Annotated in this window: 100 protein-coding genes and 1 pseudogene (1 of these 101 running past the window's edge); 42 read left to right on the top strand and 59 right to left on the bottom strand. The window is 66.0% G+C overall.

Annotated features, from left to right (window positions below):
- Positions 1-2: 2 nt before the first annotated feature.
- Positions 3-800, bottom strand: coding sequence for an aldo/keto reductase (locus tag NZL82_RS06190; protein WP_261268903.1), 798 nt, complete (start codon positions 798-800; stop codon positions 3-5).
- A gap of 75 nt (positions 801-875) precedes the next feature.
- Here NZL82_RS06190 and NZL82_RS06185 point away from each other — a divergent pair, with 75 nt between their 5' ends.
- Positions 876-1,511, top strand: coding sequence for a DedA family protein (locus tag NZL82_RS06185; protein WP_261268902.1), 636 nt, complete (start codon positions 876-878; stop codon positions 1,509-1,511).
- On the opposite strand, the gene NZL82_RS06180 is transcribed toward NZL82_RS06185, so the two are convergent.
- On the bottom strand, positions 1,466-2,881 hold the full coding sequence (locus tag NZL82_RS06180; RefSeq protein WP_261268901.1) for a glycosyltransferase family 39 protein: 1,416 nt from the start codon (positions 2,879-2,881) through the stop codon (positions 1,466-1,468). The two genes, NZL82_RS06185 and NZL82_RS06180, sit on opposite strands and share 46 nt — an antisense overlap.
- A gap of 83 nt (positions 2,882-2,964) precedes the next feature.
- Entirely contained in the window at positions 2,965-3,438 is a 474-nt protein-coding gene (locus NZL82_RS06175) for an Lrp/AsnC family transcriptional regulator (protein WP_261268900.1), read from the bottom strand.
- A gap of 130 nt (positions 3,439-3,568) precedes the next feature.
- Here NZL82_RS06175 and NZL82_RS06170 point away from each other — a divergent pair, with 130 nt between their 5' ends.
- On the top strand, positions 3,569-4,636 hold the full coding sequence (locus tag NZL82_RS06170) for a Glu/Leu/Phe/Val dehydrogenase (RefSeq protein ID WP_261268899.1): 1,068 nt from the start codon (positions 3,569-3,571) through the stop codon (positions 4,634-4,636).
- A 230-nt stretch (positions 4,637-4,866) separates the two neighbouring features.
- Here NZL82_RS06170 and NZL82_RS06165 read toward each other — a convergent pair whose 3' ends face one another.
- The 15 genes from NZL82_RS06165 to NZL82_RS06095 all read right to left on the bottom strand — a co-directional run bounded on the left by NZL82_RS06165 (position 4,867) and on the right by NZL82_RS06095 (position 17,656).
- Positions 4,867-5,340 (bottom strand): hypothetical protein, encoded by a 474-nt coding sequence (locus tag NZL82_RS06165; RefSeq protein ID WP_261268898.1) that lies wholly within the window; start codon positions 5,338-5,340, stop codon positions 4,867-4,869.
- Between the two features lie 24 nt (positions 5,341-5,364).
- A complete protein-coding gene (locus NZL82_RS06160) occupies positions 5,365-5,907 on the bottom strand; it encodes a demethoxyubiquinone hydroxylase family protein (RefSeq protein WP_261268897.1) in 543 nt (180 codons plus the stop codon).
- Complete coding sequence (locus NZL82_RS06155) at positions 5,904-6,398, bottom strand: disulfide bond formation protein B (protein ID WP_261268896.1); 495 nt, start codon at positions 6,396-6,398, stop codon at positions 5,904-5,906. The genes NZL82_RS06160 and NZL82_RS06155 overlap by 4 nt, the downstream gene beginning before the upstream one ends.
- Positions 6,399-6,400: 2 nt before the next feature.
- Complete coding sequence (locus NZL82_RS06150) at positions 6,401-7,750, bottom strand: S41 family peptidase (protein WP_261268895.1); 1,350 nt, start codon at positions 7,748-7,750, stop codon at positions 6,401-6,403.
- 171 nt (positions 7,751-7,921) lie between these two features.
- Positions 7,922-9,085, bottom strand: coding sequence for a murein hydrolase activator EnvC (locus NZL82_RS06145; protein ID WP_261268894.1), 1,164 nt, complete (start codon positions 9,083-9,085; stop codon positions 7,922-7,924).
- Between the two features lie 2 nt (positions 9,086-9,087).
- Entirely contained in the window at positions 9,088-9,510 is a 423-nt protein-coding gene (locus NZL82_RS06140) for a 23S rRNA (pseudouridine(1915)-N(3))-methyltransferase RlmH (protein ID WP_261268893.1), read from the bottom strand.
- Between the two features lie 17 nt (positions 9,511-9,527).
- Complete coding sequence (gene rsfS / locus NZL82_RS06135) at positions 9,528-9,956, bottom strand: ribosome silencing factor (protein WP_261268892.1); 429 nt, start codon at positions 9,954-9,956, stop codon at positions 9,528-9,530.
- Positions 9,957-9,968: 12 nt separating this feature from the next.
- Entirely contained in the window at positions 9,969-10,568 is a 600-nt protein-coding gene (locus tag NZL82_RS06130) for a nicotinate-nucleotide adenylyltransferase (protein ID WP_261268891.1), read from the bottom strand.
- Complete coding sequence (locus NZL82_RS06125) at positions 10,565-11,827, bottom strand: glutamate-5-semialdehyde dehydrogenase (RefSeq protein ID WP_261268890.1); 1,263 nt, start codon at positions 11,825-11,827, stop codon at positions 10,565-10,567. Before NZL82_RS06125 ends, NZL82_RS06130 begins: the two co-directional genes overlap by 4 nt.
- Positions 11,828-12,029: 202 nt before the next feature.
- Positions 12,030-12,563, bottom strand: a complete 534-nt coding sequence (infC, locus tag NZL82_RS06120; RefSeq protein WP_037569087.1) for a translation initiation factor IF-3 — start codon at positions 12,561-12,563, stop codon at positions 12,030-12,032.
- Between the two features lie 114 nt (positions 12,564-12,677).
- The gene (gene thrS, locus NZL82_RS06115) at positions 12,678-14,681 is read right to left on the bottom strand and encodes a threonine--tRNA ligase (RefSeq protein ID WP_261268889.1); all 2,004 of its coding nucleotides are present in this window, start codon (positions 14,679-14,681) and stop codon (positions 12,678-12,680) included.
- A 102-nt stretch (positions 14,682-14,783) separates the two neighbouring features.
- Entirely contained in the window at positions 14,784-15,530 is a 747-nt protein-coding gene (locus NZL82_RS06110; RefSeq protein ID WP_261268888.1) for an EAL domain-containing protein, read from the bottom strand.
- A gap of 96 nt (positions 15,531-15,626) precedes the next feature.
- A complete protein-coding gene (locus tag NZL82_RS06105; RefSeq protein WP_261268887.1) occupies positions 15,627-15,815 on the bottom strand; it encodes a general stress protein in 189 nt (62 codons plus the stop codon).
- A gap of 238 nt (positions 15,816-16,053) precedes the next feature.
- The gene (locus tag NZL82_RS06100) at positions 16,054-16,830 is read right to left on the bottom strand and encodes an SIMPL domain-containing protein (RefSeq protein ID WP_261268886.1); all 777 of its coding nucleotides are present in this window, start codon (positions 16,828-16,830) and stop codon (positions 16,054-16,056) included.
- A 10-nt stretch (positions 16,831-16,840) separates the two neighbouring features.
- Positions 16,841-17,656, bottom strand: a complete 816-nt coding sequence (locus NZL82_RS06095; RefSeq protein WP_261268885.1) for an LD-carboxypeptidase — start codon at positions 17,654-17,656, stop codon at positions 16,841-16,843.
- A 74-nt stretch (positions 17,657-17,730) separates the two neighbouring features.
- On the opposite strand from NZL82_RS06095, the gene murC reads away from it, so the two are divergent.
- The gene (gene murC, locus NZL82_RS06090) at positions 17,731-19,122 is read left to right on the top strand and encodes a UDP-N-acetylmuramate--L-alanine ligase (protein WP_261268884.1); all 1,392 of its coding nucleotides are present in this window, start codon (positions 17,731-17,733) and stop codon (positions 19,120-19,122) included.
- A gap of 198 nt (positions 19,123-19,320) precedes the next feature.
- A pseudogene (locus tag NZL82_RS06085) lies at positions 19,321-19,522 on the top strand (helix-turn-helix transcriptional regulator).
- A 7-nt stretch (positions 19,523-19,529) separates the two neighbouring features.
- On the opposite strand, the gene NZL82_RS06080 reads toward NZL82_RS06085, so the two are convergent.
- The gene (locus NZL82_RS06080) at positions 19,530-20,039 is read right to left on the bottom strand and encodes a hypothetical protein (RefSeq protein ID WP_261268883.1); all 510 of its coding nucleotides are present in this window, start codon (positions 20,037-20,039) and stop codon (positions 19,530-19,532) included.
- Positions 20,040-20,183: 144 nt separating this feature from the next.
- Between NZL82_RS06080 and NZL82_RS06075 the strand changes: the two genes are divergently transcribed.
- The 7 genes from NZL82_RS06075 to NZL82_RS06045 all read left to right on the top strand — a co-directional run bounded on the left by NZL82_RS06075 (position 20,184) and on the right by NZL82_RS06045 (position 24,202).
- The gene (locus NZL82_RS06075) at positions 20,184-20,438 is read left to right on the top strand and encodes a DUF6356 family protein (protein ID WP_261268882.1); all 255 of its coding nucleotides are present in this window, start codon (positions 20,184-20,186) and stop codon (positions 20,436-20,438) included.
- 141 nt (positions 20,439-20,579) lie between these two features.
- A complete protein-coding gene (locus NZL82_RS06070; protein WP_261268881.1) occupies positions 20,580-21,308 on the top strand; it encodes a S9 family peptidase in 729 nt (242 codons plus the stop codon).
- Positions 21,305-22,102: a tetratricopeptide repeat protein gene (locus tag NZL82_RS06065; protein WP_261268880.1), complete on the top strand. Its 798-nt coding sequence runs from the start codon at positions 21,305-21,307 to the stop codon at positions 22,100-22,102. The genes NZL82_RS06070 and NZL82_RS06065 overlap by 4 nt, the downstream gene beginning before the upstream one ends.
- 117 nt (positions 22,103-22,219) lie before the next feature.
- Positions 22,220-22,636, top strand: coding sequence for a VOC family protein (locus NZL82_RS06060; RefSeq protein ID WP_261268879.1), 417 nt, complete (start codon positions 22,220-22,222; stop codon positions 22,634-22,636).
- Positions 22,637-22,645: 9 nt separating this feature from the next.
- Entirely contained in the window at positions 22,646-23,362 is a 717-nt protein-coding gene (gene gloB, locus NZL82_RS06055) for a hydroxyacylglutathione hydrolase (protein WP_261268878.1), read from the top strand.
- Between the two features lie 40 nt (positions 23,363-23,402).
- A complete protein-coding gene (locus NZL82_RS06050) occupies positions 23,403-23,831 on the top strand; it encodes a hypothetical protein (protein ID WP_261268877.1) in 429 nt (142 codons plus the stop codon).
- Positions 23,831-24,202, top strand: coding sequence for a DUF6491 family protein (locus NZL82_RS06045; RefSeq protein ID WP_261268876.1), 372 nt, complete (start codon positions 23,831-23,833; stop codon positions 24,200-24,202). Before NZL82_RS06050 ends, NZL82_RS06045 begins: the two co-directional genes overlap by 1 nt.
- 45 nt (positions 24,203-24,247) lie before the next feature.
- On the opposite strand, the gene hslU is transcribed toward NZL82_RS06045, so the two are convergent.
- The 3 genes from hslU to phaR all read right to left on the bottom strand — a co-directional run bounded on the left by hslU (position 24,248) and on the right by phaR (position 27,097).
- The gene (gene hslU, locus NZL82_RS06040; RefSeq protein WP_261268875.1) at positions 24,248-25,546 is read right to left on the bottom strand and encodes an ATP-dependent protease ATPase subunit HslU; all 1,299 of its coding nucleotides are present in this window, start codon (positions 25,544-25,546) and stop codon (positions 24,248-24,250) included.
- Between the two features lie 12 nt (positions 25,547-25,558).
- Positions 25,559-26,101, bottom strand: coding sequence for an ATP-dependent protease subunit HslV (hslV, locus tag NZL82_RS06035; RefSeq protein ID WP_261268874.1), 543 nt, complete (start codon positions 26,099-26,101; stop codon positions 25,559-25,561).
- A gap of 435 nt (positions 26,102-26,536) precedes the next feature.
- Positions 26,537-27,097, bottom strand: coding sequence for a polyhydroxyalkanoate synthesis repressor PhaR (gene phaR / locus NZL82_RS06030; protein WP_261268873.1), 561 nt, complete (start codon positions 27,095-27,097; stop codon positions 26,537-26,539).
- A 39-nt stretch (positions 27,098-27,136) separates the two neighbouring features.
- On the opposite strand from phaR, the gene NZL82_RS06025 reads away from it, so the two are divergent.
- From NZL82_RS06025 to NZL82_RS06015, 3 genes are all read left to right on the top strand, one after another.
- Positions 27,137-28,183 (top strand): alpha/beta fold hydrolase, encoded by a 1,047-nt coding sequence (locus tag NZL82_RS06025; protein ID WP_261268872.1) that lies wholly within the window; start codon positions 27,137-27,139, stop codon positions 28,181-28,183.
- A gap of 23 nt (positions 28,184-28,206) precedes the next feature.
- Complete coding sequence (locus NZL82_RS06020; RefSeq protein ID WP_261268871.1) at positions 28,207-29,379, top strand: acetyl-CoA C-acetyltransferase; 1,173 nt, start codon at positions 28,207-28,209, stop codon at positions 29,377-29,379.
- A 403-nt stretch (positions 29,380-29,782) separates the two neighbouring features.
- Complete coding sequence (locus tag NZL82_RS06015; protein WP_261268870.1) at positions 29,783-33,055, top strand: TonB-dependent receptor domain-containing protein; 3,273 nt, start codon at positions 29,783-29,785, stop codon at positions 33,053-33,055.
- 55 nt (positions 33,056-33,110) lie between these two features.
- Here NZL82_RS06015 and alr read toward each other — a convergent pair whose 3' ends face one another.
- From alr to NZL82_RS05975, 8 genes are all read right to left on the bottom strand, one after another.
- The gene (gene alr, locus NZL82_RS06010) at positions 33,111-34,163 is read right to left on the bottom strand and encodes an alanine racemase (protein WP_261268869.1); all 1,053 of its coding nucleotides are present in this window, start codon (positions 34,161-34,163) and stop codon (positions 33,111-33,113) included.
- 164 nt (positions 34,164-34,327) lie between these two features.
- A complete protein-coding gene (gene mmsB / locus NZL82_RS06005; RefSeq protein ID WP_261268868.1) occupies positions 34,328-35,203 on the bottom strand; it encodes a 3-hydroxyisobutyrate dehydrogenase in 876 nt (291 codons plus the stop codon).
- A 36-nt stretch (positions 35,204-35,239) separates the two neighbouring features.
- On the bottom strand, positions 35,240-36,016 hold the full coding sequence (locus tag NZL82_RS06000) for an enoyl-CoA hydratase (protein ID WP_261268867.1): 777 nt from the start codon (positions 36,014-36,016) through the stop codon (positions 35,240-35,242).
- Between the two features lie 11 nt (positions 36,017-36,027).
- Positions 36,028-37,077: an enoyl-CoA hydratase/isomerase family protein gene (locus NZL82_RS05995; protein WP_261268866.1), complete on the bottom strand. Its 1,050-nt coding sequence runs from the start codon at positions 37,075-37,077 to the stop codon at positions 36,028-36,030.
- Positions 37,078-37,207: 130 nt separating this feature from the next.
- On the bottom strand, positions 37,208-38,350 hold the full coding sequence (locus NZL82_RS05990) for an acyl-CoA dehydrogenase family protein (protein WP_261268865.1): 1,143 nt from the start codon (positions 38,348-38,350) through the stop codon (positions 37,208-37,210).
- A gap of 7 nt (positions 38,351-38,357) precedes the next feature.
- Positions 38,358-39,863: a CoA-acylating methylmalonate-semialdehyde dehydrogenase gene (locus tag NZL82_RS05985; protein WP_261268864.1), complete on the bottom strand. Its 1,506-nt coding sequence runs from the start codon at positions 39,861-39,863 to the stop codon at positions 38,358-38,360.
- A 115-nt stretch (positions 39,864-39,978) separates the two neighbouring features.
- A complete protein-coding gene (locus NZL82_RS05980) occupies positions 39,979-40,614 on the bottom strand; it encodes a YoaK family protein (protein ID WP_261268863.1) in 636 nt (211 codons plus the stop codon).
- Between the two features lie 340 nt (positions 40,615-40,954).
- On the bottom strand, positions 40,955-41,110 hold the full coding sequence (locus NZL82_RS05975; protein WP_261268862.1) for a hypothetical protein: 156 nt from the start codon (positions 41,108-41,110) through the stop codon (positions 40,955-40,957).
- Positions 41,111-41,366: 256 nt separating this feature from the next.
- Here NZL82_RS05975 and NZL82_RS05970 point away from each other — a divergent pair, with 256 nt between their 5' ends.
- Genes NZL82_RS05970 through NZL82_RS05960 form a run of 3 tightly spaced genes read left to right on the top strand, consistent with a single transcriptional unit; the run spans position 41,367 to position 47,241 of the window.
- Positions 41,367-42,629: an efflux RND transporter periplasmic adaptor subunit gene (locus NZL82_RS05970; RefSeq protein WP_261268861.1), complete on the top strand. Its 1,263-nt coding sequence runs from the start codon at positions 41,367-41,369 to the stop codon at positions 42,627-42,629.
- The gene (locus NZL82_RS05965) at positions 42,629-45,823 is read left to right on the top strand and encodes an efflux RND transporter permease subunit (protein WP_261268860.1); all 3,195 of its coding nucleotides are present in this window, start codon (positions 42,629-42,631) and stop codon (positions 45,821-45,823) included. The genes NZL82_RS05970 and NZL82_RS05965 overlap by 1 nt, the downstream gene beginning before the upstream one ends.
- Positions 45,820-47,241, top strand: a complete 1,422-nt coding sequence (locus tag NZL82_RS05960; protein ID WP_261268859.1) for an efflux transporter outer membrane subunit — start codon at positions 45,820-45,822, stop codon at positions 47,239-47,241. The genes NZL82_RS05965 and NZL82_RS05960 overlap by 4 nt, the downstream gene beginning before the upstream one ends.
- 397 nt (positions 47,242-47,638) lie before the next feature.
- Here NZL82_RS05960 and NZL82_RS05955 read toward each other — a convergent pair whose 3' ends face one another.
- The 3 genes from NZL82_RS05955 to NZL82_RS05945 all read right to left on the bottom strand — a co-directional run bounded on the left by NZL82_RS05955 (position 47,639) and on the right by NZL82_RS05945 (position 50,904).
- Positions 47,639-48,652 (bottom strand): inorganic phosphate transporter, encoded by a 1,014-nt coding sequence (locus NZL82_RS05955; RefSeq protein ID WP_261268858.1) that lies wholly within the window; start codon positions 48,650-48,652, stop codon positions 47,639-47,641.
- A 10-nt stretch (positions 48,653-48,662) separates the two neighbouring features.
- Positions 48,663-49,307 carry a DUF47 domain-containing protein gene (locus NZL82_RS05950; protein WP_261268857.1) on the bottom strand — a complete coding sequence of 215 codons (645 nt, stop codon included), beginning with the start codon at positions 49,305-49,307 and terminating at the stop codon, positions 48,663-48,665.
- 184 nt (positions 49,308-49,491) lie between these two features.
- The gene (locus tag NZL82_RS05945) at positions 49,492-50,904 is read right to left on the bottom strand and encodes a short-chain fatty acid transporter (RefSeq protein ID WP_261268856.1); all 1,413 of its coding nucleotides are present in this window, start codon (positions 50,902-50,904) and stop codon (positions 49,492-49,494) included.
- 247 nt (positions 50,905-51,151) lie between these two features.
- Between NZL82_RS05945 and NZL82_RS05940 the strand changes: the two genes are divergently transcribed.
- Positions 51,152-53,479 carry a TonB-dependent receptor gene (locus NZL82_RS05940; RefSeq protein ID WP_261268855.1) on the top strand — a complete coding sequence of 776 codons (2,328 nt, stop codon included), beginning with the start codon at positions 51,152-51,154 and terminating at the stop codon, positions 53,477-53,479.
- 113 nt (positions 53,480-53,592) lie between these two features.
- On the opposite strand, the gene NZL82_RS05935 is transcribed toward NZL82_RS05940, so the two are convergent.
- The 3 genes from NZL82_RS05935 to NZL82_RS05925 all read right to left on the bottom strand — a co-directional run bounded on the left by NZL82_RS05935 (position 53,593) and on the right by NZL82_RS05925 (position 58,014).
- A complete protein-coding gene (locus NZL82_RS05935; RefSeq protein ID WP_261268854.1) occupies positions 53,593-54,261 on the bottom strand; it encodes an HPP family protein in 669 nt (222 codons plus the stop codon).
- Positions 54,262-54,336: 75 nt separating this feature from the next.
- A complete protein-coding gene (locus tag NZL82_RS05930) occupies positions 54,337-55,425 on the bottom strand; it encodes a lactonase family protein (RefSeq protein WP_261268853.1) in 1,089 nt (362 codons plus the stop codon).
- A gap of 108 nt (positions 55,426-55,533) precedes the next feature.
- Positions 55,534-58,014, bottom strand: coding sequence for a PhoX family phosphatase (locus NZL82_RS05925; RefSeq protein ID WP_261268852.1), 2,481 nt, complete (start codon positions 58,012-58,014; stop codon positions 55,534-55,536).
- A 446-nt stretch (positions 58,015-58,460) separates the two neighbouring features.
- On the opposite strand from NZL82_RS05925, the gene rplJ reads away from it, so the two are divergent.
- Together rplJ and rplL are read left to right on the top strand one after the other, a co-directional pair.
- Positions 58,461-58,982: a 50S ribosomal protein L10 gene (gene rplJ / locus NZL82_RS05920; RefSeq protein ID WP_261268851.1), complete on the top strand. Its 522-nt coding sequence runs from the start codon at positions 58,461-58,463 to the stop codon at positions 58,980-58,982.
- Positions 58,983-59,055: 73 nt separating this feature from the next.
- On the top strand, positions 59,056-59,430 hold the full coding sequence (gene rplL / locus NZL82_RS05915) for a 50S ribosomal protein L7/L12 (protein WP_007403895.1): 375 nt from the start codon (positions 59,056-59,058) through the stop codon (positions 59,428-59,430).
- A 151-nt stretch (positions 59,431-59,581) separates the two neighbouring features.
- On the opposite strand, the gene NZL82_RS05910 is transcribed toward rplL, so the two are convergent.
- Positions 59,582-61,258, bottom strand: coding sequence for a hypothetical protein (locus NZL82_RS05910; RefSeq protein ID WP_261268850.1), 1,677 nt, complete (start codon positions 61,256-61,258; stop codon positions 59,582-59,584).
- A gap of 236 nt (positions 61,259-61,494) precedes the next feature.
- On the opposite strand from NZL82_RS05910, the gene NZL82_RS05905 reads away from it, so the two are divergent.
- Positions 61,495-62,550: a hypothetical protein gene (locus tag NZL82_RS05905; protein ID WP_261268849.1), complete on the top strand. Its 1,056-nt coding sequence runs from the start codon at positions 61,495-61,497 to the stop codon at positions 62,548-62,550.
- 310 nt (positions 62,551-62,860) lie between these two features.
- Here the strand turns inward: NZL82_RS05905 and NZL82_RS05900 are convergent, their stop codons facing one another.
- From NZL82_RS05900 to rpoB, 3 genes are all read right to left on the bottom strand, one after another.
- The gene (locus NZL82_RS05900) at positions 62,861-63,040 is read right to left on the bottom strand and encodes a hypothetical protein (protein ID WP_261268848.1); all 180 of its coding nucleotides are present in this window, start codon (positions 63,038-63,040) and stop codon (positions 62,861-62,863) included.
- A gap of 268 nt (positions 63,041-63,308) precedes the next feature.
- Complete coding sequence (gene rpoC / locus NZL82_RS05895) at positions 63,309-67,595, bottom strand: DNA-directed RNA polymerase subunit beta' (protein WP_261268847.1); 4,287 nt, start codon at positions 67,593-67,595, stop codon at positions 63,309-63,311.
- Positions 67,596-67,679: 84 nt separating this feature from the next.
- Positions 67,680-71,858: a DNA-directed RNA polymerase subunit beta gene (rpoB, locus tag NZL82_RS05890; RefSeq protein ID WP_261268846.1), complete on the bottom strand. Its 4,179-nt coding sequence runs from the start codon at positions 71,856-71,858 to the stop codon at positions 67,680-67,682.
- A gap of 407 nt (positions 71,859-72,265) precedes the next feature.
- Here rpoB and NZL82_RS05885 point away from each other — a divergent pair, with 407 nt between their 5' ends.
- Positions 72,266-73,492: a hypothetical protein gene (locus tag NZL82_RS05885; RefSeq protein WP_261268845.1), complete on the top strand. Its 1,227-nt coding sequence runs from the start codon at positions 72,266-72,268 to the stop codon at positions 73,490-73,492.
- A 45-nt stretch (positions 73,493-73,537) separates the two neighbouring features.
- Here NZL82_RS05885 and NZL82_RS05880 read toward each other — a convergent pair whose 3' ends face one another.
- Both NZL82_RS05880 and NZL82_RS05875 read right to left on the bottom strand, forming a co-directional pair.
- A complete protein-coding gene (locus NZL82_RS05880) occupies positions 73,538-74,311 on the bottom strand; it encodes a metallophosphoesterase (protein WP_261268844.1) in 774 nt (257 codons plus the stop codon).
- A gap of 28 nt (positions 74,312-74,339) precedes the next feature.
- Positions 74,340-75,428: a catalase family protein gene (locus tag NZL82_RS05875; protein WP_261268843.1), complete on the bottom strand. Its 1,089-nt coding sequence runs from the start codon at positions 75,426-75,428 to the stop codon at positions 74,340-74,342.
- Between the two features lie 147 nt (positions 75,429-75,575).
- Here NZL82_RS05875 and NZL82_RS05870 point away from each other — a divergent pair, with 147 nt between their 5' ends.
- From NZL82_RS05870 to NZL82_RS05860, 3 genes are all read left to right on the top strand, one after another.
- Entirely contained in the window at positions 75,576-76,604 is a 1,029-nt protein-coding gene (locus tag NZL82_RS05870; protein ID WP_261268842.1) for a quinone-dependent dihydroorotate dehydrogenase, read from the top strand.
- A 46-nt stretch (positions 76,605-76,650) separates the two neighbouring features.
- Positions 76,651-78,417, top strand: coding sequence for a gamma-glutamyltransferase (ggt, locus tag NZL82_RS05865; protein ID WP_261268841.1), 1,767 nt, complete (start codon positions 76,651-76,653; stop codon positions 78,415-78,417).
- 70 nt (positions 78,418-78,487) lie between these two features.
- The gene (locus NZL82_RS05860) at positions 78,488-80,275 is read left to right on the top strand and encodes a long-chain fatty acid--CoA ligase (RefSeq protein WP_261268840.1); all 1,788 of its coding nucleotides are present in this window, start codon (positions 78,488-78,490) and stop codon (positions 80,273-80,275) included.
- A 40-nt stretch (positions 80,276-80,315) separates the two neighbouring features.
- On the opposite strand, the gene NZL82_RS05855 is transcribed toward NZL82_RS05860, so the two are convergent.
- Complete coding sequence (locus NZL82_RS05855) at positions 80,316-81,839, bottom strand: fumarate hydratase (RefSeq protein WP_261268839.1); 1,524 nt, start codon at positions 81,837-81,839, stop codon at positions 80,316-80,318.
- Positions 81,840-81,971: 132 nt separating this feature from the next.
- On the opposite strand from NZL82_RS05855, the gene NZL82_RS05850 reads away from it, so the two are divergent.
- From NZL82_RS05850 to NZL82_RS05835, 4 genes are all read left to right on the top strand, one after another.
- A complete protein-coding gene (locus tag NZL82_RS05850; protein WP_261268838.1) occupies positions 81,972-84,623 on the top strand; it encodes a bifunctional diguanylate cyclase/phosphodiesterase in 2,652 nt (883 codons plus the stop codon).
- Between the two features lie 51 nt (positions 84,624-84,674).
- On the top strand, positions 84,675-85,133 hold the full coding sequence (locus NZL82_RS05845) for a DUF3429 domain-containing protein (protein ID WP_261268837.1): 459 nt from the start codon (positions 84,675-84,677) through the stop codon (positions 85,131-85,133).
- Positions 85,134-85,493: 360 nt separating this feature from the next.
- On the top strand, positions 85,494-87,413 hold the full coding sequence (locus tag NZL82_RS05840) for a ribonucleoside-diphosphate reductase subunit alpha (protein WP_261269049.1): 1,920 nt from the start codon (positions 85,494-85,496) through the stop codon (positions 87,411-87,413).
- A 118-nt stretch (positions 87,414-87,531) separates the two neighbouring features.
- Complete coding sequence (locus tag NZL82_RS05835; protein ID WP_261268836.1) at positions 87,532-87,924, top strand: endonuclease domain-containing protein; 393 nt, start codon at positions 87,532-87,534, stop codon at positions 87,922-87,924.
- 77 nt (positions 87,925-88,001) lie between these two features.
- Here NZL82_RS05835 and NZL82_RS05830 read toward each other — a convergent pair whose 3' ends face one another.
- The gene (locus tag NZL82_RS05830) at positions 88,002-88,253 is read right to left on the bottom strand and encodes a DUF2171 domain-containing protein (RefSeq protein ID WP_261268835.1); all 252 of its coding nucleotides are present in this window, start codon (positions 88,251-88,253) and stop codon (positions 88,002-88,004) included.
- 56 nt (positions 88,254-88,309) lie between these two features.
- On the opposite strand from NZL82_RS05830, the gene NZL82_RS05825 reads away from it, so the two are divergent.
- Genes NZL82_RS05825 through NZL82_RS05815 form a run of 3 tightly spaced genes read left to right on the top strand, consistent with a single transcriptional unit; the run spans position 88,310 to position 89,867 of the window.
- Complete coding sequence (locus tag NZL82_RS05825) at positions 88,310-88,507, top strand: hypothetical protein (protein WP_261268834.1); 198 nt, start codon at positions 88,310-88,312, stop codon at positions 88,505-88,507.
- Positions 88,504-88,806: a hypothetical protein gene (locus NZL82_RS05820; RefSeq protein WP_261268833.1), complete on the top strand. Its 303-nt coding sequence runs from the start codon at positions 88,504-88,506 to the stop codon at positions 88,804-88,806. Before NZL82_RS05825 ends, NZL82_RS05820 begins: the two co-directional genes overlap by 4 nt.
- A 5-nt stretch (positions 88,807-88,811) precedes the next feature.
- Entirely contained in the window at positions 88,812-89,867 is a 1,056-nt protein-coding gene (locus NZL82_RS05815) for a ribonucleotide-diphosphate reductase subunit beta (protein ID WP_261268832.1), read from the top strand.
- A 357-nt stretch (positions 89,868-90,224) separates the two neighbouring features.
- Here NZL82_RS05815 and NZL82_RS05810 read toward each other — a convergent pair whose 3' ends face one another.
- The 5 genes from NZL82_RS05810 to NZL82_RS05790 all read right to left on the bottom strand — a co-directional run bounded on the left by NZL82_RS05810 (position 90,225) and on the right by NZL82_RS05790 (position 93,504).
- Positions 90,225-90,524, bottom strand: a complete 300-nt coding sequence (locus tag NZL82_RS05810; RefSeq protein WP_261269048.1) for an HNH endonuclease — start codon at positions 90,522-90,524, stop codon at positions 90,225-90,227.
- A 127-nt stretch (positions 90,525-90,651) separates the two neighbouring features.
- Positions 90,652-91,278, bottom strand: a complete 627-nt coding sequence (locus NZL82_RS05805; RefSeq protein ID WP_261268831.1) for an opacity protein — start codon at positions 91,276-91,278, stop codon at positions 90,652-90,654.
- Between the two features lie 230 nt (positions 91,279-91,508).
- A complete protein-coding gene (locus NZL82_RS05800) occupies positions 91,509-91,835 on the bottom strand; it encodes an MliC family protein (protein ID WP_261268830.1) in 327 nt (108 codons plus the stop codon).
- Positions 91,832-92,173: a DNA polymerase V family protein gene (locus NZL82_RS05795; protein WP_261268829.1), complete on the bottom strand. Its 342-nt coding sequence runs from the start codon at positions 92,171-92,173 to the stop codon at positions 91,832-91,834. The genes NZL82_RS05800 and NZL82_RS05795 overlap by 4 nt, the downstream gene beginning before the upstream one ends.
- A 71-nt stretch (positions 92,174-92,244) precedes the next feature.
- Positions 92,245-93,504 carry a multidrug effflux MFS transporter gene (locus NZL82_RS05790; protein WP_405051346.1) on the bottom strand — a complete coding sequence of 420 codons (1,260 nt, stop codon included), beginning with the start codon at positions 93,502-93,504 and terminating at the stop codon, positions 92,245-92,247.
- A gap of 272 nt (positions 93,505-93,776) precedes the next feature.
- Here NZL82_RS05790 and NZL82_RS05785 point away from each other — a divergent pair, with 272 nt between their 5' ends.
- Positions 93,777-94,274 carry a hypothetical protein gene (locus NZL82_RS05785; protein ID WP_261268828.1) on the top strand — a complete coding sequence of 166 codons (498 nt, stop codon included), beginning with the start codon at positions 93,777-93,779 and terminating at the stop codon, positions 94,272-94,274.
- A gap of 70 nt (positions 94,275-94,344) precedes the next feature.
- The gene (locus NZL82_RS05780) at positions 94,345-95,301 is read left to right on the top strand and encodes an isopenicillin N synthase family oxygenase (RefSeq protein ID WP_261268827.1); all 957 of its coding nucleotides are present in this window, start codon (positions 94,345-94,347) and stop codon (positions 95,299-95,301) included.
- Between the two features lie 92 nt (positions 95,302-95,393).
- Here NZL82_RS05780 and NZL82_RS05775 read toward each other — a convergent pair whose 3' ends face one another.
- On the bottom strand, positions 95,394-96,683 hold the full coding sequence (locus NZL82_RS05775; protein WP_261268826.1) for a homoserine dehydrogenase: 1,290 nt from the start codon (positions 96,681-96,683) through the stop codon (positions 95,394-95,396).
- Between the two features lie 121 nt (positions 96,684-96,804).
- Between NZL82_RS05775 and NZL82_RS05770 the strand changes: the two genes are divergently transcribed.
- Entirely contained in the window at positions 96,805-97,374 is a 570-nt protein-coding gene (locus NZL82_RS05770; protein ID WP_261268825.1) for a 3'-5' exonuclease, read from the top strand.
- Between the two features lie 150 nt (positions 97,375-97,524).
- Here NZL82_RS05770 and NZL82_RS05765 read toward each other — a convergent pair whose 3' ends face one another.
- From NZL82_RS05765 to NZL82_RS05745, 5 genes are all read right to left on the bottom strand, one after another.
- Positions 97,525-97,959 carry a hypothetical protein gene (locus tag NZL82_RS05765; RefSeq protein ID WP_261268824.1) on the bottom strand — a complete coding sequence of 145 codons (435 nt, stop codon included), beginning with the start codon at positions 97,957-97,959 and terminating at the stop codon, positions 97,525-97,527.
- A gap of 19 nt (positions 97,960-97,978) precedes the next feature.
- A complete protein-coding gene (locus NZL82_RS05760; RefSeq protein WP_261268823.1) occupies positions 97,979-98,368 on the bottom strand; it encodes a hypothetical protein in 390 nt (129 codons plus the stop codon).
- 115 nt (positions 98,369-98,483) lie between these two features.
- Complete coding sequence (locus NZL82_RS05755) at positions 98,484-98,753, bottom strand: hypothetical protein (RefSeq protein ID WP_261268822.1); 270 nt, start codon at positions 98,751-98,753, stop codon at positions 98,484-98,486.
- 25 nt (positions 98,754-98,778) lie between these two features.
- Entirely contained in the window at positions 98,779-99,213 is a 435-nt protein-coding gene (locus NZL82_RS05750; RefSeq protein WP_261268821.1) for a CoA-binding protein, read from the bottom strand.
- 94 nt (positions 99,214-99,307) lie between these two features.
- A complete protein-coding gene (locus tag NZL82_RS05745) occupies positions 99,308-100,258 on the bottom strand; it encodes an Mrp/NBP35 family ATP-binding protein (protein WP_261268820.1) in 951 nt (316 codons plus the stop codon).
- Between the two features lie 71 nt (positions 100,259-100,329).
- Here NZL82_RS05745 and hflK point away from each other — a divergent pair, with 71 nt between their 5' ends.
- The 5 genes from hflK (at position 100,330) to NZL82_RS05720 (ending at position 108,060) form a co-directional block, all read left to right on the top strand.
- Positions 100,330-101,460, top strand: a complete 1,131-nt coding sequence (gene hflK, locus NZL82_RS05740; RefSeq protein ID WP_261268819.1) for a protease modulator HflK — start codon at positions 100,330-100,332, stop codon at positions 101,458-101,460.
- A complete protein-coding gene (gene hflC / locus NZL82_RS05735; RefSeq protein WP_261268818.1) occupies positions 101,457-102,323 on the top strand; it encodes a protease modulator HflC in 867 nt (288 codons plus the stop codon). The genes hflK and hflC overlap by 4 nt, the downstream gene beginning before the upstream one ends.
- 107 nt (positions 102,324-102,430) lie before the next feature.
- Positions 102,431-103,960: a Do family serine endopeptidase gene (locus tag NZL82_RS05730; RefSeq protein ID WP_261268817.1), complete on the top strand. Its 1,530-nt coding sequence runs from the start codon at positions 102,431-102,433 to the stop codon at positions 103,958-103,960.
- 140 nt (positions 103,961-104,100) lie between these two features.
- Positions 104,101-105,708: a DUF853 domain-containing protein gene (locus NZL82_RS05725; RefSeq protein WP_261268816.1), complete on the top strand. Its 1,608-nt coding sequence runs from the start codon at positions 104,101-104,103 to the stop codon at positions 105,706-105,708.
- 375 nt (positions 105,709-106,083) lie between these two features.
- Positions 106,084-108,060 carry an OPT family oligopeptide transporter gene (locus NZL82_RS05720; RefSeq protein WP_261268815.1) on the top strand — a complete coding sequence of 659 codons (1,977 nt, stop codon included), beginning with the start codon at positions 106,084-106,086 and terminating at the stop codon, positions 108,058-108,060.
- Positions 108,061-108,245: 185 nt separating this feature from the next.
- Here NZL82_RS05720 and NZL82_RS05715 read toward each other — a convergent pair whose 3' ends face one another.
- The 4 genes from NZL82_RS05715 to queF form a co-directional block, all read right to left on the bottom strand.
- On the bottom strand, positions 108,246-109,529 hold the full coding sequence (locus tag NZL82_RS05715; protein ID WP_261268814.1) for a glycoside hydrolase family 130 protein: 1,284 nt from the start codon (positions 109,527-109,529) through the stop codon (positions 108,246-108,248).
- A gap of 62 nt (positions 109,530-109,591) precedes the next feature.
- The gene (locus tag NZL82_RS05710) at positions 109,592-111,862 is read right to left on the bottom strand and encodes a glycosyltransferase family 4 protein (protein ID WP_261268813.1); all 2,271 of its coding nucleotides are present in this window, start codon (positions 111,860-111,862) and stop codon (positions 109,592-109,594) included.
- A gap of 203 nt (positions 111,863-112,065) precedes the next feature.
- Positions 112,066-112,323, bottom strand: a complete 258-nt coding sequence (locus NZL82_RS05705) for a DUF333 domain-containing protein (RefSeq protein ID WP_261268812.1) — start codon at positions 112,321-112,323, stop codon at positions 112,066-112,068.
- A gap of 77 nt (positions 112,324-112,400) precedes the next feature.
- Positions 112,401-112,841, bottom strand: coding sequence for a preQ(1) synthase (queF, locus tag NZL82_RS05700; protein WP_261268811.1), 441 nt, complete (start codon positions 112,839-112,841; stop codon positions 112,401-112,403).
- Between the two features lie 21 nt (positions 112,842-112,862).
- On the opposite strand from queF, the gene NZL82_RS05695 reads away from it, so the two are divergent.
- Both NZL82_RS05695 and NZL82_RS05690 read left to right on the top strand, forming a co-directional pair.
- Complete coding sequence (locus tag NZL82_RS05695) at positions 112,863-114,395, top strand: cryptochrome/photolyase family protein (RefSeq protein WP_261268810.1); 1,533 nt, start codon at positions 112,863-112,865, stop codon at positions 114,393-114,395.
- A gap of 183 nt (positions 114,396-114,578) precedes the next feature.
- A protein-coding gene (locus tag NZL82_RS05690; RefSeq protein ID WP_261268809.1) for a sulfurtransferase crosses the window boundary here: on the top strand, positions 114,579-114,667 show its 5' end (the start). It continues 757 nt past the right edge of the window; the window shows 89 of its 846 coding nt (coding positions 1-89); its start codon is at positions 114,579-114,581; the stop codon falls past the right edge of the window.

Below are 114,667 nucleotides of genomic sequence, written 5' to 3'. Positions count from 1 at the left end.
CGTCACATCGTCCTCGGGTCCGGCCCGATCCGGCCGTCCTCATCGTCCAGCGCATCGATCGCCGCCATATCCTCGGCGTCCAGCGTCAGTCCGATCGCGGCGAAATTGTCCGCCATATGCGCCGCATCCGCCGCCTTGGGGATGACCGACAGGCCATGCGCCAGATGCCAGGCCAGCACGACCTGCGCCGCCGAGCGACCATGCTTGTCCGCGATCGCAGCGATCGCAGGCGCCTTCAGCAGTTCGCCGCCCTGGCCCAGCGGGCTCCAGCTCTGGGTCACGATGCCCTTCGCCGCATGATATTCGCGCGCCTCGCGCTGCTGGAACCGGGGATGCAGCTCGATCTGATTGACGGCGGGCACCACACCCGTCGCCTCGATGATCCGGTCGAGATGTTCGGGCAGGAAGTTCGACACGCCGATCGACCTGGCCTTGCCCGCCTCACGCAATGCGATCAGGCTTTGCCAGGCCTCGACATAATCGTCCTCGGCCGGAACCGGCCAGTGGATGAGATACAGGTCGACCGCGTCGACTCCCAACAGCGCCAGGCTTTCGTCCAGCGCCGCCCCGGCGTCGCGGTGGCGGTCGTTCCACAGCTTTGTGGTCAGAAAGGCGTCGGTATCGCGCAACCCCTCACCTACGCCGCGCTCATTGCCATAAAGGGCGGCGGTATCGATCAGCCGATAGCCGGTATCCCATCCGCGCCGCACGACCAGCGCGACCTGCGAGTCCGGGATCTGATAGGTACCAAGGCCCAGTCGGGGCATGGCGCGGCCGTCATTCAGGGTCAGCATCGTCATGCCGTCCCAAACCGACCGGCTTGCGCCCCGGTTCCGATTGACCACTGCGGCCGGATCGCGCAAGTCGCTGGCCCCATGGTCGAACAAATTCTTTCCGCGCTGGCGGGCTTTGCCATCTGGGTGATTTCCACCGGCGGCTATCTGGGCATCATGCTGCTGATGGCGATCGAGAGCGCGTGCATCCCGCTGCCGTCCGAGATCATCATGCCCTTCGCGGGCTATCTGGTGTCGACCGGGCAGTTCAACCTCTACCTCGCCGCGACGGCGGGGGCGCTGGGTTGCAATCTGGGCTCGATCGTCGCCTATGAGATCGGCAAGCGCGGCGGGCGTCCGGTTGCGGAGCGCTGGGGCAAATATCTGTTGATCGGTCCGGGCGAGCTCGACGCCGCGGATCGCTTCTTCGCGCGATATGGCTCGATCGCGGTGCTGATCGGGCGGCTATTGCCGGTCATCCGCACCTTCATCGCCTTTCCGGCGGGCGTGGCGCGGATGAAGCTCGTGCCCTTCCACCTCTACACCTTTCTGGGCAGCTGGCCCTTTTGTCTGGTGCTGGCGATCGTCGGGCGCGAACTGGGCGAGAAATGGGATTCGGACCCGCGCGTAAAGGCGTTCTTCCACCGCGCCGACCTGGCCATCGGGATCGTGCTGGTGGTGCTGATCGGCCTCTACGTCTGGCACCGCGTGCGCGGGCTCAAGCGCGCGCAGGACTGAACCAGCCAAAGGGCCAGCGGGATGGCCACCACAGCCCACAGGGCCAGGCCGTCCCACGTTCTCCAGCCCCACCATTCGGACGCCACGGTGCGAAGGTCGCCATAGCGGAAATGCTGCTGGATCACCGCGTCCCACCAGACCCAGCGGAATGCCGATGGCGCGAAGATTTCCGCCGCCGCGATGGTCATGTTGATCCCGATCGACACCAGCAGGATCGCGGCGTTCAGCCCCCGCAACCCAACCGAGCGCGTCGCCGCCCAGAAGGGGGCTAGCCCGAGCGCCGCCACCCCGGCCAGCGGCATGGCATGACGCGGCCCGGTCGCGTTGCCGCCGTCCCAATAGACATAGGCCGCGTTGATCAGCAGCGCGACCACCGCCACCCCGCCCGCCGTCAGCGCGAGGCCACGCGTTTCCCGCTCCTCCGCCAGTCGCCACAAGCCCATGGGCGCCAGAAGCAAGATCGGCGCGACCCAGATCAGCCCGCGTGTCGGCCCGGCCAATATCGCCCATAGCACCCCCGGATCGGGCAGGGTCAGGCCGAACAGTCCCTGATTCATCCCCTCGAACCCCACCACACCCGAATAGCCGATGCGGAACGGCGTCCCGAAGGCGAAGATATTATAGCCCAGCAGCGGCAACAGTCCGATCACGCCACCGGCGATCATCGGCCACAGCGCGGCAGGCCGACGGCGATGCCGCCAGACCGCCCATAAGCCGATCAGCGACCCGGCAAGCACCGCCTGATACTCGACCACCACGGCCCAGCCCAGCGCGAGCCCCGCCACCGCCAGCCACCGGCCTCCCCCTCGTTCGACGGCGGCCAGCGCGATGACGAACAGCGCCGCGACGCCGGCATGGCCCATCAATGTGGTCGAATAGCCCCAGATCGGGGTTCCAAGCGCATAGCCCAGGGCGGCGAACAGCGCCGCGACGCTTTGCCCGGTCACGCGCCACGCCAGGTCGAACAACAGCACCGACGCGATCGCGGTCAGCAGCGCCGATCCCAGCGCGGCGGCGACACGCGTCCGCAACCGCAGATAGCGAACGAAACCCTCGTCCCCCGCCGTCATCGCATGATGATCGGCCCGGTCGCCGGTGATGCCATCGACCAGTGCGACGGCGGGCAGCGCCATCAGGGTCATGCCCGGCGCCTTGTCGAGATAGGCATGGTCGCCGAACTGCGCCTTGTCGATGGTCAGCGGTGCCATGGGGTCGATCGTCGCCGTGCCATTCTCGACCATGCGGATCGCGGCGAACAGGCGCGTGGCGTTGTTGGGGTTAAGCTCCCACGATCCGAACCAGCTGGCGGAGAACCAGATCAGCAGGAACAGGCCGATCCGAATGCCGCTCAAGCCCTGCCACCTGCTCATCGCCAACCCCCTCGCCTTGCCGCCGCGCGCTATCCGGCTGGCTGCCGCGATGCAAGGCAAGCCATGCCATCAATGGAGGGGCGTCAGGCTTGCGCGATGGGCAGCGCGCTGGTCGATTTGATCTCCGACAGCGCCACGGTCGAATTGATTTCCTGCACCCCCGGCAGGTTCGACAGGCGCTCGAAGAACAACCGTTCATAGGATTCGATGTCCGCCGCGACGATACGCAGCATGAAGTCGACCGAGCCCATCAGGACATGGCATTCCATCACCTCGGGGATCTCGCGGATCGCGGCGGCGAACTGGTCCAGATTCGCGCGGCCATGCGCATTCAGCTTCACCTGCGCGAAGATCTGCGCCTTCAGCCCGACCTTCGCCCGATCGACCAGCGCCACGCGCCGCTTGATGATGCCATCCCGCTCCAGCCGATCGATCCGCCGCCAGCATGGGGAGGCGGACAGGCCGACCGCCTCGGCGATGGCGGCGGTGGACAGGCTGGCATCCTCCTGAAGCAGGGCGAGGATTCGCCGTTCCCAAATATCGAGGTCGTGCGGCATGTTCTTTCCGATAAATGAAGAATCTGGGTCATTTCAACCGGATTTCCTACTTGCGACCATCAAATGCGGCCAGTTTCGCCCGGTGTCATGCGCTATTCACTCTATTGCCAGACCATTCAGGGATCACACCATGTCGCTCACCACCCATCACCGTCAGGATCTGCCACCCGAAGAAGTGGTGACTTTCTACGACCGGGAAAGTGGTGCGCGGGGGATCATCGCGCTGCACTCGACCGCCCTGGGGCCGGCGGCGGGCGGATGCCGGCTGTGGCGCTATGCCGATCATCAGGCGGCCACGCTGGACGCACTGCGACTGGCCGAGGGCATGGCACTGAAGAATGCGCTGGCCGAGCTTCCCTTTGGCGGCGGCAAGGCGGTGATCTGCCTGCCCGATGGCCCCTTCGACCGTGCGGCGCTGTTCCGCGCCTTCGGCCGGGAGGTCGCTTCGCTCAAGGGCCGCTATGTCACCGCCGAGGATGTCGGGACCAGCGTTGCGGACATGAGCGAGGTTGCGACCCAGACGCACCATGTCGCGGGTTTGCCACCCAAGGGGGCGCAGCCGGGCGGCGATCCGTCGCCCTGGACCGCGCTGGGTGTGTTGCAGGCGATGCGTGCCGCCGTTCGGCACCGTCTGGGCGCGGAGCTTTCGGACATGACGGTGGCGGTGCAGGGGCTCGGCCATGTCGGCTTTGCCCTGTGCGAATTGCTGCACGAAGCGGGTGCGACGCTGATCGTCGCCGAGCCGCGCAGTGAGGTCGCCGCGCGCGCCGCCGACCGGTTCGGCGCGATGGTGATGAGCAGCCGCGCCTTGCTGTCGGCCCGCGCCGATGTGTTCGCCCCTTGCGCACTGGGCGGCGTGCTGAACGCGCAGAGCGTCGCCGATCTGAAGGCCAGCGTCGTATGCGGCGCGGCCAATAACCAGCTGGCCGACGACGCCATGGCCGAACGGCTGGCCGAGCGGGACATACTCTACGCGCCCGATTTCCTCGTCAATGCGGGTGGCATCGTCAATGTCGCGGGCGAATATCTGGGCTGGCGCAAGGCCGAGGTTCGCCGACGTGTCCTGGCCATCGGCATGCGGATGGGTGATACGCTGGCCCATGCCGCCAGCGCCGGATTGACCCCGCATCACGCGGCCCGCGCCATCGCGCAGGATCGCATGGCGCGCGGCCCACGGGTGCAGGCGCAGGCGGCTTAAGCGGCCCTTTGGCTTTCGACGTCGCTCAGGCCGGACGGAGGGTAGGATAGACGCCTGACCTCCGTTCACCCCGAGCGACGTCGCAGCGCACGTTCCGCCCCATGAACGACACCCATTCCGCCCCTGCAAGGGGAGATAGTGCAGGGATGCCCTCCTATCGGAAGCGTCCCCCCTCTGTCAGACTTGTGGCCGACCACCTCTCCATATGGGGGGAGAGGGGGCTTCAACCATCACGGATTCCGCGGTTCTTCGTCCCGCTTGCGCTGGGCATTGATCGCGCGGTTCTCACGGGCGCGCTGGACGAAGCACCCCGTCGCGCCGCCCGCGCCCACCGCCGAGCAACTGCCAATGCTGTTGACGCCGGTTCCCTCGTTCAGTGTGCCCGTCGCGCGCGCCGCCCAGCTTTCATTCTCGGGCGTCACCTGAAGCTCGCGCAGCTCCTTGGGAACGCGGAACTGCTCCTCGGCGCTACGGCGAACGCAGACCACGATCTCATTGCCGTTATTGTCGGTCGGGCAACGTTCATTGCCGAACAGGGTCAGCACGCCGTTGACCGGTGCATTGCGCGACACTTCCCCCGGCCCCTCGATCGGCCGGGCCTTGATCGCACCGGGCGCGGCGACCTGTTGCGCCAAAGCGGGTTCGCCCGCCGCGATCATGCCGAAACCCGCCAGCGCCACGAGGCGCCATGAACGGTGGAACATCCTCTCTCTCCCGCTCGTCCGGTGTCAGATCCGCTTGGCCGCGGCGATCGCGACCTTGCAGCCTGCCCGGATCAAACCATACATCACCGGATAGGCTATCGCCTCTTCCGCACCCGCGCCCAGCGCGTGGTCGCGATGCTCCAGTTCTTCGGCCTGGAAATCGGCGATCGCGTTCGACAATTCGGGGTCGCTATCGCCCAGTTCGTCGAGCTGCGCCTGATAATGTTTGTCGATCTCGGTCTCGACCGCCGCGGTGCAGGCCATCGCCGCCTTGGGGCTGATCGCCGCCGTGATCGCGCCCAGCGCAAAGCCCGCCTTGTCCCAGAAGGGCTGGAACAGGGTCGGGCGGACCCGGCGTTCGGCGATCATCCGGTCGAAAAAGGCGCGGTGCCGCTCCTCCTGCTCGGCCATGTGATGGATGGCGCGCGCAAAGGGGTGGCGGTCGCCCAACACGGCCAATTGCCCGGCGTAGATGCGGGTCGCGCCATATTCCCCGGCCTGGTCCACCCGGACCATCGCCTTCATCGGTTCGCGCCGGTCGCCCGGCATCCAGCGCAGCTGGCTCATCGTGCCTTCCTCATCAACACCAGGATCGCCGCCGCCCCGCCCAGCGAGAAGATCGCATTGAACCCGGCCAGCGAAATCCCGCCCAGGGTCCATTGCGCCACGTCGCAACGGATGACCGGCGCCTTCAGAATCGCGTTCAGCCGGTCGGCCGCGGAGCCACCCGTGAAATCCACCGTCGAAGTGCAGGCGGTGAAACCCTGCCACCAGCCATATTCGACTCCGGCATGGGCGACACCGATCACTCCCGACACTGCGATCAACAACGCGGCGAGGATGACAAGCGATCCCCGGATGCTGCGCTGGCCGACGAAGAAGGCGGCGAAGGCGGGCAGCAGCGCGGCATAATGCGGCCAGCGCTGCCAATGGCACATCTCGCATGGATAGAGGCCGCCGAACAACTGGCTGCTCCAGGCGCCGGCCAGCAGCGCGAGCGGGAGGAAGAAGGCGATGAGGTTGGCTAGCCTCTCGGCGCGGGTACGGGGCACGGCCATGGTCACTTCACCGGCGGCTTGGTGGCGGCGGCGACCTGGGTGGGTCCGCCCAGCCGCGCGATGGTCTTGAGCGCATAGTAAAGCTGGAAGTCCTCGACACCCTGCTTCTTCAGCGCCTCGGGCGTCATCGCGAAACGCGGATCGTCCTTGGTATCCTCTTCCAGGATCGCGTTATCCGCCTTCACCTCGTTGATCAGGTGGCGGCGCAGATCGGCCTCGCGGAAGACGGGGCGCGTCTTGTAATCGGGGTCGGAAATCTGCGGCACCTTGATATCGGGCTCGATCCCGCCCTCCTGCACCGACCGGCCCGACGGGGTGTAATAGCGCGCGGTGGTCAGGCGCAGTGCCGTCTCCGGCCCCAGCGGTAGCAGCGTCTGCACCGATCCCTTGCCGAAGCTGCGCTCGCCCATCACCAGCGCGCGGTGATGATCCTGGAGCGCACCCGCGACGATCTCGGAGGCCGAGGCGGTGCCCGAGTTGGTCAGGACGATCACCGGCAGGCCATGCGCGTCGTCGCCGGGCTTGGCATAATAGCGTTCGATGTCCGACTTCTCGCGGCCCCGCTGCGACACGATCTCGCCATGATCGAGGAAGGCGTCGCTGACCGCGATCGCCTGGGTCAGCAGACCGCCGCCATTGTCGCGCAGATCGACGACATAGCCGAGCGGCCGATGGCCCAGCGCCTTGTCGATCGCCATGATCGCCGCGCGCGTGTCGGCGCCCGTGTTCTCGGAGAAGGTGTTGATGTTGATATAACCGACATCGCCCTTCACTTCCCACTTCACCGGGCGCTGGACGATGACTTCGCGCGTCAAGGTCAGCTCGATCGGCTTGTCGCGACCGGGGCGGACGATGGTCAGCTTGATCTTGGTGCCGGGCTTGCCCCGCATCTGGCCGATCGCCTCGTCCAGCGACTGGCCATAGATCAGCTTGCCGTCGATATGGGTGATATAGTCGCCCGACTTCACGCCCGCGCGACCCGCCGGGGTATCCTCCTGCGGCGCGATGACCTTGATCGCGCCGTCCTCCATCGACACGGTCAGGCCCAGCCCGCCATAATTGCCCTCGGTCTGGATCTTCAGATTGTCGAAATCGAGCGCATCGACATAGCTGCTATGCGGATCGAGCGCGGCCAGCATCCCCTGGATCGCGCCCTTGATCAGCGTGTCGTCATCGACCTTGTCGACATAATCGGCCTTGATCCGGTTGTAGACGTCGAGAAACCGGTCGAACTGGCGGACGGTAGAACTGTCGACCGCCGCCATCGCGGAGGTGGTGATCGGCACCATGGCAAGCGCGCCGACGATGGCAGTAGCAGTCAGAAGCGGACGTTTCGGAAGCGTACGGGGCATCGAGGGTCCTGGACCAGAAAAGCGGTCCGCCTGTGTAGCGGGAAGCCGACCGCAATCAAAGCGCAACCGTGCTGAACGGGGGCCGAACGGCGGACGGGAAAAGGCGGGCGGCACGGCCCGCCAGCCCAACAGCCGTCCACGCTGGGCCAAGTCGAGGCACACGCCCCGCCCTCACCCCAGAATGGCGGCAATATCCATCGGTCGCCCATCCCGCCGCAGTTCGACGGTCACACGCGGATCGACCCCGCCCCGTCCACGTCCGGCTCGGCCCAGCACCGCACCCGCCTCGACCCGCTGGCCTGCCCGGACCGCGATGCCGCCCAAGCCGGTGACCAGGCTTGTCCAGCCCGCACCGTGATTGAGGATGACGATTCCGCCATAGCCCCGGAACGGCGCGGCATAGCGGACCTCGCCAGCGGCCGGAGCGACCACGGATGCATGGGGAACGGTGGTCAGGGTGATGCCCCGCGCCCGCACACCCGAATCCGAAATCTCGCCAAAGCCGCCCGCAACCTGTCCTGCGACCGGCAGGCGATAGGTGCCTGCCGCGATCGCCGGGCCCGCGACACCGGGCGCGAGCGGCCGAGCCATCGGCCCCGCCAGGGCGCGCAATTCGCTTTCGGTCGCACGGGCTTCGCCGCGTTCGGCCATGCGGTCGACGATGTCGCGCGCCGCCTCGCCCAATGCCAGGGCGCGGTTCGACTCGTCCACCGCCACCTGCCCCAGCGCATCGGCGCGCCCGCGATGACCGGCCTCCAGCCGCGCCAATGCCTGACGTTCGCCCTCCAGCTTGGTCGTGGTCGCCGCCAGCGCGCGGGCGGCCAGTGCGGCCTGGGCCCGCACGCGCCGGGTCGCGGCCAGTTCGGCCCGCACTGCCGCCGACCGCGCAGCGATGACCGGAGAAATGGTTCCGAAGATCGCCCGGACATGGGCCAGATCGGCGATCGAACCGGGCTGCGCCACCGCCGCGACCGGAGGACGCGCCGCCATGCTCTGCATCGCCGCCAAGAGATGCGCGAGCGGGGCCTGCGCCTCCGCCAGTCGCGCCCGTTGCTGCGCCAGCAGTCCGGCGACGAGATCGACCCGCGCGCGCGCCGCCGTCACGTCCGCTTCCGCCGCCACGACTCGGGCGGCCATGGCGCGCTCCTTGGCCTGGGCGATTGCGGCAGCATCGCGCTCCGCGCCCGCCTGTCGCTCCAGCGCCTGCGCACGCGCGCGCGCCGCCGCCGCGCCGGTGCGGGCATCGGCCAGCCGTCGCTGATCGCCGGCAATATCGGTCGCGCCGAGCAGCAGCAGAGCCGCCAGCGCCATTCCGCTACGCCAGCCCCCCGCCATGCTCACCCCTCGCGGTGGTAGGGGTGGTTGGCCAGGATGCTGGTCGCGCGGAACAACTGCTCGGCGAGCATCGCGCGCGCCATCATGTGCGGCCAGGTCGCGCGACCATAGGAAATGAGCAGGTCGGCACGCGCCCGGTCGGCATCATCGAACCCGTCCGCCGCGCCGATCATGAAGCGGCATTCGCGTACGCCATCGTCACGCCAGCGCTCGAGTCGCTTGGCAAAATCCATCGAGGACAGATTCTCGCCCTTTTCGTCCATCAGGACGAGACGCACCTGCCCCTCCAGCGGTGGAACCTTGCCGCCGGTGTCGGGCAGTTCGGTGATCTTGGTCGGCCAGCCGATTCGCTTGAGATAGCGATCGACCAGCTCGGCCTCGGGCGAACGGCCGATCCGCCCACGCGCGACGATATGCAGCAGCACGGGCGGTCTCTAAAGCGTCAGAGCTGGCGGTCGGCGGGACTCGGCATCGGGTTGCCGGCTCCGCCGGTTGGCGGAGTCGGCGCGTCGCCGAACGCCCACATACGTTCCAGATTGTAGAAGGTGCGGACCTCGGGCCGGAACAGGTGGACGATCACGTCGTTCGCGTCGATCAGCACCCAGTCGGCGGTCGGCAGACCTTCGATCCGCACCGAACGGCCGAACTCCGCCTTGATCTTCTCGGCGAGCTTCATCGCCATCGAGGCGACCTGCCGGGTCGAACGACCGCTGGCGATCACCATAAAGTCTGCGATCGACGACTTGCCCGCGAGCGGGATCGAAATCGTCTCCACCGCCTGGTCGTCGTCGAGCGAGGCGAGAATGAGGCGGTGCAGCGCCTCCACCTCAGCAGGATCGGACGGACGCGGCGATTGCGGGGAAGTGGCCAAGTGAGCTCCTGTTCAGGGGACGTTTCGGCCCATATGCCGAAACCAGTCCGGATCGCGGGCCCGAAGGCCCGTGGCGGAAGTCGGGTCGGGGCGGAAGCGCAACAGCACGAAGGCCGGCAAACTCCACATCGTCCAGTTCTTCGCCTGGTCCGGACGCCTCTGGAAACGCCTGAACCAGCCCAGCGCGGGTGTCGCGTGAGCGGCGGCATTGTACCCCGGACGGCCGATAACCGCAATCGGGATCGCGCGCGCAATCGATCGCCATCCGAGCCAGCGGTGAAATTGTTCCAGATTATCCTCGCCCATCAACCAGATGAAGCGATGGCCGGGGTAGCGGCGGGTGATCGCGCGCACCGTGTCCAACGTATAGCGGGTGTGCAGTTCCTGCTCGATCGCGCTGGCCCGGATCGGCGCGCGCCGAGCCATCCGCCGGGCCGATGCCAGCCGCGCGGCAAAGGGCGCCATGTCCCCCGCCCCATCCTTCAACGGATTGCCGGGGGAGACCAGCCACCACACTTCGTCGAGGTCGAGCGCGCGCATCGCGTCCAGCGTGATGCGGCGATGGCCACCATGCGCGGGATTGAACGACCCGCCGAGCAGGCCGATTTTCATCCTCGGATCTGGCCCCGCCCTCGCCCGATCCATTTATAGGTCGTCAGCCCCTCAAGGGCGACCGGCCCACGCGCATGGAGCCGCCCGGTGGCGATGCCGATCTCCGCGCCCAGTCCGAATTCGCTCCCGTCCGCGAACTGGGTCGAGGCGTTCCACAGCACGATGGCGCTGTCGACCTCGGCCAGGAAGCGCTCGGCCAGGGCCTCGTCCTCCGCAACGATCGCGTCGGTGTGGTGCGATCCGTGCGCGGCAATATGCGCCATCGCACCGTCCAGCCCATCGACCAGCGCGACGCTGGCGATCGCGTCGAGATATTCGGTGTCCCAATCCTCGGGCGTGGCAGCCTCCAGACCCGGAACGATCTCGCGCACATCGTCGTCGGCGCGCACCGTGCAACCGGCATCGACCAGGGCCGCGACCAGTTCGGCGGGGTGGCAATAAGCGCGGTCGATCAGCAACGTCTCCATCGCCCCGCAAATGCCGGTACGGCGCATCTTGGCATCGCGCACGATACGCGTCGCCATCGCATGATCGGCGGATCCATCGACATAGACATGGTTGATCCCGTCGAGATGCGCGAGCACCGGCACCTTCGCCTCGGCCTGTACCCGCGCGACCAGGCTCTTGCCACCGCGCGGGATCAGCAGGTCGATCAGCCCATCCGCCGCCAGCATCGCGCCCACCGCCGCACGGTCGGTGGTCGGGACCAGTTGCACCGCATCTGCCGGACCGCCCGCCGCCGTCCAGCCCTCGACAAAGGCGGCATGAAGCGCCCGATTGCTATGCACCGCTTCCGAGCCGCCACGCAGGATCGCGGCATTGCCCGCCATCGCGCACAGCGCGGCGGCATCGATGGTGACATTGGGGCGGCTCTCATAGACGATACCGATCACCCCGACCGGCACGCGGACGCGGGACAGGTTGAGTCCGTTGGGCCGGGTCCGCTCATCGATCCGCTCGCCCACCGGATCGGGCAGCGCCGCGACAGCCTCGACACCGGACACCACGCCCGCAATCCGCGCCTCGTCCAGCTTCAGCCGATCTAGCATGGCGGGGGAGAGGCCGTTGGCCGCACCGGCCGCCATGTCGCGTGCATTCGCCTGAAGGATGGTCGCGGTCGCCGCCCGGATCGCCTCTGCCCCGCTGCGCAGCGCAGCGGCCTTGGCGGCGGTCGGCATCTGCGCCAGCGTTCCGGCGGCGGAACGTGCGCGGCGTCCCATATCGGCGATCAGGGCGGCTATGTCGTGATGGTCGGCCATGACGGGTTCGCTATCACGGTCGGGGCGGGCGCGCCAAAACAAGATTCTTGGCGGGCTGCAAGCACAGATGCCCGGCCCGCACGCACGCCCCCTCGCCGGGGTCAGCGCGCGCCACAAAGAAAAACCCCGGCGCGACCAAGGCACCGGGGTTTTCCATCACTATCATCACGCCCGGAGCATCGATGCCCCGAGTCGCATCCGATCACTTGGGCGCGAGCACCATCAGCATCTGGCGGCCTTCCATGCGCGGATAGGCTTCGACCTTGGCAACCTCGGCCACCTGCTCGGCGACGCGCTGGAGCACGTTCATGCCGAGCTGGCCATGGCTCAGCTCGCGGCCACGGAAGCGCATGGTGACCTTCACCTTGTCGCCCTCGCCGATGAATTCGACCACCTTCTTCATCTTGGTGTCGTAATCATGGTCGTCGATGTTCGGACGCATCTTGATCTCCTTGATCTCCTGCGTCTTCTGCGACTTGCGGGCGAGATTCGCCTTCTTCTGCGCCTCGTACTTATATTTGCCGACGTCGAGGAACTTGGCGACGGGCGGATCGGCGTTGGGCGACACTTCGACCAGGTCGAGGCCGAGCTCCTGGGCCTGCGCCATCGCCTCGCGCGTGTACATCACGCCAAGGTTCTCGCCCTCATGGTCGATCACGCGAACCTTGGGGCTTTGAATCCACTCGTTGAACCGAGGACCGTTCATCGGCGGCGCCTGCATCGGACGGCGCATCATGGGAGGACGTATGGGTATTTCTCCTGTGGCAATTACGATTTCAATATAAGCGATCGGGCACAAATTTGAAAGGGCGAGACAAACGTCCCGCCCTTTCCTTTAGCTTATGAGGATTCAGCCGCGCAGATCGGGCGGAGTCGCCTCGGCCCGCAGCATGGCGATGGCCTCGTCCAGCGTCATCACCTCCTGCGCCTGGCTGCCCAGACGGCGGACGGCGACCTTGCCCTCCTCGGCCTCGCGCTTGCCGACGACCAGCAGCACGGGGACCTTGGCGACCGAGTGTTCGCGCACCTTGTAGTTGATCTTCTCGTTGCGCAGATCGGTCTCGACACGGATGCCCGCCGCCGCCAGCTTGGCCGCCGCCTCTTCCGCGTATCCGTCGGCATCCGACACGATGGTCGCGACCACCGCCTGGACGGGCGCGAGCCAGACGGGGAAGCGGCCCGCATAATGCTCGATCAGGATGCCGATGAACCGCTCATAGGAGCCGAAGATCGCGCGGTGGAGCATGATCGGACGGTGCCGCTCGCCATCCTCGCCGATATAGGACGCGTCGAGTCGCTCAGGGAGAACCCGGTCCGACTGGATGGTGCCGACCTGCCAGGTCCGGCCGATCGCGTCGGTCAGATGCCATTCCAGCTTAGGCGCATAGAAGGCGCCCTCGCCCGGCAGTTCTTCCCAGCCATATTGCTCGGTCGCGAGCCCCGCCGCGACGACCGCATTGCGCAGTTCCTCTTCGGCCTGGTCCCACATCTCCTCGGTGCCGAAACGCTTTTCGGGGCGCAGCGCCAGCTTGATCGAATAGGTGAAGCCGAAATCCTTGTAGATCCGGTCCGCCAGTTCGCAAAAGGCGCGGACTTCCTCGACGATCTGGTCCTCGCGGCAGAAGATATGCGCGTCGTCCTGGGTGAACTGGCGCACGCGCATCAGGCCGTGCAGCGCGCCGTGCGGCTCGTTGCGGTGGCAGCAGCCATTCTCATAAAGGCGCAGCGGCAGGTCGCGATACGACTTGATCCCCTGGCGGAAGATCAGGACGTGCGCCGGGCAGTTCATCGGCTTCAGCGCCATCCACTGCGCATCGTCCGACACCAGCGGGCCCTCGTCCTCGGTGTTGGGCACTTCGTCGGGGATGACGAACATATTTTCGCGATACTTGCCCCAATGGCCCGACTGCTCCCACTGGCGCGCGTCCATCACCTGCGGCGTCTTGACCTCGCGGTAGCCGGTCGAGTCGATCGCGCGACGCATATAGGCCTCCAGCTCGCGCCAGATGCGATAGCCCTTGGGATGCCAGAAGACCGAGCCATGCGCCTCCTGCTGGAGGTGGAACAGGTCCATCTCGTTGCCCAGCTTGCGATGGTCACGCTTGGCGGCCTCTTCCAGACGCGTCAGATGCTCGGCCAGCTGCTTTTTGTTGAGCCAGCCGGTGCCGTAGATGCGGCTCAGCATCGCGTTCTTCTGGTCGCCGCGCCAATAGGCGCCCGACACGCGGGTCAGCTTGAAGGCGTTGGGATCGAGCTTGCCGGTCGAAGCCAGATGCGGCCCCCGGCACATGTCGAGCCAGGCATCCTCGCCCTTGCCGGCGCGATAGACGGTCAGTTCCTCGGTGTCGGGTAGTTCGGCGGCCCATTCGGCCTTGAAGCTCTCGCCCTGCGCGGTCCAGCGCTCGATCAGCTGCTCGCGGGTCCAGACCTCGCGGATCAGCGGCTCGTCCTTGGCGATAATCTTGCGCATCTCGGCTTCGATCGCGGGCAGGTCCTCCTCGGTGAAGGGGCGATCCTTGGGGGCGAAGTCGTAATAGAAGCCATCGTCGGTCGCCGGACCGAAGGTGATCTGCGTTCCGGGGAACAGCGCCTGCACCGCCTCGGCCAGCACATGCGCATAATCGTGGCGCGCGAGTTCGAGCGCGTCGGCTTCGTCCTTCGCAGTCACCAGCGCCAGCGCGGAGTCGCCCTCGAACGGGCGCATGATGTCGCGCAGCTCACCATCGACGCGCGCGGCGATCGCCGCCTTGGCCAGACCCGGTCCGATCGCGGCGGCAATGTCCGCGGGAGTAGTTCCGGGCGCGACCTCACGGACGGAACCGTCGGGCAGCGTGATACGGAACATCGCGGACATGGATACTCTCTTCGATAAGGATAGGTGACGCACCGGCGGAGCCCGGCGCGGGGGCGCTCTATAGGGGAGAATGGCCGCGAGGTATATGGGGTGGCTGAGCGCCTATTGCACGCGGACGGCGGGCAGCATTTCCAGCGCCGGCCGGGCATACCAAAAGCCCTGGTGATAGCGCACACCCAGTTCGACCAGCGCGGCGGCCTCGGCCTCGGTTTCGATCCCTTCGGCGATCAGCAACGTGTCGAGTTCGCGGCACATGCCGACGATCGACCGGACGATCGCGCGCCGCCGCGCGTCGCTGTCAATGTCGCGCACCAGGGCCATGTCCAGCTTCACCTCGTCCGGGGCGAAGCGGACGAACCGGTCGAGCCCCGAATGCCCCGACCCGAAATCGTCGATCGCGACCGAAAAGCCGATCTGCTTATAGGTGTCGATGATCGAGGCGACGTGATCGGGCGAGCCCATTTCCTCGTTTTCGGTGAATTCGAAGATCAGGCGATCGATCGGCAAACCTTCGGCCTGGGCAGTACGCAGCGTCAACTGGATACAGGCCATCGGCGAATAGACGGCATTGGGCAGGAAGTTGATCGACAGTTTCGCATCAGCCGCCATGATCCCCGCGGCCATCGCCGTTTCGATCGCCTTGACCCGGCATGCCTGGTCGAACGAGTAGCGATTGGCCTCGTTCACCTGCGACAAGATGCTATAGGCGCTTGCGCCATCGGTGCCCCGGATCAGCGCTTCATAGGCGAAGGGGCGGCCGGTCGTCGTATCGACGATCGGCTGGAACGCCATCGCGAACGGGATCTCGAAATCGACACCGTCGCGGCATCCGCTGCATATTTTGCGCATTTCCATTCGGTTATCATAGAACCCAATGGTTAACGCCATTCCCCCTGGCAAAAGAAAAGGGCGGCGCCGGCCCGTCACCGACGCCGCCCCAGCCGGTCAGCGCCCGCCGCTATGACTGGCCTGCCCGCCCTTGGAGCCGGCTTCCGCCGCGCGCTCGGGGTCGTTCTTGAAGTTGCCGCCGCTTTCCTGACCGCCCTTGCGCCCGGCTTCGGAGGCCTTTTCGCGATCATTGGCAAAATTGCCCGGATTATTCTCGCGGCCGCCGCCGCCATTGCTGTCTGCCACTTTATCTCTCCTACTGCGCCCCCGGGCGGAAAGACGAAGCGACAGGACCTCAAGTTTCTAAAATTGCGTCAATAATAATATTCTGCATAACCGATGGATCATAATCTGATTTATGGACCGAAGCGGCAGCATGGATGCACCGCTTTACCCATATCATTATCGTCCGAAGACAAGAACGCACCGCTACATCACAAATATGGGACGACCATTGGCCGACCTCATGCAAGCGAGGATGGGATCACTGATCGATTGCGTAAGCCGCCATCAACCGGACATTCGTCTCGATCGGTTGCGGCGCCAAGTCGACCCGGATCGGGGCAGGAGGCGCAGGTGGTGCCGGTGGTGCCGGTGGCGCCGAGGGATAACCCGTTACGGCTTCCGGTGGGAGCATCTCGATCATGACTTCACGGTACTCGCTATCCTGCACGCGGATCAGCGGCCCCAACTTGCTGCCCGACCCCTCGGCGATCAGCGTCGCCTGCGTCCTGGCATTGGCCAGCGCGGCACGCATCGCCTGTTGCCGTGCGGTGGCATCGTTGCCCAGCCAGAACCGCGCAATGCTCGCCTGCAATCCGCCCAGACGTCCGATGAGGCCAACCAGCGTGCCCGCATCGGCAACGCGCGGCGTGACGACCGACACCGGCATCGTCGCGACATAGCCCAGGATCGCACATGGCCCGGTCGAGAGCTGTGGCGGACCATAGGAACTGGCATTGCATTCCCGCGAGCGGACCGGCGCGATGTCGAATTGCGACGCCCGAAACTCGACCGCACCGCGCAGCAGGCCTTGAACCCCGGCACGAATGGCCTGTGCCTGATCCCGCAGTTTGGCGGTCGCCTCGTCGGAGGTCACCCCCTCGCCGCGCACCATATAGCCGACCGTCACCCGGTCGGGCGGCGTACGCGCCGTACCCAAGGCTGACACCAGAATCTGGCGCGGCGGAAGTGCTTGCGTCTGCGCCAGTGCGCTCGTCGCCGACAGGCCCAGCAATCCGGCGAACAACGACGTTCTCATGGCCTTCCCCTCACACGATCCCGAACGGGACCAGATGATTGTCCTGGATATGCCCGACCCGAGCCCGCCCCAGATAGGGCACGCCCATCTCGCCGCACCAGCGCTGGATCATGAACTCCAGAGTCTCGCCCCATTCCGGGTCGTTGTCCTGTACGTTGCTGACCGCGCCCAGACGCACGCCCGCGACGCCCTTCAACTGGGTGGCATTGGCCATGGTGAACAGCATCCGGTCCACCGCATACATATGCTCGGACACTTCCTCGATGATCAGGACATGGTCGGTCAGGTCGGGTAGCCAGGGCGTGCCGATCAGCGCATGGAGGATCGACAGGTTGAACGCCGCCGCCGGGCGTTCATCGAGGCCGGGCTCCAGCCCCTGCCGGTCGCCGCCGGTCAGCCAGCCGAGCGAGCGCGCCACCGTCACGTCGCCGCCTTTGCGCCTGATGTCGCTCGCCATCGGCCCGTGCACCGGCCGCCCGATCCGCCGCGCGTACAGCGCCGCCAGCACGAAGCCGAGATCCGAGTAGCCGATATAGGTCTTGTGCCCCGCCGCCGCGTTCAGGTTCGGCATGACCCGCGACAGGATGCGGTTCGATCCATAGCCGCCGCGCAGGAACCAGATCGCGTCGATCCCGGGATCATTGGCGAATTCCAGAAAGGCCGAGGCGCGGCGCTCGTCACTGCCGGCGAAATGCCCGTCCTGTTCATAGCATTGCGGGTGAAAGACCAGGTCGACGTCGGGATAGGCGATCGCGGCGAACGCGCTGACCGGCGCTTCGGCGGCGGGGTTGCCGATGCTGGCGGGCGCCAGGATTCCGATCTTCATGTGCGCGCATTCCTCCGATCGGTCACCCGGCCGGGCATTGCCCTGCACGGCATATTTCCCGATAGCGTGTGCCGATGGACAACGGCAATTCCTGTTTTCTGGTGGGCATCGGCGGATCGGGGATGATGCCGCTTGCCATGATCTTGCGCGCACGGGGCTGGACGGTCGCGGGCTCCGACCGTGGGCTGGACCAGGGGCGGGTCGCGGCCAAGTTCGATGCGCTGCGCGCCGCCGGGATCGCGCTCTACCCCCAGGACGGATCGGGCGTGACCTCCGCCGATCAACTCGTCATCGCCTCCGCCGCGGTCGAGGAGACGGTGCCCGACATCGTCGCCGCCAACCGGCTGGGCTGTCCGCGCGCCAGCCGCGCCCGGATGCTGGCGAGCCTGTTCAACGAAAGCCGCCTGCCCATCGGCGTGGCGGGGACCAGCGGCAAATCGACCGTCACCGGCATGATCGCCTTCATCCTGCACGAGACGGGCCGCGATCCGACCGCGATGAACGGCGCGGTGATGAAGGATTTCGTTTCGCCCGACAGCCCCTTTGCCAGCGCCCTGGTCGGCGGCGGCGAGGCGTTCGTCAGCGAGGTGGACGAAAGCGACGGCTCAATCGCACTCTACGACCCGGCGATCGCGGTGCTGAACAATGTCAGCCTCGACCATAAGTCGCTGGAGGAATTGCGGGCCCTGTTCGGCGGGTTCGCGTCGCGTGCGCGCCATGTCGTCGCCAATGCGGGGGATGCGGAGACGGCGGCGCTGCTGGCCGACCTGCCCAACCTCACGACCTTCGCGGTCGAGGGCGCGGCCGACCTGGTGGCAGAGGCACTGAAGCCCGAACCCTTCGCCATCGGCTTCGACCTGGTGACCGGCGGTGCGGGCTATCATGTGCGGCTGTCGGTGCCGGGCCGCCACAATGTCTCCAACGCGCTGGCCGCGATCGGGGCAAGCGTGGCGGCGGGCGTCCCCCTGATCGACGCGATCCGCACGGTCGAGCGCTTCACCGGGCTCAAACGCCGGTTCGAGAAGGTCGGCGAGGCGAAGGGCGTGACCGTGATCGACGATTTCGGCCACAACCCCGACAAGATCGCCGCGACGCTCGATACGCTCCACGCCTTTCCGGGCCGCTTGCTGATGCTGTTCCAGCCGCATGGCTATGGCCCGCTCAAGGTCATGCGGCATGAGCTGGTCGACAGCATCGCCACTCGGATGAGGCCCGGCGACGTGCTCGCAATGCCCGACCCCGCCTATTTCGGCGGCACCGTCGCGCGCGAGGTGACCAGCGCCCACATCGTCGCCGATCTGCGGGAGCGCGGGGCCGATGCGCGTCATATCGCCGACCGGACGGCGGCGGCGGATGCGCTGGTCGCGGAGGCGCGCTCCGGCGACCGCATCATCGTGATGGGTGCGCGGGACGATACGCTCAGCCTGCTGGCGCAGGAAATGGTCGAGACGCTGGCCGCCAGGTAAAGGACGCTTGACGTAAGGCCTCCTTCACACTCGAAGGGGGTTCGTCATGCCTCCACTCTCCGCCGGATGCCGTTATCAGCATTGGGTCATCATCCTCGCCATCTCCATGTCGCGCGGCTGTTTCCGGTAGTATATCTGCTGGTTCGGCGGGCTCGGCCTGGGGGCGTGCGTCAACCGGGTCTTCGAAGGTCGTGTGGAATGAACAATCATCTCCGCACGCTTCGGGCCGAGCGCGGCTGGAGCCCGCAGGAACCGGCGGAGCGGCTGGAGATCGGCGGTCAGAGCGTCAATGCGATCGAGACGGGGCGCCACGCCCCCTCGCTCCCCCCCGACCTTCAGGATCGCCCAACTGTTCGGACTGGCGATCGAGGAGATTTTCGTCGGCCCGTCCAAGGGTTGATCGCTTTTCAGTGGGCCTGTTCGGGCGGCGACAGGAGTTGGCGTAGTTCCCCCAGCATCTTCCCCCACTGCCCGACCCGATCATAGCCATGCCGGAACCCCCTGTCGTCGACCGTCACCTTCAGATATCCTCCGAGCATATGGGAGGAAGGCGACAGCCCATCGGGTTCCTGACCCCGGCGCAACCGGTCCAGGAGCGCATCGACCTGCCCACTTGCCTGCGACGACAGGGCATAGTCCCGGACGGGATGTTCGCCGCAGGCGGGCGACGGAGCGCAGGCATAGGAGACGCGCCAGCCCCCGCCGCTACGCCGCGCGACGATACTCAACATCGTGTCCATCGGATCATGCCCGACATCGAGAATCTCGATCTGTCCGCGAGCGCTTTCGGGCGGGAGGCCGAGTTGGCGACGAATGGCGAGGTCGGTCGGTTCATGCGCCTCATTCGCCGCCGCGGCCGCTCCCGCACCGAGCAAGATCAGCGCCAGCCCTAGGAAACCGACCGTTGTGCGCCGCATGGTTCAGCCCCTATCGGCAATCGTCATCTACCGGACCAAGCCTCGCACCGTCGAGCCGGTCGAGACAATTGACAAAGGCGTCATTTGGTCAATTCCGATCACCATGATAGGATCGCCCCGAACGGCCATAGGGAGTTCCGATCCATGTTCCGTCGCCTGTTTCTCGATCATCCCGACAGCGTGGGTGAAAGCTATGTCCAGCATTTCGGCGTCGCGGCGCGCTTTGGCGGGATCATGATGTTGGGCGGGCTGGGCGCGCTGGTCCATGCGGTGGTGCCGGGGCTGTGCACCACGACCGGCAGCGACACGATCGCCCGGCTATATGCCGAGATGGTCGCCAAGCGGCGCAAGGTCCAGGCTGCGCAGGCGCAGATGAAGACCATCGAATATGTGATCTGAGGGGGGATTTGCCCCTCCACCACCGGGCCGCGCCCGGCGGTACCCCCTCCCCAAGCGAGTCTGGGGAGGATTGCAGGCCGAACGGGGATAGGAATTGGGCCTCGGGTTCCCATCACCCTCGCCGATCCCTAAATCCCCGTGATGACCGACACCCCAGCGCCCCGCCCCAATCTCGCCTATCACTGGACCGAGGGCACCGGCCCCGCGATCGTCTTCCTGCCCGGCTATGCCTCCGACATGCAGGGATCGAAGGCACTGGCGCTGGAGGCTTGGGCGCGTGCCGAGGGCCGTGCGTTCCTGCGCTTCGACTATGGCGGCTGCGGCCAGTCGGAGGGGGCGTTCGAGGATCAGGCGCTGGCCGACTGGCGCGATGATGTGCTGGCGATGCTCGACGATGTGGTGAAGGGTCCGGCGGTACTGGTCGGATCGTCGATGGGCGGCTGGCTGATGCTGCTCGCCGCGCGTGCGCGGCCCGAACAGGTCAAGGCTCTGGTCGGCATCGCGCCCGCGCCCGATTTCACCGACTGGGGTTTTTCGACCGAGGAGAAGATGGCGATCCTCCAGGCCGGTTGGCTGGAGCGCCCCAATCCCTACGGCCCCGCTCCCACCGTCTATACCCGCCGCTTCTGGTCGTCGGGGGAGGCCAACCGCCTGACCTTCGGACCGATCGCGTTCGACGGGCCGGTCCGGCTGTTGCAGGGCATGCAGGACAGCGATGTGCCATGGCACCGCACCACCCATCTGGCGCAGCTTTTCCGTTCAGCCGATGTGCAGACTCTGTTGATCAAGGACGGCGATCACCGCCTGTCGCGTGATGGCGACATCGCGCTGTTGATCCGCGCCGTGGAGGAAGTGTCGAGCCGCCTATGATCCTGTTCCCCCTCGCGCTCGCCGCCGCCGTCCAGACGGCCCCCAAAGCCAGCACCAGACCGCTGCCCAAACCGACCGCCCCAGCCGCTTCATTGCCCGACGATCCGCGCGAGGCCCGCTATCAGCGCTGCGTCGCCATGGCCGAGCGCAGCCCCGCCGCCGCGCGGTTGGAGGCGGGAAGCTGGACGCTGGCCGGCGGCGGCTATTTCGCGCAGCAATGCCTGGGACTGGCCTATACCACCGAGCGGCAATGGCCGGCGGCGGCGAATGCGTTCGAACAGGCGGCCCGCGCCGCCGAAATCGCACATGACGTCCGCGCCGCCAATTACTGGGCGCAGGCGGGCAATGCCTTTCTGGCGGCGGGCGACGCGACCAAGGCGCGCGCGGCGCTGGATGCGGCCCTGGCCTCGGGCAACCTGACCGGCTTTGCGCGCGGCGAGGCGCAACTCGACCGCGCCCGTGCGCTGGTTGCGGCGGGCAATCCCGCGGCGGCGCGGGTCGATCTGGACGCCGCGCTGGTCAGCGCCCCGGCCGATCCGCTCGCCTGGCTGTTGTCGGCAACGCTGGCGCGGCGGATGAAGGATTTGCCCCGCGCGCAAAAGGACATCGTCCAGGCGCTGGCCCGCTCCGCCGACGACCCCAGCGTCCAGTTGGAGGCGGGCAATATCGCCGCCACCGCCGGGGACGAGGCAGGCGCGCGAAAGGCGTGGAGCGAAGCCGCCCGGCTCGCCCCGCCCGACAGTCCGATCCGCGCCGAAACCGCCAAGGCGCTGGCGCAATTCCCGTCGCGTTGACCTTATCGCAGGTCAAGGCCGCCCGGAGTCATGCGGGCTAGGATGACGATCAATCAGGGGCGATCATCGAGGTCCGTGCCCGCCGATCCGCCCCCCGCGCCACAGCCAGGAGCTTTCATGCGCTATCTTCACACCATGATCCGCGTCAGCGACCTCGATGCGAGCATCCGCTTCTTCGACCTTTTGGGACTGAAGGAGGTTCGCCGCATCGACAATGAGGCCGGACGCTTCTCGCTGATCTTCCTGGCCGCGCCCGGCGACGAAGGGCGCGCCGAGGTCGAGCTGACGCATAATTGGGATCCCGAAATCTATACCGGCGGACGCAATTTCGGCCATCTCGCCTATCGCGTCGACGACATCTACGAGACGTGCCAGCGTTTGATGGATGCCGGGGTGACGATCAACCGCCCGCCGCGCGACGGGCATATGGCCTTCGTCAAGACGCCCGACGGCATCTCGATCGAACTGCTACAGGACGGTGCGCTGCCTCCGGCCGAACCTTGGGTCTCGATGCCGAACGTCGGAAGCTGGTAAGAGGCGTCCATGGAAATCGTCCGAGTCCCCGTCCTCAGCGACAATTACGCCTGGCTGCTCCACCATGCGGGCCACACCGTCGCGCTTGATCCGGGCGAGGCCGCGCCGGTCGCCGCCGCTGCGACGGCGCGCGGCTGGACCATCGGGCAGATCTGGCTGACCCATTGGCACCCCGATCATGTCGGCGGCGCGGAGGCGTTGCGCGCCCATGGCGCCACGGTCGCAGGCCCGGCGGCGGAAGCGGACAAGATCGCGGGGCTCGACACGCGGCTGGCGGAGGGTGACCGGATCACCATCGGCGGCGCGAGCGCCACCATCTGGTCGGTCCCGGGACATACGGCGGGGCATATCGCCTTCCATTTCGAGGACCGCGCGGTGATCTTCACCGGCGACACCCTGTTCGCCATGGGATGTGGTCGGCTGTTCGAAGGAACGGCGGAGCAGATGCACGGCAATATGCGCCGCTTCGCCGCACTTCCCGGCGACACGCGCGTCTATTGCGGGCACGAATATACGCTGTCGAATGCCCGTTTCGCAGCGGTGGCAGAGCCCGACAATGCCGCCATCGCCGAACGGCTGGTCGAGGTGACCGCGATGCGAGAACAGGGCGAGCCGACCATTCCGACGACCATCGCGCTGGAGCGGGCGACCAACCCCTTCCTCCGGTCGGTCGATCCGGCCGAGCTGGCGGAGCGGCGTGCAGCCAAGGACGCGTTCAAGGGTTGAGGGTAATGCTACAGGGGAATTTCGTGATGGAGGCTGAAAAATGCGTATCCTGACTTTGCTTCCCCTGACGACCATCGCCGTGGCGATCGCCGGGTGCACCCCCACCCCCGCCGAACGCGCGCGGATTGCGCAGGTCGCCGCGACCAACCAGGCCGATCTCGCCACCACCTTGCGCGGCCTGACCCCGGGCAAGCCGACCCAGTGCATCGGCCAATATACGACGCGCCAAGTGAACGCCTATGGCCCGACCATCGTCTATACGATCAGCCCACGCCTGAAATTCGTCAGCCAGACGGCGGGCGGGTGCGAGGGGATCGGGCAGCGTTCGCGCGGCGACATACTGGTCACGCGGACGACCACAGGCCAGCTCTGCTCGGGCGACATCGCGCAGACGGTCGACCGTAGTTCGGGCTTCTTCACCGGCAGTTGCAGCTTCGGGGAGTTCGTCCCCTATCGAAAGGAACGGTGATGCGCCGCCATGTCGCGACCGTCACCGCTCTGACGCTGGTGCTTACCCTGACGGCGGCCAAATCCGATCCCCTGGTCGGGCGCGTCGCCGGACCGCCTGCGCGGTGCGTCGATAGCAGCGTGGCCATGTCGGGCCCGTCGATCTACGACGACAATGTGATCGTCATCAACGGCGGCGGAAAACGCATGTGGAAGGCCAAGGTGCGCGGTCAGTGTCCGGGGCTCCGGCCGTTCAATACGCTGATCGTCGAGCGCTGGGGCTCGCAGATTTGCCGCAACGACCGGTTCCGGGTGTTGCAGCAGGGCATGTCGATCCCGTCGCAATATTGCTTCTTCGACGGGTTCGTACCTTACGACAAGGCCACGAAATAAGGCGGCAAATGGGGGGGGGCGGCGCATGACCGCGCCCCCCGATGGTCACAGGACGAAGCGGCTAAGGTCGGTGTTCCGCGCCACCGCCGCCAGTTGCTTGTCGACATAGGCTGCGTCGACGGTCAGAACCGTGCCCTGCCGATCCTCCGCCTCGAAGCTTACCTCCTCCAGCAGCTTCTCCATCACCGTCTGCAACCGCCGCGCGCCGATATTCTCGACTTGGCCGTTCACCTCCGCCGCGATCCGCGCAATCGCCGCGATACCATCCTCGGTAAAGGAAATTTCCACCCCCTCGGTGCCGATCAGCGCCTTGTACTGGGCGGGCAACGACGCTTTGGTGTCCGACAGGATCGCGACGAAATCGCTCTCGGTCAGCGCCTTCAGCTCGACCCGGATCGGCAATCGGCCCTGAAGCTCGGGCAAGAGGTCGGACGGCTTGGCGACATGGAAGGCTCCGCTCGCGATGAACAGGATATGGTCCGTCTTCATCGGGCCATATTTGGTCGAGATGGTCGTGCCCTCGATCAGCGGCAGCAGGTCGCGCTGCACGCCCTCGCGGCTGACCGAGCCGCCGCGCACGTCGCTGACCGCGATCTTGTCGATCTCGTCCAGGAAGACGATCCCGTTCGCCTCGGCATCCGCGAGCGCGGCGCGGCTGACCTCATCTTGGTCGAGCCGCTTGTCCGCCTCTTCCTCGACCAGCTTGGTCCAGGCCGCGCCGACCGTCAGCTTGCGGCGCTTGAGCGGCTGGCCACCGCCGAACGCCTTGCCCATCATCTCCGACAGGTTGATCATCTGCGGCGCGGCGCCCGGAATCTCGAACGGCATGGCCGGGGCCTGTTCCAGTTCGATCTCGATCTCGGTCTGGTCGAGATGGCCGTCGCGGAAGCGCTGGCGGAACGCCTCGCGCGTTGCCTGGCTCGAATCCTTGCCAACCAAAGCGTCGAGCAGGCGGTTCATCGCCGCCTCTTCCGCCTTGTCCTTCACCGCGACCCGACGGCGTTCCTTTTCCAGCCGGATGGCTTCCTCGACCAGGTCGCGCGCGATCTGCTCGACGTCGCGGCCGACATAGCCGACCTCGGTGAACTTGGTCGCCTCGACCTTGACGAAGGGCGCATCGGCCAGCTTGGCCAGACGGCGGCTGATCTCGGTCTTGCCGCACCCGGTCGGGCCGATCATCAGGATGTTCTTGGGCGTCACCTCGTCGCGCAGGTCCGCGCCCAGCCGCTGGCGACGCCAGCGGTTGCGCATGGCGACGGCAACGGCGCGCTTGGCGTCGGCCTGGCCGATGATATGCGCGTCGAGCGCGGCGACGATCGCCTTGGGGGTCAACTGGTCGTTCATGGGAACCCTAAATTACTGCGCGCCGTCGATGGCTTCGAGCGTGACGCGGTCATTGGTGTAGACACAGACTTCGGCGGCGATCGCCATCGCCTTGCGCGCGATCGTCTCGGCATCCTGTTCGTAATCGACGAGCGCCCGCGCCGCGGCGAGCGCGTAATTGCCGCCCGAGCCGATCGCGCAAATGCCGTTCTCGGGCTCCAGCACGTCGCCATTGCCGGTCAGGATCAGCGTCACGTCCTTGTCGGCGACGATCATCATCGCCTCCAGGTTGCGCAGGAACTTGTCGGTCCGCCAGTCCTTAGCGAGCTCGACCGCCGCGCGCAGCAACTGGCCGTTATGACGCTCCAGCTTCGCCTCCAGCCGCTCGAACAGGGTAAAGGCATCCGCCGTCGCCCCCGCAAAGCCGCCGATGACCGAGCCGTCGCCCAGCCGCCGGACCTTGCGCGCGTTGGGCTTCATGACCGTCTGGCCCATCGAAACCTGACCGTCCCCGGCCACCACCACCCGGCCGCCACGGCGCACCGAGCAAATCGTCGTGCCATGCCAGGTGGGCATGGCGTGTTCATTCCCGCTCATGCGCGGCGATATGGATGCGAGCGGGCGCGGGTTCAATATTGCCCGGTATGGCGCACGCCGCTAATCCTTGATCCGCGTCGCGCGTGACACGGTGAATCTGCCAGCCGTAGGACGGGGAAACCCGGATCGCGTTGTGGGGGCCGGCAGTTCCCACCGCCCGACGTACTCACCCCCCTTTTTGCCTAGGCGAAGTTGAAGGCTATGCCCAACCGGCGAGGCTGGGCTCATTTTCCTCCCCTGCAAGGGGAGGTGGCAGGCCGAAGGCCTGACGGAGGGGTGTCGCCCATGGAGAGGTTGGACCGTCTCGCGACCAGCGACACCCCTCCACCAGCTTCGCTGGTCCCCCTCCCCTTGCAGGGAAGGAATGAGACTGCGCGGCTTTCGACTTCGCTCAGGCTGAATGGATGTCGGGAGCTACTCGCCCAGCTTCTCGATCTTGTCCTTCAGGGCGGCGAGTTCGGCCTTGAGCGCGGCCATCTCGTCATCCTTGCCGGCCGCCGGCGCGGGCGTCGGGGTCGGTGCGGGCGAGACCGCACCCGGCTTGAACCCCTGCGTGGCAGCCTCGAACATCGCCAGGTTGCGCTTGGCGAGGTCGGCGAAGGGCGTGTTGGCGAAGGCGCCCTCGACCGCCGACTTGAACTGTTCCTGGTTGCGGCGGAAGCTGTCCATCGACGCCTCCAGATAGCCGGGCACCATCGCCTGCATCGAGTCGCCGTACATGGAGATCAACTGGCGCAGGAAATTGACCGGCAGCATCGTCTCGCCCCGGCTTTCCTCTTCCATGATGATCTGGGTCAGGACATTATGGGTGATGTCCTCGTCGGTCTTGGCGTCGACGACCTTGAAGTCACGGCCCGCGCGGATCATCGCCGCCAGATGATCGAGCGTGATGTAGGAGGAGGTTTCGGTATTGTAGAGCCGCCGGTTCGCATATTTCTTGACGATCACGACGCCGTCCGCTGCCTGCTTCTTCATCGATCCCCGCCTTTCATGATTTTGGTGTAGCCTAACGCCATGGATTTCGCATCGCAACACGGTCCGCGCCCCTTGCCGCTGTTCCTGGCGATGTTGCGCAGCGAGGCCGCGGAAAATCCCGATCTGGTGCAGCGCGCCATGGATGGATTGCGGCGGTTCCAGGTGGCGAAACGCGAACGGCCGATGCGCGCGCTGCCCGTCCGGCGGCGGCGCGGACGGGTGCGGTTGCGCGATGCAGGAGGCGAAGGACGGCCGGTGCTGTTCATCCCCTCGCTTATCAACCCGCCATCGATCCTCGATCTGTCGCGTGACCGCTCGCTGATCCGCTGGTTGCGCGGGCAAGGCTTCCATCCCTGGCTGATCGACTGGGGGACGCCGGGCGCGAAGGATCGCGACGTGGATGTGGCGGGCCATGTCGAGCGATTCCTGCTTCCCCTGATCGCGACATTCCCCGAGCCGCCGGTGCTGGTCGGCTATTGCCTGGGGGGGACCCTCGCGATGGCGGCGGCGGCGCGGAGCAAGGTAGCCGGGCTCGCCGCCATCGCAGCACCCTGGCATTTCAGCGGCTATGGCGACGAGGCGCGGGCCGCCATGGCCGCGCAATGGGCCGTGATCAAGCCGATGTCCGAGACGCTGGGCCTGGTGCCGATGGAGGCGTTGCAGGCGGGGTTCTGGCGGCTCGATCCGGCACGCACCATCGCCAAATATGCCGCCTTCGCCGACCTCGATCCGCGTAGCGACGCCGCGCGCCGCTTCATCCGGCTGGAGGACTGGGCCAACCAAGGCGCCCCCCTGCCCCATGCCTTCGGCCTGGAGCTGTTCGAGCACCTGATCGCCGAAGATCGTCCCGGTCAGGGACAATGGCGTGTCGGCGGCGCGATCGTCACACCATCGCAATGCGACGCCCCTAGCGTCGAGTTCGTCGCCACCGCCGACCGGATCGTTCCCGCCGCCACAGCCATTGAACTGTCCGACCGGCGAGCGGGTGGCACGGGCCATGTCGGCATGGTCGTCGGCGGTCGTGCGGAACAACAGCTTTGGCAACCGCTGGCCGACTGGATCGCGGGCCTGCCTGCCCCCAGATAGAGTGTAAGTAGAGAGGAGCCTTCATGACCGAGATCGTCATTACCGCCGCCAAGCGTACCCCCGTGGGCAGCTTCCTGGGCGCCTTCGCCGCCACGCCCGCGCATGAACTGGGCCGGGTGGCGATCACCGCCGCGCTCGAACAGGCGGGCATCAAGGGCGAGGATGTGTCCGAGGTCATCCTGGGCCAGGTGCTGACCGCCGCGCAGGGCCAGAACCCCGCGCGCCAGGCGTCGATGGCGGCGGGCATTCCCAAGGAAGTGCCGGCTTATGGCGTGAACCAGGTCTGCGGCTCGGGCCTCCGCGCGGTCGCGCTGGGGCTTCAGGCGATCGCCAACGGCGATGCGACGATCGTCGTTGCGGGCGGCCAGGAATCCATGTCGCTCTCGCCCCACGCCCAGACGATGCGCGGCGGCACCAAGATGGGCCCGCTGACCATGGTCGACACCATGGTGCATGACGGCCTGACCGATGCCTTTGCCGGCTATCACATGGGCATCACCGCCGAAAATCTGGCCGAACAATATCAGGTGACGCGCGACGATCAGGACCAGTTCGCGGTCCGCTCTCAGAATCTGGCCGAAAAGGCGCGGGGCGAAGGCCGGTTCAAGGATGAGATCGCGCCCGTCACCATCAAGACCCGCAAGGGTGAGACGGTGGTGGCCGACGACGAATATATCCGCGCCGGCGCCACCATCGAGAGCGTCTCGGGCGTCCGCCCTGCCTTTAAGAAGGACGGCACCGTGACCGCCGCCAATGCCTCGGGCCTGAACGATGGAGCCGCCGCGCTCGTCCTGATGAGCCGCGAGGAGGCCGAGAAGCGCGGCACGCCGGTGCTGGCGACGATCAAGAGCTGGGCCTCGGCGGGCGTCGACCCGTCGGTGATGGGCATCGGCCCCGTCCCGGCCACCAAGCGCGCGCTGGAAAAGGCGGGCTGGAGCGTCGGCGACCTCGATCTGATCGAGGCCAACGAAGCCTTTGCCGCCCAGGCGCTCTCGGTCGGCAAGGAACTCGGCTTTGATCCCGACAAGGTCAACGTCAATGGCGGCGCGATCGCGCTGGGTCACCCGATCGGCGCCAGCGGCGCGCGCGTGCTCACGACGCTGATCTATGAAATGCAGAAGCGCGACGCGAAAAAGGGCTTGGCCACGCTGTGCATCGGCGGCGGCATGGGAATCGCGATGTGCGTTGAACGCTGAGGCTTTCGCCTCGACCCAATCCGATCGGACTTGCGGGGGTATGACGGGTGCGTCGTACCCCCGCATTATATTGGGCAGCAGGCTTTCGGAAGCCTTCGCGCCGGGTGTCGACGACAATCCGCAAATAGCCTCAAAGCGTATTGCTGTAATAATACAATAATATTGCGAATGTGAATCTGGGGCGTTTGCCGAATTCCGTGACGTTCTCGCGTCGCCAACAAAAGTTTCTTAAAATTGCGCAACTTAGCGCAAAGATGCAGTTTAGTGACAAACCTGTCACCAACCTGCCACATCTTCGTCACAAATTACGGCTTCCGTTCGGTATCACCTTGTTTTTGATCGAATAATTTCTTTCCCTTGGCGCAGCGGACGCAATGATCCGCGTACAAGGGGGTAAAATAGAATGAAGATGCGTACCCTGCTGGGAGCGTCGGCGCTCGCCAGCACTCTGACGCTTTTGCCGGTTGCCGCTTTTGCGCAAACCAGCACCACCTCGACCACCGCGCCGGAGGTCCAGGAAGAGGATGCGGACACGACGTCGGACGCGGCGACGCCCGGCAATCGCGCTGGCGGCGGCGATGTCATCGTCACCGGCTCGCGTATCCGCCTGACCAACAAGTTCGACGCGGCCATCCCGGTCGAGACGGTCAACGCCGCCGAACTGCTGGGCACGCGCGGCGACGTTTCGCTGGGCGACGCGATCAGCCAGTTGCCGCAGCTCCGCAGCACCTTCACCCAGGCGAACTCGACCGGCTCGATCGGCACGGCCGGTATCAACCTGCTCGATCTGCGCGGCCTGGGCACGGCGCGAACGCTGACGCTGGTCAATGGTCGCCGTGTCGTGACGGCGGTGCCGGGCGCCTACACGCCGGACGTGAACACCATTCCGTTCGACCTTCTCGACGGTGTCGACATCATCACCGGGGGCCAGTCGGCAGTCTATGGATCGGACGCGATCGCGGGTGTCGTCAACTTCCGTCTGAAGCGCGATTTCGAGGGCACGCGTTTGCGCGCCCAGAGCGGCGTGACCAGCTATGGCGATCGCGGCACCTATCTGGTCAGCGGGATCACCGGCGCGAACTTCGCCGAGGGTCGTTTCAACCTGACCGTCTCGGCCGAATATTCGAAGAGCAACCCGGTCTTCTACGACCAGCGTGACTATCTCGGTGCTTATGGCGGCACGCCGGGCTTCATCACGACGCAGATCACGAACGCACCGAACCGCAATTTCGACGGCATCCCCAATACCGGATACGTGCCGCGCGGCATCGTGTTCGGCAACCGCTCGATCGGCGGTACGGTCGTGACCGCCTGCCCGACGACGGCCACCGCCGCCAATGCGGCCCAGCGCGCGGCCATCTGCACCGGGCAAAACTCACCCACCGGCAGCCCGATCGCCTATAATTATCTGTTCCAGCCGGACGGCTCGCTGTTGCGCGATTCGCCGTCCACGACCGGCCTGGTCGACAACCGTGCAATTGGCGGCGGCGTCCTGGGCGGCGGCACCGCGACCGGCGTCGAAGGCGCGATGCTGATGCCGGGTCTCGACCGTTTCCTGGCGAACATCCTGCTCAACGGCGACATCTCGCCCGCGTTCAAGCCGTTCGTCGAGTTCAGCTTCGCCAACGTCAAGGCGACGCAGCAGTCGACCCAGCCCACCTTCACCGGCGGCACGCTGACCAGCACGTTCAGCGTCAACAATCCGTTCCTGACGCCAGCGGCGCGCGCGACGCTGGGAACGATCCTGGCACCGGGCGCCACCTCGTTCACGCTCAACCGCTTCAACAACGATCTGGGCACCCGCGCCGAGTTCCATACCCGTCGCACCTATCGCGGTGTCGTCGGCGTGCGCGGCGACCTGACCCCAACGGGCGATCTCTATTACGAGGTTGCGGGCAATTACGGCCGTACCGAGAATTTCTATCGCACCGGCGGCAACGTGCTGCTCGCCAATTATCGCAATGCGGTCAACGCGGTCGTGGCACCCGGCAACTATGCGGGCTCCAACTTCGTCCTGAACTCGCAAGGCCAGCGCGTGGTCTGCGCGGTCAATGCCAATGCCAGCACGGCGGACGACGCCCCCAACTGCGTGCCGTTGAACCTGTTCGGCCAGAATGCGGCCGATCCGCGCGCGGTCAACTACATCATGCATACCTCCACCCGTAACCAGTGGGCGGAGCAAATCGATGCGACCGCGTTCATCTCGGGCAATACGGGTTCGTTCTTCAACCTGCCCGGCGGTCCAGTCGGTTTCTCGTTCGGCGGGGAATATCGCCGGGAGGACGCCTTCTCCGGCCAGGATGCGATCACGGCGGCAGGCCTGACCTTCCTGAATCCGGCGGCGACGTTCGATCCGCCCGCGGTCAACATCAAGGAAGCGTATGGCGAACTTCGGCTGCCGCTGTTGGCCAATATCCCGTTCATTCAGGAACTGACGGTCGAAGGCGCGGGTCGCGTCTCCGACTATGGCGGCCAGACGGGATCGGTCTGGGCGTGGAATGCGGGCCTGATCTGGGCGCCGGTGCGCGACTTGCGCTTCCGTGGCACCTATTCGCGTTCGGTCCGTGCGCCGAACCTGAGCAACCTCTACGCCACGCAATCGACGACCTTCGTCTCGGTCGCCGATCCTTGCGACCAGCCCGGCGGCAACAACGCCAACAACAACATCACCTCGAATCCGAACCGCGTCCGCAACTGCGCGGCGGCGGGCATCCCGACGACGATCACCTTCACCGATCCGACGACCGGTGCACAGTTGGTGCGTCCTTGGACCAACCAGTCGCCATCGACCCTGCCGGGCGTCAACCAGGGCAATCTGAACCTGACCCCCGAGGTCGGGAACAGCTTTACCCTGGGTCTGCTGTATCAGCCGCAGCAGGTTCGCGGCTTGGTCTTCAAGGTGGATTATTATAACATCCGCGTGTCGAACGTGATCTCGGGCCTGACCGGCCAGCAGATCATCAACCGCTGCTATGACGACGCCAGCGGTATCGACAATCCCTTCTGCGCAGCGGTGTTCCGTCGTCAGTCGGCCGATCCCGTTCAGAACGGCACCTTCCTGGGCCAGACCGGGCGCACGATCGACCAGACGCAGTTCTCCTTCTCGCAGGCGGGCAACGGCATCAGCTTCATCAACCAGCCGTATAATTTTGCGGCGCTGAAGACCAAGGGCATCGACTTCGACGTCCAATATGCCAAGCGTTTCAGCGAGAACGCATCGCTGAACGCCAATCTGACGGTCAGCTATGTCATCAATCGCCTGAGCTATTCCTATATCGCGGAGCCGGATCGCTACGACCGGTTCGACAGCACGCTGGGCGATCCCAATTGGCAGGGCCGTTTCAACCTGAACGGCAAGGTCGGCTTGGTCGATTTCGGCTATACCGCCCGCTATATCGGTCGCCAGATCGTCTCGGGCCTGTCCTATGAGACGTTCTTCGCCTCGCAAGGGCGTCCGGCGCTCAATCCGGATGCGCGGCCGTTCGTCTATTACAGCCCAATCGTCTATCACGACGCCCGGATCGGGGTGAATGCGACCGACAAGTTCCGCCTCTATATGGGCGTGGACAACATCACCAACCAGCTGCCGCCCTATGACCTGACGGGCACGGGCAATGACGCGATCTATCCGAATATCGGTCGCTTCCTGTACGCTGGCGTGGAAGCGCGCTTCTAAGACTGACGGTTACCCACAGCCTTGGGGGGTCGCCTCGAAAGAGGCGGCCCTTTTTTTATGCCCGCGCGAAACGCTGGGCCAGGCCGGTCAGCAGCTCATATTGCGACACGCCGGACAGGGCCGAAGCGACGGCCAGGTCATAGTCCATGCGCAACCAGTCGCCCTCCGCCAGCTCGGGCCGCGCGGTGACGTCGATCGCGAGCAGGTCCATCGACACGCGGCCCAATAGGGGCAGGCTGACACCCTCGGCCAGCGCCATCCCCCGCCCCGACAGCGCACGCCGATACCCATCGGCATAGCCCAGATTCAGGATTGCGACCTCGGTATCGGCCGGGGCCGTCCAGGTCGCGTTATAGCCGACCGACTCCCCGGCGCGCACGGTGCGGCGTTGCAGGATCTGTGCCTCCGGACAGGCGACCTGCCGCAGATGTTCCGCCATTTCGGGGCGCGGCACGCCGCCATAGAGGGCGAGCCCGGGTCGGGTCAGATCGAAATGATAGTCGTCGCCCAGACCGATTCCCGCCGAATTGGCGAGGCTCATCCGCCGTGCGCCGGTCCGCCCTTTCAAGCCGGCAAAGGCTGCCCGCTGATCCGCGTTCATCGGCACATCCTCGTCGGCGCAGGCGAGGTGGCTGAGCAGCGTCTCGATCTCCAGCCCGTCGAGCAGGCCTTCGCCCACCGCCCGGACCGAGACGCCCAGCCGGTTGATGCCGGTATCGACCATCACGTCGCAACGCCCCCCGCCGCTCTCGCGCCAGCGGGCGATCTGTTCGGGGCTGTTGAGGACGGGGCGCGCGACACCGGCGCGTGCCGCCTCGACATCCTCGGCGCGCAGCCCGTGGAGCACCGACACGCTCAGCCCCAGCGGCGCCAGCGCCAGCGCCTCCGCCCAATTGGCGACGAAGAAGTCGCGGCACCCCGCCCCGGCCAGCGTCTTCGCGACCAGCGACGCGCCCAGGCCATAGCCATTGGCCTTCACCGCGGCGCCGCACGCCGCCGCACCGCTCAATCGGTCGAGCGCCTGCCAGTTGGACACAAGCGCATCGCGGTCGACATGCAGGCGGAGGGGAGCGGCTATATCCATCACCCACCGGGCTTTAGGCCGCATTGCCGGGTGGGAAAAGGCGGGTTCGGTTTTTCCAGGCCCATCCCATCATCCGTTCAGCCGGAGCGAAGTCGAAGGCCGCGCCAAGTCCTCGCCATAAGCCCGTGGCGGGGGATTCCCTTGGCCTTCGGCTTCGCCCAGGCTGAACTCGCGTAGGATCAGGGGCGTTATCGCAGAATGCGGATGATCCCGGAAAAATCTACCGGCGGCTGTTCCTCGCCGACGAATGCGGCGTAGAGTTCGGCCGCGCGCTCACCCATCGGCGTGGTCGCGCCCGCGTCGTGGGCGGCCGCCATCGCCAGCTTCAGATCCTTGAGCATCAACGCCGCTGCGAAGCCGCCCTGATAGTCATGATCGGCGGGTGTCTCCGGCCCGACGCCGGGCACCGGGCAATATTTGGTCATCGACCAGCTCTGCCCTGACGAAACCGAGGCGATATCATAGAAAGTCTGCGCGTCCAGCCCCAGCTTCTCGGCCAGCACGAACGCCTCGCATGTCGCGATCATCGTCGCGCCGAGCAGCATGTTGTTGCAGATCTTGGCCGCCTGCCCGGCACCGTTGCCGCCGGCATGGATCACCGCCTGTCCCATCGCCGACAGGAACGGTTCGGCCCGTTCAAAGGCTTTCTGCGCGCCACCGACCATGAAGGTCAGCGTCCCCGCCCTGGCCGCCGCGATCCCGCCCGATACGGGGGCATCGACCGCCATCATGCCCTTGGCCTGCGCGGCCTCGGCAACCCTCCGCGCGGTGGCGACGTCGATGGTGGAGCAGTCGATCAGGATGGCGGAGGGCGGTGCGGCGGCGAACACGGCGTCGGCATAGACGCGCTCGACATGGGTTCCGGCGGGCAGCATCGTCACCACCGCCTCGACGCCTTCCATGGCCGCGACCGCGCTGTCCACGGGCAGGCACCCAGCCGCCTTCGCCGCCGCCAGCGCATCCGCCGACAGGTCGAAGGCGCGGACGTCATGCCCCGCCTTCGCCAGATTGGCGGCCATCCCGCCGCCCATATTGCCAAGGCCGATAAAGGCGATCCGCGCCATAGATGCTCTCCTAATGTCGTCGACTGCGAGGCCGGGTTATTTCCCGGTCCAGTTGGGCGTGCGCTTTTCCACGAATGCCGCCATGCCTTCCTTCTGGTCGGCCGAGCCGAACAGGCCATGGAACAGCCGCCGCTCGAACTGCACGCCTTGCGCCAGCCCCATGTCGAAGGCGGCGTTGACCATCTCCTTGTTGGCGCGCACCGCGATCGGGGCCATTCCGGCGATCGTCGCGGCGGTCTTCATCGCATCCTCGACCAGATCGGCGGCGGGCACGATGCGCGCGACGAGTCCGGCACGCTCGGCTTCCTCGGCGTCCATCATCCGGCCGGTCAGGCACATCTCCATCGCCTTGGCCTTGCCGACCGCATGCGCCAGTCGCTGCGACCCGCCCATGCCGGGCGTCACGCCCAGCTTGATCTCGGGCTGACCGAACTTGGCGGTGTCGGCGGCCAGGATGAAGTCGCACATCATCGCCAACTCGCATCCGCCGCCCAGCGCGTAGCCCGCGACCGCCGCGATGATCGGCTTGCGGGTACGGGTGAAGTCGTCCCAGCCGGAGAAATGGTTGCCGCCATACATGGCGGCGAAGTCCATCTCCTGCATCTCCTTGATGTCCGCCCCCGCCGCGAACGCCTTGGGGCTGCCGGTGATGACGGCGCAGCGCTGATCGGGATCGGCGTCATAGGCGCGCATCACGTCCAGCAATTCGGTCAGCAATTCGGCATTGAGCGCGTTGAGCGCCTGCGGCCGGTTGAGCGTCACCAGGGTCACCGCTTCGCGGCGCTCGACGATCAGGGTGTTGTAATCGGTCATGCTCGTCCTCTTCAGCGATCGTCGGGGGTCCAGGCCTGCGCATCCGGCAGCGGTGCGAAGATATGGTCGATCATCGTATCGGTGACGCCTTCCGGGGTCGCCGGGTTCCAGCGCGGGGCATTGTCCTTGTCCACGATCAGCGCGCGGACGCCCTCGATGAAGTCGGGCCGCTGCACGACATGGGACGCGACGGCATATTCGCGGCGCATCTCGTCGGCGAACTCGGTGGTCAGTCCGCCCTCGTGGAGCAGACGCAGAGAGACCTTGCAGGCCTGCGGGGATTTGGTGCGGAGTATGGCCAATTGCTGCGCCGCCCATTCGCCGCCATCGGCTTCCAAGGCTGCGAGTATGTCCTCCAGCGTATCGGCGGCGAAAAGCCGATCAATGTCCCCCGCCCGCTCCATGATCTTCGCCTCGGGCGCGGGAGTGGACAGGCGGTCGAGCGTTGCGGCGATGTCCTGCGGCATGGCGACGATGGCGGCCTTGGCCTCCTCCACAGCCGATGAGGACAGATAATGGGTGGCAAGACCCAAGGCATGGGCCTCCGCTCCGTCCAGCCGATGCCCGGTCAGCGCCAGGAACACCCCCATCCGCCCGGGCAAGCGCGAGAGATACCAGCCGCCGCCGACATCGGGGAACAGGCCGATGCCCGTCTCCGGCATGGCGAACCGGGTATTTTCGGTCGCGACCCGAAAGCGCGCTGGCGCGGAAATGCCGACACCGCCACCCATGGTGATCCCGTCCATGACGGCGAAGATCGGCTTGGCATAGGCGAACAGCCGGTGGTTCATCCGATATTCGGCATGGAAGAAGCCACGCGCTGCCTCGCCATCGCCCGCCCCGCTTTCGGCGAGCAACCGGATGTCCCCGCCCGCGCAAAAGCCACGCCCTTCGGCATGGTCGATGATGATCGCCTCGACGCCTAAGTCACCGCGCCAGTCCTCCAGTGCGGCCAGCACGCCCTCGCACATCTCGCGGGTCAGTGCGTGGATCGCCCTCGGCCGGTTGAGCCGCAGCCGCCCGACCGGGCCTTCGCGGGTGACGATCAGATCCTGGGTCATACCCGTCCTTCTATCCTCTTCTTAGACCCCGGCGAAGGTCGGGGCCCAGATGCCGCGTATCACGTGGCGCGCCACCGGCCGGATGGCAACTGGACCCCGGCCTCTGCCGGGGTGGTGCCAGGCGGGCGGATCAGTCCTTCAACAAATCCCGCCCGACGATCATCCGCATCACCTGGTTGGTCCCTTCCAGGATCGAATGCACGCGCAGGTCGCGCCAGAAGCGTTCAATCGGGTAATCCATCAGATAGCCGTAACCGCCATGGAGTTGCAGCGCCCGGTCGACCACCGAGGATCCGGTATCGGTCGCCAGCCGCTTGGCCATGGCGGCGAAGCGCGTCTTGTCGGGCGCACCCGCCGTGACCTTGGCGGCGGCGAGATAGAGCAGCGCCCGCGCCGCTTCCAATTCGGTCGCCATGTCGGCCAGGGTGAACTGGGTATTCTGGAACTCGGCGATCGCTTTCCCGAACTGGCGGCGGTCCTTCACGTAAGACACCGACTCGTCCAGACAGCGCTGCGCGCCCCCCAGCGAGCAGGCGCCGATGTTCAGCCGCCCGCCGTCCAGCCCCATCATCGCGATGCGGAAGCCCTCACCCTCGGCGCCCAGGCGGTTGGCGACCGGCACGCGGACATGGTCGAACATCACCTGCCGCGTCGGCTGCGCATGCCAGCCCAGCTTGCGCTCGTTCGCACCGAACGAGACGCCGGGCATGTCCTTGTCGATCACCAGACAGGAAATGCCCTTGGGCCCCTCCTCCCCGGTGCGGACCATCGTGACATAGACCTCATTCTCGCCGCCGCCCGAAATGAACTGCTTGGAGCCCGAGACGACATAATGGTCGCCATCCCGCACCGCGCGGGTCTTGAGCGCCGCCGCGTCGGAGCCCGAACCCGGCTCGGTCAGGCAATAGCTGGCCATGCGTTCCATGGTGACGAGATCGGGCAGATAGCGCCCCTTCACATCCGCATCGCCGAAGCGGTCGATCATCCACGACGCCATGTTGTGGATCGAGATGAAGGCCGAGGTGGAGGGACAGCCATAGGCCATGGCCTCCATGATGAGCGCCGCCTCCAGCCGTCCGAGCGCGATGCCGCCCGATTCCTCGGACACGTAAATCGCGGCGAAACCGAGTTCGGCGGCTTCGCGGATCGTGTCGCGCGGGAAGATATGCTTCTCGTCCCATTCGGCGGCGAAGGGGGTGATGCGGTCGGCGGTGAAGCGACGCGCCAGTTCCTGGATCTCGCGCTGCTCGTCGGTCAGGTCGAATTGGGTCATATCGGCCTCAACCCATGGTCGGGATGACGAAGGCGTTGCCGCCATCGGGTGCGCCGTCCGGCCAGCGCTGCGTCACTGTCTTCACCTTCGTCCAGAAGCGGACGCCTTCCATGCCGTGCTGGTTCACGTCGCCAAAGGCCGAACGTTTCCATCCGCCGAAGCTGTGATAGGCCACGGGCACCGGGATCGGCACGTTGATGCCGACCATGCCGACCTCGACACGCGCGGCGAATTCGCGCGCGGCATGGCCGTTGCGGGTGAAAATGGCGACGCCGTTACCGTACTGGTGCTCGCTCGGCAGGCGCACCGCCGTCTCGAAATCGGGCGCGCGGACGATCTGGAGCACGGGGCCGAAGATTTCCTCGCGATAGCTCTGCATGGCGGGCGTCACCCGGTCGAACAGCGACGGGCCGATGAAGAAGCCCTCCTCATAGCCTTGCAACTTGAAGCCGCGCCCGTCGACCACCAGCTCCGCGCCCTCGTCGACGCCGGTCTGGATCCAGTCCTCGACGCGGCGTTTGTGCGCAGCATTGACGACCGGGCCGTAATGCGCCTGCGCATCGGTCGAGACGCCGACCCGCAACGCATCGATCGCGGGGATCAGCTTTTCTCGAAGCGCATCCGCGGTTTTCTCCCCCACCGGCACGACGACGGGCAGCGCCATGCACCGTTCGCCCGCCGAGCCGAAGGCCGCGCCCGAAAGGTCGGCGACCACCTGGTCCAGATCGGCGTCGGGCATGACGATGCCGTGGTTCTTGGCCCCGCCCATCGCCTGGACGCGCTTGCCCGCCGCGACCCCGCGGCCGTAGACATAATGCGCGATGTCGGACGAACCGACGAAGCTGACCGCCCCGATCGCCGGATGGTCCAGGATCGCATCGACCATCGCCTTGTCGCCGTGGACGACCTGCAGGATGCCCTCGGGCGCGCCCGCCTCGCGCATCAGTTCGGCCAGGCGGACGGGGACAGAGGGATCGCGTTCCGACGGCTTCAGGATGAAGGCGTTTCCGCAGGCGATGGCGACGCCGAACATCCACATCGGGATCATCGCGGGGAAGTTGAACGGCGTGATGCCCGCCCCGATGCCCAGCGGCATGCGCATCGAATAGACGTCGATGCCCGGCCCCGCGCCTTGGGTATATTCGCCCTTCAGCGCGTGGGGGATGCCGCAGGCGAACTCGATCACCTCCAGCCCGCGCTGGATGTCGCCTTTCGCGTCGGCGATCACCTTGCCATGTTCGGAGGAGAGCAGATGCGCGAGCGCGTCCATATTCTGCTCGACCAGTTCCTTGAAGCGGAACATCACGCGCGCCCGGCGTTGCGGATTGGTTGCGGCCCAGGCCGGTTGCGCGGCTTGCGCAGCGGCGACGGCATGGTCCAGCACGGCGGCATCGCCCAATGCCACACGAGCCTGGACCTGGCCGCTATTGGGGTCGAAGACATCGCCATGACGGGCGGTGGCACTATCGGTCGCGGCAAGTCCACCGGCGACCATATGGTCGATCACGCGCATAATCTCTCCAGTCGCGGGTCTGATGCCCGACTCCTTCACTTGTAATTATATTGCTCCGGCCTGAAATCCAAGTCGCGTCCGAACAAAAGCGGCAAAGCCCCCCGCGAACCGCGTCTCAGCATGACCTGTTGAGCCACCACGACGCCCCGGCGCCGATCGCCGCCGCAGCCGATGCCCCGACAAGGGCCACCACGCCCCATAGGGGAAACAGCCAGGCACCCAGAACTGCCCCCAGCAGGAACCCGGCCCATAGCGCCAGATAGGGCACCCATGCCCAACGGCCACGCCCCGCGATCATCCGCGCCAGATGCTGCCCGATCTTGACCAGCGTTCCGGTCATATAGGTGACGCCGATGCTGACCTCTCCGTCCCGCTCGAAGGTCGCGTTGAGCGCCCCCATGGCGACGACCATCGCCATTGCGGCCCTTCCGTCGGACCCGGCAGCGACGGCCAGAAGCATCGCGACCAGCAGCAGGACCGCGACCTGTCCATGGCGGGGCAGGGCCAGTCGGATCAGCGTGCCGACCATCACCCCGCCAACGAACAGGCCGATCAGCAAGGCAAGGATCGAGGCCGCAGCCGAAGGCCGCCCCGTCGGCACCACAAGATGCACCGCGAGCATCGTGCCATTGCCGCTCATGAAGGAGACGAAATAGCCGCCCAGATGCTGGAAGCCGATCGAGTCGACATATCCCGCCAACAGCGCCAGACCGGTTGCGAGGGGCCAGAAGCGTCGATCGGATCGGATCATGGCCACGCGTTATAGCAGCGGGAAACCGCGCCGGCACTCCCCGTCATCCGCGCGCGACATTCGGAGGATGCCGGATCGAATCCGCGACCTCCTGCGTTCGGGCGGCTCCAGCTTTGGGAGAGAGCACGGCCGGGGCGCTTGTGGAGATATGGTTGGCTGTATCGGCGCTGTCGTCGCTGGTCATCCTGTCGCTGGCCATCGGGCACAGCGATCTGCGCGTGGCGCGATGTCTACGCCCGAAAGCGGCAAGGCTCGGCAAGGTAACCGCTAGGCGGCGCCCCGCGCTTCGCTGAACGCTATGGTGCGAAACCGACGCCGCCAGCCATTCCCTTGGGCCAAATCAGATCAGGTGGAATAACCGGTGCAACAGGCTCGGGCGGCGCGACCGCATCGCCATATAGCGCGCGCGATCATCGGCAAAGCGACGATAAAGCGCATCCAAACGCTCCTCGCGCGGAAGGTCGGAAATGCGCGGTGGCGGCATATGACTGGCCATGATTACCCCCTCCTGTTGAGCCGTTCGATTTCAACGACGAATGGGGTCATTGGTTCCGTTTCGATGACAATGCGGTCACCGCCCAGGTAGACGTCCATGCCTGCTCCATCCTCCGCACATTCGATCGGCAGCATCAGGGGGGACGGGTTCCGTCGCCCGTTACATGAACGTCTCGTAAGATTTCCGTAAGGGGTGCGTCAGGGCATGGCCCCTATCGCCCGGTGCAATATCCAGTCCTTCGCGCCGAAAGAAGCCGATGCACGCCAACCCTGCCGACGAAACGCTACCCGAAACCCGTCGCCTCTCCTCCGCGCAGCAATGGCGCTGGGTCGGAATCGCCGCCGCCGTGCTGGTGGGTGCGCTGATCCTGATCACGGCCATCGGCAAGCTGACCCATAAGGAAGAGGTTCCCCCCGCCCCGCCGCCGGCCGGCACGCTGCGCCTGTCCAAGGAGCAATTGGCCGTGATGCCGATGATGCGCGTCGGGCTGGGTGCGTCGGGCGACCAGACGATGGCGACCGGCGCGATCACCGTCGATGCCACCCGCTCGACCCCGGTGCTGATGCCCTATGCCGGGCAGGTGGTGCGCGTGCTGGCCGATGCGGGCCAGGTGGTGCGCCAGGGTCAGCCGCTGCTGATGATCAAGACCAGCGATTTCGTCGATGCGCGCTCCGGCTTGTTCTCGGCCCAGGCCGCCTATCAGAACGCCCAGGCCCAGCTCGTCGCGGCGCAGCGCAATGCCGACCGCCAGCAGCAAATCTATGAAACCGCGGGCGGCGCGCTGAAGGATTATCAGCAGGCCAAGGTCGACCTCGCCGCTGCCCAGGCGACCGCGCGCACCGCCGCCGCCTCGCTGGGCGCCGCGCGCGACAAGCTGGCGATCCTCGGCAAGTCGCAGGGCGAGATCAACCGGCTGGAGAATACGGGCCAGGGTTCGGGCATCCACGACATCACCACGCTGGTCGCGCCGATCAGCGGTGTCGTCGCCTCGCGCGATGTCGCGCCCGGCCAATATGTCTCGCAGGGCGGCGACAAGCCGGTGATGACCATCACCGACCCCTCGCGCGTCTGGCTGGTCGCGCAGGTGGCCGAGAGCGATGCCGAAAATGTCCGCGTCGGCGATCCCGTCGAAGTGACCACGCCCGCCATCCCCGGCCGCGTCTTCCACGCCACCATCGACCTGGTCGGTGCCGCGCTCGATCCGGAAACCCATCGCCTGCCGGTTCGCGCCTCCATCCCCAACCCGGACAAGGCGCTCAAGCCGCAGATGTTCGCCAGCTTCGCGATCAAGCATCTGAACGCCGGCGAGGCGATCCGCGTCCCCGCCGCCGCCGTGATCCATGAGGGCGACAATGCCCGTGTCTGGGTGGTCCGGCCCGATGGCCTGCTCGTCGCGCGCGATGTGCAGACCGGTGATTCCGCAGGCGGCCTCGTCACCATCACGTCGGGCCTGAAGCCGGGCGAGAAGATTGTCACCTCGGGCGCGCTGTTCGTCAACGAAGCGGGGATCGGCGAGTAATGAACCGCATCGTCGACTTTGCGCTGCGTCAGCGACTGCTGATCGTCGGCCTGTTCTTCGCGATGATCGTCGCTGGCGTCATCGGCTTCATCAACCTCAACATCGAAGCCTATCCCGATCCGGTGCCCCCGATGGTCGAGGTCATCACCCAGACGCAAGGGTTGTCGGCCGAGGAGATGGAGCGCAACGTCACCATCCCGATCGAGGTCCAGATGGCGGGCATCCCGCATCTGACCGCGATCCGCGCGATCAGCCTGTTCGGCCTGTCGGACATCAAGATCCAGTTCACCTACGACTATACCAACGAACAGGCGCGGCAGCAGGTCATCAACCGCCTGTCGCAGCTGCCGCCGCTGGCCGGTGGGGCGCAGCCGACGCTGTCGCCGACCTCGCCAGTGGGCGAGATCTATCGCTACCGCATCGCGGCGCCCAAGGGCTATTCGGTGATGGACCTGAAGACGCTGCAGGACTGGGTGCTCCAGCGCCGGTTCAAGCGGATTCCGGGCGTGATCGACGTGACCGGCTGGGGCGGCAAGCTGCGCGCCTATGACGTGGTGATCGACCAGAACCGGCTGAACGCGCACGGCGTCACCGTCGCTCAGGTGCTGGCGGCGCTGTCCAAGAGCGATGGCAATGTCGGTGGCCAGACGATCAACTTCGGCGAACAGGCCGCGATCGTGCGCGGCATCGGCCTGATCCAGTCGCCCGATGCGATCCAGAACGTCCTGGTCGGCCAGGCGGGCGGCGCGCCCGTGCTCATCAAGGACGTGGCGACCGTCAAGGTCGGCAACGCGCCGCGCATGGGCATCGCCGGTTACAACAATGACGACGACATCGTGCAGGGCATCGTCCTGATGCAGCGCGGCGCCCAGTCGATGCCGACGATCAAGGCCGTGCAGGCCGAGGTCGCCAACATCAACGACAGCGGTGTGCTGCCCCCGGGCGTCCATCTGGAGCGGATCTATGACCGGTCCGACCTGATCAACCTGACCATCCATACCGTCATGGAAAACATGGTGGTGGGTATCATCCTGATCTTCGCGCTCCAGTGGCTGTTCCTCGGCAATCTGCGCTCGGCGATCATCGTGGCGGCCACCATCCCCTTCGCGCTGGCCTTCGCGATCCTGATCCTGGTGTTGCAGGGGGAAAGTGCGAACCTGCTGTCGGTCGGCGCGCTCGACTTCGGCCTGGTGGTCGATGCCTGCGTCATCATGGTGGAGAATATCTTCCGCCACATGGTCGAACGCTCCGCCGCCGTGGAGAGCGGCCAGGGCCGCTACACCATGGCCAGCCGCTTCGGCGCGGTGCTGGGCGCCTCGTCCGAGGTCAGCCGCGGCATCTTCTTCGCCGCCGCGATCATCATCGCCAGCTTCCTGCCGCTGTTCACCCTGACCGGTGTGGAAGGTCACATCTTCGGTCCGATGGCCAAGACCTACGCCTATGCGATCAGCGGCGGCCTGCTGGCGACCTTCACCGTCGCGCCGGTGCTCTCGACGCTGCTGCTGCCGGACAAGCTGGCCGAGACCGAGACCTTCATCGTCGGCCGCTTGCGCCGCGTCTATGAACCCGCCGCGTCCTTCGCGCTGCGCAACAAGATCGTGACGATCGGCGGCGCGGTGCTGATGCTGGGTCTCGCGGTGGTCGGCGTGCGGTCGCTAGGCATCGAGTTCCTGCCGCACCTCGAAGAAGGCAATATGTACATCCGCGCCACCCTCCCCTCCTCGATCAGCCTGGAAGCTGGCGAGAAGGTGACCAATGAGGTGCGCAAGATCATCGCCAGCTATCCGGAAACCACAGCGGTCCTGTCCGCCCATGGCCGCCCGGACGACGGTACCGACGCGACCGGCTTCTTCAACGTCGAGTTCTTCGTGCCGCTGAAGCCCTTCGATACGTGGCCGTCGGGCGTGACCAAGGAGAAGCTGATCGACGAACTGTCGGCCCGCCTCGCCAAGAAATATCCCGGCGTCGACTTCTCCTTCTCTCAGATCATCGAGGACAATGTCGAGGAAGCCGCCTCGGGTGTGAAGGGCGCCAATTCGATCAAGCTGTTCGGCCCCGATCTGGTGACCCTGGAAAAGCTGGCCAACCAGATCAAGGCGCAGATGGCCAAGGTGAAGGGCATCGAGGATCTCGGCGTGTTCGAAATCCTGGGCCAGCCGACCGTGCGGATCGATGTCGATCGCGCCAAGGCGGCCCGCTATGGCCTGACGCCCGACGACATCAACTCGACCGTTGCGGCGGCGATCGGTGGCCAGTCGCCCGCCGACCTCTATGAGCCCGGCACCGACCGCCACTTCCCGATCATCGTGCGGTTGCAACCGACCCAGCGCGACTCGCTGGAATCGGTGCGCAACATCACGATCGGCGCGCCTAGCCCCGACGGCAACGGGACCATCCAGGTGCCGCTGTCCGAGGTCGCGAATGTCAAGCTGACCAGCGGTGCCTCGTTCATCTATCGCGAGCATCAGGAGCGCTACGTCCCGATCAAATTCTCGGTGCGTGGTCGCGATCTGGGCGGCGCGGTCGAGGAGGCGCGCGCGCGGATCAACCAGAATGTCCATCTGCCGCCGGGCTATCATCTGGAATGGGCAGGCGAGCTGGATAACCTGAAGAACGCGATCGCTCGCCTCGAGATCGTGGTCCCGATCAGCCTCGTGCTCATCCTGCTGCTGCTCTATGCCAATTTCGGCTCGATGCGCGACAGCCTGCTCGCCTTCTCCGCGATCCCGATGGCGGTCGTGGGCGGCGTGCTGGCCCTGGCGCTGACCGGTACGGCGTTCAGCATCTCGGCGGCGATCGGCTTTGTGGCCTTGTTCGGCATCGCGGTGATGGACGGGATTCTGGTCGTCACCACCTTCAACAACGCGATCGACGAGGGCGCGCCGCGCGAGAATGCGCTGGCCACCACCGTCAAGAACAGCCTGCGTCCCGTCGTCATGACCTGTCTGGTCGCCGCGATCGGCCTGCTGCCCGCTGCGCTCTCGCACGGGATCGGCAGCCAGGTGCAAAAGCCCCTCGCGCTGGTCGTGGTGGGCGGCATGACGCTGGCCCCGGTGCTGATCCTGCTGGTCCTGCCGGTGCTCATCAGCCGCTATTCGACCCGCCTGCCGCTGTCGCAGCGCAAGAAGAAGCATGATCCGATGGTCGACGACCAGGACGATACCACCACTCCTGAATCCGGGGTTCCGGCATGAAGCGTTTCCTGACCCTGCCGCTGCTCGCCTGTGTCTCGGCGTGCGCCGTCGGCCCGCATGACCTGGATGCCCATGCCAGCCTGCCGCCAATGACGCCTGCGCCAGTGATCGCCCCGGCCAGCGGCCCGGCGCAGACGGTGTCCGCGCAAGTCGCACCCGAATGGTGGCATGCCTTCGGCAATGCGCAGCTCGATGCGCTGGTCGCCGAGGCGCTGGCGCACAATAACGATGTGGGCGTCGCAGGGGCCTCGCTGCGGCAAGCGCAGGAACAGGCGCGGGCGACGCGCGGATCGCTGCTCTTCCCGCAAGGGGGGCTGAGCTATCAGGCGCAGCGGACCCGCATATCCAACGCGCTGTCACCTGCGGTCGCGGATCCGAACCAGCAGCTTTACACGCTGCACACCGCGCAGGTCAGCGTATCCTATGACGTGGATGCGTTCGGCGGCAACCGGGCGCAGGTGCGCTCCGCCGTCGCTCGCGCCGAAGTCGAGCGGCATCAGCTCGACGCGGCGCGGATGACGGTGGCCGCCAACCTCGTCACCGCGCTGATCGAGCGGGCGAGTCTGGCCGAACAGATCGCCGCCGCGCAAACGGCTGTCCAGGTCAATCGCGACATCCTGTCGGCGCTGCAACAGCGCCAGCGGCTGGGTGCGGTGGGCGCGTCGGACGTGTCGACGCAACAGGCCGCGCTTGCCACCGCCGAAGGTGCCCTGCCCCCCTTGGTCCGCGCTGAGGCAGCCCAGCGGACCATCATCGCGACGCTGATCGGGCGTGCCCCGGGATCGGCCCTGCCGCCGCTGCCGGACCTGTCGCAGCTGACCCTGCCGACCGAACTGCCCGCGATCGTGCCATCCGATCTGGTCCATCGGCGTCCCGACATATTGGCCGCCGAAGCGCAGTTGCAGGGCGCCGGGGCCGATGTCGGCGCGGCCATCGCGGCGCGCCTTCCCAGCATTCAGCTTTCGGCCAATGCGGGTGGCTCGGCGCAGAATTTCGGCGACATGTTCAAGAGCGGCAATCCCTTCTGGGCGCTGCTCGGCGGAATCACCCAGCCGCTGTTCCATGCGAACGCGCTTCGCCACCAGCAAAAGGCAGCGGAAGCCGCGCTGGAGGGGGCCAAGGCGCAGTACCGCGCGGCGGTGCTCCAGGCGTTCGGCAATGTCGCGGACTCGCTGACCGGGCTCTCCACCGACGCCCAGGCACTCGACGCGGCGCAGCGGGCGAGCAACGCGGCGGGACAGGCGCTGACCTTCGCACGGCGGCAGCTCGCGCTGGGCGATGTGGGGACGTTGCAACTGCTCAACGCGACGGTGACCGATGCCCAGGCGCGGTCGCAGCTGATCCAGGCCAAGGCGGCGCGGATGACCGACACGGTCGCGCTGTTCCAGGCGGCCGGGGGGCCGGTTACGGGGTCGTGAGGTGAGGTGCGATGAGGTGATGGGGGTGGGCTGACGCCATTCATCCCCCACCTCCGTTCAGCCTGAGCGAAGTCGAAGGCCACGGGGTTAGTTCGCGCAGAGGCGCGGAGGACGCGGAGAACGCGCTCTCTGAATCAACGCCTTCCCTTGATATCTTTTTCCCTTCCCCGGCGAAGGCTGGGGCCCAGCTGCCATGCATTTGAAGGCGCGCTGCGTCGGTACGTGGGAGCCCTCACTGGCGCACCGCGACTGGACCCCGGCATACGCCGGGGTGGTGGCAGGGTTGACGATCGGACATGTTACCTCTGCGTCCTCCGCGCCTCTGCGCGAAACCAATCTGCTTCACTCAGGCTGAAGTGCAAAGAAAACGGGGAGGACCTTCGCCCTCCCCTTCCTATCAGAACAACCGGGTCAGCAGGTAGAAGCCCGCCCCCATCGCGGCGGAAGCGGGGATGGTGATGATCCAGGCGATCACCACATTGCCCGCCACACCCCAGCGCACTGCCGAGGCGCGCCGCGCCACGCCCGCGCCGATGATCGAGCCGGTGATGGTATGCGTGGTCGACACCGGAATACCCAGCGCCGAGGCCGCGAAGATCACGATCGATCCCGCGGTCGAGGCGCTGAAACCCTGATGCTGCGACAGCTTGGTGATCCGGGTGCCCATCGTCTCGATGATCCGCCAGCCGCCGGTCATCGTGCCCAGCGCGATCGCGAAGTAACAGGCGATGGCGACCCAGTGCGGCACTTCGAACGGGCCCGACAGGCGCCCGGTCGAATAGAGGAGGACGGTGATGATCCCCATCGTCTTCTGCGCGTCGTTCAGGCCGTGGCTGAGCGAATAGGCCGCCGACGAGACGAGGTGCATCGCGCGGAAGCTGCGCTCCGCCTGTCCCGCGCTCGACCGGCGCATCGCCCAGCTGCTCACCAGCATGACCAGCATCGCCAGGAACATGCCCAGCATCGGCGACAGCACGATGGCGAGCAGCGTCTTGTTCAGCCCCGCCCACTTCACCGCGTCCATGCCCGCATGGGCGACGCCCGCGCCGACCAGCCCGCCGACCAGCGCATGGCTGCTCGACGAGGGGATGCCGCGCAGCCAGGTGATGACGTTCCACGCCATCGCCCCGCCCAGTGCGCCGAAGATCACGGCAGGCGTCACGATGCTCTGGTCGATCAGCCCCTTGCCGATCGTCTCTGCCACCTTGTGAAGGCTGGGAAAGGCCACGGTCAGGAAATAGGCCGCGAAGTTGAAGAACGCCGCGAAGCCCACCGCCGCGACCGGCGACAGAAGGCGCGTCGCCACCACGGTCGCGATCGAATTGGCCGCGTCGTGCAGCCCGTTGAGATAATCGAACGCCAGCGCGACCAGGATCAGGCCGACCAGCAGCGGAAAGGCGAGTTCGTGCATGTCCCTCGCCTCAGGCGTGGTCGATGACGATGCCGTCGATCTCGTCGGCGACATCCTCGAACGCGTCGAGGATGCGCTCCAGATGCTTGTACACTTCCTTCTCGATCACGAAGCGCAGCGTGTCGCGCTCGCCGCATTCCTCCAGCGTGCGCTTCAGGCCCGCCGCGTGCATCTCGTCGGCACGGCCCTCCAGGCGGACCAGCTCCTCGGTCAGCGCGTGCAGGCGATCGCCGTTGCGCGCGACGTCGCGCATCAGCGGCATCGCCTCGACGGTCAGCTTGGCCGCCTCGACCGCGACCGCCGCCATCTCGCGCATCTCGGGCGCGAAGCTGGTCAGCCGGTACAGGCCGATCGCGGTGGCGGCGGCGTGCATCTCGTCGATCGTGTCGTCCATCGATCCGATCAGCGAGGTGATCGAGGCGCGGTCGAACGGCGTCAGGAAGGTCGAGCGGACCGAGGTCAGCACCTGACGCGTGATCTCGTCGGCGTCATGCTCACGCGCGGCGACGACGGCGATCTCGTCGGCGGTGCCGTTCTTCGCGTCGAAAATGCGGACGGTGGCTTCGGCCCCCGCCAGGATGGTGGCGGCTTGCGCCTCGAACAGCTCGAAGAAATTCCCCGTCTTCGGCAGGAGGCGTTGGAACCAGGCGAACATCAGTCGGTAAACCCCGATAGTGATCCGATATCGTGCGCATTCTCTGCGCATGGCCGATCGGGCCACGGCGACACGCCGGACCGAAAAAGGTCATGAACCCGAGACTGCACGAACGCCGCCCCCCTGACCAGCCACGACGTCCACGTCAAGCAAAACCCTGTTACAACAATGTGACACTGGGCGCTCATGGCATGACCGGCGGATGGTAGGTCAGGGTGAAAGACAGCGCCCAGAGCAACCCCAGAACGACCGGCAGATGGACGATCAGTTGCAGGAAACTGAACCCGACAATGTCGCGTGCCTTCAGACCCAATATGCCCAGAAGCGGCAGCATCCAGAACGGGTTGATCAGATTGGGCAGAGCCTCCGCCGCATTGTAGATCTGCACGGCCCAGCCGAGATGGACATGGAGTTCATTGGCCGCCTGCATCACATAGGGTGCCTCCAGAAGCCATTTGCCGCCGCCTGAGGGAATGAAGAATCCCAGGATCGCCGAATAGGCCCCCATGGTCAGCGGAAAGGAGCCCGGCGTGTTGAGCGCGACGAAGGCATGGGCGATCCGGTCGGCGACTCCGATACCGGCCGCGTTCTTCGCGCTGGTCAGCATCGCGGCGATCGCGGCATAGAAGGGATATTGGATCAGGATGCCCGCCGTTGCCGGAACCGCGCGGGACAGCGCGGTCAGAAAGCGCCGGGGCCGCCAGTGCAGCACCAGCCCCGCCATCAGGAACAGGAAGTTATAGGTGTTGAGGTTGGAGATCGCGATCATCCAGTCCTGCCGCGCGAACTCCTGGACCAGCCAGCCCACCGCCAGCGCCCCGATCAGCATGGTGACCAGCGGCGCATGGTCCAGCCACTCGCCCGGCTGGGTGGGCGGGGGCAGGTCGTCATCCTCGCGCGCAGGATCGATGCCCATGTCCTGCGCGGTCATCGCGGCGTCACGCCCCGGTGCGGAGGCCATGGCGATCGCGGTCGACAGCAGGATCAGCACGCCCGCGATCAGCATCGACTGCCACAGGAAGATGGACTGGCTGAACGGAATGACCCCGGTGATGGGCAGCAGCGCGGGCGGCAGGCTGGCCGGATTGGCCTGCAACTGCGCCGAAGACGAGGACAGCCCCATCGCCCAGGTCGCGCCCAGCCCCAGATAGGCCGCCGCCCCCGCCGCGCGATAGTCCATCCGCAGGTCCGTCCGCCGCGCACAGGCGCGCGCCAGCAGCCCGCCGAAGATCAGGCTCAACCCCCAGCTCGCCAGTGAGGAGATCATGGTGGCCAGTGCGATCATCCCGATCGCGCCGCGTGCGGTGCGCGGCCGCCGCGCCAGCCAGTCGATCAGCCGCTGCACGGGGCCCGAGGTCGCGACGACGTAGCCGCCGATCGTCACGAACGCCATCTGCATGGTGAAGGGGATCAGCGTCCAGAACCCATCGCCGAAGCTCTTGGTCACGGCGGGGAGCGACGCGCCATTGGCCAGCGCCGCCACTGCGACCACGATCACCGCGATGGCGACGAAGATGAAGGCATCGGGAAACCAGCGCTCGGCCCAGGCGGTGAAGCGCAGCGCCAGCCGGGCCAGCGCGCCATCGCGGGTCCGCATTCCGCCCTCTTCCATGCCACCCCCGATGGTTTCGCACCGTCGCGACGGCGAAGGCCGCCAGGCGCTGCCTGTCCGTTCGATACATCATGCGCTTCGCGACCCGACAGGGCAACATTATCCGATGACTGTGCTTTTGGCGCATCACCTCTGTCACGCGAGCGCCATAATGCGCCCCTAACGGCTCCGCCCACCGGGAGTATTGAGTAGTCGGGCGGCACGTAACCGCCCACCGGAGCTGGGGAATAATATGAAGTCGGTTATCAAGACCGCGGCGCTGCTGGGCGCTGCGTGGGGAACGCTGGCGGCCGTACCGGCCATCGCACAGACCGCCGATCAGGGCGCGGGCACAACCACCGCGACCGGGGATCAGGCCGCACCGCAGGAGGGTCTCGGCGAAATCACCGTCACCGCCGAGCGTCGTTCGGAAAACCTGAATCGGGTTCCGGTATCGGTCGGCGTCGTCGGCGGCCAGGACCTGCGCGCCTTCCAGCAAGGCGGCGAAGACATTCTCGCGCTGTCGGGCCGCGTCCCCGGCCTTTATGCGGAGACCACCACGGGCCGTATCTTCCCGCGCTTCTATATCCGCGGCTTGGGCAATATCGACTTCTATCTCGGCGCGTCGCAGCCTGTGTCGATCATCCAGGACGATGTCGTCCTCGAGCATGTCGTCCTGAAGTCGAACCCGGTGTTCGACGTCGATCAGGTCGAAGTGCTGCGTGGTCCGCAAGGGTCCCTGTTCGGCCGCAACACGACGGCGGGCATCATCAAGTTCGACACGATCAAGCCGACGCAGAGCTTCCAGAGCCGCGCCACCGCCTCGATCGGCAGCTACAACACGATCAGCATGGACGCCGGTGTCGGCGGTCCGCTGATCCGCGACGTGCTGGCGTTCCGCCTGTCGGCCCTGGTGCAGCACCGCGACAACTGGGTCGACAATGTCTATTCGGGGCCCAGCGCCGATGGCACGCTGACCCCGAAGAAGGACGCGATGGGCGGCTTTACCGAGCGCGACGTTCGCCTCCAGCTGCTCTTCACGCCGACCGACACGCTGTCGTTCAACCTCGCCGGTCATGCACGCTGGTATGACGGCACCTCGACCCTATTCCATCGCGGCGCACTGAAGAAGGGTTCGCGCGACGTGTCGGCCGAGCCGCGCGACCAGGTCGCACTGGACGAAGGGCGCGGCAATCCGCAGTCCTATGACACGCAGGGCGCCTCGCTGCGCGCCGCCTGGGATCTGGGCGCGGCCGAGCTGACCTCGATCACCGCCTATGAGACCACGGCCGGTTTCAGCAAGGGCGACACCGATGGCGGCGCGGCGGCCAACTTCCCGGTCAACGGCGTGGCCAATGGCTATGGCCTCAGCCAGGGTCAGGTCCGGGGTCTCGACCAGTGGACGCAGGAAGTCCGCCTCGCCTCGACCTCGGGTGGCCCGTTCAAGTGGCAGTTCGGCGGCATCTATTTCGACAGCCGCGACATCACCGACTTCTATCAACGCGCCTTCCTGATCGGGGCCAATCCGAACAACTGGGTCCGCCTGCACGACGTCAACACCTCCTGGGGGCTGTTCGGGCAGGTCAGCTATCAGGCGACCGATCGCCTGACCCTGACCGCCGGTGGCCGCGTCAGCGAGGATACCAAGCGCACCCAGTTGCTGCGCACCGCCGACAGCGCCGCAGGAGTCTCGACCTATCGCGGTCGTCGCGACGTGCGCCTGTCGGACACCAAGCCGAGCTGGGACCTGTCGGCGCTGTATGAAGTCACGCCTGAACTGAACGTCTATGTCCGCGCGGCCGAAGGCTTCCGTGGCCCGACAATCCAGGGTCGCTCGGCGGTGTTCAACTCCGACTTCACCACCGCGAACTCGGAAACCAACCTGTCGTTCGAGACCGGCTTCAAGTCGAAGCTGTTCAACAACACGCTGCGCCTGAACGCCGCCGCCTTTGCCTATCGCGTGAAGGGCATCCAGCTGAACGGCAACGATTCGGACGGCAACGGCGTGCTGTTCAACGCCGACAAGGCGGTCGCCTACGGCATGGAGGCCGATGCACAGTGGTTGCCGGTGCGCAACCTGGCGCTGTCGGCGGGCCTCAGCCTGCTGCACTCGGAGATTCGCGACAAGCGCGTCTTCGCCCAGACCTGCGGCCTGAACGGCGTGCAGGTGTGCACCGTGCTCGACCCGTTCGTCACCCGCCGCGTGTTCGGCGCGAACGCCTATTTCGCGCAGATCGACGGCAACCCGCTGCCCAACGCGCCCGAGTACAATCTGAACCTGGCGGCCAAGTACGACATGCCGCTGGAGGGTGGTGGCAAGGCGTTCATCAGCACCGACTGGAACCTGCAGGGCTATACGAACTTCGTCCTGTACCGGACCAAGGAGTTCACCTCGAACGGCAATTTCGAGGGTGGCCTGAGCATCGGCTATACCGCGCCGAACGACGACTGGAGCCTGTCGGTATTCGCGCGCAACATCACGAACGAGAAGAACCTGAAGGGCGTGATCGAGAACTATATGGCGGCCGTGTTCAACGAACCGCGCATCATCGGCATCTCGTTCAGCGGCAAGTATCGCTGATCGGCATGACCGGTTGATGGGAAAGGCCCGTCCCTCGGCGTGAGGGGCGGGCCTTTTCTTATGCCGTTATCCCAAGGTCCGTTCAGCCTGAGCGAAGTCGAAGGCCACGCCCCTCACCGGCCCCCAACCTTGGCCCGCGCATGACGCTCGGCATGGGCGAGCAGCGTGTCCAGATCCTCTCGCGCGATGTCGAAGCTTTCGTGCATGTCTTCCAGCGCGGCGTCGACATCCTCGGGCCGGATCAGGGCGACAGGCGTGGGCGGGATCACCGCCGGCTCGTGTGGATAGCTGCGCCCCGTTGCGCGGTGGAAGAACATGCCCAACGCCACCAGCGCGATCGAGTTGATCGCGACCGGTGCGAAGGCGAAGGCGAAGCCCGCCGCATGGATGCCCTGGCTTCCGATCACAGCGGTCAGCGCCGCCGCCCCACCCGGCGGATGCAGGCAACGCGCCAGCGACATGACCAGGATCGCCCCGCCCACCGCGCAGCCCGCCGCCAGCGGGAGCGAGGGGATCGCCTGAAACATCGCCACCCCGACCAGCGTCGACAGGACATTGCCCCCGACCACCGACCAGGGCTGCGCCAGCGGACTGCTCGGAACGGCGAAGACCAGCACGGCGGACGCCCCCAGCGGCGCGACGATGATCGGCAGGTCGGGGCCGAGCGGCGGCAATCCGCCGCACACGACAATGGTCAGGGCGATGCCGATCACCGCCCCGATACAGGCGATCAGCCGCCCCGGCCATGTGGCTCCGGCCAACAATAGTCTGAAGAAGCGCATGAGCGTGCGTCTATGCCCGCGCGACCATCCTCGCCACCGCCAAAGCCTTGGTACAGACCTATTTTCTCTTCGCGATCAGACCTCTGCCAGGAACGCCACGCCTGGAATGGCGAGGCTCTGCCCCGTTGCGGTCAATCGCCCGTCCCGGCCGATACGAAAGGCATTGACCGTCCCCGACCGCTCATTGGCGACCAGCATCTCGCGTCGTCCCTCGCGCAACAGGAAGAAACGCGGCCAGTTGCCGCCGGTCGGGACATGCTGCACCAGCGTGGGCTCGCCCCTGGCGTCGAGGGAGAAGACGGTGATGCTGTTCGCCCCGCGATTGGAGACGTAGAGCGTCCGCCCGGCACGATCGATCGCGATATGCGCGGCATAGGATGCGGGACCACCCTCGGGCACCAGCGCGTGCTCGCCCGCTGTGCGGAACCGGCCATCGGGCAGGGCGTCAAGGACGAACAGCCGCGTCTGCAACTCGCACGCGACATAAGCCCGCGCCAGGGTCGGATGGCGGACCATATGACGCGGCCCCGCGCCCGCCGGCGCGCTCCAAGCCACGACCGGTTCGGCGAGGGTTCGCGCGGCGGGATCGAAGCGATAGGCGAAAATGGCATCCGCCCCCAGATCGACCGCATGCAGCCAGCGCCGATCGGGGCTGAACCCCACCCAATGCGCATGCGGCCCGGCCTGGCGCTCGGCGTTCGGGCCCTTGCCCCGATGCTGGAAGATCTGTGCCTCACCCGGCGCACCGGTCCGCCGGTCGAGCCGGTAGAAGGCGACCGACCCGCTGGAATAATTGGCGACCGCCAGACAGGCCGAGGAGCGGTCGAGCACGGCGTGACACGGGTCTGCGCCACCGGTCGAGGCCCCGCCCCGCGACCGCCAGCCGGGGCCATAGGCAGCGACCCGTCCCTCCGCCTGTTCGCGCAAGAGGTAAAAGGCGCCGCCCGGACCGTTCCCCACGCCATAGGAGGCATTGACGATGTCCGCCACGGGACGCCCGACGCGTCCGTTCGCGATCGGATACAGGCCCTTGCCACCCTCATTGGCATAGGTGCCCGCGATCAGGCGATCGCTGCCCGGTCCTTGTGCCAGTGCAGGCTCGATCGCCGTGCTCAGCCCGATCGCGGCCACCCCGACCATGATCTCGCGTCGTGTGGTCGTCATGCCTCTCCCCTTTTTTCGTCGCCCCTTCAAACGACAAAGGGGGCGGGAAGGCAATCACCTTCCCGCCCCCTGGGCCCTGCGATGCGATCAACGATTATTGGCAGCCGATCAGATTGCGACCACGCCGCCGTCATTCTTGGTGATGACGATGGTCGCCGAACGCGGGCGGATCGTCGCCGCCGCGCTGCCGCCCTGGCTGTCGGGCCAGTTGCTGGTCGGTGCCGACGGGGTCGTCGCGCCCTCGCCCGGATGCTGGATGTTGACGAAGACCGAGGTACCGTCCGGCGTCGAGTGGATACCGGTGATCTCGCACTGCTTCGGCCCCACCAGGAAACGCTTCAGCGTGACGCCCGGTGCCTTGCCGATCCGCGTGGTGACGGTGGCCGAGGCCCCGCCCGCGCTGCTCGTCACCGAACGCGTGCCGCCGTCACCGACCCGGCCGGGAATTGCGGCCAGCATCATGCAGTTGGTGACGTCGGTGAAGGCGCCGTCATCGGTCTGGATCCACATCACCGGCGTCGCCTGGCCAGCGACATTGCTCGGCAGGCTGAACCACAGGCCGTCGGGCGAGGAGAAGTCGTTGGTCGCATCGAGCCCCGACAGGTTGATATTGGTCGGGTCCAGATCCGCGCCCGCGCCAAAGGCATAGACGTCCCAAGTGAAGCTGGTCGCTTCGGTCGTGTCGCCGGTCTCGCGGAGGCGGATGATGTGGCCATTGCGGTTGCCGACCGAGGTCGAGGGCGGATCGACATAGGCGCGCGGATTCGCCGCATCGACACTGGTCTGACTGCCCGACGCGACCGGCTTGCGCGAGCTGTTGTTGGTCAGCGTGCAATACATCTCGCCGGTCGCCGGATTGACCGCGGTCCATTCCGGGCGGTCCATCTTGGTCGCGCCCAGCGCATCGCCCGCCAGACGGGTGTTGATCAGGACATCGGCCTGGTCGGCGAAGGGATAGACGCTGTTCGACGCGGTCAGTCCGTTCTGGCCGAACACCAGCGGCATCCACTGGCCGGTGCCGTCCGCATTGAACTTGGCGACATAGAGCGTGCCGTTGTCGAGATATTTGTCGCCCACCGCCAGACGGTCGCTGGCGCTCGCATCCGAGGCGTTCCACGGCGTCGCCGAGACGAACTTGTAGATATATTCGTTCTGCGCGTCGTCGCCCATGTAGAAGGCGGGGCGGACACCCGCGATCATCCGGCCGCTCTGGCAACCTTCATGGTTCATACGGCCGAGCGCGGTGCGCTTGCGCGGGGTCGAGTTCGGGTTGAACGGATCGATCTCGACCACCCAGCCGAACTGGAATGGCTCGTGGCGGAAATCGGCCGTGCCATCGGCGGCGAGCGCAGCATTGGCGGTCGCGTTCCAGCGGCGGAAGATGGTGCTCGACGCGTCCGACGGCGTCACCGTGGTCCAGCCATAATTGCCCGAGCGGCCTTCGCTGATGCCATAGCGGGCGAGCGAGGTGTTCTGCTTGGGCGTCGTCGCGGTGCGCACGGCCGCGTCACCGGTCGCCCGGCGGAAATAGCCTGCCCAATTCTCTTCATTGGTCAGGTAGGTATTCCACGCCATCGTGCCGTTGGCGCAGTTGTTGATCGTTCCGCGCCCCATGGTGCCATCGGCCGAATAGGCCGTCTTCAGCCACGCGCTGCCCTTGACCGGACCGCTGAATGCCATCGGGGTGTTGGGCGTGATACGACGGTTCAGCGCGGAGGCCTGGACATAGGTCCAGCCGCTGCTGCTCCGCGTCACCTCGATCACGGAGACGCCGTGGCACTCGATTTCCTTGATCGCCTCGCCTTCGGGGCGGGGCACCGGGGTCTGACCGTTGACGTGCAGATACTGCTCGCTGATATTCTCATGGTTGAGAACCAGAAGGCCGCGCGTGCTGTTATTCGGGTCTGGATTGGTGCCCGATGCCGCCAGGCCGAAATAGCTCATGCCGTCATGATGGTCGCCTGCGCGCTGCGCGAAATTGGTATCGGTGCCGTTATTGGCATAGGCCGCGACACCCGAGGCGATCGGATCGCCCAGACGATAGAGCACGGTCACGCTATAGCCCGAAGGCACGGTGACGACGTCGGCCAGGCTGTGCGGGACGGCAGTGAAGTCGAGCGTGATCGGCGTAACGGTGACGGTCACGCTGTTGTTCGTGACCAAACCGTCGCGGCTGGTGATCTCCAGATTGAAGCCGAGCTGGGTCGCGGTGGCGACCGCAGGCGCGCGGAACGAGGCGACCAGTTGATTGGCGTTGGTCAGCGTGACCGAGGGGCCTGCCGTCTGGCTCCAGTTCACATTGGCGACCTGCCCGCTGCCCACCGTGCCGGTCAGAGTGACGGGACGCCCCGCCGCGACGCTGGCGGTGCTGCCCGCGGCGGTGGCGGTGACGGCTTGCGGATTCTCGTCGTCGCACCCTGCCAGCAACATGCCGCCGAACAACGCCGTCGTCATCGCCGATACGCCGTGGCGCAGCGTCTGGCGGCGCGACAGGCGGGTGGCGATCAGGTCACTCATATGCGTATTGGCGGAGCGGTTGGTATCGATGTCGCCATCGTCATAGGCGATCAGGCTGTTGATATCCGACATGGAATGTCCCCCGGGCACCGCGCGAGGAAAGGCGCGGTCTCTCATGCGCCGTTTGCCGTCCAACCAAGTCATTCCGGCTTCATTTCGGCGTCATGTCGGTGACGCCGGAATGACGCCAGTATGACATGGGCGTCATTATGGCCTGGCGCTTGACTCCCCGCGCCGATCCGGCTAGGCGCACCCCCGCATCCGAATGGGCTTGCCTGTTCGGATTCCGTCCAAGACAGCAGGTGCCGGGGAATATGCCCTGGCTTAATCTCCTGCCGAGACGGGGAAAAGGATTTTGCCGGTCGCTCCAGCATCGCTGGTCACGTCCGGTCTGCCCCGCGTTACTCTGACGCGTCGGTTGCCCATTCCCCATCGCTGGACACCCCGAGGGGTGGTCACACCCCCCGGTCAAGCAACCGGGATGACCGTTCGCGGTCGTTCCAACCATGGAGAATGGCATGGATCGCGATCAAAAGAGCCAGGCCGTCGCCGAACTGAACCGCAACTTCAACGAGGTTGGCGTGGTGGTCATCACCCGCAACCACGGCATGACCGTCGCCCAGTCGACGGCCCTGCGCACGAAGATGCGGGAAGCCGGCGCGTCCTACAAGGTCTCGAAGAACCGGCTTGCCAAGATCGCAGCCCAGGGCACCGACTATGCCGGTGTCGCTGACATGCTGACGGGTCCCGTCGGCATTGCCAGCTCGATCGATCCCGTGGCCGCCGCCAAGGTGGCCGTGGAATTCGCCAAGACGACCGACAAGTTCGAGATCGTCGGCGGATCGATGGGTGCGAATGTCCTTGATGTCGCAGGCGTGCAGGCGCTGGCGACTCTGCCCTCGCTGGACGAGCTCCGGGCGAAGCTGGTTGGTCTTATCGTCGCTCCGGCGACGAAGCTGGCCACCATCACCCAGGCTCCCGCGGCGCAGATCGCCCGCGTCCTCGCGGCTTATGCCGACAAGGACAAGGAAGCCGCCTGAACTTCGGGCGAATACGACGATTTGAACTGACACACTCGGGCCATTTTAGACGGCCCGTATTGGAGATAAGAACATGGCAGACCTGAACGCGCTGGTTGACCAGCTGAGCGAGCTGACCGTCCTCGAGGCCGCTGAGCTCTCGAAGATGCTCGAAGAGAAGTGGGGCGTCTCGGCCGCTGCGGCCGTTGCCGCTGCTCCTGCTGCTGGCGGCGCTGCTGCTCCGGCCGCTGAAGAGAAGACCGAGTTCGACGTGATCCTCACCGGCGACGGTGGCAAGAAGATCAACGTCATCAAGGAAGTCCGTGCGATCACCGGCCTGGGCCTGACCGAAGCCAAGGCGCTGGTCGAAGGCGCTCCGAAGCCCGTCAAGGAAGGCATTGCCAAGGACGAGGCCGAGAAGATCAAGAAGCAGCTCGAAGAAGCCGGCGCGACCGTCGAGCTCAAGTAATCGGACTGCGGGGGGCAACCTCCGCACCCGTTCGCTTGGCGAGCTAAAGAAAGGGCGGCCCCTTCGCGGGGGTCGCCCTTTTCTTTTGCGCGGCGCCACCAAGCCAGAGGCGCGCCACCGCCCCCACATCGGGGCGGTCGGCATTCCCATCCTACCCTGCGACCCGGCTCCATGGGCGCGCCGCGCGCATGTCCAGCCGGCACATATTCTTCAGCCCATGCCGCCGGATATAGATCATCGCCCGTGCATCATAATCCGCCGCGCCTGGGTCGTCGAAATGCCAGTCGGGGGGGTTAAAAGTCGAAAAGCCGTTTACCGTCGGCACCCGCCATTGCTCGGCCAGGAACATCGCATCGACATTGTGCGGATAGAGCGCGTTCAGCTCCGCATTGACATAGAGGCGCTCGCCCACCCGCGTCGCCACCACGTAAAAGCCATCGCATCCCGCCGGTGGCGGCGGAATCGCATCGAGCGCCGTACGCTGAATCCGGCGGCTGAGTTGTGCGGCCGTCTCCGCCGTCAGATTTTCCGCGAACAGGAGCGCGACGATCGCCCCCGCCCACAAGGGTCGCGACCGCATCAGCGCGGCGGCGCGCGCCCGCCAGGCGCTCACCACGATCAGGAGGAACGGCAGCGTCAGCCAAAGCTGATAGCGGGACACGACCCGCATCCCCTTCGCCCCCGGCACCAGGAAGAAGACCAGGTTCCAGGGCGACACCTTCCCGAATTGCAGCGTCAGCATCCAGGCGACGATCATCGCCAGTGCAAAGGCGCGCCATAGGGTGGAGGCCACGGTGCCGTCCATCATGCGGCGACGCATGACGATTCCCCATGCCGCGACGATCAGCAAACCGCACAGGATGGGCGGGATCCCGACCTCATGCTCTCCGCGCAGCACACGGCCCGGCAAGGCGGGATCCTGCGGCATTGCCTCATGAACCATCGCCAACAACGGGCGGAACAGCCAGCCCCAGAGGTAATTGTCCGGACCGACATTGATCATGTCGATGACCGGGGTGATCAGATAGCCCAGCATATCGTCATAGGCCTCGCCCCCCGTTTCGTGCAGCTTGGGCAGATAGACGATGAGGAAAGGCAGAATCAGGATCGCGAAAGCGCCCATTCCCCAGGCGATCACGCCCGCATGGGCCCGGATCAGCCGCCACAATGCCGCGGGTCGGGCATGACCGGTCAGGATGCTCCAGCACAGCACGAACAGGCAGGCCGAGAAGATGGTGAACCAGGCCATGTAATAAGAGGTCATCAGCCATGCCGCCATCAGCGCCGCCAGCGCCACCGCCTGTGCGCGTGCGGGGCCGCCCCGCCCCTCGGCCTCCGCTCGCACGCACCTGATCGCCAGCATCATCGCCAGGGGCAGCAAGCCGACGCTCTGCAACTGTGCATGAACGGCCTGCAGCCCGATATTGCTCGCGATCGTCCAGGATAGCGCGACGAACAGCCCCGCCTTTCGCCCCCAGCCCAGGCTTCGGACGACCAGCGCATAGGCAAAGACGAAGCCGATCGTCTTGAAGGTCAGGATGTTCAGCGTATCGGCATGAAAGGGATCGACGAAGATCCGCCAGAAGGAATAGACGAGGCCATAGAGGAAATAGCCGTCATTATACCCCAGCGTGCCGCGATAGGGGTGAAAGTAGAGCGTGCTATCCCATGCCGACACGCCGTGCAGCACGTTGCGCCAATGTTCGAGGATGGTCATCTCGATCATCGCATCCGCCCGGTCCCCGAACCCCAGATCGAAACCGCTGGCGATCGGCACGCGGAAGACGATGAGCATCGCGATCACATAGGCCAAGGCAAACGCCACCATGGCGGTGACGCGCGACGCGCCCCCGTGCGGTGCCGACAAGGGAGAAGGCTGAGGGGATGGCGATCGATCCATGCCGGTCGCCTATGGATCCGGATCGTCCCTGTCGAGCCCACTGATCGCCCCCTGGGTACCCGTTTGGACGGGACCGTATCGTAACCCCATGGTTTTGCGAAAAGCCTTGCCATCGAAAAAATCAGGCCAAGAATAGGCGCAGCATCTCTTCGAGGGCCTGCCCCGTGTCCACGCCACGCCTCGCTTCCGCCATGTTGCCCGGTTCGCTCCGCTGGCTGACGATGGCGAGCGCGCCGTGGCTGATCGCATCGTCCGCGACCCGCTATGATTGGTCGACGGCCGACCTGTCCTATCTCGATGGCTCGCCCTATCGTGCCGAAGCCGCACCGTCGCAGGCCCTGTGTCGAAAGCTGATCGACCGCGAACCCGCGGCGTCCGAACGGCCGAGCGCAGCGCAGGCGACGGCGCTGAAGGACTGCGACAGCGAGGCCCTGCTCTATGGCATCGGGCGACCGGCCGATCCGATGGCGGCACGGCAGTGCGCCATGCTGGAACGTGACAGTGGGAGCGATAAGCCCAATCCCTATTTCACCGGTCCCGGCATTCTGGCGGTCGCCTATGCCAATGGCTGGGGCGGCCCGCGTGACATTGAGCGGGCGATCCACATGGCCTGCGGAATCGACGACGCGCCCGCCGCGACACAGGATCGGATCGCAAATCTGTCCAGGCTGTCCAACGCGTCGGGTGCCAAGCCCTTCGACATTTGCGCCGACGCCAGCAGTGGCGCGAGCGGTGGCCTCTGCGCTTCGCATGATGCGCGGCTGCAGGACCAGAGCCGGGCCCGCACCATCGCAATATGGCAACGCTCCTGGACGGCGTCTCGCCGCACCGCGTTCGACCGAGCTTATGCCAACATGGCCGACTATGCCCGGACGGCCCATGACCTCGATTGCTTCAGGGGCACGGCGGCGGCGGAGTGCACGATCCGCGGCACCCAGAAAGACCTTGATCGCTTCCTCGCCAAGGTCGGTGCCCTGCTCGGCCGCAACCCGCCTCCGCCCGTACCGCCCATCGAGGCGCGAACCAACGCCGCCACGGCCGCCGATCGGTGGGCGAAGCAAGTGGCCGAACTCGATAAGGACGACCGCCCGGACTTTCAGGAAAACGGTCGCAAGACGGTTGCTGCCCGCGCCCGATTCGAACGCGATCTGCTCGCCTTTGCCGCAACCATCCCCGGCACAACGCCCCATCGGACGCGCCAGTTGTTCTCGGACCTGTAGGATCGGGGCAGCGACTCGCTTCCGACACCGGCCGGCAGCGGTGAACCGTCACGCCATGGTTTCTTGCAAGAGGTCTCTTCGAAAGCGACCGCCTATTCCCTGACACGCCTCACCGGCCAATGCAGGTATCCGGTTTGGCGTCGACCAGCGCTCCAAACCAAATTCCCGACCTTCGCCAAGTGGGAAGAAGGGTGCAACCGTCGCCCTAGCGACCATAGCTACCCATCTCGCCAAAGGAGGGTGTCCAGGCAAGCCAAGGCGACGATCCTGACGCTGACGCCCCGCTCAAGACCCCGAAATCCCGGAAGATTTACTCCGCCGCCTCGATCACGGCCGTCGTGTCTGGCTGGCTGTACACGCGGTCCAGATAATGGTTGGCGATGATATAATGGGCTCGAACCGCTGCCGGATGGGTCGCTTTCTGGGCCAGTTCGAGTTCGGTTTCGGCACGCTGGTAGAAATAGTCTTCGTCAATCTCGGGGGACGTCATTTCAGGTCTCCGGGACCCGTCGGCGTGCCAATAACCCGCGCGCCTCCGGGATCTTCTCCAATATTTGTATATGGTTGGGAGGGTGTTTCGGTTCCCATTCCGGAGCTTTCCACACCCTCCATTCGGCGCAAATCCGCCATTTTCGTCGCAATGCGTCATGCCCGCCCGGCCCGGTCGGCGTCTCTATCAAAGGATAAAGCGTCGCCCATAAAAAACCGCCGCCCGGTTTCCCGGACGGCAGCCTTTCGTTTTCAATCCCTTAGCCGGATCAGTCGTTCAGATACTCACCGGCATCCGCATCGGTGCCGTGACCCGAAGGCGCAACCTCTGCCAGCGGGTCGTTGCCGGTACCGACGTCCTCACGCGGCGAACGAGCATTTTCCGCTGCCCGCTGCTCGGCGGCGCTGACCGGTGCGATGATCGCCTCGGCCAGCTTGCGCTGCTGGGCGCGGAGCGCGGCATCGCGGCTGGAGGCCGCCACGCGCAGGCGGTTCATGCCAGCGCCGGTACCCGCCGGGATCAGGCGGCCGACGATGACATTCTCCTTCAGGCCCATCAGCGTGTCCTGCTTGCCCTGGACCGCCGCCTCGGTGAGGACGCGGGTGGTCTCCTGGAACGACGCCGCCGAGATGAAGCTGCGGGTCTGCAGCGACGCCTTGGTGATGCCGAGCAGGACGGGCTTGCCCTGCGCACGCGCCTGGTTCGCGTCGAGCTTGTCGTTGATCGCGTCCATTTCCTCGCGATCGACCTGCTCGCCCTTCAGCAGCGTGGTGTCGCCGCCATCGGTGATCTCGACCTTCTGCAGCATCTGACGAACGATCGTCTCGATGTGCTTGTCGTTGATCTTCACGCCCTGGAGTCGATACACTTCCTGGATTTCGCTGACCAGATATTCGGCCAGCGGCTCCACGCCCATCGTTTCCAGAATGTCGTGCGGATCGGGCGAGCCGCCGATCAGGTTGTCGCCACGCTTGACGTAGTCGCCTTCCTGAACGTCGATCACCTTCGACTTGGGCACCAGATACTCGACGACCTCGCCGCCATCCTCGGGCTGGATGCCGATTTTGCGCTTCGCCTTGTAATCCTTGCCGAACACGACACGGCCCGAGACCTTGGCGATGATCGCCGAGTCCTTGGGAACGCGTGCCTCGAACAGCTCGGCGACGCGCGGCAGACCGCCGGTGATGTCGCGGGTCTTGGCCGACTCGCGAGCGACACGGGCCAGAACGTCACCGCCCTGCACCTGCGCACCGTCCTCGACCGAGAGCGTCGCACCCGGCGCCAGCATGTAGCGGCCGGCCTCGCCCGAATTGTCGTCGAGCAGGGTCATGCGCGGACGCAGATCCTCCTTCGACTTGGTCGAGGCGCGGTACTCGGTGACGACGCGCTGGGCGATACCCGTCGCTTCGTCGACCTGCTCGGTCAGGGTCTTGCCCTCGATGAGGTCCTGGAACTTCACCGTACCGGGGTTTTCCGTGATCACCGGCATGGTGAACGGATCCCACTCGGCCATGCGGTCGCCCTTCGACACGATGTGACCATCGTCGAACAGCACGTACGCACCGTAGGGGATACGATCCACCGACAGCTCGCGGCCGTCCATGTCGACGATCGCGATCTCACCCGAACGGCTCAGCACCACGCGACGACCACGCTGGTCGACGATCAGACGCAGGTCGCGGAACTGGACGACACCGTCCACCGCTGCTTCCAGGTTCGACTGCTCGTTCAGCTGCGCCGCGCCACCGATGTGGAAGGTACGCATGGTCAGCTGCGTACCCGGCTCACCGATCGACTGCGCCGCGATGACGCCGACCGCTTCGCCGATGTTCACCGGCGTACCGCGGGCGAGGTCACGGCCATAGCATTTGCCGCACACCCCGACCTTCGATTCGCAGACCAGCGGGCTGCGGATCTTGACCGACTGGGTGTTCGCCGCCTCGATCTTGGCCACCATCGGCTCGTCGAGCAGGACGCCCGATGCGATGATGACTTCGCCGGTCTTGGCGTTGACGATTTCCTCGGCCGTGGTGCGGCCCAGGATACGCTCGCCGAGCGAGGCGATGGTCGAACCGCCCTGCACGATTGCCTTCATCTCGAGGGCGCGGGTCGTGCCGCAATCCTCTTCGATGATGACGCAGTCCTGCGACACGTCGACCAGACGGCGGGTCAGGTAACCCGAGTTCGCCGTCTTCAGTGCCGTGTCGGCCAGGCCCTTACGCGCGCCGTGGGTCGAGTTGAAGTATTCAAGAACGGTCAGACCTTCCTTGAAGTTCGAGATGATCGGCGTTTCGATGATCTCGCCCGACGGCTTGGCCATCAGGCCGCGCATGCCCGCCAGCTGCTTGATCTGCGCGGGGCTACCACGCGCGCCCGAGTGGGCCATCATGTAGATCGAGTTGATCGGCTTTTCGCGGCCGGTCATCGGACCGTCCTCATAATGCCGGACCGCCTTGATCTCGTTCATCATCGAGTTCGCGACCTGGTCGCCGCAACGGCTCCAGGCGTCGATCACCTTGTTGTACTTCTCCTGCTGCGTGATCAGGCCGTCCTGATACTGCTGCTCGAAGTCCTTCACCTGCTCGCGCGTCTCGTCGACCAGACGATCCTTGTCCGGCGCGATGATCATGTCGTCCTTGCCGAACGAGATGCCGGCGCGGAACGCGTGACGGAAGCCCAGCGCCATGATCGCGTCGGCGAACAGCACGGTCTCCTTCTGGCCGGTGTGACGATACACCTCGTCGATCACCTCGCCGACGTCCTTCTTGGTCAGGACGCGGTTGACGATGTCGAAGGGCACCTTGTGGCTCTTGGGCAGGCACTCGCCCAGCAGCATGCGACCCGGCGTGGTCTCATAGCGCTTGAGATACTGCTCGCCATTCTCATCGGTCTGCGGAACGCGACTGATGATCTTGGTGTGCAGCGTGACGGCACCGGCGAAGAGGGCCTGATGGACCTCCTCCATGTCCGCCAGCATCATGCCCTCGCCCGGTTCCTTCTGCTTTTCGAGCGAAAGGTAGTACAGGCCCAGCACCATGTCCTGCGACGGCACGATGATCGGCTTGCCGTTGGCGGGCGACAGGATGTTGTTGGTCGACATCATCAGGACGCGCGCTTCCAGCTGCGCTTCGAGCGACAGCGGGACGTGAACGGCCATCTGGTCGCCGTCGAAGTCGGCGTTGAACGCCGAGCAGACCAGCGGGTGAAGCTGGATCGCCTTGCCCTCGATCAGCACCGGCTCGAACGCCTGGATGCCCAGACGGTGAAGCGTCGGCGCACGGTTCAGCATGACCGGGTGCTCGCGGATCACCTCGTCCAGGATGTCCCAGACTTCCTTGCGCTCCTTCTCGACCCACTTCTTGGCCTGCTTCAGGGTCATCGACAGACCCTTGGCGTCCAGACGGGCATAGATGAACGGCTTGAACAGCTCGAGCGCCATCTTCTTCGGCAGGCCGCACTGGTGCAGCTTCAGCTCCGGACCGGTCACGATGACCGAACGGCCCGAATAGTCGACGCGCTTGCCGAGAAGGTTCTGACGGAAGCGGCCCTGCTTGCCCTTCAGCATGTCGGACAGCGACTTCAGCGGACGCTTGTTGGCGCCCGTGATCGTGCGGCCGCGACGGCCGTTATCGAACAGCGCGTCGACCGCTTCCTGCAACATGCGCTTTTCGTTGCGGACGATGATGTCCGGCGCACGCAGCTCCATCAGGCGCTTCAGGCGGTTGTTGCGGTTGATGACGCGGCGATACAGGTCGTTCAGGTCCGAGGTCGCGAAGCGGCCACCGTCCAGCGGCACCAGCGGGCGCAGCTCGGGCGGGATGACCGGGATCACTTCCAGGATCATCCATTCGGGACGGTTGCCCGATTCGATGAAGCTCTCGACGACCTTCAGGCGCTTGATGATCTTCTTGGGCTTCAGCTCCGACTTGGTCGTCGCCAGCTCTTCCAGAAGCTGCACGCGCTCGCCCTCGAGGTCGAGGCTTTCGAGCATGATGCGGACCGCTTCCGCGCCGATCCCGGCAGAGAAGGCGTCCTCGCCATATTCATCCTGCGCGTCGAGCAGTTCGTCCTCGGTGAGAAGCTGATACTTCTCCAGCGGGGTCAGGCCCGGCTCGATGACGATATAGGCTTCGAAGTACAGCACGCGCTCGAGCTGCTTGAGCTGCATGTCGAGCAGCAGGCCGATGCGCGACGGCAGCGACTTCAGGAACCAGATGTGCGCGACGGGCGCCGCCAGTTCGATATGGCCCATCCGCTCGCGGCGGACCTTCGACACCGTGACTTCGACACCGCACTTTTCGCAGACGATGCCCTTGTACTTCATGCGCTTGTACTTGCCGCACAAGCATTCGTAATCCTTGATCGGACCGAAGATGCGCGCGCAGAACAGGCCGTCACGTTCCGGCTTGAACGTGCGATAGTTGATCGTCTCGGGCTTCTTGATCTCGCCGAACGACCAGGAGCGGATCTTATCGGGCGACGCGATACCGATCTGAATCTGGTCGAAGGTTTCCGGCTTGGCCACCGGATTGGCGAAGTTGGTCAGTTCGTTCATTTTGCTTTCCTCACAGGGAGGGAAAATTCATCGGGCGAGCGAGAAAGGCGCCGGCGGGGCGGGTGGCCCCACCGGCTCCGTTTCTTACTCCGCCGCCTCGGCCAGACCGTCGTCCTGGGCGTCTTCCATCGACTTGAGGTCGACGTTGAGACCCAGCGAGCGCATTTCCTTGACCAGCACGTTGAAGCTCTCCGGGATGCCCGCCTCGAAGGTATCGTCGCCCTTGACGATCGCCTCGTAGACCTTGGTGCGGCCGACCACGTCGTCCGACTTCACCGTCAGCATTTCCTGGAGCGTGTACGCCGCGCCATAAGCCTGCAGCGCCCACACTTCCATCTCACCGAAGCGCTGGCCACCGAACTGCGCCTTACCACCCAGCGGCTGCTGGGTAACGAGCGAGTACGGCCCGATCGAACGCGCGTGGATCTTGTCGTCGACCAGGTGGTGGAGCTTCAGCATGTAGATGATGCCCACGGTCACCTTGCGGTCGAACTGATCGCCGGTGCGCCCGTCGAACAGGTCCGACTGGCCCGAGGTGTGAAGGCCCGCCAGCTCCAGCATCGCCGACACGTCGCTCTCGCGCGCGCCGTCGAACACCGGGGTCCCCATCGGCACGCCGGTGCGAATGTTCTGGACCAGCTCGGCCACTTCCTCATCGTCCCGGTTCTGGATGTCTTCGGCATAGTGATCGCCGTAGATTTCCACGAGCCGCGACTTCACCGCTTCCGGCACCGCGCCCGGCTTGGCGTCGGGGTTGGCTTCGCGCCAATCCTCGAGCTGCGCCGCGACCTGCATACCCAAGTTGCGCGCCGCCCAGCCCAGGTGGGTCTCGAAGATCTGACCGACGTTCATGCGCGACGGCACGCCCAGCGGGTTCAGCACGAGATCGACCGGCGTACCGTCCGCAAGGAAGGGCATATCCTCCTGCGGCAGGATGCGGCTGATGACGCCCTTATTGCCGTGACGGCCGGCCATCTTGTCGCCCGGCTGCAGCTTGCGCTTCACCGCGACGAAGACCTTGACCATCTTCAGCACGCCCGGCGGCAGCTCGTCACCACGCTCCAGCTTGTCGCGGCGGTCATGGAACTTGTCCGTGATCCGCTTGGCGGCTTCGTCATACTGCGCCTTGACCGCTTCCAGATCGCTCTGGCGCGCGTCGTCGGCGACGGCGAACTTCCACCATTCGTGACGATCGACCGATTCCAGCACCTCGGCATCGATGACGATGCCCTTCTTCACGCCCTTGGGCGCGGCAGTGGCGGTCTGGTCGAGCAGCATCTCGCGCAGGCGGCTCCAGGTCGCCCGGTTGAGGATCGTGCGCTCGTCATCGGCGTCCTTCTTCAGACGCTCGATCTCCTCGCGCTCGATCGCCATCGCGCGCTCGTCCTTGTCGATGCCGTGACGATTGAAGACGCGCACGTCGACGATCGTACCGGCCACGCCCGGCGGCAGGCGAAGCGAGGTGTCGCGCACGTCGCTGGCCTTTTCACCGAAGATCGCGCGGAGGAGCTTTTCTTCCGGCGTCATCGGCGATTCGCCCTTCGGCGTGATCTTGCCGACCAGGATGTCGCCCGGCTCCACCTCGGCCCCGACATAGACGATGCCCGCCTCGTCGAGGTTGCGCAGCGCCTCTTCACCCACGTTCGGAATGTCGCGGGTGATGTCTTCCGGCCCGAGCTTGGTGTCGCGCGCCATGACTTCGAACTCGTCGATATGGATCGACGTGAACACGTCGTCCTTCACGATCCGCTCGGAGATGAGGATCGAGTCCTCATAATTGTAGCCGTTCCAGGGCATGAACGCGACGAGCGCGTTACGGCCCAGCGCCAGCTCACCGAACTCGGTTGAGGGGCCGTCGGCGATCACGTCGCCCGCCTTCACGACGTCGCCCACCTTCACCAGCGGACGCTGGTTGATGCAGGTCGACTGGTTCGAACGCTGGAACTTCATCAGCGTGTAGATGTCGACGCCCGACTTGCCCGCATCGACCTCGCCGGTCGCGCGAACCACGATACGCGACGCATCGACCTGGTCGACGATACCGGCGCGCTTCGCCGCGATCGCCGCGCCCGAGTCGCGGGCCACCGTCTCTTCCATGCCGGTGCCGACGAAGGGCGCTTCCGCCTTCACCAGCGGCACGGCCTGACGCTGCATGTTCGAGCCCATGAGCGCGCGGTTGGCGTCGTCGTTTTCCAGGAACGGAATGAGCGAGGCGGCGACCGAGACGAGCTGCTTGGGGCTGACGTCCATCAGCGTGATCTGATCGGGCAGCGCCATCAGGAACTCGCCCGCCTGACGCGCCGAGACCAGATCCTCGGTGAAGCGGTTGTCCGCATCCGTCGCAGCCGAAGCCTGTGCGACGGTGTGCTTCTGCTCCTCCATCGCCGACAGGTACACGACCTCGTCGGTCACCTTGCCGTCGATCACCTTGCGGTACGGCGTCTCGATGAAGCCGTACTTGTTGACGCGGGCGAAGGTCGACAGCGAGTTGATCAGACCGATGTTCGGGCCTTCCGGCGTTTCGATCGGGCAGATACGGCCATAGTGCGTCGGGTGAACGTCGCGGACTTCGAAGCCCGCACGCTCACGCGTCAGACCGCCCGGCCCGAGCGCCGAGACGCGACGCTTGTGCGTCACTTCGGAGAGCGGGTTGGTCTGGTCCATGAACTGCGACAGCTGCGACGAGCCGAAGAACTCGCGCACCGCGGCGACCGCGGGCTTGGCGTTGATCAGGTCGTTCGGCATCACCGTCGACACGTCGACCGACGACATGCGCTCCTTGACCGCACGTTCCATGCGCAGCAGGCCGACGCGATACTGGTTCTCCAGCAGCTCGCCCACCGAACGCACGCGGCGGTTGCCAAGATTGTCGATATCGTCGATCTCGCCCTTGCCGTCCTTCAGATCGACCAGCGTCTTGACGACCGAGAGGATATCCTCGGTGCGCAGCGTGGTGACCGTATCCGGGCAGTCGAGGTCGAGGCGCATGTTCAGCTTGACGCGACCCACGGCCGACAGGTCGTAGCGATCGGGATCGAAGAACAGGCCGGAGAACAGCGCTTCCGCGGTTTCCAGCGTCGGCGGCTCGCCGGGGCGCATGACGCGGTAGATGTCCGACAGCGCCTGCTCGCGCTCTTCGGCCTTGTCGGCCTTCAGCGTGTTGCGGATCCAGGGACCGGTCGCGACATGGTCGATGTCGAGCAGCTCGATCGTGTCGACGCCCGCCTTGTCCAACGCTTCGAGGTTCTCGGCGCTGATCTCGTCACCGGCTTCGACGTAGATTTCGCCGGTCTGCTCGTTGATCAGGTCATAGGCCGAATAGCGGCCGAAGATTTCCTCGGTCGGGATCAGCAGCTGCGACAGGCCGTCCTTGGCCGCCTTGTTGGCGGCGCGGGGCGAAATCTTCTGACCGGCGGGGAACACCACCTCGCCCGAGCTGGCGTCGACGATGTCGAACATCGGCTTGGCACCGCGCCAGTTCTCGGCCTGGAACGGGATCTTCCAGCCGCCATCGCCGCGAACGAAGGTCAGGCGGTTGTAGAAATAGTTGAGGATCTCTTCCGAGTTCATGCCCAGCGCATAGAGCAGCGCCGTCACCGGCAGCTTGCGCTTGCGGTCGATACGGACGTTGACGATGTCCTTGGCGTCGAACTCGAAGTCCAACCACGAGCCGCGATACGGAATCACGCGCGCGGCGAACAGATACTTGCCCGAGGCATGGGTCTTGCCGCGGTCATGGTCGAACAGCACGCCCGGCGAACGGTGCATCTGGCTGACGATGACGCGCTCGGTGCCGTTGATGAAGAAGGTGCCGTTCTCCGTCATCAGGGGCATGTCGCCCATGTAGACGTCCTGCTCCTTGATATCGATGACCGACTTGGCTTCGGTGTCGGGATCGACCTCGAACGCGGTCAGGCGCAGCGTGACGCGCATCGGCGCGGCATAGGTGATGCCCCGCTGGCGGCATTCTTCCACGTCGAACTTCGGGTCCTCGAGGACGTAATCGTCGAAGTCGAGATAGGCGGTGCCCGCGAAATCCTGGATCGGGAAGACGCTGCGCAGCGTCTTTTCCAGCCCCGAGACATGGCCCGTGGACTTGTCCGAGCGCAGGAACTGCTCGTAGCTTTCGCGCTGAACCTCGATCAGGTTCGGCATCTGCACCACTTCGTGGATGTCGCCGAATACCTTGCGGATACGCCGCTTGGCGGTGCCGCCATCGCCCTTGCGCGGGGCGGAGCCGCTGTCGATCGCCTTGGTTGCCATGGGTCTGTCTGCCTCGTCAGCCATAAATCACTGCCCGGATGCCTCCGGACCAGACGCAACGACAGACGCCGAAAGGCCGCTCGCAAATATCTGCGGCGGCATCCGGCGTCCGTTAAACCAGCAATCCTCCATTCGACCGACACGCTGCGCGAAGGCGCATCATTTCCCGAAGATTGTGGTGAGTAACCGCGATATAGGAGCGATACCTCCCGGTGTCAAACCCGCCACGCACCCGCGCGGGGAAAGTTCCCGGAAAGCGCGCGATCAGGGCGGCTCTGCCATATATTGGCCGCATATCGCGGTACACAAGGGCTTGCATCCGCCGGTCTCACCGGGCACGGCTTAGCGGTCGGGCCCGTGGCCCGAACGGCCGGTGAAGACTATAGTTACCACGAGGAATGCCTTTCATGACATCGTCCGGGCCGCGTCGCATCGCGCGCCTCCTTGCCCTGACGCTGGCGCCGGTGCTCGCTCCGATGCTGGCCGCGCCCGCCCTCGCCCAGACCGCGCCCCAGGATGGCGACGCCGCCGCCCGCCCCTCCACCAATGGACTGGACGGGTTCAGCCTGAGCCCGCGCACCACCACCCCGTCGGGCACCCAGACGCCTGTGCCGACGCCGCCCACGCCACGCCTCGTCCTGCCGAGCCAGGCCACGCCGGAGCCGACCCCGACCCCGCGCGCCACGCCGACTCCGCGTCCCACGCCACGCGCCACCCCGGCTCCAGCGCCCAGCCCGACCCCGGTCGAGGCGCCGACGCCCGCCCCCTCGCCGGAGCCGCCCGCGACCCGCTTGCCCGACCCCGAAACGCCGATTGGCGTTCAACCCGATCCGGGCGCGGAGGGGATGACGATCACCAATGGCCAGACGGCCAATCCCGCCATCGTCGCCCCCGGCACCGCCGCGCCGGAGGCGGGCGAGCCCGAGCGTGACCTTCCCTTCTGGCCGCTGCTGATCGGTACGGGGCTGGCCGCGCTCGCCATCGGCCTGTGGCTGGGCCGCCGCAGCCGTCGTCCCCAAGCCCTGCCCGCACCGACGATCGCCCCCGCCGCGCCGCCCGCCGATCGCCCGGCCGAATCCGCCGCGCCCCGCGCGCCACAACCTGCCGCGCAGCCGGTCCCGGCCCAGCCTGCCGCCCCGCCGCTGCCGCCCGAACCCAGCTTCCTGTCGGTCGAGGCACGCCCGTTGCGCGTTGGACTGAACATGCTGACCGCGACGATCGAGGCGGAGGTGACGGTGCGCAACACCGGCGCGACGCCGATCGGGCGGGTCGCGGTCGATCTGCGGCTGCTCAGCGCGCATGCCGGGCTCGACGCCCAGTTGATCGAACTCGCGCGCCAGCCGCAGGGCCGCCCGATCGTGCCGCCCTTCGTCCTGGCCGCCGGCGAAAGCCGCACGGTGCGCGGCGTCACCGCCCTGCCGCGCGAGGCGATCCATGTGATCGATGCCGCCGGACGCCCGATGTTCGTGCCCATCTTGGCCGCCGCCGCGCATACCGACTGGGGCGTATCGCGCTGCGCCTATGCGGTCGGGCTGGAGCGGACCGATTCATCCAAGCTGTCGCCGATCTGGCTGGATCAGCCGGGGCGGATGTACGATCAGGTCGCGGCCAGGCCGCATGTCATGAAGGGGTGAAGCCGGGGTCGAGGCGTCAGCTTCGACCTGCGCGGCGCCTTTGGATCAACCCGCCCGCATATCCTCGGTAATGACGTGCGGCGCGGTCTCGCCGAAGCGACGGACCAGCGTCTCGAAACCCTGACCCTCGATGCGGATTTCGTTGAAGGCGGGCGGCGTCTTGCGCGTTCGCTTGGACAGGGTGCCCGCGCCAATCATCCGGATGATCCAGCCATGGCGGTCCACCGGCACGTCGAACGGGTCGTGGACATGCCCCGACAGCACCGCATGCGCGCCCGCCGCCGCCAATTGCGTCAATGCCTCGTCGCCATTGCGGGTCTTGGCGGTCCCCTTGGTGCCGCCCTCGATCAAGGGGTGATGCGCGGCGACCAGGATCAGATGATCTTTGGGCGCTTGTTCGATCAGCGCGAGCGCTCGGCGAAGCGAGCTGAGGCTGACCCGCCCTTTCGACCAGTTCCACCGCCACTGCGCCCGCGCCGTGGTCTTGAGCGGCACCACCGTCACGCCCGGCAGGTCGAGCGGCTTCTCGATCATCCGCTCCACCGCCGCATAGCGTTGATAGGGCGCGAAGAACCGGCGGAACGGGTCCCAATAATAGGGGATGTCGTGATTGCCGACCTCGACCGTCACCGGCACGCCCAGCGATTGCAGCCACTCGCCGCCCGCCTGGAATTCGCGCTTGGTCGCCCGCATCGTCAGGTCGCCGGTCATGATGACCGCATCGGGCTTTTCCACCGCGACCCGTTCGGCGAACCAAGCGAGCGCGGCGGGGTCTTCGGCACCGAAATGCACGTCGCTGACATGAAATAGGCGGATCATGCCGCGCGTCCTAGCCTTTGCGGGCGCATCACGGCAACTCGGCCAGTTCGCGCGGCTCGTGCATCGGGCAGCCATTCACCCGGCCGCGATACTCGGCCGAGAAGCGATAGGTATCCTTGCGCGCGCGGTTGATGTTGCCCAGCGGCCGGTGCGCCGCCAGTCCGTGCCAGATGCTGTAGGACAGCGCATCGTCGATCGCATTGGTCTCGCCGTCGCGCCAGCTGATCTGCGGGGCGGCGGTGAAGGTCGCGACGGTGACATAGGGGCTGTCTTCTTCGCTCCACTCGGCGGTCGCATCCTCGATCGGCATGGCGTCGAGATCGCGATTGAGCTGGACGCGCAACTCCCACTGGCCGCCTTGCTCGATCATCACCTCGCGAACCACTTCACGCAGCGCATCGGGGCGGTCCTGCGTGTCGACCGTATCGCCGGTCAACTGGGTCAAGGCGGGGCTGACCGGGAACAGCGCGAACTTGGCAATATGGTCACCGTACCGGAACGGCGTCTGGCTGTAATAGGTCTCGCCCAGCGGGTGGGCCTGCTTGGCCCCGCCCAGCGTCTTGAGCGTCGCGCTCTCGATCCCGACCGTCTCCAGCGTCGCCTCGACCCCGCGCAGGATGCCCGACAGCAGTTTCTTGCCGCCCTCGAACTTGTCGGTGGTGGAAGCCAGCATCTTCAGATTCTTGGCAAAGGCGTCCGCGGTCGGCGCGGTGAAGACCGGTGCATTGGCCATCACGAAATCCTGGGTCGCATCGCCTTCTGAGCCGGGCAGCCGCTCGCCCTCGACCCCGATCACCTTCAGCGCCAGCCCGCGCGGCAGGCCGATCGCATCGTCCAATATGTCGCCCGGATTGGTTGAGATGCGCGCCACCGCGTCATACTTGCCGGGCGTCGCGAACAGCCCCTGCGCCAGTTCGGCGGGGAGAGTGTCGTGGACCTTCAGCTTGCCCCGGATGATGCCATGCGCCTTGGCATGGACCGCGCGGACGCCGTGGCCATAGTCGTTGGACGTGGTGTCGAGGATATGTTCGAACGACTGTTTCATCTGGTCGACGGTTTCGCCCTCTTCGGGCTTCACGTCTTCGACCTGGGGGGTGAATGGGACGGGGGTCTTCATGGGGGCTCTCCCTGCAAGCCTCCTCCAACCCATGTTGCCCGATAGCGTTCCTTGCGGGGAATGGGACGTGCCCGTCGCCAAAGCCCCCGCGCCGGGGAATAAAGCGCGATCTTCCCCCCGCCCCGACGATCCGCTAACCGGGCCGACATGGCCTTTTATCATCCGCTCCTCTTCGCCCTCGATGCCGAGCGCGCCCATGGTCTGACGGTTTCGATGCTGTCGCGCTGGGGGTCGCTGGGCGCACCGATGGGGACCGATCCGGCGCGCTATCCCCGGCTGGCGACGCGGGTGGCGGGGATCGACTTCGCCAATCCGCTGGGGTTGGCGGCGGGCGTCGACAAGAATGGCGAGGCGATCGACGGCTTTTTCGGCCTGGGCTTCGGCATGGTCGAGATCGGCACGCTGACCCCCAAGCCCCAGCCCGGCAACCCGAAACCCCGTCTGTTCCGGCTGGTCGAGGACAAGGCCGTCGTCAACCGCTACGGCTTCAACAATGGCGGGCTGGACGCCGGGCTGGCGCGTGCCAAGGCGGCGAAGCGCAAGGGCGTGCTGGGCATCAATGTCGGCGCGAACAAGGATGCCGCCGATCGTATCGCGGACTATCGCCACGGCGTGACCCAGGCCGCGCCGATCGCGGATTATGTGACGATCAACATCTCAAGCCCCAACACGCCGGGCCTGCGCGACCTGCAACACGGGCCCGCACTGGCGGAGTTGCTGGCGGCGTCGCGCACGGCGGCGGGCTCCGTGCCGCTGTTCCTCAAGGTCGCGCCCGACCTCGACCCCGGCCAGATCGACGAGATCGCCCGCGCTGCGATCGATCACCGGCTGGATGCGATCATCATCGGTAATACGACCATCACCCGCCCCGATGTGACGAGCGCCAACGCGGCCGAAACCGGCGGCTTGTCGGGCCGCCCCCTCGCCCCGCTCGCCCGCGCGCGACTGGCCGATTTCCGCAAGGCGACCGGGGCTGCGATGACGCTGATCGCGGCGGGGGGCATCGATAGCGGGGCAGAGGCCTATGCCCGCATCCGGGCGGGGGCGAGCCTGGTGCAGCTCTATTCGGCCTTGGTCTATGAAGGCCCCGGCCTTGCGGCCCGCGTGCTGGCCGATCTCGACGCCCTTCTCGCCCGTGACGGCTTTGCGAGCGTGGCGGAGGCGGTCGGCGCCTGACGTTACGGCTTGGCGGCGGCCGATCCTTGCCGCTAGGATCGGCGGCATGAAGCACTGGCTCCTTTCCGTGGCGGCGCTCGCGCTGGCCCCCGCCGCCATTCTGAACGCCGCGCCGGTCGAGGCCCGAAAGCCCGCCCCCAAAGCCCCGACGACCGGCATGGTCAGCGCCGCCGACCCGCGTGCGGCCGCCGCCGGGGTCGAGATTCTGCGGGCCGGGGGGACCGCCACTGACGCGGCGATCGCCACCATGCTGGCGCTCAACGTGGTCGAGCCGCAAAGTTCCGGCATCGGCGGCGGCAGCTATTGGGTCCGCCATGCCGCGAAGGATGGGCGGATCGACAGCATCGATGCGCGCGAAACCGCGCCGATGGCCGCCACCCCCGATTGGTTCTACGGCCCAGACGGTCGCCCGCTATCCCATGCCGAGGCGGTTCCCGGCGGCCGCAGCGTCGGCGTGCCCGGCGCGCTGCGCGGCATGGCGCTAGCCCATGCCCAAGGCGGCAAGCTGCCCTGGGCACGGCTGTTCCAACCCGCGATCCGGCTGGCGCGCCAGGGCTTTGCACTAACCCCGCGCCTCCAGATCGCGCTCACCCGCTATGGCGCACATGTCGATGCCCCCACCCGTGCACGGCTGACCGGGCCGGACGGACAGGTGCTGCCGCTGGGCAGCATCATCCGCAATCCCGAACAGGCCGCGCTGCTGGAGCGGATCGCCACGCTCGGCCCCGACAGCTTCTATGTCGGACCGCAGGCGCAGAAGCTGGTCACAACCGTCAACACCGCCCAGCGCAACCCGTCGAAGATGACGACGGGCGACCTAGCCTCCTATGCGGCCAAGCCCCGCCCGCCGCTTTGCGCGACCTATCGCGGCTATCGCATTTGCAGCATGGCCCCGTCCTCGGGCGGCGGGTCGACCATGTTGTCGATCCTGAAGCTGCTCGAACGCTTCGACATGGCCAAGCTGGGCAAGGATTCGCCGGAAGCCTGGCATCTGTTCGCCGAGGCCTCGCGCCTCGCCTATGCCGATCGCGACATGTATCTGGGCGATCCCGATTATGTCCGGGTGCCGCTGAAGGGGTTGTTCGACCCTGCCTATATCGCCGACCGCTCCGCGCTGATTGCGCCCGACCGGACCATGGCGTCGGTCTCGCCCGGCACGCCCCCCGGCGCGCCGGCACGCGTGCGAGCGCCGGTCAGCGAGGTGCCCGGCACCACCGACCTCGTCACGGTGGACGCGGCAGGCAATGTCGTCGAGGTAACGACCACCATCGAGGGCTCGTTCGGATCGGGCCTGTCGGTCGACGGCACCATGCTCAACAACGAGCTGACCGATTTCGACATCGTGCCGGTCAAGGACGGCGATCTGGTCGCCAACCGGGTCGAGGGCGGCAAGCGCCCGCGCAGTTCCATGTCGCCGACCATCGTCTATGGTCCCGACGGCAAGGTCCGGCTGGCGATCGGTGCGGCGGGCGGCTCCACCATCATCGCGCAGGTCGCCAAGGCGATCATCGGCGTCATCGACTGGAAGCTGAGCGCGCAGGACGCCATCGCACAAGGGTTGCTCTTCGCGCCGTACAAGGTCGCCACGGTCGAGCGCGGCACCTCGCTGGAGGCGCTCGTCCCCGGTCTGCAGGCGTTGGGGGAGACGGTGACGGTCGCCCCGCTGGGCCTGAAGGCCAATGCGATCGAGCGCGTCGGCAACCGCTGGGTCGGCGCCGCCGATCCGCGCAGCGAGGGGGTGGCGATCGACGTGACCGGTCGAACCACCGTCATCCAAAGGATCGGCGACAAGCCGGGCCGCCCGGCCGAGTAAGCGCCACGCAAGCAAACAAAGAGCCCGATCGCGCGTTGGAAACGGCGATACGGGCCGGTGGGAGAGTCATATGCGAACGCTCGAATATTTCCCCAATCTCGTCAGCATGTTCTTCACCCGCGCCGCGGAGAAGGGCGATGCGCCCTTCCTCTGGCGCAAGGAAGCGGGCGAATGGCGCGCGATCAGCTGGGCCGAGGCGGCGCGGCAGGTGGCGAGCCTGTCGGCGGCGCTGCGCGCCACCGGCTTGCAGCGCGGCGACCGGGTGATGCTGGTGTCCGAGAACCGCCCCGAATGGTGCATCGCCGACCTCGCCGTCATGGCCGCGGGCTGCGTCACCGTCCCGACCTACACGACCAATACCGAGCGCGATCATACGCACATCATCGAGAATTCGGGCGCGCGCGCGATCATCGTCTCGACCCAGAAGCTGGCGACGACGCTGATGCCCGCCGCTTTGCGCTCCAACCACGTCCAGACGGTGATCGGCATCGAGGCGCTCAGGCTGGGACCGAGCCAGATCGAATGCCATCAATATGACGCGATGATCGCCAAGCATCCGGCCGATCCGCAGCAGGTCGCCGCACAGGCCGATTTCACCCGCGAGGATCTGGCCTGCATCATCTACACTTCGGGCACCGGCGGCGCGCCGCGCGGGGTGATGCAGCATCATGGCGCGATCCTGCACAATTGCGCGGGATGCAGCGCGGTGATCGCGGAGGATTTCGGCTGGGACGACGAGGTCTTCCTGTCCTTCCTCCCCCTGTCCCACGCCTATGAGCATACCGGCGGCCAGCATTTCCCCATCTCGCTGGGCGGACAGATCTATTATGCCGAGGGTCTCGACAAGCTGGCCGCCAATATCGAGGAGGTCCGCCCGACGATCATGTTCGTCGTGCCCCGCCTGTTCGAGGTGCTGCACACCCGCATCGCCAAGGCGATCGAAAAGAAGGGCGGTCTTGGCGCGCGTCTGCTCGACCAGGCGCTGGCACTGGGCGCGCGCAGCTATGACGGCAAGCTGCGACTGATCGACCGGCCCGCGCAACTGGCGGTGGCGACGCTATTCAAGCCCAAGATCGCCAAGAAGTTCGGCGGGCGATTAAAGGCGATGGTGTCGGGCGGCGCGCCGCTGAACCCCGAGATCGGGCTGTTCTTCCACTCGATCGGCCTCACCTTGCTGCAAGGCTATGGCCAGACCGAGGCCGCCCCCGTCATCGCCTGCAACCGACCGCGCGCGGGGGTGCGGATGGAGACGGTCGGGCCGCCGCTGGCGGATACCGAGGTGCGGATCGCCGAGGACGGCGAAATCCTGGTGCGCGGCGAGCTGGTCATGCACGGCTATTGGCGCAACCCGGTCGAAACCGATCGGGTGCTCAAGGACGGCTGGCTCCACACCGGCGATATCGGCGAGTTCGACGCCGCCGGTCGCCTGCGCATCACCGACCGCAAGAAGGACCTGATCATCAACGACAAGGGCGAGAATGTCGCCCCCCAGAAGGTCGAGGGGATGCTGACCCTTCAGCCCGAAATCGGGCAGGCGATGATCGCGGGCGATCGACGACCCTATATGGTGGCTCTCATCGTGCCCGATGCGGAATGGACCGCCGAATGGTGCGCCAAGTCGGGCACGGGCTGCAACCGCGCCGCTCTGGACGACGATCTGGATTTCCGCGCGGCCATCTCGGCAGCAATCGATCGGGTCAATCGCGACCTGTCCGTGACCGAGCGCATCCGCCGCTTCATCATCGCCGACGAACCCTTCTCGATCGAGAACGAACAGCTGACTCCGTCGCTGAAAATCCGTCGCCACGTCCTGCGCGAGGTCTATGGGGAGCGGCTCGACGCGCTTTACAGGAATTGATCGGTCATCCCGACGAAGGCCGGGACGACCGATCACGACGTCACGCCGGGGTCAGCAGCCCTTCCTTGGCGATCTTGTCGCGCCACACCAGCGGCGCGAGCGTGTGGACATTCTGGCCTTCGGAATCGACCGCGACGGTGACGGGGAAGTTCTCCACGTCGAATTCGTAGATCGCCTCCATCCCCAGATCCTCGAAGCCGACGACCTTCGAGCCCTTGATCGCGCGCGCGACGAGATAGGCCGCGCCGCCGACCGCCATCAGATAGGCGGACTGGTATTCGCGGATCGCGTCGGTCGCCGCCGGCCCACGCTCGGCCTTGCCGACCATCGCCAGCAGGCCCTGGTCGAGCATCATGCGGGTGAACTTGTCCATGCGGGTCGCGGTCGTCGGGCCTGCCGGGCCCACCACTTCCTCGCCGACCGGATCGACGGGTCCGACATAATAGATGACGCGGCCACGGAATTCGACCGGCAGTTCCTCACCACGGTCGAGCATGTCCTTGATCCGCTTGTGCGCGGCGTCGCGGCCGGTCAGCATCTTGCCGTTGAGGAGCAGCCGATCGCCATGCTTCCAGCTCTTCACCTCTTCCGCCGTCAGCGTGTCGAGCTCGACCCGCTTGGCGGTCTGCAGGTCGGGCTTCCAGTCGACCTTGGGCCATTCCTCCAGCTTGGGCGCTTCCAGATAGACCGGGCCGGAGCCGTCCAGCGTGAAATGCGCATGGCGCGTGGCCGCACAGTTCGGGATCATCGCGACGGGCTTGGACGCGGCGTGCGTCGGCCAGTCGAGGATCTTGACGTCGAGGATGGTGGACAGGCCACCCAACCCCTGCGCACCGATGCCCAGCGCATTGACCTTGTCGAACAGCTCGATGCGCAGCGCCTCGATATCATTACGCGGCCCACGCTCCTTGAGCTGGCCCATGTCGATCGCGCCCATCAGCGATTCCTTGGCGAGCAGCACCGCCTTTTCCGCCGTGCCGCCGATGCCGATGCCCAGCATGCCGGGCGGGCACCAGCCCGCGCCCATTTGCGGCACCATTTCGAGCACCCAGTCGACGATCGAGTCGGACGGGTTCATCATCTTGAACTTCGACTTGTTCTCCGACCCGCCGCCCTTGGCCGCGACGTCGACCGTCACCTTGTCGCCCGGCACCATCTCGACATGGAGGACCGAGGGCGTGTTGTCCTTGGTGTTGCGGCGCGTGAAGGCGGGGTCGGCGAGGATCGAGGCGCGCAGCTTGTTCTCCGGGTGGAGATAGGCGCGGCGCACGCCCTCATCGACGACCTCCTGCAACGACCGGTCGCCCGACAGGCGGCAATCCTGGCCCCATTTGACGAAGACGGTGACGATGCCGGTGTCCTGGCAGATGGGGCGATGCCCCTCGGCACACATGCGGCTGTTGGTCAGGATCTGCGCGATGGCATCCTTGGCCGCCGGGCTCTTCTCCGCCTCATAGGCTTTGCCCAGCGCGCGGATATAATCCATCGGGTGGTAATAGCTGATGAACTGGAGCGCGTCGGCCACGCTCTCGATCAGGTCGGTGTCGCGGATCAGGGTCGTCATGACCGGCCTTTTGCGCCAGCGGCGCGGCGCGCGCAACGCCAAGATGCACGCTCAGGCGACGACGACTTCAATCATTTTTAACACCACATATGGCACGAATGGACCCTGTTCCCCGGGGATCGCAAATCGCGCATGTCGTCCGACACCACCGACCAAATACCGTTTCTGGCCCTGATCGGTCTCGTCGAGGACAATGACGAGTTCCTGGTCGCTTTGCATCTCCATCGCCTGAAGTTGCTGTGCCGGACATGGCCGATGGCGATCGCGCAGAATCTGGCGGCGATCGGAGTGATTCTAGGGCTCAGCGCCCTGAACGATCCACATGCGATGCTGGTCGACAAGGCGGCGGCGTCCGGGCCGATCCTGTTGGTGGCGATGCTGATCGGGGCCATGCTCCATCATGGCATCTCGCGGCAGAAGCCGCTCTATCGGCTGAAGCAGAATCTCAGCCTGTCGAGTCTGATTCTCGCCCTGTCGACCGCGCCCCTGCTCTTCATCGTGGCGCATGCCCATCATGGCGCAAGCGGATGGGGATCGACGATGGCCCTCGCCTGCGCGATCTGGGTGACGGCGGCAATGCTGAATCCGGTACGCGCGGCCTTGATCGGCTATTCCTTCGGCCTGGCGTTCCTGGCCCCGATCGCGGCGCTGGCCTGGGGCATCCCGGTCCTGCCCATCCTGGCCGGCGTCATACCGGCCATGCTGGTGCTGGTGCTGAAGGCGCGGTGCATGGGGAAGCTCGACTATGAAACCGCGCGCGCCCGTGCCCGCGAATTCGGCCAGGGGGTGCAGGCGGTCAAGATGATCGCCGAATTCGAGGAGCATGGCACCGGTTGGTTCTGGGAGACCGATCGGCGGGGGCGGCTGACCTATTTGTCGCAGAAGGTCGCCGACGATCTGGGTGCGTCGGGCATCGAGTCAAAGGGACGGATACTGACCGAGCTGTTCCAGATGGATCCCTCCGCGCCGGGCACCGAGCGGACGCTGTCGTTCCACATCGCCTCGCGCACCAGCTTTTCCGACTATACCGTCTGTGCGGTGGCCGATGGAGCGGTCACGGAACGCTGGTGGTCGATCTCCGGGCGCCCGATCATCGACAGCGTCGGGCGATTCCGCGGGTTCATCGGCTCGGGCTCCGACCTGACCGAGAAGCGCCGGTCGGAGGCGGAGATCACCCGCCTCGCGCTGTTCGACAGCCTGACCGGGCTGGCCAATCGACAGCGGATGAAGCTGTCGCTCGACAAGACGCTGAAACAGTCGACCCATCCCTATCGCCCGACCGCGCTGTTCCTGATGGACCTCGACCGGTTCAAGGCGGTCAACGACACGCTCGGCCATCCGGCGGGCGATCTGCTGTTGCAACAGGTCGCGCGGCGACTGGAGCGGGTGGTCGGCGATGTCGGGCTGGTCGGGCGGCTGGGCGGCGACGAGTTCCAGATCCTGCTGCCCGGTATCGATGCGCGCGACCGGCTGGCCTCGCTCGCCAATGAGATCATCGCGACGCTGTCGCACCCCTATGAAATCCAGGGCAATGAGGTGACGATCGGCTGTTCGATCGGCATCGCCATCGCCCCCCAGGACGGGGCGGATTCGCAGACGCTGATCCGCAACGCCGATCTCGGGCTGTATGCGGCCAAAGGCGACGGGCGCGGCGTCCACCGCTTCTACGCCGAGGCGATGCTGGAGGGCGCGCGCAGCCGCAAGCGGATGGAGGAAGACCTGCGCCTCGCCATCGCGCAGGGGCAGTTCCGCCTGGCCTATCAACCGGTGGTGTCGACGCGCGATTCCCAGGTCGTCGGCTATGAGGCGCTGCTCCGCTGGAACCACCCGACCCAGGGTGAGATTTCGCCCGCGCAGTTCGTGCCGGTGGCCGAGGAATGCGGGTTGATCGAACAGATCGGCGAATGGGTGATGCGCACCGCCTGTACCGAGGCGGCAAGCTGGCCCCGTCCCGCGCGGGTGGCGGTCAACGTCTCGTCGATCCAGTTCGCCAAGCCGCATCTGCCCGCACTCGTCGCACAGGCGTTGGCCCAGTCGGGCCTCGCCCCGTCGCGGCTGGAGCTGGAAATCACCGAGAGCGTCTTCCTGACCGACAATCAGGAATCGGAACGCCAGTTCGCCGCGCTCAAGGCGCTGGGCATTCGGCTGGCGCTCGACGATTTCGGGACGGGCTATTCCTCGCTCGGCTATCTGCGCCATGCGCCGTTCGACAAGATCAAGATCGACCAGTCCTTCGTGCGCGGCGCGATCCGTACCGGCAGCCGCAACGCCGCGATCATCCGCGCGATCGTGACGCTGGCCGATACGCTGGGCATGGAGACCACCGCCGAGGGGGTCGAGATCCAGGACGAGATCGAACTGATCCGCGATCTGGGGTGCAGCCATATCCAGGGCTATGTCTATGGCCGCCCCGGCGATTCGTCGGAGGTGCACCGGACGCTGGGCGAGCAGGATGGCCGGGCCGAGCCGGTCGGGCTCAAATCGCTCCGCCGCCCACGCGTGAAGATCCTGCGTACCGCGCAGATCCAGTCGGGCAGCGCGATGATCGACGTACGCATCCGCGACCTGTCCAACACCGGCACGATGGTGGAGGGCCTGCCCCCCGCCTATATCGTATGCGGCGCGGCGGTGGGTGTGCGCATCGGCGGGGAGAAATTCCTGCGCGGCTATATAAGGTGGGAGCGCGAGGGCCGCGTCGGCATCGCCTTCGCCGCGCCCTTGCCCGATGATCACCCCTGGCTGGAAACCGGCGAGGCCGAGGAACACCAGCGTCATATCGCCTGATACGCCCCGAACGTCGCGGGATAGGAACACGCCCCTGCACGTTCGCGCCCCATGACATCCCCCGCCCCCACGCCCGAAGCCGCCTCGCCCCGCATACCGGCGCTCAGCCTGATCTTCGGCTATGGCCCGGCGCTGGTCCTGCCGCTCGCCGCGCTGGCCGCCTGGGTGCAGCTTCCCTTGGCGCTTCTGGTCGGGCAGATCTGGGGCGCCGCGATCCTGATCTTCCTGGCGGGCGTCACGCGCGGGTTAAGCTTTTTCACTCCCGGCGGCCCGCACATTTCGCAGATGCTGACGATGATGCTTCGCTTCTCGCTGGGCCTGGTGGCGCTGATCGCGGGGCCATCGACGGGATTTGCCCTATTGATTCTGGGCTATGCGTCGATCGCGCTGACCGACCCCTGGATCGCGCGGTGGGGCGGGGCGCCACGGCATTTCGCACGGCTTCGCCCCCCACAGATGGTGGTCGCCTTGGCCGGGCTGATCGCGCTGTTCCTGCTGTCGATCGGCTGACCGCCAGCCGCAAAAAAAGTTTTTTGGGGCTTGCGCTTCACGAACCCCGCAGCAATCCACGCGTCGCGGCTTTCGCACGGTCCCAGGCCCCTTCCATTCGTCGCAACCAACCCCCTCGCCAGGCTTTAACCTCTTGCGATGGTCGCCGGGATTTTCCACTATGGATTGTGGAAGAGGCCGGGGGTGGCCCCAAGCACTGGTAGTAGGGGTCATGCTCACCAAGCATGACGGAGATGGGAAACAGGGCCCGGAACCGGGGCTTTTGGAACCGTCTCGCCCATGCTGCCATGACGCCTGCGCGTCGTGCCGGGGCCATGCCGACGACCCGAACGGGACAAGAACAAGGGAGCGGCATCGATGATGGATTTCAGGGATAGCCGGGATAGCGACATGACGACTGATATGCTTGAGAAAATGGCCGCGGCGGACACCAGCCCGGCACCGGCCCCGACGCCCGCCGATACCAAGTCGGTGCGCCCGCAGCCCTATCCGGTCGAGGTCGACCATGCCCGCGATGCGCGGCTGACCGATTTCGGCAAGGAAACGCTGAACGACCGCTACCTCCTGCCCGGCGAAAGCTATCAGGACCTGTTCGTGCGCGTCGCCTCGGCCTATGCCGACAATGCCGAGCACGCCCAGCGACTGTACGACTATATCTCGAAGCTGTGGTTCATGCCCGCGACGCCCGTCCTGTCGAACGGCGGCACGGGTCGCGGCCTGCCGATCAGCTGCTACCTCAACTCGGTGCCCGACAGCCTGGACGGCATCGTCACCACCTGGAACGAGAATGTCTGGCTCGCCTCGCGCGGCGGCGGCATCGGCACCTATTGGGGCCAGGTGCGCGGCATCGGCGAGCCGGTCGGCCTGAACGGCAAGACCAGCGGCATCATCCCCTTTGTCCGCGTGATGGACTCGCTGACGCTGGCGATCAGCCAGGGTTCGCTGCGTCGTGGCTCGGCCGCCTGCTATCTCGACATCTCGCACCCCGAGATCGAAGAGTTCCTAGAGATCCGGAAACCCTCGGGCGACTTCAACCGCAAGGCGCTGAACTTGCACCACGGCGTGCTGATCCCCGACGCCTTCATGGAGGCGGTGCGCGACGGCGCCGAATGGCATCTCAAGAGCCCGAAGACCGGCGAGGTCCGCGCCACGGTCGACGCGCGCGCGCTGTTCCAGAAGCTGGTCGAGACCCGCTTGGCGACCGGCGAGCCGTACATCGTGTTCGCCGACCATGTGAACAAGAACATGCCCAAGCACCACCGCGAGCTGGGGCTGAAGGTGTCGACCTCGAACCTGTGTTCGGAAATCACTTTGCCGACCGGCATCGACCATAAGGGCAAGGACCGCACCGCCGTCTGCTGCCTGTCGTCGCTGAACCTGGAAACCTGGGACGAGTGGAAGGACGACAAGCAGTTCATCGAGGACGTGATGCGCTTCCTCGACAACGTCCTTCAGGACTATATCGACCGCCACGAGCCGGGCATGGAGCGTGCCGCCTATTCGGCCGGGCGCGAACGCTCGGTGGGCCTGGGCGTGATGGGCTTCCACAGCTTCCTGCAGGCGCGCGGCATCCCCTTCGAGGGCGCGATGGCCAAGTCATGGAACCTGCGGATGTTCAAGCACATCAACGCGCAGGTGAACCAGGCGTCGATGACCCTGGCGGTCGAGCGCGGGCCCTGCCCCGACGCGGCCGATGTCGGCGTGATGGAGCGTTTCAGCTGCAAGATGGCGATCGCGCCGACCGCGTCGATCTCGATCATCTGCGGCGGCACCAGCGCGTGCATCGAGCCAATCCCGGCGAACATCTATACCCACAAGACGCTGTCGGGTTCGTTCTCGGTCAAGAATCCCTATCTCGAAAAGATCCTGATCGCGAAGTCGAAGAATTCCGACGCAGTGTGGAACTCGATCCTCGAGCATGGTGGCTCGGTCCAGCATCTCGACTTCCTGAGCCAGGAAGAGAAGGACACGTTCAAGACCTCGTTCGAGATCGACCAGCGCTGGCTGCTCGAACTGGCGGGGGATCGCACACCCTATATCGACCAGGCGCAGTCGCTGAACCTGTTCATCCCGGCGGATGTGGAGAAGTGGGACCTGCTGATGCTCCACTTCCGCGCGTGGGAGCTGGGCATCAAGTCGCTTTATTATCTCCGCTCCAAATCGGTGCAGCGTGCCGGTTTTGCCGGGTCGGGCGGCGTTGAGGCGGACAACACGATCAGCGCACCCAAGTTCGAAATCGGCGAGACCACCGATTACGACGAGTGCTTGGCGTGCCAGTGAGGCAGGAGCAATGCTGATCGCCTGACGGGAAGGCAGAGCCATGGCCCCTCATTCTTCCAATCCTCCCTCTCCCCTTGTGGGAGAGGGAAGGGGCCCGCGGCCGCAGGCCGTGGGAAGGGTGAGGGGCAATGCCCTAGGCCTGACCAAGCGCCAGCTGCTTCCGGCAACCACGGTCAACCGATCGCGTGAGCTGCGCCAAAATGCTGGCGAACCCGAACGTCGACTATGGCGAGCGCTGCGTGAGGCGTTGCCCGACCTGAAGTTTCGCCGTCAGGTTCCGATGGGCCCGTACCACGCCGATTTCTGTTCCCACGCGGTACGGTTGATGGTCGAACTCGATGGCGACGACCACGCAATGAAACCGGAACGCGACGCCGCGCGCACCCGTTTCCTAGAACACGAAGGCTATGACGTGATCCGCTTCGCCAATGCCGATGTGATGACCAACCTCGACGGCGTCGTGGCGGCAATCGGCGCACGGGTCGCGTATAAGCAAAAGGGCCGTCCGTAATGGACAGCCCCCTCACCCTCCCACGACCTTCGGTCGCGGGCCCCTCCCTCTCCCACAAGGGGAGAGGGGTTGAGGAATCACTCCGCCTCTTCGAACTGGTCGACGGCGTTCTGCGCGGTCGCCGACAGGCGGACCTGATCGCCCTCGACCTCGGCGACCAAGCCGATCGGCAGGTAATGATGCTTGGCGCCCTGCCCGTCTTCGGTCTGGGGGCTGTCGTTCTTGGTCAGCTTGATGCGGTCGCCCTGAACGTGATCGACGGTGCCGACATGGACGCCGTCCGCACCGATGACTTCCGCATGTTCCTTGATCTGACTGACATCGACCATTTTGAGTCTCCTGTGTTGGGTTCGATTTCGGAACGCGCAACACCGGAATTGGTCGCATGACATCGGCGTTCATCATGTACGCGGTGGCCGGAATACTGGCCGGGATCGGCATAGGGCTGCTGCTTGCCCTGCGTCGTCCGCAGGAGCCCGCGCGCATTTATGTTTATCGCATGGCCGGAATCATGGCGCTGGCGGCCGCGATCGTGCTCGGCTTTTCGGCGACCGCACTGCGGCAGTGGAGCATGGGGACATGACCGTGATCGAGCGGCTCCTAGCCCTGATCGCGGCGGTGGCGGTGGTCGGCTTCATCGTTCTGGGCTTCCAAACCTATGCCGATGCCGATCTCGGCCAATGTTTCCTCGAAGCCCGTGGCCGCCGCGCCAGCTTCATCCGTCATTATCTTTGTAGCCCCTATCTGCTGGCGGGCCGTCCCCGTGACTGGTTCGCCTTTGTCTGGCTCTGGTCGTTCCCCGTGACGATCGCTGCCTTTTCCGTTTCCGCATGGCGCCACCCGCGTTGTGCATTCCGCACCAACACCATTCGTCCGGAGTAACCCCGATGCCTCTCCTCCAAGCCTCCAAGCAGTATAAGCCCTTCGAATACCCCTGGGCGTTCGAATTCTGGAAGCGCCAGCAACAGCTCCACTGGCTGCCCGAAGAGGTGCCGCTGGGCGAGGATTGCCGCGACTGGGCGCAGAAGCTGACCGATCACGAGCGCAACCTGCTGACCCAGATCTTCCGCTTCTTCACCCAGGCGGACGTCGAGGTGCAGGACTGCTATCACGAGAAATATGGCCGGGTGTTCAAGCCGACCGAGATCAAGATGATGCTGACCGCCTTCTCCAACATGGAGACGGTGCACATCGCGGCGTACAGCCATCTGCTCGACACGATCGGTATGCCCGAAAGCGAATATGGCGCCTTCCTCGAATATGCCGAGATGAAGGACAAGCATGACTACATGCAGAATTTCGGCGTCGACAGCGACGAGGACATCGCCCGCACGCTGGCGATGTTCGGCGGCTTCACCGAGGGCGTCCAGCTGTTCGCGTCCTTCGCGATGCTGATGAACTTCCCGCGCTTCAACAAGATGAAGGGCATGGGCCAGATCGTCAGCTGGTCGGTGCGCGACGAGAGCCTGCACTGCGAAGGCATCATCCGCATGTTCCACGCCTTCTGCCAGGAGCGCCAGTGCCTGACCAAGGCGGTCAAGGACGACATCGCCGATGTGTGCCAGACGACGATCCGCCTGGAGGATAATTTCATCGACCTCGCCTTTGAAATGGGCCCGGTCGAGGGGATGAAGCCCAAGGAGATCAAGAAGTATATCCGCTACATCGCCGACTGGCGCCTCGGCCAGCTGGGCCTGAAGCCGATCTACATGATCGACGAGCATCCGCTGCCCTGGCTGACCCCGCTGCTCAACGGCGTGGAGCATGCCAACTTCTTCGAGACCCGGGCCACCGAATATTCGAAGGCGGCGACGCGCGGCCAGTGGAACGACGTCTGGGACGCGTTCGACACGCGGCAAAAGGCCAAGACCGCCAAGGCGGCGAACGAGGAGCCGGGCGAAACCGGCGACATGTTCTCGGCGGCAGGCGTCGCGGCGGAGTGATAGTCGAAAGGGCGGGCTTCGGTCCGCCCTTTTTTGTTCACGCGATGACGCGATGGCGCGAAGAAGGTCGGTTCGCGCAGAGGCGCGGAGGGCGCGGAGGAAAGAAGGCAGGAGGAGGATCTCCTCACATCCGTTCAGCCTGAGCGTAGTCGAAGGCCAAGGGATACCGTCTCCCCACCGCCCTTACGGCCGCAGGCCAAACTCGAAATTTCATAGTGTGACAGGCGTTATCCCGTGGCCTTCGACTACGCTCAGGCTGAACGGAGATTGAGGAGTTGGCCGCGCGCCCAAATGATCTCCGCGCCCTCGGCGCCTCTGCGCGAACCACACCTCTTCGCGTCTTCGCGCGAACCAAAATCACCGCGCCGCCCGCGTCGGCGCATGGAAATCCGCCGGTTTCCCGGCAATCCATCGCAGGAATCGCGCTATCTCCGGATGCGCGCGCAGCACTGCGAAGTCCGAAAACCCCCGCGCCAGTTCCGCATTGGAAAAGGTCGCATGGATGGTCCGGTGACAGATGGGATGGACCGGTACCGTCTCACGCCCGCCTTCGCTCTTGGGAACGGGATGGTGCCATTCCACCTTCACCCCCAGCGCACGGTCGCACAGCGCGCAGGATCGCGGCGGTGTCCGCTCTACCCGTTCGGCGGCGGCCATCAGCCCCGCCTTTCGCTTCACCCGTCCGACCATCGCCACGGATATGGGGAGGCATAGCGCAAAGGAAAACGGGGCCCGGCATTGCTGCCGAACCCCGCCACCTTAAGCCAACTGGATCCCGATGGGATCAGAAGTGTGCGACGACACCCGCCATCGGGCGGAACGAATGTGCGTCGTCGAAGGTCGAAACTTCCATGCGGAGACGCAGGCCCGAATTGCCGGTCAGACCGCCCAGACCGATGTCCTTCGGGCCGACTTCCGCGCCGACGCCGTACACGGTGCCGTGATAGTCACGCTTCAGGTCGCCAGCGACGCCCGGCGCGAAGTTGTGGAAGTTGTTCCAGCGATAGCCGACCTTGCCGTAGAACAGGCCGCTCTCACCGGCGCGGAAGCCCGCGCGGCCATAGGCGCCATACTGCCAGTCGATGTCGCCCGACACGCCCTTGGCGACCGAACCCTCGGCACCGATGAAGACCGGGCCTAGCGGAACGTTGGCACCGACGATGCCCTCGACCAGCGCGCCGTCCAGGTTATAGCCCTTGGGCTGCGCAGGGATGCCGGCGACCGACTGGCGATCGAACTGCTCCCAGCCGCCCATGATCGCGACGTACGGCTCGATACCGAAGGCGCGGGTGCCGTCGGGAGCGGTCGCGGTGTCGGTGGCCGGAGCCGCCGTGGTGTTCATGTCCTGGGCCATGGCAGGCACGGCGACGAACGCAGCCGCCGCAGCGGCGACGAGGGAAAGCTTACGCATACGAGATACCCTTCTCTTATTCTATGTGGGGCGGCGGATCGAACCGCTCAGCCCAGGCCCGCTTAACCGGCAAATGAGCCAGGAGTTGCACGGGAAACGCGAATTCTGGTCGGCTTCCGCAAAGCTGTGCCAAGAAAGTCACAGTTCCTGTCACTTAGATGAACCAATTGGGGCAGAATGGGGCGATCACGGTTTTCAGCCATTTTTCGGCCTTTTTTGTTGGGCTGAGCTCAGCGGACTGCGGTGCAGCGAAGCGAATCGCCGGTGGGCCGTGTCAAAACAACCTCACCCCCCTTGCCGCGAAGGTCATGACCGAAGCCCGCATAGTGGATGCCCGAGGCGACCGGCTGTCCCGCCAGGCGCACCTCCAGATCGCCGTCCAGGCGCAGCAACGCGCTATCGTCGCGATTGTCGAAACGCATCCAGAACCGACTGCCATTTTCGCACTGGAAATTCGTCGAGACCATCGGCGGCATGGCCGAGCGGGGATCGGGCATGGTCGAGCATCCGACCAGCACGATCCCTCCCGCCGCCAGCGCCACGGGCAACCGCGTCATGGCCGCAGCGCGGCGTCGTCGGCTTCGTCGATATCGCCATCGGCGACGCTATCGTCCTCGAAATCCTCTTGGAGATCGTCCTCGTCGATATCCTCGGCATCCATGTCGACCGAGGCATCGCTTTCGCCCACCTCTTCGGAATCCATGTCGAGTTCGTCGATCGGCTCGTCCTCCACCGTATCGTCGCCCAGATCGGGTTCGATATCGGTCAACAGCACGCCGTCCGTCGGTCCGTTGCGCGTCGCCTCCAGAATCTCGGCACGCTGGCTCTCGTCATAGCCTTCTTCGTCCCAGCCATCATCGCCGGGTCCCTGGCTGGGAACCTGATGTCCGCCCATGCTTGCCTCCTGTCCTGGGTGTCGGAAGCAAAAACGGTGGGGCGGGCCGGGCGGTTCCCGCCGGGCCTGCGTTACTGGGGCCGGAACATCCGCCCGCGTTCGGTCAGGGCCACCACGGCGAAGGCCGCACATCCGGCGATTAGGAAGCCCAGCGTCAGCGGCCGCGTCGTCCCGTCAAAAGCCTGTCCGATCCCCGCCCCGATCAGCGAGCCGATGGTGACGCTGGTAAAGCCCTGTACGCTGGATGCGGTGCCCGCGATCCGCCCCATATTCTCCATCGCCATCGAGGAGAAATTGGAGGTCGCCAGACCGAAACACGCCATGGTGATCGCCTGGAGCACGGCAAAGACGATCAGCGTTTCGCCAAAGAATTGCGCGACCGCGAGATGGATCGCCGACACGATGATCAGGATGGTCACCGAACTATGGCTGATCAACCGCGTGCCCAGCCGCATGACGATCCGCGAGTTGAGCAGGTTCGCCGCCGCCATCGTGACCGAGGTGGTGGCGAAGATCAGCGCGAGCAGCTTTTCGCGCCCGAACGTCTCCGCCATGATCGGCTGCACCGAATTGAGATAGCCATAGAGCGCCGCCATCAGGGCGGTCGCCGCCAGCGTATAGCCGAGCGACAGCCGGTCACTCAGCGTCTCACGCCAGCCATCGAGGATACGCGACAGCGAGATGGGGAGTTGCGCCTCGGGCGACAGCGTCTCGGGCATCCGGACCGCGAACCAGCCGAGCACCAGCGCCGCCAGCCCCGCGATGGTCCAGAAGATCAGCCGCCAATTGCCGAACAGCAGCACCAGTTCCCCAAAGGCCGGGGCCAGGATCGGCACGATCATGAACACCATGAAGGCGATCGACATGACCTGCGCCATGGCGCGCCCGTGATAGCAGTCGCGGACCAGCGCCACCGTCGCCACCCGCGTCGCGGCGATCGCCGCCCCCGCACAGACGCGCGCGACCAGCAACAGCGTAAAGCTGCCCGCCATCGCCGCCGCGCCATTGGCGATGATATAGATGACCAGCGCGACGATCAGCACCCGCCGCCGCCCATAGCGATCGGCCAGCGGTCCATGGACGAGCTGCGCCACCCCGAATCCGATCAGGAAGGCGGTGACGACGAAAGGCCGTGCGGCCGCCGAAGCGCCCAACGCCTCGCCGATGGCCGGCAGCGCGGGGAGCATCGAATCGATCCCCAGCGCGGTCAACGCCATCAGCGCCGCGATCAAAAGGACGAATTCGACAAAGCCGATCGGCGCGCCGGGCGGCTCGGCCGCGACGGACGCCGCCGGAGCAGCGGAACGGGTTTCGGACATGATGTTGGTCACATAAGGGCGTTTGATTGGCAGGGGAACCGGAAAACCCGCTTCGATATCCAATGTTGCCGAGCAGAGGGGAAAAGATCGTCATCGACGCGCCGGTCCGCCGGATCGGCGATGCTGGCACCGGTGACGCACCTGCCCGACGCCGATCTTTCCTGTTCGCCATGACGATGAAAGCGGAGGTGGCGGCGGCATTCAGCGCACCGTCAGCTTGTGCGGCACAATCTCCGCGCTCAATTGTATCAGCGTTACGGAATGCCAGAAGGAGTTTTGCCGCCATGATCACCCCGCATCGTATCGGCCTGGCCCTGCCGCTTCTTGCTGCACTGGCGCTGTCGGGTTGCGACCGGCCCACCGATGGGACGTCGGTGACGATCAACAGTTCGGACGGAGAGACGCTGGCCGCCGTCGATGGCCGGTCGGGCGAGGTCAAGCTGGCACTGCCCGGCTTCACGGGTGCGTTCAAGCTGCCCAAAGTGTCGCTGGAGGCGGATAATTTCGAGCTGAACGGCGTCCATCTCTATCCGGGGTCGAAGATCCGCAACGTCGATGTCGGCAATGGCCGCGACAAGGCGTTCGTCATGACCTTCGACAGTCCCGCCGATCCCGCCACGGTGCGCGACTGGTTCCGCGAGAAGATGGGCGAGGCCGACTTCACGTTGAGCGATCAGGGCGGCGTGCTGGTCGGCAAGACGGCGGAGGAAAAGCCGTTCCGCGTCGATCTTCGCCCTGCTGGTGGCGACCGATCGACGGGAACGATCACGCTGGGCGGATAAGCGGCCCTGTTCGGACGTCCCAAGCGCGCTATAAAGATGACAGCTTGTTAGATTTTCTGGACATATTGCCATGACCGACACCCGCTCCGCCGAGGTTCCGACGCTCAGCCTCGCCGATCAGGACCGCGATCCCGAGGGCTTTGCCGCCGCCCTTGGCGAATCGTTCGAGCGGTTCGGTTTCGCGATCGTCGCGGATCATGGCGTGCCGGCCGACCTGATCGACCGGGCCTGGGCGCAGACCAAGGCGCTGTTCGACCTGCCTGAGGAAGAAAAGCGCGGCTATCACGTCCCCGGCGGCGGCGGCGCGCGCGGTTATACCCCGTTCAAGACCGAGATCGCCAAGGATGCCAAGGTCGTCGACCTCAAGGAATTTTGGCATGTTGGCCGCGAACTGCCCGAGGGACATCGCTATGCCGACCGGATGCCCGCCAATATCTGGCCCGAGCGGCCCGAGGGGTTCCGCGAGGATTTCATCCGGCTCTTCGCGGCGTTCGATCGCGCGGGCGACCGGCTGTTGTCCGCCATCGCGCGGCACCTGAAGCTCGATCCGCACTGGTTCGCCCCTGCGGTGAAGGACGGCAACTCGGTCCTCCGCCTGCTCCATTATCCGCCGATCCCCGCCGATGCCGAGGGTGTGCGGGCGGGCGCGCATGAGGACATCAACCTCATCACCCTGTTGCTGGGCGCCGAGGAAGCGGGGCTGGAACTGCTCGACCGCGATTCGGGCGAATGGCTGGCGATCCGTCCGCCAGATGGTGCGATGGTGGTCAATGTCGGCGACATGCTCCAGCGGCTGACCAACCATGTGCTGCCTTCGACCACGCACCGGGTCGTCAACCCGCCGGTCGAGCGGCGTGGCTTCTCGCGCTATTCGATGCCCTTCTTCCTGCACCCCGCGCCCGACTTCCTGATCAAGACGCTGCCCGGTACGGTGAGCGAGGGGCATCCGGATCGCTATCCGGAGCCGATCACCGCGCACGACTATCTGTTCGAGCGGCTGGTCGAGATCGGGCTGATCAAGAAGTAAAGGCCAGGCGAGGCGGAGGGGTGCAACCGCTTTGGACGCCCCCTCCGTCAGGCCTTCCGCCTGCCACCTCCCCCTTGCGGGGGAGGATTTTCCTATCCCAGAATATGCATGAGCAGCGGCTGCCCGACCAGGCTCTGGCTCCCGCGCAACCGCTCCAGTGCCTGGGCGACCGCGCGCTCCGGCCCCTCATGGGTCACGATCGCGATCATCACGCCGCCATCCGCCGCCTCGCCACGCTGGATCAGGCTTTCGATCGACACGCCGGCATCGCGCATCGCCGCGGCGATCTCGGCCAGCACGCCGACTTTGTCCTGCACCGTGAAGCGCAGATAGGCCCGCCCGCGCCGCTCGCCGCTATCGGCCTTGGCCGCAGGGGTGAGTTCGTGCGCGGGCATGGCGAAGGACGCACCATATTCACCGCGCGCGATGTCGATCAGGTCGGCGACGACCGCGCTGGCGGTCGGGCCATCGCCCGCACCCGCGCCCTGGAACAGCAGGCGACCGACGAAATTGCCCTCCGCCACCACCGCATTGGTCGAGCCGGTGACATGCGCCAGCGGATGGTCGAGCGGCACCAGATGGGGATGCACCCGCTGGAACAGCCCGTTCGCCCCTTCCTCCGCCACGCCGACGAGCCGCACGCGATAGCCGAGCGAGGCGGCCTGCGCGATGTCGGCGGCGAGCACATGCCGCACGCCGCCGATCGCGACATCGCCGAACGCGGGCTGCGTGCCGAAGGCGATCGCCGCCAGGATCGACAGCTTGTGCGCGGCATCCACCCCGTCAATGTCGAAGCTGGGATCGGCCTCGGCATAGCCCAGCGCTTGCGCTTCCGCCAAAACCTCCGCGAAGTCGCGGCCTTCGGCTTCCATCTTGGACAGGATGAAATTGCAGGTGCCGTTGAGGATGCCATAGACGCGCGCGATGGCATTGGCCGCCGCGCCTTCGCGCAGCCCCTTGATGACCGGGATGCCGCCCGCCACCGCCGCCTCGAACTTCAGCGCCGCCTTGGACGCCTCCGCCTTCCGCGCCAGTTCCAGCCCGTGATGCGCCAGCATCGCCTTGTTGGCGGTCACGAAGCCACGCCCGGCATCGAGCGCGGTCCGCGCTAGCGTCAGCGCGGGCCCGTCCGATCCGCCGATCAGCTCGACCACCACGTCCGCATCCTCGCGCGCGGCGAGCGCGGCGGTGTCGTCCACCCATTCGAAGCGCGACAGGTCGACGCCCCGGTCCTTGGTCCGGTCGCGAGCGGAGACGGCGACGATCTCGATGGGGCGACCGGCGCGCCGGGTAATCAGCTCACGGTTCGCGTCGAGCAGGCGAATGACGCCGCCCCCCACCGTGCCGAGTCCCGCCAAAGCCACCCGCAATGCGTCGCCCATATCGTCTTCCTGTATCCGAGCGTTCGTAGAGCCCTGGCGGGTAGCGGATAGAAATGGTCGCTGTCGAGCCATGAGGCGACCTTTTATTGCTCGAAACCTGTGATCGCGCTAAAGGCCGTCCATGACTCCCCCCGATTTCGTGGTCATCGACGTCGAAACCGCCTGTTCGCGTACCAGCAGCATCTGCCAGATCGGTATCGTCGGCTATGCGGCGGGCGTGGAGGTGCTAGCCTATGAAACGCTGGTCGATCCGTGCGACGAGTTCAGCAGCTTCAACATCGGCATCCACGGCATCACCGCCGATCATGTGCTGGGCAAACCGACCTTCGCGCATCTGCATCCCGAACTGGCGGAGCATCTGGGCGGGAGGGTGACGGTGGCGCATTCGGGGTTCGACAAGGGCGCGCTGGGTCGCGCGTGCGAGCGCGATGCCCTGCCCCCGATCGCGGCGCGCTGGCTGGACAGCGTGACCATCGCCAGACGGGCCTGGCCCGAACTGCCCAATCACAAGCTCAACACGCTGGCGGCGTTCCTGGAACTGGAGCATCGCCACCATGACGCGCTTAGCGATGCACGCGCCGCCGGGCAGGTGGTATTGCGCGCCATGGCGCAGACCGGGCTGACGCTGGCCGACTGGTTTACCCCGCCCCCCTCGGCACGCGCCCGGGCACGGCGACAGGCGGGCGGCTGATCACCGTCGATCCTGCCGATCGGCGATGGGAGGAGCCGCGCTTACAGAGCGTGGTGGTCAGCGGTCGGACATTGCCCCTGCCCGGCCATCGCTTGGCGGCTTCCCCTTCCCAGCCTGGCCAGGGAGAGGAACGGCATTCCCCTGCTGCCGTCAGGGTTCGAGATGCCCCTGCGGCCCCGGCCCGTCGAGCGCGATGGGGACGCGGTGGCTCTTGTCGCGGGACTTGTCGACCAGCTTGCTGATTCCGATCCGCGCCTCATTGGCGAGGAGAAGGGCGGGGCCGAGGATATTCACCCCGGTCTGGCATCCCCATTGCGTCGCCGCGCAGGGCGTGCCCGACGCCCGCAGCGCCCCGATACCGGTCAGTTGCGGATTGGACGGCACCGGCCCCGCCGGCACCTCATCGGGCACATCCGGAATACGGTCGTCCGCCTGCCGCCGTCCGCAGACGATGACATCCTCCCTGGTTCCCGCAGAGGGCGGACAGGGATCGCGCGCCAGGATCGAAAAACGTTCGCTTCCCGATCCCGTTGGCGGCGGCGCGGCGGGTGTCGCCTGAAGGGCGATCAGCAACAGGGCGATCATCGCGTGGCTCTCCTCGACGTCATGGCGCGGGCTTGCGCAGCGTCGGCCCATGGCCGCCGCGCGGATTGGTGTCCATCGTCACCCCCGCAAGACCACCCCCCACCTGGAAGGGCGACAAGTCCTTCAACGGGGTGCTGCGCGCAAGCAGGCGGGTCCGCTCCTCCATCACGCCCTCGTGGCGGGGATCGCCCGGCTCCGGCGGTATCTCGAAGGGCATGCGGAACCGATCGGCATTGCGGCGACCGCATACGGTGATGTCGGTTGCATTGGGATCATACACGCAGCGCCGCCGGATACCGGTCATCTCGCTCGTCTTCGCGATGATCGCGTCGACCGATGGAGACGGCGCGGGCACTGTGTCCTGACCCGGCACCGCCATCACCAACATGGCCCATATCATCGCCACCATGACACCCTCCCGGCATCGCGTTCGCCCGGACCATGAGGTCACGGACACATGGCGTCCTATCCCGTCCGCCATGCGAAGCCGATAATGTCATTACGCCTGTGTCATTTTTAGGGCGTCAATCGATTTGCGTGCGGAACAGAGTCCGTGGCTTGCTGAGGCAATATTTGTCGCCGACCACCGCGCAATAGGTGCCGTCATTGGCGAAGGCCCGCGCCTTCGAATCGATCGGAACGCTATGATCCTGCGAAAGGCGATAGGGCGAAGGGCGCACTGTTCCGGCGCAGCCTCCGGACGCACAGTTGGGCGTCAGGCGCGGCAATGGCATCGCATGGCCGCCATGCGCCTGCGGCGCGGCCAATATCAGCAGGATCGGCACCGGCACCATCGCAATTCTCCCCTGTTCTCTTCGTTCAGTTGTGGCCGACCGGCTCCACGCCCAGCCGGGGAATCTCGATCGCGGGACAGCGATTCATCACCACCTTCAGCCCGGCGGCCTCGGCGCGCGCGGCGGCCTCCTCGTTGACGACGCCCAACTGCATCCAGATCGCCTTCGCCCCGATCGCGATCGCCTCGTCCACGATGGGGCCGACCGCATCGGAGCGGCGGAAGATGTCGACGATGTCGATCGGATCGCCCAACTGGCCGAGCTCGCGAAAGACGAACTCGCCATGGACATGCTCGCCGGTGATCTGTGGATTGACCGGGATCACGCGATAGCCATGATCCTGCATCCGCTTCATCACGCCATAGGACGGACGGTCTGGCCGATCGGACGCGCCGACCAGCGCAATAGTGCGCGCGTCCTGCAACAGGATGCGAATATCGTCGTCATCGGTCAGCGGCATGGATGGTCCCCTTTGCGGACCGCCCACCCGGCATTTCGCACATACGGGATACAGACGGTCTAGCCGCTTCCAACGCCCCGAAGACGCGCCGGTTTCATGCCCGGGACAGCCAATCCGCCACCGCTTCGGCCAGCGGTGCGAAGACACTATCCCCTTCCCCCGCCGCCGGGGGCTGCCCCGCGTCCGAGGCGGTGCGAATCGCGATGGTCAGCGGCACCCGGCCCAGGAACGGGATGCCCAGTTCCTTCGCCGCCGCTTCCGCCCCGCCCGATCCGAACGGATCGGAAATGCCGCCGCAATGGGGGCAGCAATAGCCCGCCATATTCTCGACCAAGCCGATGATCGGCACCCCCGCCTTGGTGAACAGATCGATGGCGCGCCGCGCATCGATCAGGGCCAGATCCTGCGGGGTCGAGACGATCACCGCCCCCGCCGGGCGGTGCTTCTGCACCATGGTCAGCTGCACGTCGCCCGTGCCCGGCGGCAAGTCGAGCACCAGCAGTTCGGTCGCGCCCCAGTCGCCATCGACCAACTGGCTCAGCGCCCCCGCCGCCATCGGCCCGCGCCAGGCGATCGCCTTGTCCGGCTCGACCAATTGCCCCATCGAGAGGAGGGACACGCCGTAAGGCGTCGGCACCGGTTGCAGCTTGCCGTCCTGCGCCACCGGCTTCACCCCCTCCGCCGCCATCAACCGGGGCTGGGAGGGGCCATAGATATCCGCATCGACCAGCCCGGTCTTCATGCCCCGGCGCGCCAGGGCGATGGCGAGATTGGCCGCCAAGGTGGACTTGCCGACCCCGCCCTTGCCGCTGGCGACGGCGATGATCCGACGCTCCCGCTTCTCGGCGGTCAGGACGACGCGCACATCCTCCGCGCCCGACTGGATCGCGGCGGCCTTCACCTCGTCCTCCAGCGCCTGCCGCCCCGCCCCGTCGAGCCCCGTCGTGTCGAGCACGACGCCCGCCCGCGCGCCCTCCATCCGCACATTCGCGCGCTTGCCCGCAACTGCGGCGACCGCCGCCCTTACCGTCTCGATGATACTCATCAGGCGCAGATAGGATGCGATACGCGGCTTGGCACTGTTTTTGTCGGCGAACCGTTCCTATAACGATGAACATGAGAAAGCTGACGGGCCGGTTTCAACGCCCCCCCATTCTAGCCGCCGAAACGCCGAAGGGCCCCTGGGGCGGGTCCGGCGAGGACTCCGATGGCGGCCCCCGCAACCCCTGGGCTGTCCCCCCGGGCGGCCGCAAGGCCTCGGCCAAGCCCACCGCGCTGGATGAATTCATCCGCAAGGCGCGCGGTTCGGGTGGTGGCGGTCCGGGTGAAGGGCCCGGCGGAACGGGGGGCGGCTTCGGCGGCATCCCCGGCGCGCCCGGCGGACGCACCCTTTGGGCGATCGGCGCGGCGATCTTGGTGGGCATCTGGGTGCTTTATACCTCGATCCACCCGATCGGCCCGCAGCAGCGCGGCGTCGTCACCTATTTCGGCCGCTATACCGGCACGCTGGAGCCCGGCATCCAGCTGACCGCCCCGGCTCCCTTCGCCAGCGTCCGGGTGCTGGACGTGCAGAAAATCCGTACCGAGAATTTCCCCGAGGGATCGGCGGCGAATCTGGTACTGACCGGCGATCAGAACATCATCGACCTGACCTATTCGGTACGCTGGGACATCGCCAATCCGCGCGACTACGCCTTCCGCCTTGCCCAGCCGCAGGAAACCGTCCGCGCCGCCGCCGAAAGCGCGATGCGCGCGGTGATCGCGCAGACCACGCTGGACCAGGCGCTGGGTTCGGGGCGCACCACCATCGAGCAGCGCGTGCAGGAACTGACCCAGTCTATCCTCAACGAATATCGCTCGGGCGTCCGTATCCAGGGCGTCGCGATCAAGCAGGCCGCCCCGCCGCAACAGATCGTCGATGACTTCAACAAGGTGACGGCGGCGCAGCAGCGCGCGGTCGCCGATGTGAACCAGGCGCGCTCTTATGCGCAGCAGGTGATCGCGCGCGCCCAGGGTGAGGCGGCGCAGTTCGACAAGATGTACGAACAATATCGCCTTGCCCCCGAAGTGACCCGCCGCCGCATGTATTACGAGACCATGGAGGCCGTGCTGGCCAAGTCGGACAAGACCATCGTCGAGACACCAAGCGTCGTGCCCTATCTGCCGCTGTCCAAGGCGCGCCCCACCGCCCCGCCGCCGCCTGACATCGCGACATCCGCCACCCCGGCACAGGGAGGCGGCCAGTGAACGGCCTGACCCTTCGCAATCCGATCGTGCTGGGCGTCGCCCTGCTGGTCGCGGTGATCCTGGCGGCGGCGACCTTCGCCATCGTGCCCGAGACGAAGCAGGCGGTCGTCTATCGCTTCGAACAGCCCCGGCGAATCGTCAACGGCTATCGTCCGAACGAGGAACTGGGCCATAGCGGCGCCGGGTTGATCGCGCGGATCCCGTTCGTCGATCGCATCGTGTGGGTCGACAAGCGGGTACTCGACCTCGACTTGGAAAAGACTCAGGTGCTGTCGACCGACCAGCTTCGCATGAATGTCGATGCCTTTGCCCGTTTCCGCGTGATCGACCCGCGCCGGATGCTGGCGACGGCGGGCAGCGAGGACGGGGTCATCAACCAGCTTCGCCCGACCTTCGGCTCGGCGCTGCGCAACGAACTGGGCAAGCGGCGCTCGTCCGAACTGCTCAGCCCCGAGCGCGGGCAGGTGATGGACGCGATCCAGGTCCGGCTCGACCGCATCGCGCGCCAGTACGGCGTGCAGATCGTCGATGTCCGCATCAAGGAAGCCGAACTGCCGCCCGGCACCCCGCTGGAAAGCGCGCTCAGCCGGATGCAGACCGCCCGCCAGCAGGAGGCGATCACCATCGCCGCACAGGGACAAAAGCAGGCGCAGATCGTCCGTGCCGATGCCGATGCGCAGGCCGCGCAGATCTATGCCCAGGCATTCGGCAAGGATCCGGGTTTCTATGATTTCTATCGCGCCATGCAGTCCTATCGCCACACCTTCGGCGCGGACGGCAGCACGCAGGAACATGGGAACACCCAGATCATTCTCTCGCCTGAGAACAGCTATCTGAAGGAATTCACCGCGCCGGGCCGGTAAGTGATTTCCACCTTTCGGCCCGTTCATATTCAAGCGATGTTCAGCAAAATCGTGACATATAGGCCACGGTCAAACTGAATTTTCTTCTTTGAGAGGACCCTAGCCCAGTGCGCTACGCCTACGCCATTACCAGTGCGCTTCTCCTCGGTGGCGCGACCGCGACCCTGGCCCTTCAGCCCGGGACCGCGCAGGTCGCGCAGAACGAACCGGGTGCGATCCAGGCCGTCGCACCGCGCGCCGGTGCGCCGATGAGCTTCGCCGACATGGTCGCCAAGCTGCAACCCGCCGTCGTCAACATCTCCACCAAGCAGTCGATCACCGTCAAGCAGCAGGCGAACCCGTTCGCCGGCACGCCGTTCGAAGGGTTTTTCGGCCAGTTCGGCGGCCAGGCCGGACCGCAGCCGCAAAAGCGTGAAGGCGCTTCGTTGGGCTCGGGCTTCCTGATCTCGCCCGATGGTTACATCGTCACCAACAACCATGTGATCGCGCCGGGCGCGCAGGGTGCATCGGTCGATTCGATCACCGTCACCCTCAACGACCGCAAGGAATATACCGCCAAGGTCGTCGGCCGCGACGAGACGTCGGACCTCGCCGTCCTGAAGATCGACGGCCAGAACCTGCCCTTCGTCCGCTTCGGCGATTCGTCGCGCGCGCGGCCCGGCGACTGGGTGCTGGCGATCGGCCAGCCCTTCGGTCTGTCGAGCACCGTCACCGCCGGCATCGTCTCGGCGGTGCACCGCGTCACCGGCCAGGGCGGCGCGAACGACCGCTTCATCCAGACCGACGCCGCGATCAACCAGGGCAATTCCGGTGGCCCGATGTTCGACATGAATGGCAACGTCATCGGCATCAACAGCCAGATCTATTCGCAGTCGGGCGGCAATATCGGCATCGGCTTCGCCATTCCGGCGGAGGATGCCAAGCCGATCATCGACCGGCTGATGAAGGGTCAGAAGATCGAGCGCGGCTATCTGGGCGTCCAGATCGGCGGGCCGGTCAATGACGATGTCGCCGCATCGCTGGGCGTGCCCAAGGGCCAGGGCGAGATCATCGCCAAGGTCGAGCCGAACGGTCCCGCCGCCAAGGCCGGTCTGAAGGCGTTCGACGTGGTGACCAAGGTCAACGGCCAGGCGGTGACGCCCGAGCAGACCCTGTCCTATCTGATCGCCAACGTCCCGCCGGGCGGCCGTGTCCAGTTGGAGGTGCTGCGTGCCGGCAAGCCGGTGTCGCTGACCGCAACCGCCGCGACCCGCCCGTCGAACGAGGAACTCCGCTCGACCCTGGGCGATGGCTCGGACGCGTTCCCCGACAATGACGATGATGCACAGGTGGCGCCTACGGCGGGCGGCGGGCTGGGCCTGTCGGTCCAGCCGCTGACCCCGGCCATCGCTCGGGCGATCAACGTCGATCCCTCGACCCAGGGCGTCGTCATCGCGGCGGTCGATCCGTCGAGCGATGCCGCGTCGAAGCTGAAGCGAGGCGATGTCGTCACCGCGATCAACGGCACCGCCGTCCGCACCGCCGCCGACATCCAGCGGATCGTCGCCGAGGCCAAGGCGGCGGGCCGTCCGCAGGTGCTGGCCCAGATCACCCGTGCCCGCATTGCGGGTGCGCTGATCCCGCTGCGCATCAAGTAAATCCCCTTGTTCTTCCCTTTCCCGGCAGGAAAGGGAGGGGCGAGGACGGCGAAAGCCGATCATGAAAAGGGCCGTTGCATCCTCGCTATGCAGCGGCCTTTTTCTATTCCTGTTCGCATCCATCGCGGTAAGATGTGGGCATGGACGGCATCTTCATCGGCATGGGCGGCGGCAAGCCGCAGGCGATCGACCTCAAGCGCGCGAACCGGCACGGGCTGATCGCGGGCGCGACCGGCACCGGCAAGACGGTGACGTTGCAGACCATGGTCGAGGGCTTCTCGCGCGCCGGGGTTCCCAGCTTCGTCGCCGATGTGAAGGGTGACCTGTCGGGCCTGGGGCTGGCCGGATCGGCGCTGGGCAAGACCCATGCCGCCTTCGCTGCGCGCGCCGCCGAGCTGGGCATGACCGATTGGGCCTATGACGCGGCCCCGGTGCAGTTCTGGGATTTGTTCGGGCGTCAGGGGCACCCCGTCCGCGCCACCGTATCGGAAATGGGCCCGCTGCTGCTCGCGCGGATGATGGGGCTGAACGAGACGCAGGAGGGCGTGTTGACCATCGCCTTCCATCTCGCGGACAAGGAGGGGCTGCTGCTCCTCGACCTGGACGATCTCCAGGCGATGCTGGCCGAATGCGCCGCGCGGGCCGAGGAATTGACCACCACCTATGGCAATGTGTCGAAACAGTCGGTCGGCGCGATCCAGCGCGCGCTGCTGCAATTGCGCACGCAGGGGGGCGAACATTTCTTCGGCGAACCTGCGCTGGAACTCACCGACCTGATCGTCACCGACGATTCGGGGCGCGGCGTCGTCAACATCCTGGCCGCCGACCAGTTGATGGCGAGCCCCAAGCTTTACGCCACCTTCCTCCTCTGGCTGCTGTCCGAACTGTTCGAGCAGCTGCCCGAGATCGGCGATCCCGACAAACCCAAGCTCGTCTTCTTCTTCGACGAGGCGCATCTGCTGTTCGACGATGCCGCGCCCGCCCTGGTCGACACGATCGAGCGGGTGGTGCGGTTGATCCGGTCCAAGGGCGTCGGCGTCTATTTCATCACCCAGAACCCGATCGACGTGCCCGACAAGATCGCAGGCCAGTTGGGCAACCGGGTGCAGCATGCGCTGCGCGCCTTCACCCCGCGCGACCAGGCCGCGGTCCGCTCCGCCGCCGAGACGTTCCGCGCCAATCCGGGCGTCGACGTGGCGAGCGCGATCACCGAGTTGAAGGTGGGCGAAGCGCTGGTTTCGCTGCTCCAGCCCGATGGCTCCCCCTCTCCGGTCGAGCGGACGATGATCGCCCCGCCGCGCAACCGGGTCGGCCCCGCGACCCCGGAGGAGCGCAAGCTGCTGATCGAGACCGACGCGGTCGGCGCGAAATACGATCAGGCGATCGACCGCGAATCGGCGGAAGAACTGCTTGCGGCCAAGACACAGGAAGCTGCTGCTGCGGCGGCGGCGGCCCGGGCGCAGACCGAAGCGGACAAACAGGCCGCACAGGCCGCCAAGGCGGACGCGAAAGCCGCCAAGGAAGCCGAACGCGCGCGCATCGCCGAGCAACGCGAGGCGGCCAACTCCCCTTGGGCCAAGATGGCGACCAGCGCGGCGCGCTCGGCCAGTTCGTCGATCGGGCGACAGGTGGCCAATGAGATCGGCAAGCAGGTGTTCGGCAGCGGCTCGCGCCGGCGCTCGAACAGCGGTGGGGGGATTGTCGGTGCGGTGGTGCGCGGCGTGCTGGGGAATCTGTTCCGGGGGTAGTCCCGTCCACGCCACCGCCTAACCCCGACCCCCGTTCGGCCTCGACGATGCCGAAGGCCGAGGGAAACCACCCACCGCAAAGTTCGCCGCCACCCCGGCGAAGGCCGGGGTCCAGCTGCGATGCGCTGTCGAAGGCGCGAGGCCTTTGCCTCCTTGCGCTCGCCGGATTTGGCGGCACCTGAACCCCGGCCTCCGCCGGGGCGAGCGCTTGAGACAGCCGGATTCCCTTGGCCTTCGACTTCGCTCAGGCTGAACGGGGGTTGGGTAATTGGCCCCCGCCCCGCTCCCGCTAAGCGAAGTCGAAGCGCACCCCCTTCCCCTCGACCCGACATGAAATGCTAGGCGAGCGCGCCGCACTCTGCCACATCTGCGCGCATGAGCCGCACGCCCACCGTCGCCCGCCCCGTTGCCGAACTCACCCTTCGCGGTATCGCGCTGGGCGGGATCATCACCCTGCTGTTCACCGCCGCTAATGTCTATCTGGGGCTGAAGGTCGGGCTGACCTTCGCCACCTCGATCCCGGCAGCGGTCATCTCGATGGCGATCCTGCGCTATCTGCCGAACAGTTCGATGCTCGAAAACAACATCGTCCAGACGGTCGCCTCGGCGGCGGGGACGCTGGCGGCGATCATCTTCGTGCTGCCGGGCCTGGTCATGATCGGATGGTGGCAGGGCTTTCCCTATCTCCTGACCGCCGGAATCACTGCGACGGGGGGCATATTGGGCGTGATGTTCTCGGTGCCGCTCCGCCGCGCGCTGGTGGTCGATACCGACCTGCCCTACCCCGAAGGACGCGCCGCCGCCGAGGTGCTGAGGGTCGGTGCGGGCAGCCGCGAGGGCGAGGCGGAAAGCGCCATCGGCTTGCGCCTGATCGTCACCAACGCCCTCGCCTCCGCTGGGTTCGCGATCCTGACCCAGACCAAGCTGGCGGCCGCCGAAGCGGCCATCTTCTTCCGCACCGGGGCGGGCGCGACCGGGATCGCGGGCGGCCTGTCCTTTGCGCTGGTCGGGGTCGGGCATCTGGTCGGCCTGTCGGTCGGCTGCGCGATGCTGGCGGGCATTGCGATCGGTTGGTGGGTGGCGCTGCCCATCCTGACCGCCATGGCCCCCTCCACCGGGCCGGTCGCCGAATGGGCGAGCGGCGTGTTCAGCCGCGACGTGCGCTTCCTGGGCGCGGGCGTGATCGGGGTCGCGGCGATCTGGACGCTCCTCAAGATCATCGGGCCGGTGATCGGCGGCATCCGCTCCTCGCTCGCCGCCGCCTCGGCCAAGCGCGACGGCGCGGTGCTGGCGGTGGGCGAGCGCGACCTGCCGATCGGAATCGTCGCCGCCGTCGCGCTGGCGACGCTGGTGCCGATCGCCGGGCTGCTCTGGTCGGTGATCGCGGGCGGGCCGCTGGCCGCATCGGGCGTCGCGCTGATCGGCGGGGCCTTGCTGTTCATCCTGCTGATCGGCCTCGTGATCGCGGCGGTGTGCGGATACATGGCGGGCCTGATCGGCGCGTCGAACAGCCCGGTGTCGGGGATCGGCATCCTCTCGGTCCTGGCTGCCGCATTGTTGCTGGTAGGACTGTTCGGGCGCGGCACGCCGCCCGAAACCACGCAGGCGCTGGTCGCCTATGCGCTGATCGTCACCGGCGTCGTGTTCGGCGTCGCGACCATCTCCAACGACAATCTTCAGGATCTGAAGACCGGCGAACTGGTCGGCGCGACGCCGTGGAAACAGCAGGTGGCGCTGGTCATCGGCGTCGTCTTCGGCAGCCTGGTCATTCCCCCCGTCCTCGACCTGCTCAATGCGACGCTGGGCTTTGCCGGTACGCCGGGCGCGGGGCCGAACGCCCTGTCCGCCCCTCAGGCCGCGCTGATCTCGGCATTGGCCAAGGGCGTGCTGGGCGGTGATCTCAACTGGACGATGATCGGCATCGGCGCGGTTGTGGGCGTCGGCGTGATCCTGGTCGACGAGGTGCTGGGCAAGCTCGGCTGGATTCGCCTGCCTCCGCTGGGCGTCGGGCTGGGCATCTACCTGCCGATGACCGCGACGCTGCCGGTCGTGCTGGGGGCGCTAATCGGCCATGTCTATGACCGCTGGGCACGGCGGAGCGGCAATCCCGAAGCGGCCGAGCGGCTGGGCGTGCTGGCCGCCACGGGGATGATCGTGGGCGAAAGCCTGTGGGGCGTCGGCTTTGCGGGGATCGTCTACCTGACCAACTCGGACGCGCCGCTGGCCCTTGTCGGTGACGGGTTCGCGACCCCCGCGCTGATCGGGGGGACGCTGGCGTTCCTGGGAATCGTGGCGGCGCTGTATCGCAATACGCGCCGCCAGGTCATAGGCTTGCCGCCAGCGGCACGCTGACGCCTATCACAAGAGCGAACACCATTCCTTCCCCGTAAGGGGAGGTGGCAGGGCGCAGCGCTGACCGAGGGGGTGTCTCGGTGAAAGGGGCGGGCCTCGCTTCCCCGAGGTCACACCCCTCTACCATGTTCGCACGGCCTCCCCTCCCCCCTACAGGGAAGGAATAGAGGGCGGCCGTCGGATCGTTACATTGCCGCCAGCAATTCGCTGATCTTCACGAAGGCGAAGCCGATCGAGCTGTCCGCGATGCCGTAGGGCAGGAACAGCGAATCGCCGTGCCGGATCGCGCCGCAGGAATAGACCACATTGGGCACATAGCCCTCGCGATCCTGATCCTTGGCGGCGAGGATCGGCAGTTTCGTCCGGCCCAGCACCTTGGACGGATCGTCCTTGTCGAGCAGCGCGGCGCCGATCGAATATTTGCGCATCGCGCCGACGCCGTGGGTCAACAGCAACCAGCCCTCGTCCACCTCGATGGGCGGGCCGCAATTGCCGATCTGCACCAGCTCCCACGGATAGACCGGGGTCAGGATCTTCTCGCCCTCGTCCCAATGGGTCAGCGAGTCGGACTTGAGCAGGAACAGATTCTCGCCGTCCTGCCGCCCCATCATCATATATTGGCCCGCCACCTTGCGCGGGAACAGCGCCATGCCCTTGTTCCGCGCCGCCGAGCCGGTCATCGGCACCAGATCGAACGCGCGGAAATCGCGGGTGCGCATCAGTTCGGACTGGATGCCCGAGCCGTCATAGGCGGTATAGGTGCCGATCCATTCCACCGCGCCATCGTCATGCGTGAACTGGACGATCCGCATATCCTCCAGCCCCTTGGACTGGGCCTGGGTGATCGGGAAGATGACCGTGCCCGACAGCGTCGAGTCGCGGTGGCGATGCACGGTGATCGGGCCGCTAGGCGCATCCTCTTCGCCCCAGCCGTGCACGTCGGTCGCCGTCGCGAAAGGCGGCTCGGGCGCGAGGCGAAGCTGGTTCTGGTCGTTGATGATGCCTTCGCGAAAGGCGACCGATGAGATATGCCCCTCGCCCACCGCGCGCATCGACATCAGGATGCGCTGCGACCCTGGCTGGATGCCGGTCTGGTCGAAATGCGGCACCGCCGACGGGTTCATCAGCGCCGCGGCGGCGTAGCTGTATTCGTGGCAGAAATAGGCGCCGATCAGCTGGCGCTTCTCGTCCCCGATCTTCGACCCGTCGAGCTTCAGTAGATCCTCGATCTGGTCGTAACGGGTCATGAAGACGCGCCGCGTCTGCCAGTGCCGCGCCTCGAAATCCTTCAGCACGGTCTCCAGCTGGTCGCGCGCTTCCTGCGGCGTCATCGCCAGCACTTCGCCGACCAGCCGCTCGGTCCGGCTGGGCGGTGCCCCGTTGCCGCCGCCCCAGGCAATATGGAACGGCCGCACGACGACGCGGGAAGGATCGGCATGAAGCCGCAGCCGGTGGTTGAACAAATCCATCGCGCTACCGTCTCGCCACTTTAACCAAAAACGCTTGTCCCATCCCCTTTGCGCAAGGCGTTTCAGGCGATGTGACGATCGGCTCCTGCCATGGTTGTGGCGGAATGGCAAAGGCTAGCAATGGCGCAATTCGCCAGTTGCAGCGCAAGGATCGATTCGGCGCCCTGGTTGCGGTTGAGCCCGGTCGGCATCAACCCGTCGAAACAACCGCCGTCATGCGCGGTCGCCAGCGGCAGGTCGAGGTCGTTGGCCCCCAGGAACCAGCCATAGGCCCGCTCGGCTTCGGCAATCCAGCGCGGATCGCGCGTGGCGGCATAGGCCGAATGACAGGCCTCGACCGTCGCCTGCGCCTCCAGCGGCTGCTGGTCGAACTGCAACGGTTCGGCATAGGGGCGACCGAAGCTCTCGCTGCCGACCGCGCGGAAGCGGCCTTCAGGCGAGGTCTGCTTGGCGACGATCCATTCGAGCGTCGAAATGCCGCAATCGATCAGGTCCTGCCGCCCCAGCGCACGTCCCGCCTCGATCAGCGCCTGCGGCACGCGGGCATTGTCATAGGCGAGCACGATCTCGAACCACTGCCATTCGGGCCGCCGTGCCTCTTCCAGCAGGGCGAGATGCAGGTCGGGCATCTTTTCCAGGATCGAGCGGGCAAGCTGATGTCCCGGCCGGGCCTCCAGCATCGCGGCGGCGCCCAGCATCGCAAAGGCCTGGGCCCGCAGCGATCCCAGATCCAGCGCCAGCGAGGCGGTGGCATCGAACCACATCTGCGCCCAGTCGCGATGCTTGGCGAGTTGCGCATCGCGCGCGGTGATGCCCAGCGCCCAGAGGGTGCGGCCATTGGAGTCTTCCGACCCCACATCCTCGCACCAGCTCCGGTCGAAGCGCATGAAGTTGCGATAACGGCGCGCTTCCGGGTTCCAGGCATATTGCAGGAACGAGGCGTAGATGGTCGTCCACTTGTCGCGCGTGACGGGGTCGATGTCCGGCGCCTGCGTCATGAAGATCAGCGCGCGGGCATTGTCGTCGATGCAATAGCCATGGCGGCGATCGGGCACCGAATAGATGGCGTGCTGCAACATGCCGGTCGAATCGCTCATCCGCTCGACGGCGGAGAGGTCGGGCGATAGCGGCTTGATCGCGCTATGCTGCCCCGTCGCGATCCGGCGAGGGCGGGTGGTGATCGCGGTGCCGATCTGCTTGATCGCCCCTTCGGCCAGACGCGGCCAGATCATGGTACGGCCACGAGCATAGGCACGGCGGGAGATATGATCGCGGGCGCGCTCGTCGGTCAGCAGCCGGTCGATGTCGCGCGCAAAGGCCTGGACATCGCCAAAGGGTACCAGCACGCCATGCTCGTCCGCCAGAATCTCGGTCGCATGGACATAAGGCGTGGAGATCACCGCCTTGCCCACGCCCACGGCGTAGGACAGCGTCCCGCTCGTGATCTGGGCGGGGTTGGTATAGGGAGTGGCGTAGATGTCCGCCGCCTGGAGGTAATCGAGCAGCTCGTCATGCTCGACAAAGGCGTCGATGAATTCGACATTGTCCGACACGCCCAAAGTCGCCGCCAGCGCCTTCAGCCGGTCGCGATACGCCTCGCCCTCATGCGCGATCAGATTGGGATGCGTCGCACCCAGTACGACGTAGAGGAGTTCGGGATGGTTCTCCGCCACCGCCGGGAGAGCCTCGATGATCGTCTCGATCCCCTTGTTCGGCGCGAGCAGGCCAAAGGTCAGCACGACCTTGCGGCCTTCCCAGCCGAAACGCGGTTTCAGCGCGTCGGGCGACATGAGTTCGCGATCGGGCACGCCGTGCGGGATCATCGCGATCTGGCGCGGATCGGCGCCATAGACCCGCTTGAGGATGTCGCAGCCCTTGTCGGCCATGACGATGATCTTGGCGCAACGGCGGAGCAGCCCCTCCATCACCCGTCGCTCGTCGGCCGAGGGCTTTTCGAGCACCGTGTGGAGCGTGGCGATCACCGGCAGCGTGGTGCGGTCGAGCAGCGCGAGCAGGTGCTCGCCCGCCGCGCCGCCATAAATGCCATATTCGTGCTGGACCCAGATGGCCTGCGCGCCGCTCGCCTCGATCCGGCGGGCCATGTCGATATAGGCCGAGCGCTCATTCTGCGGAATGGCGGCCGTCACCGCCGGGGGATAGGCGTAACGGCCGGGATGATCGTCCATCGCATAGACGTCGACCGCCAGATTGGGATAGCGATCGCGAAGGGCCGAATAGACGTCGGTGGTGAATGTCGCGAGCCCGCATTGCCGGGGCAGGAAGTTTCCGATCAGCGCCAGTCGTTCGATCACGGTTCCGTTCGCATCCGCCATATTGCCAGTCCTTGAAGCACGACATGTCGGGGCGGGTTTCCCACCGGACACATCGTTTCAAGGTTAACCCGCATTTGGCAGGAAGGTTGCAGACCGTATTACATATTTGCTGCACCGCAACCGTGTCTGGCGACCGGGCGCTGCAAAGGCCCGGTCTGCCGACGAAAAGGGTCGCTCAGGACCCTATTGCGAGGCGGAATATCCTATCGAAAGGGATTGTGCCGGGGCGATGGCTTCTTGCCGTCGAACATCCGGTACAGCGTCCATTCCTCAACGATCTTCTTGCCAGACAGATAGCACAGACCGACCTGCGCCTTGTCCGGCAGGGTCGCGATAACCGAACGCCCACCCATTTTGCCGCAGAAGACCGAAGCAGGATTGGATATGGCCTGTGCCGTGGCCGGTGCCGCAAGCACGAGGCAGACAGGGGCAAGGGCGGCGATCGTCAACGTGGTCTTCACGACGGGTCCTCTATCTATGAGGCGACCCGTTTATCATGACACGCTGAACGACCGCTGACCGGCCCGGCCGAGGGCCGTCAGCCCCGGCCGCGATAGCCCGCGACGCCCTGGTCGGGCAGCCAGAGATCGGCGGGCGGGGCCGACGACTGCCAGAACACGTCGATCGGGATACCGCCGCGCGGATACCAATATCCGCCGATGCGCAGCCAGACCGGCTTCATCTCCTCGAACAGGCGCTCGCCGATGCCGACGGTGCAATCCTCGTGGAAACCGGCATGGTTGCGAAAGCTGCCCAGGAACAATTTCAGCGACTTGGACTCGACGATTGACTCGCCGGGCACATAGTCGATGACGAGATGCGCGAAGTCCGGCTGCCCCGTCACCGGGCAGAGCGAAGTGAACTCCGGCGCGGCGAACCGGATCAGATAGGTACGCCCCGGTCGGGGGTTGGGAACATAATCGAGCACTGCCTCTTCCGGGGAAGCGGGCAGCGTGCTGGTCTGGCCGAGATGCTTCATGAAAGGCCATGTAGGATAGCCATGCCCAAATCGCCAACGCTGATCCCCATTCTCGGCGACCAATTGTCGATGGATCTTTCGGCCTTGGACGGCGCGGACCCGAAACGCTCGGTCCTGCTGATGATGGAGGTGGCGGATGAGACGGGCTATGTCCGCCATCACAAGGCCAAGATCGCCTATATCCTGTCCGCCATGCGCCACCATGCCGAGGCGTTGCGAGAGGCGGGCTGGACGGTCGATTACGTCCGGCTGGACGACGCCGACAATGCGGGCAGCTTCACCGGCGAGGTCGCGCGCGCGGTCGAACGCCACAGCCCCGAGCGGATCGTCGTCACCCAGGCGGGAGAATGGCGCGTCGCCGCCATGCTGGAGGCGTGGGAAACGATCTTCGGCATTCCCGTCGACATCCGCCCCGACACCCGCTTCATCGCGACCCAGGCCGAATTCGAACAATGGGCGGAGGACCGCAAGGAACTCCGCATGGAGTATTTCTACCGGCTGATGCGGCGCAAGACCGGGCTGCTGATGAAGGGCGACAAGCCCGAGGGCGGAAAATGGAATTACGACGCCGATAATCGCAAGCCCGCGCCCAAAAAGGACGTTCCACCCGAACCCCTGCGCTTCGCCCCCGACCGGATCACCCGCGAGGTGCTGGAGATGGTCGCCGCACGGTTCGGCAACCATCCCGGCTCGCTCGACGGCTTCGCCTATGCGACCACGGCGGAGGACGCGCAGAAGCAGGCCGAGGCGTTCATGGCGAACGGCCTGCCCAAATTCGGCGACTATCAGGATGCGATGCTGACCGGACAGCACCAGCTCTGGCACTCGGTGCTGTCGCCCTATATCAATTCTGGGCTGCTCGACCCGCTCGAGCTCTGCCGGATGGCGGAAGGGGAATATGAGGACGGCCGTGTCAGCCTCAATTCGGTCGAGGGCTATATCCGCCAGATCATCGGCTGGCGCGAATATGTGCGCGGGCTCTACTGGCATGTCGGGCCGGACTATGTGAACCGCAACGCCCTGCGCGCGACCCGGCCGCTGCCCGGCTTCTACTGGACGGGCGAGACCGACATGCACTGCATGGCCGAGGCGCTGGGCCAGACGCTCGACACCGCCCATGCCCATCACATCCAGCGGCTGATGGTGACGGGCAATTTCGCCATCCTGATCGGCGCGGACCCGGCGGAGGTGCATCGCTGGTATCTGGAAATCTATATCGATGCCTATGAATGGGTCGAGCTGCCCAATGTCGTGGGCATGAGCCAATTCGCCGATGGCGGCATCATCGCCTCCAAGCCCTATGTCTCGTCGGGGGCCTATATCAACCGCATGTCGGATTATTGCGGGGCGTGCCGCTATGACGTGAAGCAGCGGGTGGGTGAGGACGCCTGCCCGTTCAACGCGCTCTATTGGGATTTCCTGGCGCGGCACGAGGAGCGTTTCGGCGAAAATCCACGCATGGCAATGCCCTATCGCAACTGGAACCGGATGGCGGAGGAAGACCGTAAGGCGATCCGGGCGCAGGCGGCGGGATTTCTGGAGGGGTTGGGGTGATTCCCTTTGCCATCGACTTCGCTCAGGCTGAACGAGCGAGGGAGAAAGTATTCCACAACCTCCGTTCAGCCTGAGCGAAGTCGAAGGCCACGCCCCCCCGCCAGCCGGTAGGGATGCGCGCTCGCGCTTGCGACCCCGCCCCCAACGCGCCTAGGTACGGACCCACCGACCGAGGAGCCCAGGATGCCGCCACTCATCACCCCGGAAGACCTCGCCTCGATGGCGGGCGAAGCGGATGTGCGCATCCTCGACGTCACCCATTTCCTCGACGA

Source organism: Sphingomonas sp. LC-1 (assembly GCF_025371035.1).
Taxonomy (GTDB): Bacteria; Pseudomonadota; Alphaproteobacteria; order Sphingomonadales; family Sphingomonadaceae; genus Sphingomonas; species Sphingomonas sanguinis_E.
The sequence above is the reverse complement of the archived record's forward strand: the minus strand, read 5'-3'. Positions and strand labels throughout refer to the sequence as shown.

Bases quoted from the DNA above. Each gene is read 5' to 3' on its own strand.
- NZL82_RS06190 (WP_261268903.1), bottom strand. From the start codon at position 800: ATGACGATGCTGACCCTGAATGACGGCCGCGCCATGCCCCGACTGGGC.
- NZL82_RS06185 (WP_261268902.1), top strand. From the start codon at position 876: ATGGTCGAACAAATTCTTTCCGCGCTGGCGGGCTTTGCCATCTGGGTG.
- NZL82_RS06180 (WP_261268901.1), bottom strand. From the start codon at position 2,881: ATGAGCAGGTGGCAGGGCTTGAGCGGCATTCGGATCGGCCTGTTCCTG.
- NZL82_RS06175 (WP_261268900.1), bottom strand. From the start codon at position 3,438: ATGCCGCACGACCTCGATATTTGGGAACGGCGAATCCTCGCCCTGCTT.
- NZL82_RS06170 (WP_261268899.1), top strand. From the start codon at position 3,569: ATGTCGCTCACCACCCATCACCGTCAGGATCTGCCACCCGAAGAAGTG.
- NZL82_RS06165 (WP_261268898.1), bottom strand. From the start codon at position 5,340: ATGTTCCACCGTTCATGGCGCCTCGTGGCGCTGGCGGGTTTCGGCATG.
- NZL82_RS06160 (WP_261268897.1), bottom strand. From the start codon at position 5,907: ATGAGCCAGCTGCGCTGGATGCCGGGCGACCGGCGCGAACCGATGAAG.
- NZL82_RS06155 (WP_261268896.1), bottom strand. From the start codon at position 6,398: ATGGCCGTGCCCCGTACCCGCGCCGAGAGGCTAGCCAACCTCATCGCC.
- NZL82_RS06150 (WP_261268895.1), bottom strand. From the start codon at position 7,750: ATGCCCCGTACGCTTCCGAAACGTCCGCTTCTGACTGCTACTGCCATC.
- NZL82_RS06145 (WP_261268894.1), bottom strand. From the start codon at position 9,085: ATGGCGGGGGGCTGGCGTAGCGGAATGGCGCTGGCGGCTCTGCTGCTG.
- NZL82_RS06130 (WP_261268891.1), bottom strand. From the start codon at position 10,568: ATGAAAATCGGCCTGCTCGGCGGGTCGTTCAATCCCGCGCATGGTGGC.
- NZL82_RS06125 (WP_261268890.1), bottom strand. From the start codon at position 11,827: ATGGCCGACCATCACGACATAGCCGCCCTGATCGCCGATATGGGACGC.
- infC (WP_037569087.1), bottom strand. From the start codon at position 12,563: ATGATGCGCCGTCCGATGCAGGCGCCGCCGATGAACGGTCCTCGGTTC.
- thrS (WP_261268889.1), bottom strand. From the start codon at position 14,681: ATGTCCGCGATGTTCCGTATCACGCTGCCCGACGGTTCCGTCCGTGAG.
- NZL82_RS06110 (WP_261268888.1), bottom strand. From the start codon at position 15,530: ATGCGCAAAATATGCAGCGGATGCCGCGACGGTGTCGATTTCGAGATC.
- NZL82_RS06100 (WP_261268886.1), bottom strand. From the start codon at position 16,830: ATGAGAACGTCGTTGTTCGCCGGATTGCTGGGCCTGTCGGCGACGAGC.
- NZL82_RS06095 (WP_261268885.1), bottom strand. From the start codon at position 17,656: ATGAAGATCGGAATCCTGGCGCCCGCCAGCATCGGCAACCCCGCCGCC.
- murC (WP_261268884.1), top strand. From the start codon at position 17,731: ATGGACAACGGCAATTCCTGTTTTCTGGTGGGCATCGGCGGATCGGGG.
- NZL82_RS06080 (WP_261268883.1), bottom strand. From the start codon at position 20,039: ATGCGGCGCACAACGGTCGGTTTCCTAGGGCTGGCGCTGATCTTGCTC.
- NZL82_RS06075 (WP_261268882.1), top strand. From the start codon at position 20,184: ATGTTCCGTCGCCTGTTTCTCGATCATCCCGACAGCGTGGGTGAAAGC.
- NZL82_RS06070 (WP_261268881.1), top strand. From the start codon at position 20,580: ATGACCGACACCCCAGCGCCCCGCCCCAATCTCGCCTATCACTGGACC.
- NZL82_RS06065 (WP_261268880.1), top strand. From the start codon at position 21,305: ATGATCCTGTTCCCCCTCGCGCTCGCCGCCGCCGTCCAGACGGCCCCC.
- NZL82_RS06060 (WP_261268879.1), top strand. From the start codon at position 22,220: ATGCGCTATCTTCACACCATGATCCGCGTCAGCGACCTCGATGCGAGC.
- gloB (WP_261268878.1), top strand. From the start codon at position 22,646: ATGGAAATCGTCCGAGTCCCCGTCCTCAGCGACAATTACGCCTGGCTG.
- NZL82_RS06050 (WP_261268877.1), top strand. From the start codon at position 23,403: ATGCGTATCCTGACTTTGCTTCCCCTGACGACCATCGCCGTGGCGATC.
- NZL82_RS06045 (WP_261268876.1), top strand. From the start codon at position 23,831: ATGCGCCGCCATGTCGCGACCGTCACCGCTCTGACGCTGGTGCTTACC.
- hslU (WP_261268875.1), bottom strand. From the start codon at position 25,546: ATGAACGACCAGTTGACCCCCAAGGCGATCGTCGCCGCGCTCGACGCG.
- hslV (WP_261268874.1), bottom strand. From the start codon at position 26,101: ATGCCCACCTGGCATGGCACGACGATTTGCTCGGTGCGCCGTGGCGGC.
- phaR (WP_261268873.1), bottom strand. From the start codon at position 27,097: ATGAAGAAGCAGGCAGCGGACGGCGTCGTGATCGTCAAGAAATATGCG.
- NZL82_RS06025 (WP_261268872.1), top strand. From the start codon at position 27,137: ATGGATTTCGCATCGCAACACGGTCCGCGCCCCTTGCCGCTGTTCCTG.
- NZL82_RS06020 (WP_261268871.1), top strand. From the start codon at position 28,207: ATGACCGAGATCGTCATTACCGCCGCCAAGCGTACCCCCGTGGGCAGC.
- NZL82_RS06015 (WP_261268870.1), top strand. From the start codon at position 29,783: ATGAAGATGCGTACCCTGCTGGGAGCGTCGGCGCTCGCCAGCACTCTG.
- alr (WP_261268869.1), bottom strand. From the start codon at position 34,163: ATGCGGCCTAAAGCCCGGTGGGTGATGGATATAGCCGCTCCCCTCCGC.
- mmsB (WP_261268868.1), bottom strand. From the start codon at position 35,203: ATGGCGCGGATCGCCTTTATCGGCCTTGGCAATATGGGCGGCGGGATG.
- NZL82_RS06000 (WP_261268867.1), bottom strand. From the start codon at position 36,016: ATGACCGATTACAACACCCTGATCGTCGAGCGCCGCGAAGCGGTGACC.
- NZL82_RS05995 (WP_261268866.1), bottom strand. From the start codon at position 37,077: ATGACCCAGGATCTGATCGTCACCCGCGAAGGCCCGGTCGGGCGGCTG.
- NZL82_RS05990 (WP_261268865.1), bottom strand. From the start codon at position 38,350: ATGACCCAATTCGACCTGACCGACGAGCAGCGCGAGATCCAGGAACTG.
- NZL82_RS05985 (WP_261268864.1), bottom strand. From the start codon at position 39,863: ATGCGCGTGATCGACCATATGGTCGCCGGTGGACTTGCCGCGACCGAT.
- NZL82_RS05980 (WP_261268863.1), bottom strand. From the start codon at position 40,614: ATGATCCGATCCGATCGACGCTTCTGGCCCCTCGCAACCGGTCTGGCG.
- NZL82_RS05975 (WP_261268862.1), bottom strand. From the start codon at position 41,110: ATGGCCAGTCATATGCCGCCACCGCGCATTTCCGACCTTCCGCGCGAG.
- NZL82_RS05970 (WP_261268861.1), top strand. From the start codon at position 41,367: ATGCACGCCAACCCTGCCGACGAAACGCTACCCGAAACCCGTCGCCTC.
- NZL82_RS05965 (WP_261268860.1), top strand. From the start codon at position 42,629: ATGAACCGCATCGTCGACTTTGCGCTGCGTCAGCGACTGCTGATCGTC.
- NZL82_RS05960 (WP_261268859.1), top strand. From the start codon at position 45,820: ATGAAGCGTTTCCTGACCCTGCCGCTGCTCGCCTGTGTCTCGGCGTGC.
- NZL82_RS05955 (WP_261268858.1), bottom strand. From the start codon at position 48,652: ATGCACGAACTCGCCTTTCCGCTGCTGGTCGGCCTGATCCTGGTCGCG.
- NZL82_RS05950 (WP_261268857.1), bottom strand. From the start codon at position 49,307: ATGTTCGCCTGGTTCCAACGCCTCCTGCCGAAGACGGGGAATTTCTTC.
- NZL82_RS05945 (WP_261268856.1), bottom strand. From the start codon at position 50,904: ATGCGGACCCGCGATGGCGCGCTGGCCCGGCTGGCGCTGCGCTTCACC.
- NZL82_RS05940 (WP_261268855.1), top strand. From the start codon at position 51,152: ATGAAGTCGGTTATCAAGACCGCGGCGCTGCTGGGCGCTGCGTGGGGA.
- NZL82_RS05935 (WP_261268854.1), bottom strand. From the start codon at position 54,261: ATGCGCTTCTTCAGACTATTGTTGGCCGGAGCCACATGGCCGGGGCGG.
- NZL82_RS05930 (WP_261268853.1), bottom strand. From the start codon at position 55,425: ATGACGACCACACGACGCGAGATCATGGTCGGGGTGGCCGCGATCGGG.
- NZL82_RS05925 (WP_261268852.1), bottom strand. From the start codon at position 58,014: ATGTCGGATATCAACAGCCTGATCGCCTATGACGATGGCGACATCGAT.
- rplJ (WP_261268851.1), top strand. From the start codon at position 58,461: ATGGATCGCGATCAAAAGAGCCAGGCCGTCGCCGAACTGAACCGCAAC.
- rplL (WP_007403895.1), top strand. From the start codon at position 59,056: ATGGCAGACCTGAACGCGCTGGTTGACCAGCTGAGCGAGCTGACCGTC.
- NZL82_RS05910 (WP_261268850.1), bottom strand. From the start codon at position 61,258: ATGGTGGCGTTTGCCTTGGCCTATGTGATCGCGATGCTCATCGTCTTC.
- NZL82_RS05900 (WP_261268848.1), bottom strand. From the start codon at position 63,040: ATGACGTCCCCCGAGATTGACGAAGACTATTTCTACCAGCGTGCCGAA.
- rpoC (WP_261268847.1), bottom strand. From the start codon at position 67,595: ATGAACGAACTGACCAACTTCGCCAATCCGGTGGCCAAGCCGGAAACC.
- rpoB (WP_261268846.1), bottom strand. From the start codon at position 71,858: ATGGCAACCAAGGCGATCGACAGCGGCTCCGCCCCGCGCAAGGGCGAT.
- NZL82_RS05885 (WP_261268845.1), top strand. From the start codon at position 72,266: ATGACATCGTCCGGGCCGCGTCGCATCGCGCGCCTCCTTGCCCTGACG.
- NZL82_RS05880 (WP_261268844.1), bottom strand. From the start codon at position 74,311: ATGATCCGCCTATTTCATGTCAGCGACGTGCATTTCGGTGCCGAAGAC.
- NZL82_RS05875 (WP_261268843.1), bottom strand. From the start codon at position 75,428: ATGAAGACCCCCGTCCCATTCACCCCCCAGGTCGAAGACGTGAAGCCC.
- NZL82_RS05870 (WP_261268842.1), top strand. From the start codon at position 75,576: ATGGCCTTTTATCATCCGCTCCTCTTCGCCCTCGATGCCGAGCGCGCC.
- ggt (WP_261268841.1), top strand. From the start codon at position 76,651: ATGAAGCACTGGCTCCTTTCCGTGGCGGCGCTCGCGCTGGCCCCCGCC.
- NZL82_RS05860 (WP_261268840.1), top strand. From the start codon at position 78,488: ATGCGAACGCTCGAATATTTCCCCAATCTCGTCAGCATGTTCTTCACC.
- NZL82_RS05855 (WP_261268839.1), bottom strand. From the start codon at position 81,839: ATGACGACCCTGATCCGCGACACCGACCTGATCGAGAGCGTGGCCGAC.
- NZL82_RS05850 (WP_261268838.1), top strand. From the start codon at position 81,972: ATGTCGTCCGACACCACCGACCAAATACCGTTTCTGGCCCTGATCGGT.
- NZL82_RS05845 (WP_261268837.1), top strand. From the start codon at position 84,675: ATGACATCCCCCGCCCCCACGCCCGAAGCCGCCTCGCCCCGCATACCG.
- NZL82_RS05840 (WP_261269049.1), top strand. From the start codon at position 85,494: ATGGATTTCAGGGATAGCCGGGATAGCGACATGACGACTGATATGCTT.
- NZL82_RS05830 (WP_261268835.1), bottom strand. From the start codon at position 88,253: ATGGTCGATGTCAGTCAGATCAAGGAACATGCGGAAGTCATCGGTGCG.
- NZL82_RS05825 (WP_261268834.1), top strand. From the start codon at position 88,310: ATGACATCGGCGTTCATCATGTACGCGGTGGCCGGAATACTGGCCGGG.
- NZL82_RS05820 (WP_261268833.1), top strand. From the start codon at position 88,504: ATGACCGTGATCGAGCGGCTCCTAGCCCTGATCGCGGCGGTGGCGGTG.
- NZL82_RS05815 (WP_261268832.1), top strand. From the start codon at position 88,812: ATGCCTCTCCTCCAAGCCTCCAAGCAGTATAAGCCCTTCGAATACCCC.
- NZL82_RS05810 (WP_261269048.1), bottom strand. From the start codon at position 90,524: ATGGCCGCCGCCGAACGGGTAGAGCGGACACCGCCGCGATCCTGCGCG.
- NZL82_RS05805 (WP_261268831.1), bottom strand. From the start codon at position 91,278: ATGCGTAAGCTTTCCCTCGTCGCCGCTGCGGCGGCTGCGTTCGTCGCC.
- NZL82_RS05800 (WP_261268830.1), bottom strand. From the start codon at position 91,835: ATGACGCGGTTGCCCGTGGCGCTGGCGGCGGGAGGGATCGTGCTGGTC.
- NZL82_RS05795 (WP_261268829.1), bottom strand. From the start codon at position 92,173: ATGGGCGGACATCAGGTTCCCAGCCAGGGACCCGGCGATGATGGCTGG.
- NZL82_RS05785 (WP_261268828.1), top strand. From the start codon at position 93,777: ATGATCACCCCGCATCGTATCGGCCTGGCCCTGCCGCTTCTTGCTGCA.
- NZL82_RS05780 (WP_261268827.1), top strand. From the start codon at position 94,345: ATGACCGACACCCGCTCCGCCGAGGTTCCGACGCTCAGCCTCGCCGAT.
- NZL82_RS05775 (WP_261268826.1), bottom strand. From the start codon at position 96,683: ATGGGCGACGCATTGCGGGTGGCTTTGGCGGGACTCGGCACGGTGGGG.
- NZL82_RS05770 (WP_261268825.1), top strand. From the start codon at position 96,805: ATGACTCCCCCCGATTTCGTGGTCATCGACGTCGAAACCGCCTGTTCG.
- NZL82_RS05765 (WP_261268824.1), bottom strand. From the start codon at position 97,959: ATGATCGCCCTGTTGCTGATCGCCCTTCAGGCGACACCCGCCGCGCCG.
- NZL82_RS05760 (WP_261268823.1), bottom strand. From the start codon at position 98,368: ATGGTGGCGATGATATGGGCCATGTTGGTGATGGCGGTGCCGGGTCAG.
- NZL82_RS05755 (WP_261268822.1), bottom strand. From the start codon at position 98,753: ATGGTGCCGGTGCCGATCCTGCTGATATTGGCCGCGCCGCAGGCGCAT.
- NZL82_RS05750 (WP_261268821.1), bottom strand. From the start codon at position 99,213: ATGCCGCTGACCGATGACGACGATATTCGCATCCTGTTGCAGGACGCG.
- NZL82_RS05745 (WP_261268820.1), bottom strand. From the start codon at position 100,258: ATGAGTATCATCGAGACGGTAAGGGCGGCGGTCGCCGCAGTTGCGGGC.
- hflK (WP_261268819.1), top strand. From the start codon at position 100,330: ATGAGAAAGCTGACGGGCCGGTTTCAACGCCCCCCCATTCTAGCCGCC.
- NZL82_RS05725 (WP_261268816.1), top strand. From the start codon at position 104,101: ATGGACGGCATCTTCATCGGCATGGGCGGCGGCAAGCCGCAGGCGATC.
- NZL82_RS05720 (WP_261268815.1), top strand. From the start codon at position 106,084: ATGAGCCGCACGCCCACCGTCGCCCGCCCCGTTGCCGAACTCACCCTT.
- NZL82_RS05715 (WP_261268814.1), bottom strand. From the start codon at position 109,529: ATGGATTTGTTCAACCACCGGCTGCGGCTTCATGCCGATCCTTCCCGC.
- NZL82_RS05710 (WP_261268813.1), bottom strand. From the start codon at position 111,862: ATGGCGGATGCGAACGGAACCGTGATCGAACGACTGGCGCTGATCGGA.
- queF (WP_261268811.1), bottom strand. From the start codon at position 112,841: ATGAAGCATCTCGGCCAGACCAGCACGCTGCCCGCTTCCCCGGAAGAG.
- NZL82_RS05695 (WP_261268810.1), top strand. From the start codon at position 112,863: ATGCCCAAATCGCCAACGCTGATCCCCATTCTCGGCGACCAATTGTCG.